At 40.8% G+C, this 115343-nt stretch carries 98 protein-coding genes, 1 other RNA gene and 2 pseudogenes (1 of these 101 running past the window's edge); 67 read left to right on the plus strand and 34 right to left on the minus strand.

Going from position 1 to position 115343, the window contains the following annotated elements; all coding sequences use genetic code 11:
- The coding region (locus N477_RS19350; RefSeq protein WP_155731963.1) for a hypothetical protein at positions 1-539 on the minus strand (539 nt) is incomplete at its 3' end.
- A 33-nt stretch (positions 540-572) separates the two neighbouring features.
- A complete protein-coding gene (locus N477_RS19355; RefSeq protein ID WP_081216534.1) occupies positions 573-1046 on the minus strand; it encodes a tyrosine-type recombinase/integrase in 474 nt (157 codons plus the stop codon).
- A gap of 277 nt (positions 1047-1323) precedes the next feature.
- Here N477_RS19355 and N477_RS19360 point away from each other — a divergent pair, with 277 nt between their 5' ends.
- The 9 genes from N477_RS19360 (at position 1324) to N477_RS19400 (ending at position 16158) form a co-directional block, all read left to right on the plus strand.
- A complete protein-coding gene (locus tag N477_RS19360) occupies positions 1324-3090 on the plus strand; it encodes a MotA/TolQ/ExbB proton channel family protein (RefSeq protein WP_063363004.1) in 1767 nt (588 codons plus the stop codon).
- Entirely contained in the window at positions 3090-3794 is a 705-nt protein-coding gene (locus N477_RS19365) for an OmpA family protein (RefSeq protein ID WP_063363005.1), read from the plus strand. Before N477_RS19360 ends, N477_RS19365 begins: the two co-directional genes overlap by 1 nt.
- Entirely contained in the window at positions 3794-4933 is a 1140-nt protein-coding gene (locus N477_RS19370; protein WP_063363006.1) for an HNH endonuclease, read from the plus strand. Before N477_RS19365 ends, N477_RS19370 begins: the two co-directional genes overlap by 1 nt.
- 173 nt (positions 4934-5106) lie before the next feature.
- Positions 5107-6699 (plus strand): type I restriction-modification system subunit M, encoded by a 1593-nt coding sequence (locus N477_RS19375; RefSeq protein ID WP_063363007.1) that lies wholly within the window; start codon positions 5107-5109, stop codon positions 6697-6699.
- Complete coding sequence (locus N477_RS19380; RefSeq protein ID WP_063363008.1) at positions 6689-8152, plus strand: restriction endonuclease subunit S; 1464 nt, start codon at positions 6689-6691, stop codon at positions 8150-8152. The genes N477_RS19375 and N477_RS19380 overlap by 11 nt, the downstream gene beginning before the upstream one ends.
- A gap of 58 nt (positions 8153-8210) precedes the next feature.
- Complete coding sequence (locus N477_RS19385) at positions 8211-11453, plus strand: type I restriction endonuclease subunit R (protein ID WP_063363009.1); 3243 nt, start codon at positions 8211-8213, stop codon at positions 11451-11453.
- Positions 11454-11477: 24 nt separating this feature from the next.
- Positions 11478-14096: an AAA family ATPase gene (locus tag N477_RS26505; protein ID WP_231098133.1), complete on the plus strand. Its 2619-nt coding sequence runs from the start codon at positions 11478-11480 to the stop codon at positions 14094-14096.
- Positions 14093-15178 (plus strand): 5-methylcytosine restriction system specificity protein McrC, encoded by a 1086-nt coding sequence (locus N477_RS19395; RefSeq protein WP_063363010.1) that lies wholly within the window; start codon positions 14093-14095, stop codon positions 15176-15178. The genes N477_RS26505 and N477_RS19395 overlap by 4 nt, the downstream gene beginning before the upstream one ends.
- A 59-nt stretch (positions 15179-15237) precedes the next feature.
- Complete coding sequence (locus N477_RS19400; RefSeq protein WP_063363011.1) at positions 15238-16158, plus strand: hypothetical protein; 921 nt, start codon at positions 15238-15240, stop codon at positions 16156-16158.
- 264 nt (positions 16159-16422) lie between these two features.
- Here N477_RS19400 and ssrA read toward each other — a convergent pair.
- The 3 genes from ssrA to N477_RS19415 all read right to left on the minus strand — a co-directional run bounded on the left by ssrA (position 16423) and on the right by N477_RS19415 (position 18174).
- Positions 16423-16780, minus strand: a transfer-messenger RNA (tmRNA) gene (ssrA, locus tag N477_RS19405).
- A 189-nt stretch (positions 16781-16969) separates the two neighbouring features.
- A complete protein-coding gene (locus tag N477_RS19410; RefSeq protein WP_063363012.1) occupies positions 16970-17626 on the minus strand; it encodes a hypothetical protein in 657 nt (218 codons plus the stop codon).
- Between the two features lie 50 nt (positions 17627-17676).
- Positions 17677-18174: a hypothetical protein gene (locus tag N477_RS19415; protein WP_063363013.1), complete on the minus strand. Its 498-nt coding sequence runs from the start codon at positions 18172-18174 to the stop codon at positions 17677-17679.
- Positions 18175-18391: 217 nt separating this feature from the next.
- Here N477_RS19415 and N477_RS19420 point away from each other — a divergent pair, with 217 nt between their 5' ends.
- The 3 genes from N477_RS19420 to N477_RS19430 all read left to right on the plus strand — a co-directional run bounded on the left by N477_RS19420 (position 18392) and on the right by N477_RS19430 (position 20513).
- Complete coding sequence (locus N477_RS19420) at positions 18392-19309, plus strand: ADP-ribosylglycohydrolase family protein (protein ID WP_063363014.1); 918 nt, start codon at positions 18392-18394, stop codon at positions 19307-19309.
- A 334-nt stretch (positions 19310-19643) separates the two neighbouring features.
- Positions 19644-19937, plus strand: a complete 294-nt coding sequence (locus N477_RS19425) for a Bor family protein (protein WP_063363015.1) — start codon at positions 19644-19646, stop codon at positions 19935-19937.
- Between the two features lie 198 nt (positions 19938-20135).
- The gene (locus N477_RS19430) at positions 20136-20513 is read left to right on the plus strand and encodes a hypothetical protein (RefSeq protein WP_063363016.1); all 378 of its coding nucleotides are present in this window, start codon (positions 20136-20138) and stop codon (positions 20511-20513) included.
- Between the two features lie 61 nt (positions 20514-20574).
- Here N477_RS19430 and N477_RS26150 read toward each other — a convergent pair whose 3' ends face one another.
- Complete coding sequence (locus N477_RS26150; protein ID WP_155731964.1) at positions 20575-20751, minus strand: hypothetical protein; 177 nt, start codon at positions 20749-20751, stop codon at positions 20575-20577.
- A 384-nt stretch (positions 20752-21135) separates the two neighbouring features.
- On the opposite strand from N477_RS26150, the gene N477_RS19435 reads away from it, so the two are divergent.
- From N477_RS19435 to N477_RS19510, 16 genes are all read left to right on the plus strand, one after another.
- A complete protein-coding gene (locus tag N477_RS19435; RefSeq protein ID WP_063363017.1) occupies positions 21136-22185 on the plus strand; it encodes an energy transducer TonB in 1050 nt (349 codons plus the stop codon).
- 189 nt (positions 22186-22374) lie between these two features.
- The gene (locus N477_RS19440; protein ID WP_063363018.1) at positions 22375-23262 is read left to right on the plus strand and encodes an ABC transporter six-transmembrane domain-containing protein; all 888 of its coding nucleotides are present in this window, start codon (positions 22375-22377) and stop codon (positions 23260-23262) included.
- A complete protein-coding gene (locus N477_RS19445) occupies positions 23252-24424 on the plus strand; it encodes an efflux RND transporter periplasmic adaptor subunit (RefSeq protein WP_063363019.1) in 1173 nt (390 codons plus the stop codon). The genes N477_RS19440 and N477_RS19445 overlap by 11 nt, the downstream gene beginning before the upstream one ends.
- Entirely contained in the window at positions 24408-27500 is a 3093-nt protein-coding gene (locus tag N477_RS19450) for an efflux RND transporter permease subunit (RefSeq protein ID WP_063363020.1), read from the plus strand. Before N477_RS19445 ends, N477_RS19450 begins: the two co-directional genes overlap by 17 nt.
- 81 nt (positions 27501-27581) lie before the next feature.
- Positions 27582-28481, plus strand: coding sequence for a helix-turn-helix transcriptional regulator (locus N477_RS19455; protein ID WP_063363138.1), 900 nt, complete (start codon positions 27582-27584; stop codon positions 28479-28481).
- An 84-nt stretch (positions 28482-28565) separates the two neighbouring features.
- Positions 28566-28784, plus strand: coding sequence for a DUF6500 family protein (locus N477_RS19460; RefSeq protein ID WP_039609151.1), 219 nt, complete (start codon positions 28566-28568; stop codon positions 28782-28784).
- A 234-nt stretch (positions 28785-29018) separates the two neighbouring features.
- The gene (locus N477_RS19465) at positions 29019-31205 is read left to right on the plus strand and encodes an OsmC domain/YcaO domain-containing protein (protein WP_063363021.1); all 2187 of its coding nucleotides are present in this window, start codon (positions 29019-29021) and stop codon (positions 31203-31205) included.
- Positions 31206-31401: 196 nt separating this feature from the next.
- The gene (locus N477_RS19470; protein WP_063363022.1) at positions 31402-32448 is read left to right on the plus strand and encodes a S66 family peptidase; all 1047 of its coding nucleotides are present in this window, start codon (positions 31402-31404) and stop codon (positions 32446-32448) included.
- Positions 32449-32534: 86 nt separating this feature from the next.
- Positions 32535-33425, plus strand: coding sequence for a helix-turn-helix domain-containing protein (locus tag N477_RS19475; protein WP_063363023.1), 891 nt, complete (start codon positions 32535-32537; stop codon positions 33423-33425).
- A gap of 106 nt (positions 33426-33531) precedes the next feature.
- On the plus strand, positions 33532-33822 hold the full coding sequence (locus N477_RS19480; protein ID WP_063363024.1) for a hypothetical protein: 291 nt from the start codon (positions 33532-33534) through the stop codon (positions 33820-33822).
- Positions 33823-33893: 71 nt separating this feature from the next.
- On the plus strand, positions 33894-34427 hold the full coding sequence (locus N477_RS19485) for an RNA 2'-phosphotransferase (protein WP_063363025.1): 534 nt from the start codon (positions 33894-33896) through the stop codon (positions 34425-34427).
- Positions 34428-34448: 21 nt separating this feature from the next.
- Positions 34449-35081, plus strand: a complete 633-nt coding sequence (locus tag N477_RS19490) for a Vat family streptogramin A O-acetyltransferase (protein WP_063363026.1) — start codon at positions 34449-34451, stop codon at positions 35079-35081.
- A gap of 3 nt (positions 35082-35084) precedes the next feature.
- On the plus strand, positions 35085-35504 hold the full coding sequence (locus N477_RS19495) for a hypothetical protein (protein ID WP_063363027.1): 420 nt from the start codon (positions 35085-35087) through the stop codon (positions 35502-35504).
- A 20-nt stretch (positions 35505-35524) separates the two neighbouring features.
- On the plus strand, positions 35525-36088 hold the full coding sequence (locus tag N477_RS19500; protein ID WP_063363028.1) for an AAA family ATPase: 564 nt from the start codon (positions 35525-35527) through the stop codon (positions 36086-36088).
- 276 nt (positions 36089-36364) lie between these two features.
- Positions 36365-36967, plus strand: coding sequence for a hypothetical protein (locus N477_RS19505; protein WP_063363029.1), 603 nt, complete (start codon positions 36365-36367; stop codon positions 36965-36967).
- A 161-nt stretch (positions 36968-37128) separates the two neighbouring features.
- On the plus strand, positions 37129-37734 hold the full coding sequence (locus tag N477_RS19510; RefSeq protein WP_063363030.1) for a hypothetical protein: 606 nt from the start codon (positions 37129-37131) through the stop codon (positions 37732-37734).
- A 57-nt stretch (positions 37735-37791) separates the two neighbouring features.
- On the opposite strand, the gene N477_RS19515 is transcribed toward N477_RS19510, so the two are convergent.
- Both N477_RS19515 and N477_RS19520 read right to left on the minus strand, forming a co-directional pair.
- Positions 37792-38661 carry an RNA polymerase sigma factor gene (locus N477_RS19515; protein ID WP_063363031.1) on the minus strand — a complete coding sequence of 290 codons (870 nt, stop codon included), beginning with the start codon at positions 38659-38661 and terminating at the stop codon, positions 37792-37794.
- Positions 38662-38730: 69 nt separating this feature from the next.
- On the minus strand, positions 38731-39114 hold the full coding sequence (locus N477_RS19520) for a YybH family protein (RefSeq protein WP_063363032.1): 384 nt from the start codon (positions 39112-39114) through the stop codon (positions 38731-38733).
- 349 nt (positions 39115-39463) lie between these two features.
- Between N477_RS19520 and N477_RS19525 the strand changes: the two genes are divergently transcribed.
- Both N477_RS19525 and N477_RS19530 read left to right on the plus strand, forming a co-directional pair.
- Positions 39464-43282 (plus strand): hypothetical protein, encoded by a 3819-nt coding sequence (locus N477_RS19525; protein ID WP_063363033.1) that lies wholly within the window; start codon positions 39464-39466, stop codon positions 43280-43282.
- 196 nt (positions 43283-43478) lie between these two features.
- The gene (locus N477_RS19530; RefSeq protein ID WP_063363034.1) at positions 43479-43979 is read left to right on the plus strand and encodes a GNAT family N-acetyltransferase; all 501 of its coding nucleotides are present in this window, start codon (positions 43479-43481) and stop codon (positions 43977-43979) included.
- A 73-nt stretch (positions 43980-44052) separates the two neighbouring features.
- On the opposite strand, the gene N477_RS19535 is transcribed toward N477_RS19530, so the two are convergent.
- The 3 genes from N477_RS19535 to N477_RS19545 all read right to left on the minus strand — a co-directional run bounded on the left by N477_RS19535 (position 44053) and on the right by N477_RS19545 (position 47209).
- Positions 44053-45807: an Ig-like domain-containing protein gene (locus N477_RS19535; protein ID WP_063363035.1), complete on the minus strand. Its 1755-nt coding sequence runs from the start codon at positions 45805-45807 to the stop codon at positions 44053-44055.
- Between the two features lie 266 nt (positions 45808-46073).
- Complete coding sequence (locus N477_RS19540) at positions 46074-46616, minus strand: redoxin domain-containing protein (RefSeq protein ID WP_063363036.1); 543 nt, start codon at positions 46614-46616, stop codon at positions 46074-46076.
- Between the two features lie 11 nt (positions 46617-46627).
- On the minus strand, positions 46628-47209 hold the full coding sequence (locus N477_RS19545) for an NAD(P)H-dependent oxidoreductase (RefSeq protein WP_063363037.1): 582 nt from the start codon (positions 47207-47209) through the stop codon (positions 46628-46630).
- A gap of 118 nt (positions 47210-47327) precedes the next feature.
- Between N477_RS19545 and N477_RS19550 the strand changes: the two genes are divergently transcribed.
- From N477_RS19550 to N477_RS19560, 4 genes and pseudogenes are all read left to right on the plus strand, one after another.
- Positions 47328-47690 (plus strand): winged helix-turn-helix transcriptional regulator, encoded by a 363-nt coding sequence (locus N477_RS19550; RefSeq protein WP_063363038.1) that lies wholly within the window; start codon positions 47328-47330, stop codon positions 47688-47690.
- Between the two features lie 529 nt (positions 47691-48219).
- Positions 48220-49119: a sulfite exporter TauE/SafE family protein gene (locus tag N477_RS19555; protein WP_063363039.1), complete on the plus strand. Its 900-nt coding sequence runs from the start codon at positions 48220-48222 to the stop codon at positions 49117-49119.
- Between the two features lie 204 nt (positions 49120-49323).
- Positions 49324-49401: pseudogene (locus N477_RS26700) on the plus strand (hypothetical protein); the annotation flags it as partial.
- Between the two features lie 700 nt (positions 49402-50101).
- Positions 50102-50317, plus strand: a complete 216-nt coding sequence (locus N477_RS19560; RefSeq protein ID WP_155731965.1) for a hypothetical protein — start codon at positions 50102-50104, stop codon at positions 50315-50317.
- Positions 50318-50426: 109 nt separating this feature from the next.
- On the opposite strand, the pseudogene N477_RS26615 reads toward N477_RS19560, so the two are convergent.
- A pseudogene (locus tag N477_RS26615) lies at positions 50427-51551 on the minus strand (methyl-accepting chemotaxis protein); the annotation flags it as partial.
- 569 nt (positions 51552-52120) lie between these two features.
- Between N477_RS26615 and N477_RS19570 the strand changes: the two are divergent.
- Positions 52121-52621 (plus strand): hypothetical protein, encoded by a 501-nt coding sequence (locus tag N477_RS19570; RefSeq protein ID WP_155731966.1) that lies wholly within the window; start codon positions 52121-52123, stop codon positions 52619-52621.
- 24 nt (positions 52622-52645) lie between these two features.
- Here N477_RS19570 and N477_RS19575 read toward each other — a convergent pair whose 3' ends face one another.
- A complete protein-coding gene (locus N477_RS19575; protein ID WP_063363043.1) occupies positions 52646-53542 on the minus strand; it encodes a LysR substrate-binding domain-containing protein in 897 nt (298 codons plus the stop codon).
- A 153-nt stretch (positions 53543-53695) separates the two neighbouring features.
- On the opposite strand from N477_RS19575, the gene N477_RS19580 reads away from it, so the two are divergent.
- Entirely contained in the window at positions 53696-54460 is a 765-nt protein-coding gene (locus N477_RS19580; protein WP_231098134.1) for an isocitrate lyase/PEP mutase family protein, read from the plus strand.
- Positions 54461-54606: 146 nt separating this feature from the next.
- Here N477_RS19580 and N477_RS19585 read toward each other — a convergent pair whose 3' ends face one another.
- On the minus strand, positions 54607-55071 hold the full coding sequence (locus N477_RS19585; protein ID WP_063363045.1) for a hypothetical protein: 465 nt from the start codon (positions 55069-55071) through the stop codon (positions 54607-54609).
- Between the two features lie 666 nt (positions 55072-55737).
- Here N477_RS19585 and N477_RS19590 point away from each other — a divergent pair.
- Positions 55738-57369, plus strand: a complete 1632-nt coding sequence (locus N477_RS19590) for a DUF342 domain-containing protein (RefSeq protein ID WP_063363046.1) — start codon at positions 55738-55740, stop codon at positions 57367-57369.
- Between the two features lie 55 nt (positions 57370-57424).
- Here N477_RS19590 and rnt read toward each other — a convergent pair whose 3' ends face one another.
- Complete coding sequence (rnt, locus tag N477_RS19595; protein WP_063363047.1) at positions 57425-58087, minus strand: ribonuclease T; 663 nt, start codon at positions 58085-58087, stop codon at positions 57425-57427.
- Positions 58088-58315: 228 nt separating this feature from the next.
- Here rnt and N477_RS19600 point away from each other — a divergent pair, with 228 nt between their 5' ends.
- The gene (locus N477_RS19600; RefSeq protein ID WP_419555248.1) at positions 58316-59173 is read left to right on the plus strand and encodes a flagellar protein MotY; all 858 of its coding nucleotides are present in this window, start codon (positions 58316-58318) and stop codon (positions 59171-59173) included.
- A 32-nt stretch (positions 59174-59205) separates the two neighbouring features.
- Here the strand turns inward: N477_RS19600 and mnmC are convergent, their stop codons facing one another.
- Positions 59206-61188: a bifunctional tRNA (5-methylaminomethyl-2-thiouridine)(34)-methyltransferase MnmD/FAD-dependent 5-carboxymethylaminomethyl-2-thiouridine(34) oxidoreductase MnmC gene (gene mnmC, locus N477_RS19605; protein ID WP_063363049.1), complete on the minus strand. Its 1983-nt coding sequence runs from the start codon at positions 61186-61188 to the stop codon at positions 59206-59208.
- A 181-nt stretch (positions 61189-61369) separates the two neighbouring features.
- On the opposite strand from mnmC, the gene fabB reads away from it, so the two are divergent.
- From fabB to N477_RS19620, 3 genes are all read left to right on the plus strand, one after another.
- Positions 61370-62584, plus strand: a complete 1215-nt coding sequence (gene fabB, locus N477_RS19610) for a beta-ketoacyl-ACP synthase I (RefSeq protein ID WP_063363050.1) — start codon at positions 61370-61372, stop codon at positions 62582-62584.
- Between the two features lie 213 nt (positions 62585-62797).
- On the plus strand, positions 62798-63235 hold the full coding sequence (locus N477_RS19615; RefSeq protein WP_155731967.1) for a hypothetical protein: 438 nt from the start codon (positions 62798-62800) through the stop codon (positions 63233-63235).
- 20 nt (positions 63236-63255) lie between these two features.
- Positions 63256-63762 carry a hypothetical protein gene (locus N477_RS19620; RefSeq protein ID WP_063363051.1) on the plus strand — a complete coding sequence of 169 codons (507 nt, stop codon included), beginning with the start codon at positions 63256-63258 and terminating at the stop codon, positions 63760-63762.
- Between the two features lie 54 nt (positions 63763-63816).
- On the opposite strand, the gene smpB is transcribed toward N477_RS19620, so the two are convergent.
- On the minus strand, positions 63817-64296 hold the full coding sequence (gene smpB, locus N477_RS19625) for an SsrA-binding protein SmpB (RefSeq protein ID WP_023401520.1): 480 nt from the start codon (positions 64294-64296) through the stop codon (positions 63817-63819).
- A 141-nt stretch (positions 64297-64437) separates the two neighbouring features.
- On the opposite strand from smpB, the gene N477_RS19630 reads away from it, so the two are divergent.
- Positions 64438-64872, plus strand: coding sequence for a type II toxin-antitoxin system RatA family toxin (locus N477_RS19630; RefSeq protein ID WP_063363052.1), 435 nt, complete (start codon positions 64438-64440; stop codon positions 64870-64872).
- Entirely contained in the window at positions 64873-65187 is a 315-nt protein-coding gene (locus tag N477_RS19635; RefSeq protein ID WP_063363053.1) for an RnfH family protein, read from the plus strand. It begins immediately after the preceding gene.
- Positions 65188-65247: 60 nt separating this feature from the next.
- Here N477_RS19635 and N477_RS19640 read toward each other — a convergent pair whose 3' ends face one another.
- From N477_RS19640 to N477_RS19660, 5 genes are all read right to left on the minus strand, one after another.
- Positions 65248-65694 (minus strand): DUF2069 domain-containing protein, encoded by a 447-nt coding sequence (locus N477_RS19640; RefSeq protein WP_063363054.1) that lies wholly within the window; start codon positions 65692-65694, stop codon positions 65248-65250.
- Positions 65691-66242 (minus strand): NAD(P)H:quinone oxidoreductase, encoded by a 552-nt coding sequence (wrbA, locus tag N477_RS19645; protein ID WP_063363055.1) that lies wholly within the window; start codon positions 66240-66242, stop codon positions 65691-65693. Before wrbA ends, N477_RS19640 begins: the two co-directional genes overlap by 4 nt.
- A 3-nt stretch (positions 66243-66245) precedes the next feature.
- On the minus strand, positions 66246-66593 hold the full coding sequence (arsC, locus tag N477_RS19650) for an arsenate reductase (glutaredoxin) (RefSeq protein ID WP_063363056.1): 348 nt from the start codon (positions 66591-66593) through the stop codon (positions 66246-66248).
- A gap of 122 nt (positions 66594-66715) precedes the next feature.
- Positions 66716-68164, minus strand: coding sequence for a M48 family metalloprotease (locus N477_RS19655; RefSeq protein ID WP_063363057.1), 1449 nt, complete (start codon positions 68162-68164; stop codon positions 66716-66718).
- A 1-nt stretch (position 68165) separates the two neighbouring features.
- Positions 68166-68831 carry a hypothetical protein gene (locus N477_RS19660; RefSeq protein ID WP_063363058.1) on the minus strand — a complete coding sequence of 222 codons (666 nt, stop codon included), beginning with the start codon at positions 68829-68831 and terminating at the stop codon, positions 68166-68168.
- Between the two features lie 255 nt (positions 68832-69086).
- Here N477_RS19660 and N477_RS19665 point away from each other — a divergent pair, with 255 nt between their 5' ends.
- The 3 genes from N477_RS19665 to N477_RS19675 all read left to right on the plus strand — a co-directional run bounded on the left by N477_RS19665 (position 69087) and on the right by N477_RS19675 (position 72592).
- Complete coding sequence (locus N477_RS19665; protein WP_063363059.1) at positions 69087-69335, plus strand: hypothetical protein; 249 nt, start codon at positions 69087-69089, stop codon at positions 69333-69335.
- Positions 69328-70395, plus strand: coding sequence for an AI-2E family transporter (locus N477_RS19670; protein WP_063363060.1), 1068 nt, complete (start codon positions 69328-69330; stop codon positions 70393-70395). The genes N477_RS19665 and N477_RS19670 overlap by 8 nt, the downstream gene beginning before the upstream one ends.
- Before the next feature lie 148 nt (positions 70396-70543).
- The gene (locus N477_RS19675) at positions 70544-72592 is read left to right on the plus strand and encodes an aminotransferase class V-fold PLP-dependent enzyme (protein WP_063363061.1); all 2049 of its coding nucleotides are present in this window, start codon (positions 70544-70546) and stop codon (positions 72590-72592) included.
- Positions 72593-72609: 17 nt separating this feature from the next.
- Here N477_RS19675 and N477_RS19680 read toward each other — a convergent pair whose 3' ends face one another.
- Positions 72610-73671, minus strand: coding sequence for a LacI family DNA-binding transcriptional regulator (locus tag N477_RS19680; RefSeq protein WP_063363062.1), 1062 nt, complete (start codon positions 73669-73671; stop codon positions 72610-72612).
- A 368-nt stretch (positions 73672-74039) separates the two neighbouring features.
- On the opposite strand from N477_RS19680, the gene pgi reads away from it, so the two are divergent.
- The 5 genes from pgi (at position 74040) to N477_RS19710 (ending at position 83244) form a co-directional block, all read left to right on the plus strand.
- The gene (gene pgi, locus N477_RS19685) at positions 74040-75686 is read left to right on the plus strand and encodes a glucose-6-phosphate isomerase (RefSeq protein WP_063363063.1); all 1647 of its coding nucleotides are present in this window, start codon (positions 74040-74042) and stop codon (positions 75684-75686) included.
- Positions 75687-76001: 315 nt separating this feature from the next.
- On the plus strand, positions 76002-77474 hold the full coding sequence (gene zwf, locus N477_RS19690) for a glucose-6-phosphate dehydrogenase (RefSeq protein WP_063363064.1): 1473 nt from the start codon (positions 76002-76004) through the stop codon (positions 77472-77474).
- Positions 77474-78184: a 6-phosphogluconolactonase gene (gene pgl / locus N477_RS19695; RefSeq protein ID WP_063363065.1), complete on the plus strand. Its 711-nt coding sequence runs from the start codon at positions 77474-77476 to the stop codon at positions 78182-78184. The genes zwf and pgl overlap by 1 nt, the downstream gene beginning before the upstream one ends.
- Before the next feature lie 889 nt (positions 78185-79073).
- Positions 79074-81659, plus strand: a complete 2586-nt coding sequence (locus tag N477_RS19705; protein ID WP_063363067.1) for a TonB-dependent receptor — start codon at positions 79074-79076, stop codon at positions 81657-81659.
- A 58-nt stretch (positions 81660-81717) separates the two neighbouring features.
- Positions 81718-83244, plus strand: coding sequence for a tryptophan halogenase family protein (locus N477_RS19710; RefSeq protein ID WP_063363068.1), 1527 nt, complete (start codon positions 81718-81720; stop codon positions 83242-83244).
- Here N477_RS19710 and N477_RS19715 read toward each other — a convergent pair.
- Positions 83241-83945 carry a DUF6445 family protein gene (locus tag N477_RS19715; protein WP_063363069.1) on the minus strand — a complete coding sequence of 235 codons (705 nt, stop codon included), beginning with the start codon at positions 83943-83945 and terminating at the stop codon, positions 83241-83243. The genes N477_RS19710 and N477_RS19715 overlap by 4 nt on opposite strands.
- A gap of 171 nt (positions 83946-84116) precedes the next feature.
- Here N477_RS19715 and N477_RS19720 point away from each other — a divergent pair, with 171 nt between their 5' ends.
- The 9 genes from N477_RS19720 (at position 84117) to N477_RS19760 (ending at position 94621) form a co-directional block, all read left to right on the plus strand.
- Positions 84117-84827 carry a SapC family protein gene (locus N477_RS19720; RefSeq protein ID WP_063363070.1) on the plus strand — a complete coding sequence of 237 codons (711 nt, stop codon included), beginning with the start codon at positions 84117-84119 and terminating at the stop codon, positions 84825-84827.
- 231 nt (positions 84828-85058) lie between these two features.
- Entirely contained in the window at positions 85059-86054 is a 996-nt protein-coding gene (locus N477_RS19725; RefSeq protein WP_419555249.1) for an isoaspartyl peptidase/L-asparaginase family protein, read from the plus strand.
- Positions 86055-86141: 87 nt separating this feature from the next.
- On the plus strand, positions 86142-86570 hold the full coding sequence (locus tag N477_RS19730; RefSeq protein WP_063363072.1) for a CBS domain-containing protein: 429 nt from the start codon (positions 86142-86144) through the stop codon (positions 86568-86570).
- 79 nt (positions 86571-86649) lie between these two features.
- Positions 86650-90531: an ATP-dependent RNA helicase HrpA gene (gene hrpA / locus N477_RS19735; RefSeq protein ID WP_063363073.1), complete on the plus strand. Its 3882-nt coding sequence runs from the start codon at positions 86650-86652 to the stop codon at positions 90529-90531.
- A gap of 85 nt (positions 90532-90616) precedes the next feature.
- A complete protein-coding gene (locus tag N477_RS19740) occupies positions 90617-91000 on the plus strand; it encodes a response regulator (protein ID WP_036977231.1) in 384 nt (127 codons plus the stop codon).
- A gap of 9 nt (positions 91001-91009) precedes the next feature.
- On the plus strand, positions 91010-91306 hold the full coding sequence (locus tag N477_RS19745; RefSeq protein ID WP_063363074.1) for a PilZ domain-containing protein: 297 nt from the start codon (positions 91010-91012) through the stop codon (positions 91304-91306).
- A 208-nt stretch (positions 91307-91514) separates the two neighbouring features.
- A complete protein-coding gene (locus N477_RS19750; RefSeq protein WP_063363075.1) occupies positions 91515-93017 on the plus strand; it encodes an ATP-binding protein in 1503 nt (500 codons plus the stop codon).
- 89 nt (positions 93018-93106) lie between these two features.
- Positions 93107-93778: a response regulator gene (locus N477_RS19755; protein WP_063363076.1), complete on the plus strand. Its 672-nt coding sequence runs from the start codon at positions 93107-93109 to the stop codon at positions 93776-93778.
- The gene (locus N477_RS19760; protein ID WP_063363077.1) at positions 93779-94621 is read left to right on the plus strand and encodes a hypothetical protein; all 843 of its coding nucleotides are present in this window, start codon (positions 93779-93781) and stop codon (positions 94619-94621) included.
- 76 nt (positions 94622-94697) lie between these two features.
- Here N477_RS19760 and N477_RS19765 read toward each other — a convergent pair whose 3' ends face one another.
- From N477_RS19765 to N477_RS19805, 9 genes are all read right to left on the minus strand, one after another.
- Positions 94698-95564 carry a Tim44 domain-containing protein gene (locus N477_RS19765; protein WP_063363078.1) on the minus strand — a complete coding sequence of 289 codons (867 nt, stop codon included), beginning with the start codon at positions 95562-95564 and terminating at the stop codon, positions 94698-94700.
- Positions 95565-95674: 110 nt separating this feature from the next.
- Complete coding sequence (locus tag N477_RS19770; RefSeq protein WP_063363079.1) at positions 95675-96403, minus strand: DUF3379 family protein; 729 nt, start codon at positions 96401-96403, stop codon at positions 95675-95677.
- Positions 96403-96918 carry a sigma-70 family RNA polymerase sigma factor gene (locus N477_RS19775; protein ID WP_039609088.1) on the minus strand — a complete coding sequence of 172 codons (516 nt, stop codon included), beginning with the start codon at positions 96916-96918 and terminating at the stop codon, positions 96403-96405. Before N477_RS19775 ends, N477_RS19770 begins: the two co-directional genes overlap by 1 nt.
- Before the next feature lie 51 nt (positions 96919-96969).
- Entirely contained in the window at positions 96970-98616 is a 1647-nt protein-coding gene (locus tag N477_RS19780) for a BatD family protein (protein ID WP_063363080.1), read from the minus strand.
- On the minus strand, positions 98610-100478 hold the full coding sequence (locus tag N477_RS19785) for a VWA domain-containing protein (protein ID WP_063363081.1): 1869 nt from the start codon (positions 100476-100478) through the stop codon (positions 98610-98612). Before N477_RS19785 ends, N477_RS19780 begins: the two co-directional genes overlap by 7 nt.
- A gap of 1 nt (position 100479) precedes the next feature.
- Entirely contained in the window at positions 100480-101466 is a 987-nt protein-coding gene (locus N477_RS19790) for a vWA domain-containing protein (protein ID WP_063363082.1), read from the minus strand.
- Complete coding sequence (locus N477_RS19795) at positions 101459-101893, minus strand: DUF4381 domain-containing protein (protein WP_063363083.1); 435 nt, start codon at positions 101891-101893, stop codon at positions 101459-101461. Before N477_RS19795 ends, N477_RS19790 begins: the two co-directional genes overlap by 8 nt.
- A gap of 5 nt (positions 101894-101898) precedes the next feature.
- Positions 101899-102840, minus strand: a complete 942-nt coding sequence (locus N477_RS19800) for a DUF58 domain-containing protein (protein ID WP_063363084.1) — start codon at positions 102838-102840, stop codon at positions 101899-101901.
- Positions 102841-102856: 16 nt separating this feature from the next.
- The gene (locus N477_RS19805; protein WP_063363085.1) at positions 102857-103813 is read right to left on the minus strand and encodes an AAA family ATPase; all 957 of its coding nucleotides are present in this window, start codon (positions 103811-103813) and stop codon (positions 102857-102859) included.
- A 292-nt stretch (positions 103814-104105) separates the two neighbouring features.
- Between N477_RS19805 and fadI the strand changes: the two genes are divergently transcribed.
- The 4 genes from fadI (at position 104106) to N477_RS19830 (ending at position 109068) form a co-directional block, all read left to right on the plus strand.
- Positions 104106-105416: an acetyl-CoA C-acyltransferase FadI gene (gene fadI, locus N477_RS19810; protein WP_063363086.1), complete on the plus strand. Its 1311-nt coding sequence runs from the start codon at positions 104106-104108 to the stop codon at positions 105414-105416.
- Positions 105417-107519 carry a fatty acid oxidation complex subunit alpha FadJ gene (fadJ, locus tag N477_RS19815; protein WP_063363087.1) on the plus strand — a complete coding sequence of 701 codons (2103 nt, stop codon included), beginning with the start codon at positions 105417-105419 and terminating at the stop codon, positions 107517-107519.
- Positions 107520-107825: 306 nt separating this feature from the next.
- Positions 107826-108056 carry a hypothetical protein gene (locus N477_RS19820; RefSeq protein ID WP_063363088.1) on the plus strand — a complete coding sequence of 77 codons (231 nt, stop codon included), beginning with the start codon at positions 107826-107828 and terminating at the stop codon, positions 108054-108056.
- Between the two features lie 748 nt (positions 108057-108804).
- Positions 108805-109068 (plus strand): hypothetical protein, encoded by a 264-nt coding sequence (locus N477_RS19830; RefSeq protein WP_155731968.1) that lies wholly within the window; start codon positions 108805-108807, stop codon positions 109066-109068.
- Positions 109069-109123: 55 nt separating this feature from the next.
- Here the strand turns inward: N477_RS19830 and N477_RS19835 are convergent, their stop codons facing one another.
- A complete protein-coding gene (locus N477_RS19835; protein WP_063363091.1) occupies positions 109124-110965 on the minus strand; it encodes a S8 family serine peptidase in 1842 nt (613 codons plus the stop codon).
- A 343-nt stretch (positions 110966-111308) separates the two neighbouring features.
- Here N477_RS19835 and N477_RS19840 point away from each other — a divergent pair, with 343 nt between their 5' ends.
- The 3 genes in view from N477_RS19840 to N477_RS19850 are tightly spaced (each overlapping or abutting the next) and all read left to right on the plus strand, a layout consistent with a single transcriptional unit that may run on beyond the window.
- Positions 111309-112700, plus strand: coding sequence for a TolC family protein (locus tag N477_RS19840; protein ID WP_063363092.1), 1392 nt, complete (start codon positions 111309-111311; stop codon positions 112698-112700).
- A complete protein-coding gene (locus tag N477_RS19845; protein WP_063363093.1) occupies positions 112687-114009 on the plus strand; it encodes an efflux RND transporter periplasmic adaptor subunit in 1323 nt (440 codons plus the stop codon). The genes N477_RS19840 and N477_RS19845 overlap by 14 nt, the downstream gene beginning before the upstream one ends.
- Positions 114006-115343, plus strand: partial view of an efflux RND transporter permease subunit gene (locus N477_RS19850; protein WP_063363094.1) — the 5' end (the start) only. 1767 nt of this gene lie beyond the right edge of the window; only the first 1338 of its 3105 coding nucleotides appear in the window; its start codon is at positions 114006-114008; the stop codon falls past the right edge of the window. The genes N477_RS19845 and N477_RS19850 overlap by 4 nt, the downstream gene beginning before the upstream one ends.

A 115343-nucleotide genomic window follows, 5' to 3' on the forward strand; every position in this document is an offset into this window, starting at 1 on the left:
TTTTTCATGCTCTTGCCCTGGTATATAACCTCTTTAGTCGGTGTTTTTAAGATAGCTTTGATCCTTACAATACAGTTGGGTTCATCATTAAATCCAGCGATATAATCAGCCTGCTCCCCTGTGAGGTTATCTTCGACAAGAATGACTTCGTTAATTGAGTGTTTACCAATATCACGCCCTTGCAGGAATGTGTTACAAGTAGCATTCATTGCTCCATAGTTAAACTCAATTATTACTTGTTTAATAGTAATATCAAATGAATTGAAGTTTACACCCATTAGCCAAAACTTGCTTTTTGGCAAGTCTTCATTTAGCCAAAGCTCAAATGGATTGTGCCTTGGGCGTATGTCAATTTTGACTTTTTGAATAGTTACTGATTTCGAACAGAATATACTAATAAGAAAGCCATGAGCTTTTGAAACCTTGTCTTTAATAGTGGTTAGTTTTGTTTTTTTTACCCAAGCAATGAACCATGTAATAACAAGTATTCCAGCACCACTAAATATCCACTGTACGTGCTTAATAGATTCTTCAGACACACTTATTTCCTTGATGTTTTTTATGTTTATAGTTTAATTGTATTCTGCCAACGGATTCAACCTAACTGCGTCCTCATAATGGCTTGGGGCGAAGTGTGCGTATACCATCGTTTGTTCGATTTTGGCGTGCCCCAAGACTTTCTGTAATACCAAAATATTACCGCTGTTCATCATAAAGTGACTTGCGAATGTGTGTCTCATTACGTGAGTGCATTGGCCGTCTGATAGTTGGATACCGGCTCTGTTAATTGCTCGTTCGAATGCTTTTCTACAATCAGAGAATAGTGGGCCTGTCTTTTTGGGTATCTCTTCGTATAGTGATTGACTGATTGGTACGCAGCGGTTCTTTTTGCCTTTGGTATTTATGAAAGTAGCTTTATAAGTATTACCTGATTTAATTACATGAGACCCATGTAAACCACATACCCCTGAAATCCTTGCTCCAGTGCTTAAACAGATTTGGTGCAGGTGATTGAGTGTCCCATAGCTTTCACATATCAATTTCATTCGAATTGGTGGGGGGAAGCGATTTTATATAAAAGCCAAGTTGTAACTACCGATACATTCTGTTTTAAATTATGCCGTTCCATATTTTCTATGTAGTTTATTTATTCTTACTGTTAATTAAATAATCAATTGATTCATTAGGTTGTGTACTAGATTTGGTTGATAATTATACTTTAACTCTGCTGTAATATACTGTAATGTTTTTGAAACCCTGATTTGGGTAACATCCTGTGCATTTGGCTATAAATATTTTCATTTGAGTTGAAAAGGACCTTTTATGCAATCGGCAGTATCTAACAGTTTTATCGGCTCTAGCGCTGATTTAGTCACAGCTATTATTTGTGGTGTGCTTGCAGTTATTTTCTTTTTTGGCTTTTGGCATGCTAAAAATAAAAAATCCCCCGAGTTTGTTAACTATGTTCCTACTTTACTTACTACAATGGGTATTTTTGGTACGTTTCTGGGTATAGTTTTAGGTTTATTCCACTTTGATCATACGCAAATAGACTCAAGTATTACTGCATTACTAGATGGGCTGACAACTGCCTTTATTACCAGTTTGCTGGGGTTGTTGTTATCCATTATTTTTAAGTTCACCCAAACCACGTTTTTTACGCAAAGTGAGGTCGAAGCTGTATCGAACGCTTCGCCAGAGGCTATTCTAGCAGCCATAAAAGCGCAAACGGTTGCAACCAGCGAGCTAAAAGATGCACTAGTCGGAAATGAAGAAAACACTTTGCTGGGCCAAATTAAAATATTGCGATCAGATGGCAACCATAATTTTATGCAAGCACAAGCATTGCAAAAAGAGCAATTTGAGGCACAGTCGCAAAGGCAAACAGAATTTGCAGATAAGCTTTGGATCAAACTGCAAGATTTTGCAGATACATTGTCTAAATCGGCTACAGAAGAAATTATTGCCGCTTTAAATAACGTGATTGCCGACTTTAACCAAAAGCTCACCGAGCAGTTTGGCGACAGCTTTAAACAGCTTAACGAGGCAGTCTTTAAACTCGTTGAGTGGCAAGAAAACTACCGTATTCAACTCGAAGAAATGAAAGCACAGTACAGCCACGGGGTTGAAGCCATTGTGAAAACCGAAGGATCAGTGGCAAGCATTAACGAGCACGCAAAATCAATTCCGCAGTCTATGGATACCCTTACAGATGTCATGGAAGTCAATCAGCACCAATTGGCTGAACTAGAAAGGCATTTAGCCGCGTTTGAGCAAATGCGCGACAAAGCGGTGGAAGCAGTGCCTCAAATTCAGCAACATGTTCAACAAACCGTTCAGGATATTGGAGCTGCGGTAGAAGAAGCAAGCATACATTACACATCATTATTAACGCATTCTGACGAATACATAAATAAACACATAAGCTGCTCAGAAGCGCTATTAGATAAGTTTGTTAGTACTACTGAGCAAGGTATTGACGCCGTTGGCAACAAACTGATCAGTAGCTCAGAAAATATGGGTAAAGCGCTTGATCTTGCCAGCACAGAGTTTACACATTCAGCCACCAGAACAAATGAAAGCTTGCAAACCAGCTCAGATCACTTAGCCGATGGCAGTGACAAGATGCAGCAGCATATTAAAGACGCGGTTTCTGATTTAAACAACAACATGCGTGACTTAATTGAAAAAGTGGTCGTTGAAGCACGCACCATGACCACCACGTTTAAAGAGGCAAATTCGGAGCTTGCGCAAGATACCAAACAAGCAAGGGATACCTTTGTTACAACCAATAATGAAGTCTCCGAACATATTAAACGCATTGTTGAGCAAGTAGCCCAAGAGCAAATGCAACAAACCCAGCGTACGTTTGTGGCCATTGAAGAAGCCGCGAACCAACAACTCACTAAAACACATGAAACCGTTGAAAATCAGCTCAAAATGATTGACCAGTCGATGCAAGAAGAGCTCACACGAGCACTGCAGTTGATGGCTAATTCGCTGGGTCAAATCTCTGGTAAATTTGCAGATGACTACCAAGTGCTAACACAGCAAATGAAGCGGGTAGTTGACCAAGGAGCGACGGTGTAATGGAGCATATTTTTGGTAAGCGCAAAACATCAGAAGAGGGCGGTGAGCATTGGCTGTCTATCTCCGACTTGATGGCAGGCTTAATGATGGTGTTTTTATTTATCGCCATTGTATTTATGCGCCACACTATGAAAGAAAATGAAAAAATAAAGAGTGTTGCGGTCGCTTATCAAGAAAAACAAGTCGCCATTTATGACTCGCTGATGAAAGAGTTTGAAAAAGACTTAGCAAAATGGGGCGCAGAGATCGACAAAGAAACACTGGCTTTTAATTTTCAATCACCAGATGTGTTGTTCGATGGCGGCGAAATTGACATAAAACCGCGATTTGCACGCATACTAGATGACTTTTTCCCGCGATATTTAAACGTACTCAAGCCATTTCGTAGTTCAATTGACGAAGTCAGGATTGAAGGCCACACCAGTAGCGAGTGGAACAAAGATAGCACCGAAGAAGAAGCCTATTTTAAAAATATGAAGCTGTCACAAGGCAGAACTCGGGCGGTTTTAGCCTATTTATACAACTTAGTGCCAGAAGAAACGAGTTGGATCAAACGCAATATCGCAGCGGTTGGCTTTTCTTCGTCGCGTTTAATTTTGACTCATAATGGCGAAGAAGACGCCGAGCAATCACGGCGAGTGAGCTTTAGGGCCATCACTAATGCGCACATTCAGATTAAGCGCATTTTAGAGGCGCAAGAGTAATGAAAATTTCCATTAATTTTGAGCCGCTTGAAAGTGCTGCTTTAAAAATGGGCGCGCCCAGCAGGCACATTGAATTAAACGCAAACCTAGAACAGTTAAGTGAAATAGACAGTGGCTTGGATGAGGGACTAGTACTCCATGATGACTTGCACCTCTATGAAATTGAAAGCAAACATAGCTTGTTGTCATACAAGGGACGGCAAATTATGCTCTACATCCCTGAGCAAAATAGCCCAATAGAAGAAGTCATTAAAGACGGTAAAATAGAGGGGGCGAGGCGGCTTCATGTTGCTGAATGTAAAACGCTAGAACGGATGAGAAATGAGGGTCGTGAAGAGCGTTACCATGTAACCAACAATATTAACGGAAGTTATTTAGTGACTGGGTACAGATTTAACGGAGGAGACAAGATAGAAGGCAAAGCTGAGCTGGGGGTATGCAAAAACTGTTTACGTATTCTTAATTACAAAGGCTATGCTGATCTCAAAGGTGAGGCAAAAGACAAAGTGTTTTTAGAGCTTAATCTCGCAGAGCTCTTTGAGTCTTACAGTTCCTACTTTAAACACTATCCCACCCCAAAAAAATCCATCGGCAGCTACACCAAAGACTGGGAGCAGGTATCCGCAAATTACCGTCAACAGCAAAACTATACCTGTGAGCAGTGCGGAGTCGCACTATCAAGCCATAAGCGATTACTACATACGCATCATATTAATGGTGTAAAAACAGACAACGCTGTAAACAATTTAAAAGCCCTGTGTGCTGATTGCCATACTAAGCAACCTAACCACGACCATATGTATGTTTCCCACGAGGATCGCTTACTAATAAATCAACTTAGACGTGAGCAACATAAATTTGATTGCAGTGAATATTCGGACGTTCTCCAGTATGCAGACTCCGCCCTCAATGGCCTATTGTTAAAGTGCCAAAAATTTCGGCTACCCACGCCAGAGCTAGGTATTTGCATAAAACATGGCAATGAATTGGTATCGATTGACTTAGCGTGGCCGCGTAAAAAGTTTGCCGTGGTGATAGAGCACACACAACTTACGCCATTAAAAGCATTGGGCTGGGATGTGTGGTTAGCCAGTGACGGGCTCGCCAACTTTTATGCGATGCAAAAATACATCCGTTAAGGCTCAATTTTAGGTAGCAAAAAGGGTATGATATTGCCATTAAAAACAGGTGGTTTGGTTTTTACATAAAACGCTCCACTCGCTCAAATTTGAAAAGCATCACTAAATAGTTCAACTACATAGCGCATAAGTGTATTTGAATATTTGTAAGAAGTTCAGGATAGAATTTAAAAATGACAACTGCGAAAAGCAAAAAATCAGACGCTAACTTTGAAGAAACTCTCTGGGATACCGCCAATAAGCTACGTGGCAGTGTTGAATCATCAGAATATAAGCACGTCGTGCTGAGTCTTATCTTCCTAAAATTTATCAGCGACAAGTTTGAAGAAAAGCGTCAAGCGTTAATTGACGGTGGTTTGCAGGAATTTGTAGACCAAGTTGAGTTTTACATGCAAGACAACGTGTTTTATTTACCAGAGGAAGCGCGTTGGTCGTATATTCAAAAGAATATGAAGCAAGATGACATCGCAGTAAAAATTGATACTGCATTGCACACGGTAGAAAAGAACAACCCGTCATTAAAAGGCGCACTCCCTGAAAACTACTTTAGTCGTTTAGGGCTTGTTACCAGTAAGCTTGCGTCACTTATCGATACCATTAATAACATTGACACCGCTGCCAGCGAATGTGACATGACCGAAGAAGATTTAGTGGGTCGAGTATATGAATACTTCTTAGGTAAATTTGCGGCAAGCGAAGGTAAAGGCGGTGGTGAGTTCTACACGCCAAAATCAGTGGTTGCATTAATTGCTGAAATGATTGAGCCATTCAAAGGCAAAATATACGACCCATGCTGTGGGTCAGGCGGTATGTTTGTGCAATCCCTTAAGTTTATCGACAGCCACAAAGGCAATCGTAAAAACATTGCCATTTACGGTCAGGAATACACAAACACCACCTACAAGCTAGCCAAAATGAACCTAGCCGTACGTGGTATCTCGGGCAATTTAGGCGAAGTGGCGGGTGATACTTTCTTTAAAGATCAGCACGAAGATTTAAAAGCGGATTACATCATGGCAAACCCGCCGTTTAACCAAAAACAATGGCGTGGTGATAAAGAGCTTTTAGACGACCACCGCTGGGATGGTTTTGATGTGCCACCAACCGGTAATGCTAACTATGCGTGGATCATGCACATGATCTCAAAGCTAAGCGAAAACGGTACTGCGGGCTTTGTTCTAGCCAACGGCTCAATGAGCTCAAATACGAGTGGTGAAGGAGCAATTCGCCAAAAAATCATCGAAAAAGACTTAGTAGATTGCATGATCGCCTTACCGGGGCAATTGTTCTACACCACGCAAATTCCAGTATGTTTATGGTTTATCACCAAAAACAAAAAAGAAGATACCGAGCGAGGCTACCGTAACCGCCAAGGTGAAACCTTATTTATTGATGCTCGTGAAATGGGCACCATGGTGAGCCGTGTCCACAAAGAACTAACCACCGATGATATTGCTGAAATTGCTCGTACTTACCATGCATGGCGCAACACTCCCGGTCATTCCGCACTTGAAGCGGAACCGCTTGAACCGTATGAAGATAAGGCTGGTTATAGCAAAGCAGCTACGTTAGATGATATTAAGGCTAATGACTTTGTACTCACACCAGGCCGTTACGTAGGCGCGGCTGAAGTTGAAGATGACGGCATCCCGTTTGAAGTGAAAATGAAAGAACTAAGCCAAACCCTTTATAGCCAGATGGAACAGGCTGAAACGTTAGATAAAGCGATCCGTCAAAACTTGGAGGTATTGGGTTATGGCGAATAAGTGGAAAACAACTTCTTTGAAAGATCTAGGAGTTCAACTAATCGATTGTGATCATAAAACTCCCAAAGCAGTTGAAGATGGTATTCCCTATATTGGGATTCCGCAGATGGATAAAGGCCGAATAAACTTTGATGCGAATCCGAGGCTAATTTCTGAAGCAGATTTTATACATTGGACTAGAAAAGCAAACCCAATGTATGGAGATATAATATTGTCCCGCAGGTGTAATTCTGGTGAGACAGTGTATGTACCAAAAGGGGCTAAATTCGCACTGGGTCAAAACTTAGTTTTGTTGAGGCCAACTGGAGAACGTATGCATCCTGAATATTTACGTTGGGCTGTTCAAGGACGGGAATGGTGGAATGAGGTCTCTAAATACCTTAATCCAGGTGCAATATTTGAAAGTTTAAAATGTGCAGATATACCAAAATTTGAGATACCGGAACCTCCAAAAGATGTTCAAATTAAGATAGCAGAAACACTATCTGCCATATCTAATAAAATAGAACTTAATCAACAAACCAACCAAACGCTTGAGCAAATGGCGCAAGCGTTATTTAAAAGCTGGTTTGTTGATTTTGATCCTGTATTCGACAACGCCCTTGCCAAAGGCGTTGCTGTCAGCGACTTCCCTGAAGCATTACAGAAAAAAGCCCAACAAAGATACGAACAACGCCAATTGTTTGATGACGCAGAGCTTTCAGCCAATAAAGAAGCCGATGTTAAGCCACTAACAGCAGCCGCCAGCGCAAGCGAAGAATTAGCTAGTCTCTTCCCAAGCGAGTTTGAACAAACTGATGAACCATCAATTGGTATTAATGGTTGGATACCAAAGGGGTGGAGAACTCCATTCTTGTATGATTTAGGAGAGTTTATCAACGGTGCTGCATACAAAAAGTTTGAACCAAATAAAGATGGAAAAGGGCTTCCGATAATTAAGATAGCTGAGTTGAAAAATGGAATTACTGGAAGAACTGGTTTTTCCACAGTAAATATGCCAGAAAAATACCGATTAAATAACAGAGATATTCTGTTTTCTTGGTCTGGAAATCCCGACACATCAATAGACACATTTGTTTGGGGCCTTGGCGATGCATGGTTAAATCAGCATATCTTTAAAGTGGTTCCAAATGACGAATGTTCATATTCATTTTTGCTGTCGTTATTAAAGTTTTTAAAACCAGAATTTTCAGCAATAGCTAGAGATAAGCAAACTACTGGCTTAGGTCATGTTACTGTGAAAGACTTGAAAAATTTAGCTGTAGTAATGCCATGTAGTGTCTTGTTAAATGAGTTTGATAAATTAGTTTTACCTCTATTTGATAGAGTATTTGTAAACATGCAGAGCACAATTGAATTGGTAAGAACTCGTGACTATTTACTCCCAAAACTAATCTCTGGTGAATTACAACTGCCTCAAGAAAGCGCTAAAACTGAGGCATTAAAGCAATGATGCCCAGTTACGTTTGAAAATTAGAAAATCTGGCCAAAAGTATTAGGGAAAAATAAAAATGAAATTTACAGAAGCCCAATTGGAAGCTGCCATTATTGAATTGCTGGGTGAGCAGGGTTACCCGTACACATCAGGTGCAGAACTGTCACTCGCTGAAGGCGTACGCGCACCAGAGCAAGTATTAATCACCGAAGATTTAAAAGCTTACCTTGTTAGTCGCTACGCTAAAGACGATATCACCCAAGGCGAAGTCGATAGCATTATTAAGCAGCTAGAAAATCTACCCGCCAGTGATTTATATGAGAGCAACAAGAGCTTCTGTAAATGGTTAAGTGATGGCTTTTTGTTAAAGCGAGAAGCCGGCAGCAAGCCAGGTGAGGCGTCTAAAAAAGATTTATACATTCAGCTAATTTACTACGATGAGGTGGTTGACGGCCACAATGTTTTTAAATTTGTCAATCAGCTAGAAATTGAAAGCCCGTCTGCTGATAACACTAAACGTATTCCAGACGGCATTTTATATATTAATGGTTTACCTCTAGTGGTGTTTGAATTTAAAAGCGCCATTCGAGAAGAGCAAGCCTCACTTCATGATGCCTATGTGCAATTAACCACGCGTTATCGCCGCGATATTCCGCAATTATTTGTATTTAACGCCCTGTGTATCATCAGTGATGGTGTAAATAATAAAATGGGGAACGTCTTTGCGCCTTACGATTTTTATTACGCATGGCGCAAAGTTACAGGTGACGAGTCAATAGAGCAAGATGGCATAAATGCACTGCACACCATGTTACAAGGCTTGTTTGATAAAGAGCGCTTGTGTGATGTTATTCGCAACTTTATTTACTTCCCTGATAAATCAAAAGGTGAGGTAAAAATTGTTTGCCGTTATCCACAGTATTACGCCGCCAGAAAGCTTTTTGAGAACATTAAAAAAGAACGCAAGGTTATTTCAGTTGACGGTACTGTTGAAAGTGGTAGCGGTAAAGGCGGCACCTACTTTGGGGCAACGGGGTGTGGTAAAAGCTTTACCATGCAGTTTTTATCTCGTCTTTTAATGAAAAGTGTTGAGTTTGAAAGTCCAACCATTGTTTTAATCACGGATAGAACGGATTTAGATGACCAGTTATCACAGCAGTTTGCTAATGCCAAAAGCTATATTGGTGATGATCATATTGTTAGCGTTGAAAGCCGTGATCAGTTAAGACAATTACTAAAGGGCCGACAAAGTGGCGGTGTATTTTTAACGACCATTCACAAATTTACCGAAGACATTGAGCTGTTGACTGAGCGTAGTAATGTGATCTGTATTTCTGATGAAGCGCACCGCAGCCAAGTTAACTTAGACCAAAAGGTATCAATCACTGAACAAGGTGTAAAACGTACCTTTGGCTTTGCCAAATACCTGCATGATTCACTACCAAACGCCACCTTTGTTGGTTTTACTGGCACACCTATTGATGCCACGTTAGATGTGTTTGGTGAGGTGGTCGATGCGTATACCATGTCTGAGTCGGTGAAAGACGAAATTACCGTGCGTATTGTTTATGAGGGACGTGCGGCTAAAGTTTTACTTAATAATGCCAAGCTTGAAGAAATAGAAGCCTATTACAAGCAGTGTGAAGAGTCTGGCAGTAATGAACATCAGATAGAAGAAAGCAAAAAAGCCACATCAAGCATGAACTCGATATTGGGCGATCCTGATCGTATTCGAACCCTTGCTAAAGACTTTGTGGAACATTATGAAGAGCGCATTAGAGAAGGCTCTACCATTAAAGGTAAAGCTATGTTCGTGTGTAGCTCAAGAGAAATTGCTTATCAGTTTTATCAAGAGCTAGCAGAAATTCGCCCTGACTGGTTCGAAATCAAAGAAGCTGAAGATATTACGCAATATTCAGAGCAAGAGAAGAAGGGAGCCATCAGCGCAGGTAAATTAGCCAAACCGATGGAACGTGTCAAAATGGTGATGACACGAGGTAAGGATGATCCAGAGACGCTTTACAACCTGTTGGGCACTAAAGAGTACCGCAAAGAGCTAGACCGACAGTTTAAAAACGATAAATCTAACTTTAAGATCGCCATTGTTGTTGATATGTGGCTCACCGGTTTTGATGTGCCATTCTTAGATACCATTTACATCGACAAACCATTACAAAAACATAACCTTATTCAGACTATTTCTCGTGTTAACCGTAAGTTTTCGGGTAAACATAAAGGCTTAGTGGTTGACTACATTGGTATTAAAACAGCAATGAATAAGGCGCTAGCGCAGTTTTCAAAATCAGAAGAAACGAATTTTGAAGACATTAATCAGTCAGTGATTGCGGTTAAAGATCACCTTGATTTACTCTCTCGTATTTTTCATAAGTTCGATTCATCGCCCTATTTCACAGCTGAGCCTGTGGCTCAGTTAAACTGCCTAAATAATGCGGCTGAATTTATCTTGTCAATGGGTAAGTTAGAAAAGCGTTTTATGGCGTTAGTTAAGCGTTTAAAAGCCGCTTATGACGTTTGTTGTGGTAGTGAAAAGCTTTCACAAAAAGAGCGGGATTATATTCACTTTTACTTAGCTGTTCGCTCAATTATTTATAAATTAACTAAAGGCGATGCGCCTGATACGACGCAGATGAACGCTAAAGTGCGAGAGATGATCAGCGAGGCACTGAAAAGTGATGGCGTAGAAGAGATCTTTAAACTGGGTAACGGTGATGGCGAGATAGATATTTTTGATGAAGATTACCTTGCCAAAATCAGCAAAATTAAATTGCCAAATACCAAAATCATGCTACTGCAAAAGATGCTAGCAAAAGCCATTGGTGAAATAAAAAAGGTTAACCTCGCCCAAGGGGTGGATTTTACCAAGCGCTTTAAAGCCTTGGTTGAAAAATACAATGAGCGCAAAGAAGAAGATGTATTGGTCAGTGAAGTGCTTGAGGACTTTTCAGATGAAATCATTACAATGTTTACCAACTTAAAATCAGAAATGGACTCAAATGATGATTTGGGGATCAGTTTTGAAGAAAAAGCGTTTTACGACATTCTAAAATCATTAGCAATTAAGTACGACTTCAGTTATCCAGAAGATAAACTGATTGAGCTTGCTCAAGAAGTGAAAGAAGTGGTGGATGATAAAGCCAAGTATACCGACTGGAACAACCGAGACGATATTAAAGCGTCGTTAAAAGTGGATCTGATCATACTGCTGGCTAAATTTGGCTATCCACCAGTAAATCGTGACGAGGTGTATAAAGAGATTTTTGCTCAAGCAGAGAATTTTAAAAAGCATCGTGCGGCTTAGTAGTGCGAAGGCAAAGGAATTGAAATGATAACAAAAAATAAACTCAGCCATTTGATTGAAAGTACGCTTACTAGTTATGGCTTCAGTATTGAGAATGCCGAGCTTGAAGCGCATGTCGAGCGGATTTATCCAGAGTTAGTGAAAACGGTATCTTACCCAGCTTGGGACAGCAAAGACGATACTTTGGCCTACATTGGCACTTTGATCCTTCAGATAAATCAACATGCCGAATTTAAAAATGAACTAAAAGCGCTTTTGGTTAAAGAAATGAGACAAAGCTTGGCCGAAAGCAGACCTTGCTGGTTTGTGGGGGCGAGTTGGGGCAAGCAAAGTGTTGACCAAACCCAGCGCTTTATTGAGCAAGGAATTTGGGAAAACGGCTATGAAGACAAGTACACTCAAGATGTAAAAAGCATCAAGGTGGGCGATAGAATCGCTATCAAGTCTGCGTATACAAGGCGTAAAGACTTACCTTTTGAAACTCGAGGCAACACGGTTTCTGTCATGGGGATCAAGGCCGTTGGGGTAGTGACGGGCAATAAAAAGGATGGACGGCAGCTTCAAGTCGATTGGCAAAAAACCTATTCACCAGCCAAAGAGTGGTATTTTTATACAGGCAGAACCACAGTATGGCGAGTAGAGCCGGGTGAGTGGATCACCGATGCGCTGATTAAGTTTACATTTGAAGGCGCTGAACAAAATTACAAAAAGTTTGCCAATCATGCCTCATGGAAAGAACGGTTTGGCGACATACCCGAAGACGATATTAGATTTAAATGGACTGGTTTTTATGAGGCCATTGCCAATGAACTAAGTGGTTATAAAACCAATAGAGCAGCTTTAATTGATTGGATGATGACGGTTGCACAAAAATACGACCTATCTTATATCATGGGTAAAAACCTTGAAGATATTGACCCATTTACAGTTATAGGCATTTTCAATCGTAATATAAGACCTGACACCCGCAAAGAGATCGCGCACGAGTTTGCTGACTTTTTACAGCTAGATATACCGGTACCGGAGTCTTTTGAAGCGATCCCTGTATTGAATAATCAAAGGTCTTGGTTTTTTTCTTCTAAAGAAGAAAGAGGAGAAGAGGACATAAATAATCTTTGGGCCTTATTTGATGCTGCCAGAGACTTAGCGGATGAAAATAGTGAAGATGATTCGGTATTTGTGAATTTATACAATAAAGTGGCGGCCCAGCATGGCATACGCTGGAACTTGTCGATGGGATTGTATTGGGTAAGGCCATGGAGCTTTCCGACGCTTGAAAAGCAAAGTAAAGCGTATTTGGCAACACTGTCTATTAAACCGCAAAGAAATGGCCCCGATAGAAGTTGCAGTGGTCGTGACTACTTGTCAATTAGAGAAGATTTACAAATCAGGTTTGCAGAGCCTGAATTTCCAGTGCATTCATTCCCTGAGCTGTCGCTTTTGGCTTCGCAAAAACCAGTTCAAAAGAAAGAAAACACGCGTTTAACATGGAAAACAGAGGTATTGTCCCGAGTTAAAGACCTTTGTCATGAAAAGTGCAGCGCGTTTTTTTCACGCGTAGAGTTCAAATCACGTTACCTTAAAGAGTTAGAGGCTTTGTTCCCTGACAACAATAGCGCTGAGTTTTCGATTGATAGCAATATGCAAAAGCTGCGTGATGAAGATGAGATCCGTTTTGTCACAGGTGGTAACTATGAGTGGTTGAGTTACGAAGAATCTTTAGAAGATGATGAGCAGCAAGAAGCGTTTAAAGGAAAAGAATATACGGTAGAAAGCATCGTTGAGGAAGGCTGCTTTTTATCACAAGATGCGCTTGAAGACATGTTGTATTGCCTAAAAGAAAGAAAAAATCTCATTTTACAAGGGCCGCCGGGAACCGGAAAAACATGGCTTGGAAAGCGTTTAGGCTATGCGTTAATTGGACAGGAACAGCAAGATTTTATAAAAGCGGTGCAGTTTCACCCAAATATCTCTTATGAAGATTTCATCATAGGTTGGCGACCAAACGAAGACGGCAACCTGTCGCTATGTGAAGGACCATTTTTAGAGTTTGTTAGACTTGCGCAACAAAATGCTAAAAATAATTATGTTGTGGTAATAGAAGAAATTAACCGAGGCAATCCCGCGCAAATTTTTGGTGAAATGTTGACGTTACTGGAAGAAGGTAAACGCACACCGAGAGAAGCTTTGGAGTTGAGTTACCGTATTAAAGGTGACGAGCCAGTATATATCCCTGAAAACCTTTATGTGATTGGTACTATGAATGTGGCAGATAGATCCCTTGCCATGGTTGACTTAGCACTACGCAGGCGTTTTTCATTTATTGACCTTAAACCTACTTTTGGCAAGCCATGGCGTGACTGGGTGCACCAAGAAACAGACATTGACTTGACCAGCTTAGAAGCAATTGAACGCCGTATCAATGCGCTAAATAAAGTGATTGCTGCAGACGAGAGCTTGGGTGAGCAATTTAAAATAGGCCATAGCTATGTAACCCCAGCGCGCGGCCGTAAAATTGAAGATGTAGGTCGCTGGTTTAAATTAGTGGTAGAAACCCAGATATATCCAGTGTTGATTGAATATTGGTTTGATGAGCCTAGTAAAGCAAAGCAGCAAAAAGACGCGTTATTAAAACCGCTATGAGTATTGTAGAAACCGTTAAGTGCAATACGGCTGCGGGAATACCCGTCAGAAATTTATGGCTTTTGATGCTGTATGCGTCTGATTTTCGCTATTTGCTGCACCAAAAAGGTGACAAAGAAGATATTGATGAAGATGTTGCGAATTTGGTTGCAGAGGTGTTTTGTAGTGAGGTGAACACTAGGCTAAAACGCCAGTTAAGTCATGGCTATAAACGCACCTCAGGTGAATTGAATCGTGTTCGAGGTCGTATTAATACGCTAGAGACGTATTCAAAAGGTTTACTTAAAAAAGGTAAAGTGAGCTGTGCTTTTGAGACGTTATCTGTCGATACGGCCAGAAACCGTTTTATTTTGGGGGCGCTACAGCGTTTGCTTTGCTTGGTCTCAAGCAAACAGTTAAAGCAAAGTTGTGTAAGCCTTGTTAAGTCAATGAAGCAGCATGGCGTATCAGATAAGCTCGATAGACAATATCACCCTAAATATGAGCGGTTTGGCAAGCATGAGATGGCTGATCGCAAGGTATTACAGTTGGCTGCACTGGCTTTTGATCTAGCGCTTATAAATGAGTCGGCGGCCAATCAACTTTACCCATCTCCAGACAAGCAAGCATATTGGGTAAGAAAGTTGTTTGAAAAAGCCGTAGCAGGCTTTTATACCGCTAAGCTAGGTAAAGATTGGTCCGTTAGACGAGGTAAGCGCCTAGATTGGCGTATTGATGGTGCATCAGAGCTAATTGATAAACTTATGCCATCGATGAAAATAGATATACAACTTGAAAACTCAGTGATCCAGCGGCGGTTAATTATAGATACAAAATACACATCAATAACCACACATAATTATTATGGTGGAGAAATATTCAAAAGCGGTTATATCTATCAACTTTATACCTATTTAAGGTCACAAGAGTGTACCAATGATCCTTTATCTTTGACCTCATCGGGCATGCTATTACACCCTTCGATTGGTGAACATTATGATGAAGTTGTTAGCATACAGGGGCATGATATACGGTTTTGCACGGTTGATTTGACTGAGTCAACCACTGAAATAAATCGTCAGCTGATTGGGTTGTTGGGGTAGTTAGTATTTAACAAATAAGGAAGGGTAGAAGGCATGTCATTCAACAGGGGAGTACATGTATGGATTGGTTATCTGGCACAGATTCGTTTGTCAGTATTATTGCGGGAGCAATAGCTATTTATGCGGCATTTCATCACTGGCGTAAAAAGAAAAACGCACTAAATCAAAAATTAGAAAATAACATATGCCCAGCACAACGGTTTTTAGACTTGTTTGAGGCACATGGCGTTGCAAAAAGCCAAATACCGGCATTTTTTGGTCGAGGCCTAACAATATCTGACTGCTCATCACCGATAAAATTGCTGGATAAGCTTACTGATGAATTATTAAAAGACGCGGCAACCTTGTTTGCAGTCAATATAGAGTGGCTTTATGGCACAACTGGCGAGGTGTATAAGATACACCAGTTCTATAAGCATCCTGAGTATTGTAAGGATTTTGTTAATTCACTTAAGAGCGAAGGCCGTGACCTTACTTGCTATGCGTTATGGCCAAATAAAAATCTTACGTTCTCAGATTCCAAGTCAGCAATTGTGATGATGGAAGAGGTAGGTTGTATAAATGAGCGGCCAATTCATCGGCTGCATATCTTGGGTGGCTGGGTTCATAGCTACTGGAAATGCCGAGGCTATTATGCGGCTTGCACCTCAATCATAATGAATAATGATATTAGGGTATTTGGCAAAACAATTGAAGTTGAGCTCCTTACTCACATAGCGAATGGAACGCGGCTACCAGCTTATAACTTTGACGATAGCTTATTTGACTTTACATTAGGGGAGTCATGGTTGGCTGATGATTTCATTGATAATCCCGAATGCTACTTACAGGGCATATCGCCCGAGACGGATAACTTTGGATTGCATGCTGCTACAGACCTGTGGCTGAACCTAGAAGAGCAGGGACACTTAATTGTCACAAAGTACTCAAACCCTGAGTATGTCAGAGCATTATTTCATAAGTTTGAAGTTAGAGAGTGACCTACGTCAGTGATTGGTTGGATGCTGACTTGGAGAACAATAAGTAGCTTTGAAATTGAATATAAACCAGCAGGCTTTTATCAGGCGTCGAATTGTTTTATCTGAAACTGTAGCTGTCCTAACTTGAGCTTAATAAATGTGGTTTAGAAAGGTACATATACGAGATCCCAAAGGCTGTTGTGGATGGAAATTGGACACTTTCCATTAGGCACAAAAAAGCCAGTTAAAGAAACTCTCTAACTGGCTGTTTTATAACACTTAATGTGGTGGAGCTGGGGGGATTTGAACCCCCGTCCAGAAAGCGTCGACCCTCGGTCCTACATGTTTAGTATCGTCTATTGGTTAACCTTTAAATCTCGGACGAACACGATAAGTAAAGGCGAGGCCGCTTATATTTAGCCCTTCAACCCCGGCCAGGGTTTCCGTAGCGATCTTATGTAGGGTGACACTCCAAATCCAGAACCACAAGCATTTCTTGGAGGAGTGCTAGCGGGCTTATTATGCCGCTAGAGCGTAGTTATCGTCGTTTGCGATTACTTTAAATGCGGCTTTTTTACGAGGCCAACCGCCCCTCGACATGCACCTCAGGCTTCATGAATCCTGTCGAATCCTAATCAGCCCCTGAAATCTTTCATTCAGTACATAACAGTTTACTTATAATGCTAAGTTAAGCTGTTATTTTCGGGCATTGTAGCCCTAATATATTGGCTTAGCAATAGTTTTTATGGCTTTTATGTGACGCTCGCGGTTAGTTGCCGATTAACTAACCGCTTTGTTTGTAAAGTATCCTGAACTCTGTCTGTTCATGCCATTAATGTAATGCATGCTGTTTAAACCGACTATGCCAATCTACTTGGTTGAGTTGTGAAAGCTGCTCGTCGCTTAATATTTGTGCCAGTTGCTCGGTTTTTAGTTGGTTAAGGCTCTGGATTTGTGAGGTAAAGTCTGCAAATGTGGGGTAAGCGTCGGTATCAGCAATGACATAGGCGGCTTCTACAAAGTTGTCTCGTAAAATTGAGAATACTTGCTGTTGCTGGCTTTGTGTTAATGCATTGCTTTTGGTTAAATGCTCGACCATCATGGTGGCTTTTTTATCTGAGTCGGTGTGTAAAGTGGGTAAGTACTTTTCTTGCCACTGGGTTCTGCCTGCTAAAAACTCTTTTTCTACTCTGTCTTCATCTGAAAGTGGTGTTTGGTTTGTTTTTGGCTTTTGAGTTTTAGTGATTTTTTGGTCAGTAAAAGCGTGTTGTGATTGCTCCAGTGTAAGTAGACGGTTTTGTATATCTGCCAGCTCTGCATCTAAATTTGATTCGGATGGGCTTTGCTTCTGTGATTTTAATGCTAACTGTGACTCAAGGTTTGCGATCCGCTCGGAGAGTGCGGTTAACTCAAGCTGGGCTGCTATATTTGCGAGCAGCAAGATAAAAGTGAGTAGAATAAACAAGTATTGGGTTTTGGTGTATGTCATATTTGCTTCCTAATAGGTATCAGCCCAATTAAGCTGATACCTGAATGGGGTTATTTACCGTAGCCTTCCTCTTTTTGATAGGTATACCCACCGGAGTGTGTTGCATTTAGCATCTCAGTTACACTGGTAGTATAAAAGTGATTAATGAGTTCGCTGTGATAGCCGCGATAGATAGTTTTGGCTTGAGATCGAGTGGTATAGCCCTCAGTACTTTCATATTCATAGCCTAACGACTTAATATTTAATGCTTCATTGAGATCCGATGTATAAAAGTGATTGCCCCCAGGGCCTGCATCGGGGTTGTGCATACGATAAAATGCTTTATCAGCATCGTTGTCATCATAGCTGACTAAAACCACAGCAATACCCTCATAAGTAAATCCGCCAGAGTGTGTCGCGTTAAGCATGTCTGTCACATTGGTTGTATAGAAGTGATTTCCATGTTTGTAGGCTCGATATAATGTTTTGTCAGCAGCGAGAGTCGATAAGCTGGTTGTGGCTAACAGGGCGCTTAGTAATAAAGCAACTTTTTTGGTTTTTATGTTCATCTTCATTCCTTGTATTTATCTAATTAGGGGTAATACCCAAAACGATAATAACATTTAAAATACATCCATTAATATTAAATTTACATTTGGGTGGGTGTTGGGTATTTAAGTCATTGAAGGATCGAGAGGTTTTAAAGTGCTTTCATTCAGTATTCAGCTAAAATTAGGTATTAATTTTAATTGTCTAGCCTGTTATGAAAACCTTTGGAGCCCATACATGATAGAAAAAAGCCAGTTTGTAGGTTGTTTTAAGGGCCTTGCTATTGGTGATGCTTTGGCGGCTTCCTATGAAGGTGGGCCAATTGAGCGTCTGCTTTGGCGCTTTTTAGGTAGAACAAAAACAGGACAAAGAAGGTATACAGACGATACGCAAATGTCTATAGATATTGCCCAGTCTTTTTTAACATGCAAACACCTTGATCAAACACATTTGGCGCAAACTTTTGCGAGTAGTTATAAGTGGTCTCGCGGATATGGGCCCAGTGCAGCTAACTTGCTCAAAGGTATTAAAAATGGCGAGTCTTGGGAGAAGCTAAATCGGAAAAAGTTTGCTGAAGGCTCTATGGGTAATGGTGCTGCAATGCGAGCGCCAATAGTCGCTTTGTGTAGTTTAAGTTGTGATGACGGACTTGTGGGTTATGTATCTAAGAGCGCGGAGATCACCCATGCTCACCCTCAAGCCATAGAGGGGGCACAGCTTATTGCACACGCAACACGCTTAGCATTGATAGGTGTAGAAAATGTTGGCATTTTGCAGACCCTATGTGCCAGTGCCGTAACGCCGATTTATAAGCTTAAGCTCAGTAAATGCCTTGAGTTTGTTGTCAGTGGCAAAGCACAGCCAGTCCAAGTGATAAAGGCCGAACTTGGTAATGGTATACTGGCAAGCGAGTCTTGCGTTACCGCTCTTTATTTTGCGTTTATGTATAGGCGCTTGGCATTTTCTGAAATGCTGCAAGCGATTTGTGATTTAGGGGGGGATGCCGACACAATTGCAGCAATGGCGGGCGCAATATGGGGGGCCTGTAATGGTGGTTTGTCGCTGATTGAATACGATAATCAAATTGAAGATTTAGCCACAATAGAACAGTTAGCAAGCAGTATTTATTTTCGTTATGAAGAGATGTCACAGTGAGTAGGTTACTGTGTTTTGAAGTTGCTGATTAACAAACTATCAATCGCATTATTGATTTCATACCTATTGAGTTTTTGCTTGATATATATAATCCACTCTATCGTATCACTCCATTTATCTATGTTATCTGTTTGTATTAAGTCATGTGGTTTTGCTTGATATGTGAGCAATAATGTGTATTTTAAACTAATTTATTCAAAAATACAGTTTCTTACAAATTTCCAGATTAATTAATGTTACTGTGCGCGCCCTGTTTCAAGTTAGCACGAATACTTAGTCATTGGTTGAAAGCTTATTTGATTCAGTACTTAGCAATATTACACTTGGGATTAATATGAAAACTAAAGTTATGGGCGCTATTTTTGCAGCGTCACTTTTATCGGGCTGTGCAGCTCAAACATTTAATGTAAATGGTTCTACAAGTACTAAGCCAACGGTTCAAGAGACACAAACGTTCTTCATCAGTGGTTTAGGGCAAGAGCAAGTCATCGATGCTGCTGCTGTATGTAATGGCGCTGAAAATGTGATTAAAGTGGAAGCTCAACATACGTTTTTAAATGGCCTAGCGAGTATGATCTCATTTGGTCTTTATACACCGCGTGATGCAAAGGTGTATTGTAAAGCTTAAGCTCTTCATTTTAGTGAGTGAGCACTTTTGTTTATAAGAGCCTTATGGCTCTTTTTTTATTTGCATATTTAATCGTAAGCTAATTAATTTATAGACAGTATTTACTTTTTATTACTAAAAGCACTAAAGTTGGTTTTTTAACTCGTTTTGATATTTAGAGTGAGTACTAATTACACTCTTTTAAAGCAGGGAATGTGTATGAATTATTGGGTTTTTGCAGCAGGTATATTGGCGTTATTGACAGCGATGATACATATTATTGCTGGGCAGTTAGATCCGATCAGGCCATTTTTAAAATCCAAGTTAGACAAAGTCGTAAAAGCGACCTTATTGGCTTGTTGGCATATGATATCTTTATTACTACTTGTAAGTGCTGCATTTTTAATTTTTGCAGGTTGGCAAATGCAGCCTGATTTGCAGCTATTTGTTCAAGTCGTGGCATCCTTATATATTGGTTTCTCCATTATATTTATCACAGTTGGGGGTTATTTCTTTAAATTTCAAGCTATGTTGAAATTGCCGCAGTGGACACTTCTTTTGCCTGTTGGCTGCTTAGCGTTTTATGGGGTCTATTAACTCCTAAATACATGATAAAAAAGCCACGATAACGCAGTGGCTTTAGCAGCTTTCTAGACGATTATTGGCAATAACGGCTGTAACAAGTACCTTGCGAGCAACACGCTAATGTATTGCCAAAGCAATTAGTCCTGCCTGTATTACAGCCACCTGCAACATCCGGAGTTTGCGCGTTAGGTAATTCTTGTGTGTTTTTACTCAGGTCTTTAATGCGTTTTTTATCAAGTGTTAGTTTCATAATGCTTCCTTTTATCTTATCCAAACTTGTTGAGGGTGTTTTTACTTTTTGTACACCTATGTACATAAAGTAAGTCTGAGCATATGTGTAAAACCTAAATAACTCTAATGAAAATTTATCATGTTTTTTAGATTAATTACTTTAAATTTCTCAGTTGCTTACCTGTGTCATGGCTTGTTATTACTCCTTTTAAAAAGTCGACTTACCTAAAAAAGGTTCATGTTGTGTTTATTTCTATTGTTGCATTATGAGAAAATAAAAGTGCTTGTAGCCACATGTTGAAATCTTGAGATGTAACGACACTTATTAGATACTTTTTACAACATTTACCTGATAAGTCTCCTGTACTTAGCCGTGGCTTTGTTTTAATCAATAAGGAAGAATATGAATTTAATTTCTGCAATGTTGTTATCAGTTGCTTCATCTCAAGCGGGGGAGCAATCTATTGATGAGACTAACGACGTGTTAAAAGGAACTATTATAAATGCTGTGCCGGTTGAAAAGGCGCCTCCTTATTTTCCAACGCGTGCTGCAAACCAGGGACGTGAGGGATGGGTACAGCTGAGTTATGTTGTTAACGAAAAGGGGGAAGTGGAGTCCGCCGTTGTAGAAAAGTCGTCAGGATATGGCATATTTGAACGTGCAGCCCTTAGAGCTGTTGAAAAATGGACATTTGAGCCTGCACTGCAAAACAATAAGCCGGTTAAGCAATGTCAAAACCAAGTGCACATGAACTTTCATTTGGCCGGTGTAAACCGTACAGTCACTCGTCAGTTTTTGCGTCGTTACAAGGCCGTTGTTGCAAAAATTGATGCAAATGAACTAGATGATGTCCCTGCACTTTTACAAGAAATGGAATCGAAAGGGCTACAAAACCTGACAGAGGATAGTTATTTTTGGGTTGCTAAAGCAAGGTTTTACAACGTAAAAGCAAACAAACTAAAGGAGTTGCAAGCGATTGAGCAGGTAATGTTGTTTGGTGAAGGAGTTGTAAAAGAACAAATTTATAATGCCTTGTTAGCACGTGCTACTTTATTAAATATTGAACAAAACAGATTTGAAAATGCGTTGGAGACATACGCGCTTTTATCTAAATCGAAAAAGGCAGAAAAAGCAACGAGCCAACTTGCCCCTTACATCGACAAATTAAAGGAATTTATTGCTGATGAAAGCAAACACATCTGGGTTAAAGGGCAAGTTGAAAAGTCCTTATGGGTTCATAAACTCGTTAGAAATGCATTCTCTATTTCTGATATTCAAGGCAATTTGAACACTCTAGAAGTGAGATGTGATAACCAGTTTTCAACTTATGAGGTCAAAACAGGCTTACAGTGGAATATTCCTAAAAGTTGGCAAGGTTGCCAAGTCTATGTGTACGGAGAGCAAGGCGCATCATTTAACCTCGTTGAAACGGCTGCTGCAAAAAAGGTCTAGCAGGTTTGTCTTAGTATAAAGATAAATTTATTAATAATCGGCGCGCTTAAATTATGAGCGCGCCTGATATCCCGCACTCTTATTTAAAGACAGCTTTTCTTGTTGTGAGATTTAAAAACAGCAAGTGAGGACACTTTTTACTTCCTCTAATTGGTCATACTGCGCGTTAGTAGTACTTAGGAGCGCGTTATGTCCAATCAAAATTCTATATCACTGTATTCAGTCGTCAGGTTAAGCCCAATAAAGGTGGCGATAACTTGGTTAATGGTGATAGCAGAAAATATCCTGCTTATTTTACTTCCTTTATTAATTGGGTATGCCATTGATGGTGTGCTGTCAAAAGACTTTCAGCCGTTAGTGGTCTTTGCCGCTTGTTTATTTGGTTTGGTGGTCGTGAGCGTGATACGCCGATTTTACGACACACGGGTATATGGGGGCATTCGCGTTAAGTTGGCCGAGACGGTTGCGCATAATTTACGTGGCGCTGATATCTCTGCCAAAAATGCACGCCTTTTGATGTCCAGAGAGCTGGTGGATTTTTTAGAAAATGATTTACCCGCATTGATGACTGCGGGGATCCAACTGGTTTCAATTGTGATCATACTCGCGACATTTCACAGCTACTTTGCCTTGAGTGTATTAGCGGCCAGCTGTGTGATGTTGATGGTGTACGGATTTTGCCATGGTACTTTTAAACGTCTCAACGGCAAGTTGAACGACCAAACAGAGCAGCAGGTGCATATCTTAAGTCACAAGCCTTTTGCAGCTTTAAGCGCCCACCTAGAAAAACTCAAAAAGCATGAAATTGAACTCTCTGATACCGAGGCACTGGTATATGGCTTGATATTTTCACTGTTGTTTGTATCAGTACTTGGCAATTTATGGCTGGTGAATATGTTGCCAAACCCTTCCACAGGCGACGTATTTTCGATTCTTACTTATTCGTTGGAATTTGTTGATACAGCAATCATGTTGCCCGTAACACTGCAGGTATTGTCCCGCTTAGATGAAATTACACAGCGCTTAAATCGAAACGAATTGGCACTCAATGATAAGGAAGCAAGCTATGAAGTATAAAAAAATAATGGCGATATCGGCAGGGCTATTTTCGATATTTGTCGCACTGGTGATTGTTGATGAATTGACTGTTGAAGCAAAGTCTACCGTTGTCAAAGAACCAGCGAAACAACCAGTCTCAACAGTGACCGTTGTGGCAAAGGCACATCATCCTGAAGTGACGCTCATAGGCAATACAAGGGCGCGTTTTTTGACGCAATTGAAAGTAACCAGTGACGGCCAGCTAGCTTGGCTAGATACGCACTTGGAACCAGGTAACTTAATTAAAGCGCAGACGCTGTTAGCCAAATTGGATATGACGCATCTAAAGTCTGAACTGGCAGAGGCAAAAAGCCGTGTTGAGCATGCCAAACTTGAATTAGAGCGTCAGCTGCATGAGCAGTCGGTTGCATTGAGTATGCTGTCGCCGAATAATCAAAGTCCATTCGCCAAAAGAGAGCAACAAGTCGCAGCTGCAAAATCAGATTTAATACAAGCAGAGCAAGCACTTAAAAGTACTGAAAAGCGAGTGCATGAAGCAAAAGTGAGTGCGCCATTTGATGCCGTTATTTTATCAAGGCTTGTAAGTCCAAATGATTGGTTAAGTGCAGGAGAGGCTTTGTTTGAAGTGGCAGCAAGCGACAGCATAGATGTGATTGTGCCGGTGTCTGAGCCTGTTTGGCAAACACTACAAGGCAAGCTTAAAGATAAAAAAATAACAATGCATGTCACAGATCGTACTAATAAACGCTGGCCGGCCTCGCTCAGGTATATTGCGCCCAATTTGGACGTAACCACTCGGCAGCGCCAAGTCGTTCTGCAAGTTGCTAATCCTTATGAACAGCCTACTGCGCTTTTACCAAATCAACCAGTGCAGGTGAGCATGGCATTTTCAGAGCCTGTTTTATCTTATCAAGTGCCGCAAAGCGCGGTGACGAGAGACGGATATGTTTGGACGCTAGGTATTGATAATACATTACAAAAAGAAGCCATTGAGGTGCTTTCTAAAAGCTCAGGTGCTGTGCATATTCGCTTCGAAAAAAGCAGTGAGAATCCCAAGCAAGTGGTTGTTTATCCTTTACTGAGCATGATAGCTGGCACACATGTTGAGCCGATATCACAGGGTATGCAATTAGCAGACAGCACAGGTGCGGGGGAGGTGTCTGATGAACTGGCTCACTAAATGGTTTATTGATAATACGGTTGCGGCAAACTTGTTGATGTTTGCCATTATTGCCAGTGGCATTTTAGCACTTGGGCAACTGCGGGTTGAGTCTTTTCCGCAAATCCCAGCGTCGACGATTTCAGTGTCTGTGTCGTACCCAGGTGGCAGTGCCGAGCAAATTGATGCGGGGATCACTCAGCGCGTTGAAGAGGCGATTAGCGGTATAGCCGGTGTGAAACAAGTGGTGAGTGAGTCCAGTGCAGGGAGCTCAACGGTAAGCATTCGTAAAACACCTGATACGGATATCGAACAGTTATTGAGTGAAGTGCGTAATCGGGTCAATGCCATTGTGGGGTTTCCGACACTGGCAGAAAGACCGATAGTCAGTAAAGACGAGTTTACTAATTTAGCGGCGTTTGTGATTGTCTCTGCGCCCAGAGCTAATGCGGATTTACAGCCAATTGCCAGGCAAATCGAAGTGGCATTGAAAAAACATTCAGATATTTCATCTGTTGATAACTGGGGCAGTCGCAGTCCGCAACTGGTGATTGAACCAGATCCAATAAAACTAGCTCAGCTTGGCTTGTCACTGGAAAGCGTGGCGGTGGCGATAGAGCAGGCTTCTTTAGAAACCAGAACTGGAGAACTTGAAAGCCAAAGTGGTCGCTTACTGCTGCGTGGTGATGGTTATGCCGATAGCACTGAACTACTAAAAAATATCCCCATTGTGGCGAATGCGCAGGGTACGGTTAAATTGTCTGATATCGCGCAGGTATATCGCGACTTTGCCCAAACCAGTTCTATTGTGCGTAATAACGGAGAAAACGCCATTGCGCTGCTGGTCAGTACCAGTCAGTCAGATAACTTGTTGCATGTGAGCAAAGCGGTCAATGACACGCTCGAACAAATGCGTAAGCACCTACCAGCTGATGTGCAGCTAAGTACCATGGCTGATATGGCTCCATACATAGAAGATCAATTATTTAGATTAGGTCACAACGCATGGCAAGGGCTGCTCATTGTGATTGTATTACTTGGTATTTTTTTAGACTTAAAATTGGCATTTTGGGTATCTGCGGGTATTCCAGTCGCGCTGTTTGGTACTTTGGGGGCATTGCAGCTGACCGATCACAGTATTAATGATATTACCTTATTTGGCTTTATTTTAGTCTTGGGTATTTTAGTCGATGATGCGGTGGTTGTCGGAGAAGCCATTCACGAAAAGCGGGGAGTACACAAAAACAGTCAACTTGCTGCATTTAAAGGCGTACAATCAGTGTCGGTGGCGACCATATTTGGCGCTTTGACAACCATCGCTGCATTTTCTCCTATGCTTTGGATAAATAATGATTTGGCAAAGCTACTAGCAGGCTTTTCAGTGGTGGTTATCCTCGCTTTGCTGTTTTCACTGATAGAGAGCAAGTTTATTTTACCTGCTCACCTGAGCACTTCGACCACGCGTCAATCCAAAAACGGGTCGTTGGTTAGTTGGGTGCAAATGCAAGCTCAGAGCTTTTTACTTACCTTAAAAAGCAAGGCTTACCAACCAGCTCTTAGCTTTGCAATGAAATATAAAATAGCCAGTTTATTGTTCTTCTGTGCGTTTATTATATTAGCCTATGGCATGTGGTCCACAGGGACGATCCGAAGCGCGGTTTTTCCTGAGATCCCTGGGCGTTACATTACCGCTAAGGTGTCATTGCAAGATGGCGCGCCTTTACCACTGCAAGCGAACGCGTTAAACCAATTGGAGCGCGCTGCGACGCAAATATCAGATGTCATTCAAGCAGAGCACAGACTCGAGCAGACGCCATTTGTGAATGCATTGGCTTGGTCTGATGGTTATGGCGATATTGAAATTACTTTGGAGCTTTCAAATGAAGCACTCAGTGCAGTCCCCAGTCATGAATTAACCGATAGCTGGCGTTTGCAAACTGGTGCCATCGAGGGGGCCGATTCAGTGCAATTTTCGGCATTTGAAGCACCTGCAGGTGGGACATTTGTATCGATTATTGCGCCTGAAAAAGCGCAAGCTCAGCAAGTGAGTGCACTGTTATCAGATGCATTGGCTTTGCAGTCGGGCGTATCAGATATTTATGACGACGCCAGTGGCGGGCAGTGGCAAGTACGTATCAAGTTAAATGATTATGGTCAGCAATTAGGGCTTACTCAGCAACACATCGCCCAATTTACCGGAGATGCATTTGGGCATAGAGAAATACACCGATTGCTAGATCAAGGACAAGAGACCAAGGTCATAGTGCGGTATGCACAGCAAGAGCGGCAAAGTATCGAGCAGTTAAAGCACAGCATATTGACTCTAGAGTCAGGCCATAGCGTGCGATTGGCAGATATCGCCACGCTGAGTTTTGAGCAGGTGCCAGAGACGATTTATCGACGAGAGGGCGCGGAAGTCGTCAATGTATATTGGAAGCAAAACAGGCATATCCAATCGCCAGAAGAGGTGATGTCAAATTTACAATCAGAGATAAGTCATCTGGAGCAAGCGTATCCAAGTGTAAAAATAAAAGCAGGTGGAGAGTTCGAGGAGATATCAGAGGTATCTAAAGGGTTTAAATCCGCCATGTGGATGACAGTGATCCTCATTTATATTTTATTGGCAATTCCGCTTAAATCTTATTGGCAGCCTTTGATCATTATGGCGGTGATCCCATTTGGTTTTGCTGGGGCTATTTTTGGGCATTACATTATGGACCTGCCAATTAGTTTATTGTCGATGTTTGGCATGATGGCGATGACGGGTATAGTGATTAATGACTCATTGGTGTTGATCACCCGCTTTAACTATTTATACCGAACTGGCACACCATTGAATGAGGCTTTAATTCAAGCTGGATTAAGCCGTTTTCGAGCCATATTCCTTACCACAGTGACGACGGTGTGTGGTTTGCTGCCACTGTTGTTTGAACAAGCGGAGCAGGCGCAATACTTAAAACCAGCGGCGGTGTCATTGATTTTTGGCGAGTTGTTTGCAACCTTGGTGACCTTGGTATTGATCCCCATATTGCTTGGGCTGTTTTGTCGCACACAGCCTAAAGTTCGGGTGACTGGGTTATTGCAGCAAGGTACCTAGTTACAATTGCTTACACGGTGAGATTTGCTTTTCCTTGAAGAGCGCGAGATAGTTGCGGCATTCGTCACAATTATCTCGCTTATGTCTGATCAAAAACCAACGCCGTTTGTATTAGTGCCTGAGTACGCGTTGCTCGACGCTTTGCCTGAAAACGTGCAAACTCGTTTTGCTACTGCTTTGACGTTAATGCATGAAGACTTATCCTCAGGGTTAAGTTGGGAGCAGATCGCGACACAAAGTGCCATTTCGCCTTTTCATTTTCACCGTCAATTTACTGAGCTATTTAATGAAACGCCTGGGCAATATTTGAGCCGTTTACGCTTGCAGTATGTGGTGCATTACCTCTTTGCTGAGCAAGATTATAAGGTTATTGATATTGCTCATGAGTGTGGGTTTTCGTCATCTCAGTCACTGGGTAAAGCGCTTAAAAAAGCCATCGGATTAACCGCAAAACAAGTGAGGGCGCTGGGCGTCAGTGGCACCCCTCGTCAAACGGCTGAAATTATTGGCAAGCTTGCTCACCCCGCTGAGCAGGGCACGATTGAAAACAAGCTTGCAGCCAAGTTGCCTTGTGAACTGGTGTGGTATCCGCAAAGGGGAATGAAGTATTTGCCGCATGTGAGTAACGACTGGGATACGATTTTTGATACCTTTGGTGAGAAGTCGACGCGGATCATGGCGACGACGCCAATCAACCAATTAGAAAAGAGCTGGCAAGATATCGAAACCCATATTGGCGATTGGCAAGCCTCTGCATCTGAGCATACGCGAACCGTGGCTGAAGGGCACTATTTTTGCTGTGATGTGTATGTGGTGTCAGATGCGGGATACAGCGCTGCGCTGGAGCAGTTATTTAATATCATCGAGTCTCAAGGCTATCAATTGGATGAAAAGGGGCATTTGGTTGAAATCATTCGTGATATCGAAATGACAGACACAGGTGGGGTAACGTTTTCATTTCAAGTACCTGTAAAGGTGTAAAGCCGCAAAGGGTTATCTGACAGCGATTGAGAAATGGGCGCAATGCAAGTAACATGGCGAAAAATTTAAAATAATAAAAGTACTATGAGACAAAGCCTTAGAGATAAAATCATTCAAGTGTGTGAACAGAAAATTGAGAAAAAAGGAGAGGGCGTCGGAGTCTCATTTTATGCATTCTTTGCGAACAAAAATAGCGATCCCGAGCTATTGATGGAAGCGGCAACATGGTGGATCCAAACGCACCAATTAGATCATTTTGAAAAAGCACTGAAAATAAAAGAGATGGTGCAGCAGGGCGTCTAATATGCCCTCAGTTAACTTGGTGGTTTAAGTGCTCTTTTAGGGTACTTGGTTGAGTCAAAGTATGAATTTCACCCACAACTCTGCTGTTCGGGGTTAAAAGCCAACTTTATTTACTGATATTTGCAATTAACCCAAGACTAATGGCACGAAAAAGAAGATAATTGCACAGTTAAGATAATTTATTGCTGTTGGGGCGCGTTTCCGAGCAGCTGCACAAAACTGTGGAAGAATTCAATGGAAATTAAAGTTAATTTTCTCGACAACCTTAGACTTGAAGCTAAGTTTGACGATTTTAGTGTCATTGCCGATCAGCCGATCCGTTATAAAGGTGATGGTTCTGCACCGAGCCCATTCGATTATTTCTTAGCTTCATCAGCACTTTGTGCGGCTTACTTCGTGAAGGTTTACTGCGTATCTCGTGACATCCCGACAGACGGCATTCGCGTATCGCAAAACAACATTGTTGACCCAGAGAACCGCTATAACCAAATCTTTAAGATCCAAGTTGAGCTTCCTGAGAGCATTTCTGAAAAAGATAGAAAGGGCATCCTACGTTCAATCGACCGTTGTACGGTGAAAAAGGTCATTCAAACGGGCCCTGATTTTCAAATTGAAGATGTTGAAAGCTTAGACGATGATGCGCAAGCTATGTTGATGGTGAATCCTGAGCAAGATGCTAATACATTCATTCTTGGTAAAGATCTGCCATTAGAACAAACGATTGCCAATATGACGGGTATTTTGTCTGATTTGGGTATGAAGATTGAAGTGGCGTCATGGCGCAACATCGTGCCAAATGTGTGGTCACTGCATATCAGAGATGCGGCGTCGCAAATGTGTTTCACCAACGGTAAAGGTGCGACGAAAGAAAGCGCACTTTGCTCTGCTCTGGGTGAATTTATCGAGCGTTTGAACTGCAACTTCTTCTACAATGACCAATTTTTCGGTGAAGAAATCGCAAACAGCGACTTTGTACACTATCCAAATGAAAAGTGGTTTAAGCCGGGTCCAAACGATGAATTACCGAGCGAGATTTTGGACGAATACACGCGCGATGTGTATGACGCAGAGGGCGAATTGAAGGGCTCAAACCTGATAGATACAAACTCTGGTAATGTTGAGCGTGGTATTTGCTCAATTCCATATACGCGTCACTCTGATGGTGAAACGGTTTACTTCCCGTCAAACCTAATTGAAAACATGTTCTTAAGTAACGGCATGAGTGCGGGCAACAACATGGCAGAAGCCAAGGTACAATGTTTGTCTGAAATCTTTGAGCGTGCAGTTAAAAAGCAAATTATAGAACAAGAAATTGTATTACCAGATGTACCTGAAGAGGTGCTTGCTAAATACCCAGGTATCGTAGACGGTATCAAGGGGCTTGAAGCGCAAGGCTTCCCAGTAGTGGTCAAAGATGCGTCATTAGGGGGTCAGTTCCCAGTGATGTGTGTGACGCTGATGAATCCAAAAACAGGGGGTGTATTTGCATCATTTGGTGCACATCCAAGTTTAGAAGTCGCGTTGGAGCGCAGTTTAACTGAGCTACTGCAAGGTCGTAGTTTCGAGGGCTTAAACGATGTACCTCGTCCAACTTTTAACAGTATGGCAGTCTCTGAGCCAGAAAACTTTGTTGAGCACTTTATTGATTCAACCGGTGTGATCTCATGGCGCTTCTTTAGTGCGAAGAAAGACTATGACTTTGTTGAGTGGGATTTCTCAGGCACAAACGAAGAAGAGTGTGACAAGCTATTTGGTATCTTAAAAGATCTTGGTAAAGAAGCATATATTGCTGAGTTTACAGATTTAGGTGTGGCTTGCCGTATTCTTGTACCGGGCTATTCAGAAGTATATCCAGCTGAAGACCTTATTTGGGATAACACCAATAAAGCACTGCAGTACCGTGAAGATATTCTTAACTTACACAGACTGTCTGATGAAGAGTTGGCGGATCTGGTGAATCGTTTAGAAGAAAGCCAGTTAGATAACTATACAGATATTATCACCTTGATCGGTATTGAGTTTGACGAAAATACAGTCTGGGGTCAGCTAACCATCCTAGAGCTAAAATTGCTGATTTACTTGGCGCTAGGTGACTTAGAAGAAACTATGGACTTGGTTGAGTCTTTCCTTCAATACAACGATAACACAGTTGAGCGTGGACTCTTCTATCAAGCGATGCACACAGTGCTTGAAATCGCCCTAGATGAAGAGCTAGAAATTGAAGACTATATCCATAACCTGACTCGCATGTTTGGACAAGAAAACATGGACAATGTGATTGGTTCAATCAATGGTGACGTGAAGTTTTACGGCTTAACAGAGACAAACACGCAGTTAGAAGGTCTAGATAAGCACCTTAAACTGATTGAAAGCTATACCAAGCTGCACAAAGCGCGTGCAGCCATCGCAGCGAATAAATAAGCTAAATATTAAAAAGCCCTAACTCAGTTTAGGGCTTTTACATTTCATCTATAGCCATAATCTTATCTCCTTTTATTTAGTATTAGTCTGTGCTGTTACACTGACCATTTCATCTGTTGCAATCGCTGTTCCCTTTACCTTATCAACTGATTAAGATAGACAGTATATTGAAGTTTACAGATTAAAAGGGAAGTGAATGATTAAGCCAAAGCCGTTACAAAAAGGCAGTAATATTGCCATCTTGGCACCATCCGCTGGGCTGTCTTGCGTTTTTCCACATATCTATCAAATGGGAATAAAAAACCTCACTGAAATGGGGTTTAATATCCTTGAGTACCCGACGACTAAAATGAGCGCCAAAGATGTTTTTGAGAACCCAAAAGCCCGAGCGGAAGATATTAATCGCGCCTTTGCAGATGAAAATGTACACGGCATAATTTCATTGATTGGTGGAGAAGACGCTGCGCGTATACTGAAGTATTTAGACCCTGAAATTATTCAAGCGAATCCCAAGTTATTTATGGGTTACTCTGACTTTTCTGCGGTGTCAGTGTTTTTGAATCAGTTAGGCTTAGTAACATTTAATGGGCCGTCCGTTATGGCGGAATTTGCTCAGCTGCACAATCTGTCTGACGAGTATCGAGCGTACGTTAAAGCGTTTTTGTATGGTGAACTTGTGGACGCAATCTTGCCAACGTTTTCGCATTTTTATGATGGGTATCCAGATTGGTCAGACGCTTCAACAGCTGGTCAACTAAACCCGATACAAAAGAATGTTGGGCCAAGGTTTTTTGGTGGTAATTTGGCTGATACAGACAAAGTGTCAGGGCTGCTCTTTGGTGGCTGTATTGAAGTACTCGAAATGTTAAAAGGTACGCAGTTTTGGCCTGCTGCTGATTTTTGGCAAGGTAAAGTGTTATTTCTAGAGACCTCCCAAGAGAAACCTTCCCTTGACTATGTGAAATACTGGTTGCGCAATTATGGTGTGATGGGCGTATTTGAACAATTATCTGGGTTATTGGTCGGTCGTGCTCGGGATTACAATGAAGATGAAAAAGCACAGTTGGATGAGGTGATTTTGTCTGTTGTTCGAGAAGAGTTTGAGTGCCATAGCTTGCCGATTGTCACCAATTTGGACTTTGGACATACAGATCCTCAGGTGATTTTACCGCTGGGTTGTGATTTACAGATTGATGTAAAAGCCAAGCAAATTAAATTATTGGGAAGTGCGTTTAATTCTTAAATCGTACTTCACTAACCGTAGTAAAATAGTCTAAATTAGCTGCATGTAACTTATTTGTCATTTTTCAAGGTTATAAGGCGGCAAGGATGAATACGGCAAACTATTGTCAGCAGAATATATTGGTGATCCCACAGGCATTAGGGGCACTTTCTGATGTATGCAAGCTGGCTGCATTGAACGGCTCGGCTATTTATAGCAAAGACTTAGAGCAGAACTTACTTGATATCGAGTTTTATACTAACCAGCTTTGCTTAGTCTATGTGGAGGCTGGCGCAGAGACACTCACCTGTTGGGATAATCAAGCTATTGAGCTTAGTAGTGGGCAGTCAGTTTTGCTCTGTCAGGGGCAAAACTTGCACTCTGATTTTGTACACAGTGCGCAAAATTTAAAGGCTTGGTTGGTGTTTTTTGATAGGAGCATTATCGAGCAGTTTATATTTTCTAATCAGCTCATGATGCCAAAAGGGCAGAAGCAAATTAATCCTTCAGTACACATGGAGCATAGTTTGATCAGTGGCTATTTTGAACAGCTGAGCATGTGTGTAGATGAGGGGATAGATATAACGCCTATATTAAATCTTAAACTCACTGAGCTATTGCACCTATTGCTACACGTACTGGGCGATGAGCTAGTCTCGATTTTGAATATTGCCGATCATTCTCTACCAGCGAGAAGAAACCTCAAGAGGTTACTGGAGAATAAAGCAGTGTTAAAGTTTTCAGTTGCAGATATCGCGAAACTATCTGGCCGCAGTGTTTCTGGCTTTCAAAGAGATTTTAAACAGTTGTTTAACGAGCCGCCTAAGCAATGGCTCATCAAGCAACGGGTGATGTATGCAAAAACATTGGTTGAGCAAGGGAGTTTATCCATCACAGATATCGCATTAGAAGTGGGATACACCAATATTTCTCACTTTATTAAAGCGTATAAAAGCCAGTTTGGTGAAACGCCAAAGCAAGATGGTATTAAGTTTTAACTAGAAAGTTGGTTTTGACCGAAAAACGGCATTTTTTTGTATTAGCAGCATTTAATAATTTCGTCATAGATATACTCACTACCACTTTCATAAATCGGAGCTGAGTATGTCTGTAAAAGTAATGATAGAGTGTAACCTGACACAGGGTAAAACAGGTGATTTAGACGCATTTTTATTGGCCAATGTACCTACTGTAAGAGGTTTTTTGGGGTGTGAGCGAGTAAGCATCAGTTTTGATGAGCAAAGCGCTGTGATGGTAATTGATGAAGACTGGCAAAGTGTCTCTCATCATCAAAAATACATGCAATTCATTGGTAACAATGGCGTCTTAGAGCAGCTTAAATCGTTTATGTCGGCTCCGCCAACGATTAGATATCTTCAGCTAAGTCATTACTGAGGGAATTTTAAATTAATATTTTATAAAATAGTGCTTAATTTATCCTCGTATTTAGGATAAATTAAGCACTGATGAATAATAAAAAAATATCTAAATACCTAAGTCTAGTTTTACGACATAAGCCGGAGCTAGCGAATCTTCAATTAAATAATCAAGGCTGGGCCTTAATAGATGATTTAATCAATAACTCCCATGAACACGCTTTATCTCTAGAACTTATTCAATCGATTGTTGATGCTAATGATAAACAGCGCTTTGCCATCAGCGAAGATGGCAAAATGATACGTGCTAATCAAGGGCACTCCATTGATGTTGATCTGGCATTGGAAGCCACCATACCTCCTGATATTTTATTTCATGGCACAGCAAGTCGATTTATTGAGTCAATAAAAGAGCTCGGCTTGACAAAAGGTCAAAGGCATCATGTGCATTTGACAGAGTCGAAAGACACGGCAATGAGAGTCGGTAAGCGTTACGGCAAAGCAATGTTACTGGGCATTGATGCCAAAGCAATGCGTATGCAAGGTGTAAAATTTTACAAAACGCAAAATCAAGTCTGGTTGGTTGAACATGTGCCACCAGAAAAATTACAGTTTGATTTATAAAAACACAGTAAGGAAGAACTTTTGACAGGACCCAATCCAAATAACAAACATCCGCTAGCAGGCTTTCCGCAAGTAGGCTTTTTAAAAAACTTTATCACATCAGACAATATCAATGTTGGCGATTTCACTTACTACGATGACCCTGAGGGGCCTGAAAACTTTGAGAAGAACGTTTTATATCACTTTGATTTTATTGGCGATAAACTAAATATTGGCAAATATTGTGCAATTGCCACTGGCGTGAAGTTTATTATGAATGGCGCGAATCATAAAATGTCAGGCTTTTCGACTTATCCTTTTCAAATTTTTGGTCATGGCTGGGAGAAAGTCATGCCCAAGGATGGTGAGTTACCTTTCAAAGGCGATACAGAAATAGGCAATGATGTCTGGATTGGGTATGAATCTACCATTATGCCGGGGGTTAAAATCGGTAATGGGGCCATTATTGCTAGCAAGTCGGTGGTTACCCAAGACGTGCCTCCATACAGTATTGTTGGAGGAAATCCAGCCAAGGTGATTAAAATGCGCTTTGAGCAAGATGTAATCGATATGCTTCAAGACATTGCTTGGTGGAATTGGCCAGTAGAAAAGGTGACTGAGCACCTAGATGCCATCGTTGGCTATGATCTAGAGACGTTAAAAAGGGCAAAGTAAGTCATGCAGTTAGAAGTTGAAGGCCGGCTCAAAAAATTAAAAAGTTACAAATCAAATTTTGTATTGATTGTGATAACGGCCTTATTAAGCCTAGTAACCTTAATTTTATTCGTAACAGAGAGTGAAAGCTTTATTAATGTATCGGGTTATATTAAAGCAGGTTATATGGCCTTTTTAGTGGGGTTATATGTATACATTCTATATCGCTGGAAATATACCCCTTTACGAATGATAAAACCGATATTAATTTTTAATTTACTGCAAATAGCAACAGTCAAATGGGGAGAGTCGAGTATCGGCTTGAATCCATTTTCTGCCATCGGGGTATCATTTAATTTTGATACTTTTTCTATCACAGTTAACTTGCTGGCAATAGTCATGGTTGGGCTTACATGGCGCTGTAAATTATTTGCCAAACATTAATATGCGGTATGGGGTGTTAAATGCTAAAAACACAGGTTATTGCGATAAGTGGAGCATCAGGCTGTGGTAAAACATCCCTAATAAAAGCTGTTTCAGATAAGCTTAATTGCCCATATTTACTTTTTGATGAGTACACAAATGCGCACACGTACCCAAAGGATATGAAGATGTGGTTAAAAGCGGGTGTCGATCTCAACGAGATTAAAACGCCCGCTTTTATCAAAGCACTTGAAGAACTTACACTGTCATGTAGTGCGCCTTATATCTTTGTAGAAGAGCCTTTTGGTCGGTGTAGAGCTGAGATATCAAAGTACATTGACTATGTTATTTTGCTCGATGTGCCTTTAGAAGTTTGCTTGTCTCGTGTGATCACCAGAAATATCAATACGCCGCATATTGATTCACGTAATGCCATATCAAAATACCTTTGTGCTTATGATAACTATTTAAGCGCTATTTATGCAAACGTGGTTGAACAAGTTTGTCATACCTGTGATTTGACAGTGACTGGGGTATTGCCACTTTCAAAGACTGTTGACCTAGTTGAGCGCTGGTTAGTTAGACAGCGCATTTCTCAGTCTTAAAAGTGTTTTATGCATTGTGAAATGTAAGTCATTCTTTCAATTTATATCGTCCCTTTGAGCACATCGATAATCGGTTGTTTTTAATCTAGTTAATTTTCTCCTCTATAAGTTACTGAAAATATTTGTAATAAAAAGAACGAACGGGCCCATTAGGACGCTTATGGCCATTTTTTCCCACATACTGAGCTCATCAAATCACGGGCTGTGATGACGGAGCAAGCATATTGCAAATAGCCAATTGTGATGATTAGTAACTAAATACCAGTGGGAGAAAAGATGATGAACACACATAACACAGCGCATTGCACAACACGTTGGGATACGAGATTGTTTTTGATTGCAGGGTGCTGCATGTTAATTAATACAGTTTGCTTGTGGATGAGGCATTTTTCAGGTTATCAGATGTCTTTGCTATGGGCTGCAGTGCCTGCAATTATCGCATTGGGATCTTGTACATTGGGGGTTTTAAAGCTTTATCCTAGGGCGGTGAGCCAAGCTCGTAAACTTGCCATTAGCGGGGCATGTTTTGCAATCATGTCACTGACGTCATTAGTACTTGCGTCCATGTGGATATTTGTTTTATCGGTTTTTGGAGACGGTATTACTGGTCGGCCATCAACTGGGTTTGCGGTTTTGATTGGGGCATTTATGGTGTTCATGATGATATCGTTTGCTTTTAACTCGGTTGCATTCTTAGTTGAACGCACGACTCGCAATATCGGACTTTTATTACTTGTTCCTGTCAGCTGCTGGGCACTCATGTTGATTGTTGCCTTACTTAAAAGCTTTGAAGCTGGTTTATCTCTTGATTTTTATACCAATGGGGTAATGGGCGTTGCATTTTTACTTGTCGCATTTGTTCTGAAAAAGCGTCAATAACATTTACAACATATAGTGGGATAAGGGATTGAGTATTGATACATATTGCAAATGCGCAATCCTAACCTCTTTATATTATCATTCATCTTATGTTTATAATAAGTGTGTATTCTTTAGCGCAAATAAAAAAATATACAGGATTTACAATGATAAAGAACACGATGTTTGCATTTTTACTTACTCTACCATTTATATCCAATGCGAATATTTCAATAAAGACGGCAAGTGGAACTGATAAAGAAATAAAAATAGAAAACGCCTTAAATAAACTCATTGATGAATATGATATTAAAAAGTGGCTTTATACAAGTAAGGTATTAGTCAATGAAAAGGCAAGGGTACCTCACAGTCATCCAGTACTTACAATGAATACGGCAAGGCCTTATTTAGAAAGTGATATAAGAGTGCTTTCCACATTTCTTCATGAGCAGTTTCACTGGCATGTGGTTTTAAATGGGAAAGGCAGCATTGATGAATTCCGCGGTGCGATAAAAAGAGAGTTTCCGGTTGTCGAATATAAAAGGCCGATGGGAAGCGGGGATGAAGGGGGCACACTGACACATTTAATCGTATGTTATTTAGAATACCGAGCGATGGCATCATTAATTGGTGAGCGTGAAGCAAGAGCATTGCTTGAAAGTAACCCTTATTATACGTGGATATACAAAACAATTTTGAATCAAGATAACCACTCCAAATTAGATAAATTAGTGAAAGCACTAAACCTCACTATTTTTAACCAAGACAAAAATGTAAAGCGAATTTAACTGGACGAAATCTCTTTGATAGTTAAGCGATTTAGTTCAAAACTAAATCGCATAGTGTTAATTTAGAGATTGTTGATAATAAGACTTTGCTTGCTCTAGAGTGTGTTTGAGGATATGGCTAAGAGATGCGGGGCTTTCGAAAGCTTGAATTGAGCGCTGAGAAAGCAGTGTTTTTAAAGTGTCTGTTGTATGTGATAAGCGCTTTTCAACCTCGATAAAATCGATTTGCTCGTTGCTTGTAAAACGCAGGTTACTTGGGTTTACACATCCTCTTTTACAGGTACCACGTAATTTTTTGCTGCAGTGACAAAGGGCTTGTTTATTAACAAGGCCGCAGCTTTGCTGGGTAAATTCGACGACTTCAGTTCTGGCTCGCTGGAGCTGCTTACGGTAGGTTGCAGGGGAGCAAGCTAAAATATCACTAGATTGTGCGTGGTCCAACTCAAAGATCTCACCCAAAATGTATACTAACCTTGCTTTGGGCTTTAGGCATAATAACATGGCCATAGTGCAAGATATTCTAAGTTCGTTCAGTAGAACCTGATAATCCATCCTCGATGTATATTCTTCGCTAGGAAGTTCTAAATCTGACTCCAAATCTGTTTTAAAAGTCTCGAACGATAAGTGCAATTCAGCACGTCTGGCTTTGTTGCTTGTCATGAGGTAGTTTGCGGCTACGCGATATACCCAGGTTTCAAATTTACTCTCAAAACGAAATGAACTTAAATTGGTCATTATTTTTATTAAAATATCCTGGGTAATGTCCTCGGCCTGTTGGTGGTCTACCAGCATGCGAAGTGCCAAATTAAATACCTTATCTTTTATACTGGCAATTAATTGAGCGAGCGCATCTTTATCCCCATCTACAGCGGTGCGAATTAATGCGTGCATTTCTTGTAAGTTTTTCTGCGACAAGTGAGCGTTCATTTTTATCCTTGTTCTTTTGAACAAAGGCTTCATATTTTGAAGCCCATTTATTATTTTTATATTGGGTGATTATTTGTCGGCATGTGGATTATCAATGACGATGAGCCAATTGCCGCTATCCTGTTTTCTAAGCGTTGCGACTGACAAGCCACTTTCTTGTATCGCTTCCCCAGAAGGGAGTATCGCGTTCATAACCCAGTTTGCAGTATGTGTGGCTATATCTCCAGCAATAGTTACTTTATGTGTGCCTGGATATGTAAATGTTGGTTTGATTGCAAGTGCCTCTTTAAAGCATTCAGAAATCGTTTTTCGACAATGTATCCATTGATTAGGTTCAAAGGCCACAGCTGCTTGAGTTTCATATTGCGCCATGACTGCTTCTAATTCCCCTTGATTAAAAGCGTTTGTCATACGTTTAATCGTTGCCAGTACATTTAATTCTTGATGGTTCATAAGTCTTCCTTTTTTTGTAATTTATTTTACATAAGTCATTAAAATTTAGTTGCTTAGGTCTCTTTTATTAAAAAGTAACAGCAAATCAAATACGACAAATATTTAGACAAAAGTGAAAGCAAAGGTGTGACATAAAAAGTGATTTAATTTCAGAGTGAGAATTTCAAAGTTAGTCTCAATTCGTTAATTGGTGATGTAAGGCGCTGTTTATTGTGCTGATTTTTTTAATTTAGGTTGCAAAAGTGTTTTTAAATTTTTATTTAATGTTTACTTGTAGTATCTTGCACCTGTCGCAATAATGCGTACGAATCAAGAGTTTTTACAGGAAATATTAATTTTTGAGCGAAATATGTATATAAAACAATATTATAAAATGCCTATTTTGGCTTCGACAGTAGTGTCATTGATCTTGACCGGGTGCGGCGGCTCAAGTTCAAAAGAAGAGGAAAAGCTGAATGCGCCAGCTGCAGTCGCTGAGCAAGTTTCACCAGAACTAGCACCAGAACTAGCACCAGAACCAACACCAGAACCAACACCAGAACCAGAACCAACTCCTGCACCATTAACATTCACCGTGACTGGACCTTCAGAGGTGCAAGAAAAAACCGACTTTAGCTTAACATTGGCTGTAGAGGGTGAAGGGACAATTGAATCAGTTGATTGGACACATGATTCGAGCCTGAATTTAGCTATGAGTGAAGAGAGTGATCATAGTGTTAAATTTTCAGTGCCTGATATCAATCAAGATCATACAGTGAGTTTTACTGTCACTGCTATAAGCGACTCAGAGGAAAAAATTGAGCAGGTTCATTCAGTGACATTAAAAAGAATAACTAAAAGCCTTTCTTTACAAGGTATAGTGACTGATAGCCCTATCCAGCATGCTCAAGTTAAATTATTTGCGGGTGAATCTAGTGTTGAGGTTGAAGCAAATGAATTTGGTGAGTACACCGCAGCACTTGAGGTTGATGAAAGTGAAATAGATGAAATGATAAAGGTTGTCGCAGTTGGTTCTAGCACACAACCAGAAGTCGAGTTCGTTTCTCAGCTTGGTACTTTTTCTGCACTTCTAGAGCAAGCCGGTGATGATGCTATCTTATCAAAGAGTGAGAATTTCTCGGTTAATGTGACTAATGTGACAACGGCTGAGTTTGCCCTTTTACAGCGAACAGACATTGAGATAACTGATGATGAGAGCTTAAGAGAGGCGTTACTGGCGGTAGATGGCGACGAAATGTTAAATCTTGCAACAGTCATTAAAGTCATCGTGGACTCTGAAGATTACGATTTACCTGAAGGGGTTTCATCTACATTAGAGCTTGTTAGTAATGAAGAGCAAGCTGAGATGTTTAAAGCTGCGCTTCAATCGAATAACCCTACTTATTTTGATCAAGTTAAAAAACAAATATTAGATGACGACAGTCTCACATCTAAAGATTTAACAGCCCTTCAGGGAGATTTTTTATTATATCACCCAAAATATCATAACCATTATGCTTATCACTTATCTTTAGATGAGAGTGGTCAAGGGCAGTTCGTTGCTCAAAATTCGGTGGAAGTGACCAAAGTCAGCTATGTAGATGAAAAGTATGTTGTTGAACTAGCCGAGCCAGCAATACTTTACCGCTCTGAACGATATAAACGTGATGAGAATGACGAGGTAATACTCGATGAAGATAATGTTCCTTTAAATGCGCAAATTGCATGGAAGTCTTCAAAGCTTTCACTAGAAGTACTTCATGTGAATCAAGGTGCTAATATCGTAGAGTTAAATACATATGCACAAGAATATGTTGATGGTGAATTAAACTCAGCGGCTAATTTAAACACGAAGTACACGTATAGGTTATTAGATAAGAAGCTTACTGAGCCACTGAAACGTGAGGAACTTGTTGGCAAAATATGGTTAATCGAAGCTGATAGCAAAGATTTCCGTTTACCAGATCGCGCTATCAATCGTTACGTATTTAATGAAGACGGTACGGCAACGATAGAGGGGCAAGATGGAAATACTGTTTGGGAGTTGGATGGCAACTCACTTGTTATTGTTCATAAGAATGAAGAGAGTGAGGTTAGTACTCAGTATTGGTTTACAAAATCTATTGCTTCAGGGTTTTACATTGTTGCAAAAGAGCAACAGCTGGAAGAAGGCACTGTGTCAAATTCGGCATCTCTTTTAGGCATTATGTTTCCCAAACAACCTGATTTAAATGTGACAGAAGAACAACTGATAGGTAAATGGACAGGTTTTATTGGTCGCACACAAAGTTTGCACGATTTACGTGTTTTTCCGGACTTAAATGTCAAAGTTGGGGTTGCCGAGTTAACACCTTACGCCCACGGAAAGCTTGAAAATAACCGTTTTTATCGTCAGTGGTATAGAAGTACAACAGACTTTAGTACATGTTATGAATTAACTTCAAACTGTGAACTCTCGGCACTTATGGAGTACGAATTCTTATCGATAGAAGACAATAATTACGTTGTATATAGGAAAGTAGTAGAGCATCCGGGGACGGCAGAACAAAATGTATCTTATGCAGGTTTGTTTCACTATCATTATACTTCCGAAAATGAATACAGCGCATTTAACGCTATCATGCTTGGAGGGAATACGACATTCTTCGTAGAGTCTGAAATTGGCGATAGCCCAACAATTTTTATTCGCACTGATGATAACGATGACTATGTTATTGGGCTTAATGGTGCTGATTATCCGATGTCTATTGTCGATGGCTACTTGCAATATACAGTTGAAGGCATTGTTAACCGTATTTCTTGGTTGAACGAATCTGATGATTATATAGAAGTTTGTGTATTTGAAGCTTCGCAAGGTTGCCAAGAGCACAACAAACAAGTTTGGTTTTACAAACCTGAAGCTTTACCCCGGAAAAAGAGCTATTTCTTTGACAAAAGAGACGTAGATTCTATTCACTATACTTTAGAGCAAAGGTGGGATGAGTCTGTCGAGTTCAAGAGCGCTTATGAATTCGATTCTAGTATGAATGCTGAAGTGGTTGGCGGTAAAATCATTCTTACAGTGCCGCAAGATGCATACACGCCCGACTATGCGTTTGAAAGGATAGATAGAGTAGAAATTGAAGACGTTGGTGAAAAGTCTAAGCTCACTATTACTTGGAATAGTTACGATTTTGGTCAAATACAAAGCTCTTTAATCACTCAATCAATAAAAGATAAAGTCGATGCTCGCAATGGCATCCAAATCTTGCCAGAGGACATGATTGGTCAGTGGTCAATACCAAACCATTATTTATATACATATTACTTTGAAGATGGAGAAGGGTATAAAGTTAATAATTTTGATGACCAGAGAGAAGAGTTTACTTGGTCTTTAGACGGAGGGAATGTACTTAATCTCGTCTACAACTATTATCACGTAGAGCGAATTACTGTTGTTGACGATATCGAGGTAGGGTATCAATTTATTATGGAGTTTGGTAATACACACCCTTATTCAAGATCTAGCCATGATATATCTGATTGGATGGTCAAACATCAGCCACTTGAATTCTCACAAGATGATTATGTGGGACGTTGGTTGAGATTAAGGCTTTCACCTGAAGGCCCTCAGCTTACTGCTGCTATGGAAGTATATGATGATATGACTGTTCACCATGGTACTGAGACTGCTACCTTGCAAGGGTATTATGAAAATGGGCAGCTCATTCTAGGGCATTATTATGACCAGCAACTTGGACGCTCTGTGAGAAAGTGCGAAGACCGTTCTCAGTGTTCAATTTATGATGAGTATGTATATACACCCATCGCGCAGAGCGGCTCTTTAGTTTATTTTACAGGGGCGAATAGAGTTGAAAGCGGAGCACATGAGTTTTTTATAATGCGTAAACAAGAGATACCTTTTGAAGACGGTTTTACGCATATCCATACTCGTTTTAATTTAATTGATGAAAACAATAATGCGTGGGTGGGGTATGGAGATGGTTTCAAGGGTTTTTTAACAATACCGTTTAGAGGTGAGTTTGAGTATGAGCTCTACGATGGGAAAATCCTCCTAACTTTAGATGATGGACATGATTATATCATCGAAATTGTGCCTCAAAGTAATACGGTAGAAGGCATCTCTTTTTGTATGTATCAATCGGGGTTTGCTTGCACACCTGAAAAAGTGATTCGATTACGTTATTAAAGCGCTTACAACAATTAGAATTACTTTAAAGTTAGTAATTTTAAAACGCTATTTATAAATATAAATAGCGTTTTTTATTTCTAAAGTGCCAAAAAGTCATTTATCTATTCTAGCTTTATAGAATAAACTTGGTTTCATATGTTCTAACGTGTAATTAGAATGTGATTATATAAATAATTAAAGGAGTATTTAAAACGTGGTTGAATACAGAGTTGCAAATCCCATAGAGCTTCCAACCTTAAAATCACTGTTGTGGAAATACGGCCCCAATGAATGGAACTACCTAACTCAAGCTGGTGTTGATGAAGAGTTTGCACTCATTGAACAGTGTGATGCAGAGGCACTTGTAGCGCTAGACGGCGAACAAATAGTTGGCTTTGCTGTCTTGATAAATGGTAATGTCAGTCCAGACTACCTGAGTCAATATTGCTGTCTAGACGAGATTGCGTTTATAGGTGATGTGGTGGTGTCTGCAGAACATAGCGGTAAAGGCATTGCTACGCAGCTTTTACGTCACTGTATTGATTTGGCAAAGGATAAAGGGGTTGGCTCTGTTTTGATTGAGCGCCATGAAGAAAACTTAGCGTCAGCAGGTATGATGAAAAAAGCAGGGTTTTCCGTGATTGATACTTTTTATGACCCCAAAAAACGCGCAGCTGGTTCGCAAAAGAGCGTTATACTGTCAGTTACGCTCTAACGTATTTATTAAAACAATATACTAAAAATATGGCAGTACTTAGGGTGATGAGTACTGCCATGTTCAATTTTACTTATTTGATATAACCAAGGCCGACCAACTGATGTTGACGATGCAGCATTGGATCTTGCATTTTGCATCGACCGTCATACCTACTGATTTCCCAGTTGGTATAAGTACATAGTTTAGGTGTCATTATATTTTGGATCTCTTTAATTACGCTGTTGTCTAAGGCTTTGTCTGGAAATTGTGTTTCTTTGATATGTATAGCCCAAGATAGTGCGACTGGGCTAAACCAAGACGGTTGTGGTCCAATCATTGGAAGGTAAGATAAGCCAAACTGTGACGTAAGCATGACAGGGGTATCATTGTAAGGGAATGGACGCTCATCAATAACGCCAGAGTTAATAAACAAGTCTATCCACTGCCTATCATTATTTGTAAATTGACTGCGGGGCGTTGGTGCAATTCCATGTAGTTGACCATTAACAGGTAATTGTGAATTAAGACTTTCAAAATAAGCAATCAAACTACGATTTTCGAAGCTTTTATCTATATCCAGCGCGTTGTTGTACTCAGTCATATTTGTAGTACCAGCTTGAAATCCCATCACCCCCTCAGTATTAAACATGGCGTCGTAAAAAGGGCGAATGGTGTCGTATAAACGTGCCAAAACTTCATCTGATGGTTTGGGTCCTTCGCAGTTTTTTCCCCAGTCATCTACAAGAGTTCTTTGAATTGTTGTTCCTGCTGAGAAGTTAATATATTCCACATCTAGATCTTGTAATACCGTTTGCTTGAATTGCTCTGCTATCTGTTGAGTATGTGACTTGAGTAACTTAATATTTGCCTCAGTTGGGTTGCAATATAGGTCATATCTAGAGGAGTATAGTTTGGGATATGGACCGACAATCAGCTCAGCGTGCGGGTTATGTTCTAAGAGGTAATGAAGTGGCCTTAAACCATGCTTAACATCGGGGGATTCATAACTTTTATATAAGGCCTGATGAAACTCATCAATGAACCAAGCGGCAGGTATAAAAGATGCTTTACCTGAATTATCTGTGAATTGGTCTACTTGCTTAAGCGTATCATGTACAATTTTTGGCACGAGATAAGTGGGATCAAATGATTGAGAAGAGGCTTGTTGATAAAAGCCTTGCTCATCAACGTAAAATAAACTCTTTATTCGGCTTCTATAGCGTAGAGTAGAGGAGAAGTGTACTCCTTCATCTTCAAGAATTAAGATGGTTTGTTTGGGGTCTGCTTTACTTTGATCAAATTCACCATCTGAAAATTTAACCTCAACGAGATCACAGTATTCAGGGGTATCATCTGATAAGCAGGCAATATTATTGTCGTTTAAAGTATCAAGTGTTTCACTGGCAAAGGTATCAACACGCTGTTTTAACGCAACTAAATACTCGTCTCTCGTTTGTTGTACCTGGCCATCAATGATGCCTGTCGCCGTTGCATTTTTATCGTCTGAAATAGTATAAGTAAGTGAAAAGTCACCGACATAGTTTTGTTCAGGCGTGATGATTAAAGCGTTATTTTCAATTATAGTAGTGACATTTCCTGTGTCGACGACTACATCAATAAGCGTTATTGGGTCGCCATCTGGATCACTGTCATTGGCCAGTGGATCGAAAGTGATTACTTCATTTGTTTGTATGGTGACTGAATCCTTATTCGCAACTGGGGAGTGGTTTGTTTCTTCTGGTGGCTGATTGGGCCGGTTACTTCCTTGAGGCGTTTCACTGCCTCCACCGCAGCCAGTTAATGCTAAAAGCAAAATGCTTAGACCATAGCTTTTTATTCCGTTCATTTTATTTCCTTGAAATTAAACTTCTATTCAGCAAGCTGATTTAAGTGATGCGCCGTTATTTCACCACACAGGCTCGCGAGGGTTTGTTACTTTTTGTTATTTGTAGGGAGATTTTTGTACATTATATGGGGGCGTAGAGAAATATTCTTACCTGAACATTGAGTAAATGTGAATTTAATTCAAGAGGCTAGCCATGGAAAAACCCTTATATATTTAGGCAGCAGCACAAGGCAATGAAGCGTTTAAGCTGCTGCCTAAATGAAAACTTAACGATGCATACCGCGAACAGGATTATTGTTTTCAGGGTTTCTTATCCAAGTTAGACCATTTACAAGTGCGGTAAGTTCTGGTCTTACAAATGGGTTGTTTGATATATCGATAACTTGAATATTCCCCTCGTCGTTAACAACAAAAAGGCCTGGTTCTGCAAAGTGGTGATCAGTTTCTTGTTCTGAGCGAGGATCTGAAATATACAAACCGAGTTCCTTCATTTGCGTAAGGGATAAACCGTAAGCAATATCAAATTGAACGTCTAATTGAAGTTGGTGCTCTGCCAGTTGAGCTTGGCTATCACCTGAGACCGCAATCACGTCTACGTTAATAGCAGCAAGGCTTGCAATGTGGCTTTCTAACTGGTTTAGGTATTTTGTACATAAAGGGCAATGTTTTCCACGATAAACTAAAATAAGTTGCCAATCAAAACCAGACCTTGGCTCCCCTAATGTAACAGTTTTATCATTGAATAGGGTGACGGGCAGCTTAGGAAACTTGCTGCCAGCATGAAGTTTGTCTGTATAGTGTTGGGACATGGCTCTATCCTTTAAAAGTGCTTATTGATATGTGTTGTAAAGCGGGCTAAATCATTTTCAATATCTGCATGTTTCATCACATCAAAACAAGCGAATGTGGGCAAAGCAGTTAAGTTGAAGAATTTAAAGTTCATATGCATTGGAAAGAGCAGATCATCCACTGACTTTCCATCAAAAAACTCCGCTGTATCATTAAAAGCCTGTTTTGGGGCGTTAAATGTGACCGACATCATATATTTTTTACCTTTAAGTACACCGCCACTACCATAACCCTCAGTAGGTGTTGATGCACTGCGTCCGTCTCCTTGGCATAATGTGCCCGCCATACCTGCTGTATAGACTTCATCCATATACTTTTTAAATGACCATGTAACGCCCATCCAGTTAATAGGGGATTGAAAGATTATGACGTCAGCCCATTGATGTAGAGCGAGTTGTTGTTCGACATCTATGTTTTCTTCCATAGTCACAATATGTGTTGTGTGTCCTTTGTTTTGGAGTAACGTAACCGCTGTATCGACGAGCGTTGCATTTAGCTTCCCTTCAGAGAATGGATAATACAGATGCCCATTGATGATTAAAATATTGCTCATGACCTCTTTCGAACTCGTTTATTTATTAACCAGATTGTTTAAGGTATAGTTTAGGAACCTAAAGTAAAATAACAACTAGTATACTTTTAGTAACCTAGTGTTTATGGTGGTATAAAAATTGAAAAGTTCAGTTAAAATAGATGCTAAAGGGCGAAAAAAAGTTTTGAATATGTGCGATGAACCCTGTGCAATTGAAAAGGGGATGAGGCTGATCGGTGGGAAGTGGAAGGGCTCGATAATTTACCATCTAAAAGATGAGCCTGTACGTTTTAACGATTTAGCACGAATGCTAGGTGGCGCGACGAAGAAGATGGTGGACCAGAGACTTAAAGAGCTAGAGCAGGAGGGCATGGTTGTTCGCAAAGTGATCAGTGATAGACCTGTTGCAGTTACTTACGAGTTGACAGAATTTGGACGCTCAGCACTAGATATTCTTGAATCACTCAGAATTTGGTCAGAGTCTCATAACATTAAAATCTGAATTAATATGATTGTTATAATAACTATGTTTCAGCTAAATATCAGTGTTTACTAAATGTCATTAGAGCCCTGAAAAAGCTATTCTCTCAACGTTAAATATTTAATTACTTTTAGCTCCCTCAATGTCTCTTCTATGCAGCCTAAGAGTATATGTGCTCTCCTTAACTATTACATTTTCGAAAGAGCATCAACCTAGTCGTTCGCAATTTTGATTATTATTTGATAGCTATCTACAAAAGTGAATTGATGTGTGGTGAATAGGTGTGAAAAATTTAATAATTTCTTTTAATAATGAAGTTCAATAAATAAGTTTAATTTCCACTACTTTCTGAATTTTATGGTTTAATTCTCTTTTTCGGTGTTAGTGAAGGAGCGTAAAGTCTTCCTCAGACATCTGCTGATCTAAATCAAGGGACAAACCGTAATTAATAAGTCTTCAGATTAGTGGTAGCACTCGTTACCCTTTGGTAAACTGCAAGTTAAAAATGTAGGGATAATCTTGATTCAGATTGTAAGGACAAGAAATTTTTATGATTGAGAAGTTAAAGCAGCCGTCAACTTGGCCGTTGTATTTTACATTACTGATATACGTATCCTTGATTTGGATGCAAGGGTTATCTAGTGCCATGTTGCAAGTATTACAAGAAATAGAAATTGCACTGACCATGGCGTTGGGGTCGTTTGTTGCTGGTGGGACGGCATTGGGGGGCGGTGCCGTAGCCTTCCCTGTTATGACTAAGGTATTAGATATTGAGCCAAGTACGGCGAAAGTGTTTTCATTGGCCATTCAAAGCTTTGGTATGACTGCGGCAACGATTACTATATTATGCCGCCGTATTCCTATTTATACTAACTTAGTACTGCTAGCGCTGCCAATGTCCGCATTAGGTGTAATCATAAGCTTACTTTATATTGCGCCTATTGCCCCGCGTTTGCTCGTTAAATCCATTTTTAGCTTCTTACTTTTATGCTTTGCAATCACCATGTTAATGCGTTGGTGGAGAAAAGCTCATCACCAACACAGCGCACCAAAAATACAGCCTAGCACACTTCGTTTTATGTTGGTGGCTTTTGTTGGGGGTGTTGCCAGTGGATTGGTGGGGTCTGGATCTGATATTGCTTTATTTGCTCTTTTGGTTATCGCTTACAATGCGGATATCAAAAAGGCAACTGCAACTTCTGTGGTGGTTATGGCATTTACTTCATTAGTCGGTAGTGTGATGAATGCATGGTATTTAGAGGCTATTACACCACAGATTGAAAGCTATTTGCTTGCAGCAATTCCTATTGTCGTTGTGGGTGCGCCTTTGGGGGCCTATGTTTGCTCTAAAGTAAAAGTCGGCCAATTGGTGAGCTTTTTATTGTTGCTTATTGCCTTAGAGGTTTTTTTCACAAGTTACGAGCTATACTCTGGTAATGTCTTATCTTGAATAAAGTTAAAACATTTATTCAAATATGAATTGTATTTTTTAGTCAATTAATCAGGGGTTCGAAAAGATAACAAAAATGGAATTCAATACCAAACAAAAAAGCGATTTGGGTGCTCTGCCTGCGAGTTAAAGCCGGCTGGGCGAAAAGCTAAGCTTATTTTGACGGCAAAGCGGTTACTCAATACTTAGTTATATAGTCAAGTTACCATGCGAGATATTGCCCCCGAGGCAGACATCAACTCTGCCATAATTAAATATTATTTTGGTGGTAAAGAAAGTTAATTTATGGCGTTAATACATTCGATATCAAGAGACCACTTTTCTCAATTTGTAGATTTAATGTCACAATCAAAGCGGGTGTATTAATTTACTCTGCGTTTTGGAAAAGTTTTTGAAATACACTCAAGGTTAGTGTCCTTATTGAGAGAAGAAATATTTAACAAAATAGCCTCCTTAACAGAAGTGTTCATGGCTACCTTGCTTGCAAGGCTCCCTAAGTATTTGCCTCCGCTTATTCAATAAGAGGTAGGCATAGTTGATGGGAGCTACTCGATATCAAGCGTTAAGTATGTCATCTTTTAGATCGCAAAATCGTTTTGTGTGGTAAGTTAATGGGTAATAACCAACTCAGCACCTTCGTGAAACTTTCAGGTGAGGTTGTTGCCATATACATATTAAAATTGGGTATATTTTTAAATCGGCGGCATTGCTGCTTGAGATTGAAAATAGTGAGTACCAATTTAAATTGGCTAGTTCAGAGGCTTGATTGGCAATTTTCACCAAAGTTGGTTGTGCGTCCTAGTTAGCTTAATAGTGCTAATGCTCTGAATAAATCAATAAAGTAGAAAAATAAGCCAAAATGAGGTTCAGGACGCTGAGTAAAGAGCGTGTTAATTAATAAAAAGTCAGCTATTTAGGGGGGCTTTTGAGGTGTAATTTCGGAAAAATTAATCGAGTATAAAAAAGCACAAAAAGGAAGTTTATGATGAAGTTTTCGATCAGTCGTTTTGAAAGTACATTGGGTATTTTTAAAGTACTCGGCAACTGTCAGCCTGCAGGTAAGATTGAAGTGTTGAGGCTTGAAGTGATGGGCACTGATGGGTGGATTTTGATGGATATGCACCAAGCCATGACACAAAAGATAATTAATCAGCTAATTACTGAGTTAAGAAACCACCCTAAGTTGGGAAGTCTATAAGACTCCCCAATCGGCTGTATTCAGCTTTATATGTAGCTACTTAGCTGAGCCTTGCAACCGTATTTACAATGCTATCTACTTGCTGGTTAATTTCATTAATGGTGGTGTTAAGCTCCTCGATAAGAACGACACCTGAGCTGACCTGCTCAGCACTTTTTCTCATAGAGTCCGACACTTCTTCTGAATGCGTAAGGTTTGCCTTAACAACATCGGCGATTTCAGTCGTTGAACTACTTGTTCTGGCTGCAAGTTGACGTACTTCATCGGCAACAACAGCAAACCCTCGGCCTTGCTCACCAGCCCGGGCTGCTTCAATAGCAGCATTGAGTGCCAGTAAATTGGTTTGCTCTGCAATGGCGCTGATGGTAGATACAATATTACTGATTTGGTCTGATTGCTTGTTCAAAGCCTCTATTTTTGTCAATGCCGTATTCATGTCATCGCTCAATATTTGCATGAGTTCAATGACACCTGTGACAGACTCAGAGCCAGTTTGAGCGGCTTTATCAGCAAGGCTTGAGGCATGACCAACATTTTCTTGCGTTTGGCGTGTACCAACAATACGTTCCGTGATATCAGAGGCAAATTTAGTTACCTTAATGACAGTACCATTTTTGTCTATGATGGGGTTATAACTGGCTTCAAGCCATAACTCGTTACCCAGTTTATTTTTCCTTTCAACTTGGCCACTGAAATAGTGGCCAGCAGCTAACTGGCTCCAAAGCGCAGTGTAATCTCGAGATTGAACGATATGCTCTGGGCAAAACAAGCTATGGTGTTGATCTTTGATTTCGTCTAAACGATAACCTGTTGCCGCTAAGAAATTCTCGTTGGCACTGAGCACATTGCCTGATGTATCAAATTCTATGACTGCCATTGAACGGTACAGTGCATCAATCAGGTTTTGTTGAGATACAGCGGTATGTTCACGCTTAGTGACATCAGAAGCAAATTTGATGATCTTAACTAATTGACCGTCGATATTAAAAACTGGGTTGTAGCTCGCTTCAAGCCAAAGTTGTTTTCCAGAGCGAGTGAAACGTTCTATGGTGCCAGAGAAAAAATCGCCTCGATTTAGGTTTTGCCAAAGATGTTGGTAATCTGCCGAACCAGTATATTGTCTGTCACAAAAAATACGGTGATGTTTACCAACTAACTCATCTAATTCGTATTCCATCACTTTGAGAAAGTTATCATTTGCGGTAATGATTTTTCCATCGGGGGTAAACTCAATGATGGCAGTGGAACGCCCTACAGATGCCAGCGTTTGCTCAAATGCTTGTTTCTCACTCGTGACTTGATCAAGCGATTGCTGCAGTGCTTTTCTTTCTTTGCCAAAACTAAACATTGATGTTCAAAACCCTTAAGATGATTATTTAGGATTGTCGAATTATTGTTATATGCAATTGAAAGTCAATTAGTATGTTTAAATATCATGAATTAGTATGTATTTTGTACCTTTTATGGTTTGTTTTATTTTATAATTTCAATTTAAAACAATCACTTATATGTTTATTGATATTGTTTGAATTAGATTGCTTTTATGTCACCAAAGAAAGCTCCTAGCGCTTTAAAATGTTGCTTTTTGTATATTTCATTGAACTTCAGAGTGTTTTTTGAACAAAGGGTGTTTAAATATTTTCAATGAAGAAGTGTTGTGTGTATTTTGTGCAAAGAAAGGGGCTCACAAATTAATTTAGGTGGAACGCTGCCTTTAGACACTTTAGGTGTATGATATTGTTGAAATTAGTACAATATAAGTGGTAAACATAATTAGTAAATAAAAATAATAATTGGAGTAATATGATGCGGTTAAGCTTTATGGTTTTGATTCTCGTCTTATCGTTTGGTACTCAGGCAAATGATACACCTGAAAAAGCGGTTAGTTCATTGTTTGAAGCACTTTCACATGCGGCAAAAGAAAAGCCAAATATCCCAATGCTTAAGAAGCTATTTCACCCTGAGGCAAAAGTTTATGGTGTCCATTTTACTAAAGCCACACCGAGTTTGATGGCCATTTCTAGTACCGAGTTTATTAAATTGCTGGATAAAGTGCCTGAAAAAGGGTTTTACGAATGTGAGGTGGTGAGAAAAGTGCAAACATATGACCGTTTTGCACAAGTATACAGCGTGGCAGAAACTCGATTTAATAGAAAGCAAAAACAGCCTGACTTTACAGGGGTAAATAGTATTCAGCTCTATAAATACGACAATGAATGGCAAATATTGTCTTTGTATTATCAGATAGAAAGCCCTAGCCACCCTATAAACTTAGAGGGCGCTAAAAGTGGGGTGTGCTTGTAACTAGAGCTAAGAGCACCAAATGGCTTAGCAGTGCTTCATTTCGTTGTTGAGCCAGTCGGTAAATATTTGTAGCCTTGCTAGTCTGGGAGTATTTGTATCGTAGACAAAATATCGCTTAACTTTGTTTGGATGGGGTAGTCTGTAGGGAATAATAAGGGTTCCTCTATCCAGTTGCTCTTGACATAAGTACGGAGCTGCCAGTGTAACGCCATGACCACTAGAAACAGCACTAATTGCCATATCCGTCGAGTTGACTTTTGTCCAAAGTGTGTGATGTTCAACCCCTTTCACTCCGGCTACATTAAACCAGCTAGGCCAATCGTAGGGACCAGCATGCGTTAAAGTAACTATATGTTGGGATAATAGATTGGCGGGGTCGTTTAAATTGAGTTGTTTCGCTAAGCTATTTGAGCAAATAGGGTAAACGGGTGATTCACCAAAATATTCGCAGCTAAAGTTATCCGGTGTATGCTGCTCAACCGTGGTACCAAATCGTATTGCTAGGTCTATATGCGCTTGTTTCAAATCAACAAAATTTGCTGATGAAGAGACGTTAATTTGAATATTTGGGTAACGATCTGTAAAGCCTTGCAACCTTGGCATCAGCCAAAGCGAAATAAAAGCCTGTGTAGAAGTAATAGTGAGCTCACCATCAATACCTTCTCTTTGAACTTGGTTGATCCCTTTATTTAATATCGTGAGCCCTTTTTGAGCATGTTCGAATAGGGCTGCTCCTTGTTGGGTGGGGAGCATTCGCTTTCCTTTGCGAACAAACAGGCGGCTATTGAGCAAGGCTTCGAGTTGACGTATTTGTTGACTGACAGCAGCTTGAGATATACATAACTCCTGTGCTGCTAGGCTATAGCTATTGTGTCGTGCTGCACATTCAAACGTGACTAACAAGTTGATATTTTTAAACACTTGAAGTTTATAATTCTTGAATTCATCTTGGTATTATAAGCAGGGCTTATAATAAAAGTCGATTTTCATCGTTGGTCTTTTTTAATCGGGACTGTAAAAATGCAGTCATTGAACACGTATTAATACAATTACTAAATATAAGACAAGGACATAATGATGAGAGAGTTTAAACAGCTGCACCAGCAGAAGACGCCACTTTTGTTGGCAAACGTTTGGGACGCAACCAGTGCAAAATGTGCTGAAGCAGCTGGCTATCAAGCAATTGGTACCTCTAGTGCAGCATTGGCTGCAGTACTTGGTTACGAGGATGGTGAACATATACCTTTCGAAGAGCTATTGTTCGTTGTTAAAAGGATCGCAGCATCTAGCAGTTTGCCTTTGAGTGTTGATATTGAGTCTGGTTTTAGTGCAGAACCACGTATTATCGCTAACCATATTCAGCAGCTGGCTGAGTTGGGCGTAGTGGGGGTTAATATTGAAGATAGCCAAGTACAAGACACACGGACATTACGTAATAAAGATGAGTTTGCGACCTTGTTGCAGAGCGTGCGTGCTGAGCTTGCCGGGCGCGAAGTGCCTATGTTTATCAATGTGCGCTGTGATACATTTTTGCTGGGTGTGGATAATGCAGTAGATGAAGCACTGAGCAGAGCGAGTAGCTATCAAGCCGCCAGTGCGGATGGGCTTTTTTTCCCATGCATTTCTTGTGAACAAGATATCGCTCGAGTCGTTGGGGCAACATCATTACCGATTAATGTGATGGCTGTCCCATCTTTACCTGACATACAAATATTGACACAGCTTGGTGTTAAGCGAATTAGCACAGGCAATTTCGCGCAGATAGCAATGAATGAGCAGTTGAGTACTAAGTTATCACAAATTAAAGCGCAAGGGAGTTGCTCCATACTTTTTGAGTGATGATAATTTTAGCTGCATTTTGACTAAAGAATAATGTACATGTGCTCTATTGAAACCATCAATGAGCACATGATGGGATATACAGCCGTACTGTTGATTATCGAATAAAGATAATACTCGTATTTTAAATGGGTCAAATAGTTCTGCTACGAAAGCGGTTCACTTAACTGCATATTAGAATGATGAGGTATGTCGCACATCGTTACTGCCAAACGATTAAAGTCTTGGTTACAAGGTGGTGCAGCATATAAGATATTTGAGTTATCTTTAAAAGTGGAGCGGCTCAAAATGTTGATTGTTCTTTGACCATGTGCAACTGCATACATGTGACTTCGGTCTATTCTCCACGCGCAAACCTTCTCCGTTTCAGGATTATTAGCTTGTGTAATTTTGACGACATTTGAAGCGACAGATAAGTCCATGTAGCTTTTTTGGCTGCGTGCGATTTTGTAATAAAAGGCACTACAATCTCTGCGACAAGGTATAAGTTCAAACTCAGCCGCATTTTCGACTAAACCATTGCCATAAAATAAGCCGGTTATTTCATTACTAATAGTTATGTAGCCAAAGTCTTGACCTTGAGTTACTAGTTTTAGGTGTTGTTTGCTCATGCTTTATTACCCACAGTGATTTGGCATCATCTGTATGGCACTCTCTTTAACTCATGTTAATAAGACGAATGCCTTAATGAAAACATTAGAGATCCTTTATTGAGTAAATATGACATTTGCTCAAAACTTATGTGTTGATACGAACAAGCTCTGATAGAGTTTATCTTGCTATAAACATAACTTCTTACTTCCTCCATAATTTATTGATAACGTCATCTTAGCCACTTGAAAGCGCTGTAAAGGTAGCGTTTAACAGGTCAGTGTTCCGAGCAGCGCGATAACGCTTTTTGATGGCTTAATAAATGCATAAAATTCCATGATAGATTTTACTAATTAAAAAAAGATGTGAAATTGAATTAAGGCATTTTCAATCAAATATGATGTCAAAGTTGGCAAAGCTGTTAATCAAATGACAGGTTTTGGGTTTGTACCCAGCTAATAATAAAGTCTCATATTATGAATTTTGCTAAAGAAATCACGCATTTTTCCGATAAATTTAGTAATAATAGTAACTTGTACTATTTTGGCATTAAGTGTGTTTACAATCATTCATAAACTGCCTAAAAAGCGGCCGATTTTAACTTAACATTGTAAGGGCTATGTGCTGAAATGGTGGAAGTTGCATAAAAAAAAGTAAAATATGCAAGAGTATTTAGGAAGGAAGTGATGTCGTTGTTTAGTTTTGATGAGGAATCTGGGTATGTTTCTATGAAGGAACATCCTGCGCACTCGGGGTTTCCCGCCAGTGCTGCACAGCTAGTTGAGCTGCTAGAACAATCCTCTTATGCCGACTTTGATGTCATTCATGCCAACATTGGTCAATTATTTACCCCTTCTGATGATAGAGACAAAGATGTCCTTATCGTTGCAAGAGCGGTCGACGCTTCCATTGCTGTACGTGTAGAAGAAAATAACATGTTAGCGGAAGCCAGACTCACCACTGCCAGAGGTGGTAAGTTAATCACGATTGATGAAGCAAGAGATGCTTTGACCAATGCAGGTGTGGTAAAGGGTATAAATGAAAGAGCACTTGATACATTTTTGGGTCAGCAGTTTGAGCAATCCCCAGGCAGTGTTTATTCAGGTATAGTCGCCCATGGTGTCAGAGCAAAAGATGGTACGGATGCACGGTTTGTTCGGTTATGCATGACTGCACAGGATCGCGTACTGAGCCCACAGGAAAAATCCGGTGGTAAGGTTGATATGCGAGACTTGGGGGCAATCATTACTGTTAAACCAGGCAGCCCATTAATGAAAAGAGTCCCGCCAACACCTGGTGAAGAAGGCTTTTCTGTGTTCGGTGATGTATTAGAGCCAAAACCAGGAAAAGACTATACGCTACAGGTATCTGAAGGGACAAAGATAAGTCCAGATGACCCCAATTTACTGATTGCTGACGCAAAAGGCGTTCCAGTGGCTGTGCCGCGTGGCATGCGTGTTGATGATGTTTTATGTTATGACAACGTGGACGTAACGACTGGGCATATCGAGTTTGACGGCAGTGTGGTTGTTAGTGGTGATGTTAAAGATGGCATGAGAATAAAGGCATCTGGTGATATTACGGTCATTGGCTTCGTTGAATCTGCGCAGTTAGAAAGTGAAAGTGCAGTAACTGTAATGCTTGGTGCAATAGGACGCAAACGCATAGAGGGCGAAGATTTTTCTTGTATCATTAAAGCTAAGCGCACTATTTCAGTTGGATATGGACAATATTGCCATATAGAGTCAGAGCAAGACTTATTTATTGAACGCCAAGCTTTGCATTGTGATTTAAAGTCTAAACGATTGATCAGAGTGGGCAAGGGGGATACACCACGCGGAAAATTGATCGGCGGTAATGTGTATAACGCGATGCGCATTGAAGCAGGTGAAGTGGGTGCGCCTTCTGGGACAAGAACACGTATTGTCCTTGCACAAGATTGGTATGACTTGAAGAAAAAAGAAAAGGAATTTAAAGAGCTTGATAAGCTGTTATCAGACAAGATACTCGCTGTGAAGCGGGCGCAAATTAAAGCGAAAAAGACACCAGCTTCAGATAAGCGAGATAATTACCTGAAAAAACTGACTGTTACAGAGCAACGCCTTGATACACACTACAAGCGTAATGTCCGTAATTGTAAGTTAGTTGCGCAAAAGTTATTGCGCTTGGTTAAACTGAGTCGTGTAAAAGTGAATGAGCTAATGCATCCTGGTATAGAATTGACTATCGCAAAAGACAGTCGATCTTTTTCCAGAATTTACCCACCGCATTCGGTCAAATTAGACGCTGGAAAAATTACTCAGGAGTTTCAAAACTAAAAAAAGCAGCCTAGGCTGCTTTTTAGTTTTAATGACTTGTTTTAAGTAGCGTTGCTTAATCCTGGTCAGTAGTACTTGGCTCCTCGCTTGGAGGCAATGGCCACCCACCTAACGCTTGCCATTTATTGACAATGTAGCAAAACAGCTCAGCTGTTCGTTCAGTGTCATAAAGTGCAGAGTGCGCTTGAGAATTATCAAATTCTATTCCGGCAGCTCGACATGCTTTCGCAAGCACTGTCTGACCCAGCGCCAGTCCTGACAAAGATGTGGTATCGAAGCTAACGAAAGGGTGAAAAGGCGTGCGCTTTATATTATTACGTTCAATTGCTGCATTCAAAAAACCATGGTCAAACGCCGCATTGTGAGCAACAATGACAGAGCGCTGACATCCAGCATCTTTTTGTGCTTTTCTGACTGCTTTGCAGATTTCTTTGATTGCTTCGCTTTCTTCTACTGCGCCACGCAGCTCAGAGAAAGGGTCAATACCGTTAAACTCTATGGCAGATTGCTCAATGTTAGCCCCTTCAAAAGGTGCTACATGGAAATGAATGGTTTTATCAATGCTGAGCTCACCTTGGCTGTCCATTTTTAATAAACTGACCGCAATTTCTAGCAAGGCATCAGTTTCTTTATTGAAGCCTGCTGTTTCAACATCAATTACTACGGGGAAAAAGCCTCTGAAGCGTTTTGCGAATAGGGTTTGCTCTTGTTCTGCCATGATTAACTTGGATTTCTAAAATTAGCCGCCTATTATACTGATCATAAGGCAAGATGCTAATTAGGATCGGGTCAACAAGCAGATATTTTTACTTTCTGTCGATTTATTGTCTCGAAAGACGGTATGTTTATTGCTTTCATGTATCTAGAAATATGATTTAGGCACTAAAACGTTGGCCTATTTAGTTGTTCATAGGCTTGGAGAAGCAAAGTGAGTTTACATTTCAATATCTTAGCAGCGGTAATTACATGTGTGTTTGCGACAAGTGCGCACAGTGCGATGCGGCAATATAGTGCCTCCGTTGATAACTCCAAGTGGATGGTAGATAGAACGACACGGTTATCTTGCACACTTTCTCATGATGTTCCATATTACGGCGAAGCCATTTTTAGCGCGACAGCAAGTAAAAACAAAGATCTTACTTTTAATCTTGATATGGTTATTCGGCCTGAAGACTATGATTTTGCAGGGCTTGAATCTGTGCCACCAAGTTGGCGAGCAGGGCTGCCTGCGCGTTCAATGGGCGAGATGGCTTTACTTAAAAAGTTTGATGGAGAACTGGCTAATCCAGTCGCTTGGGAAATGCTTACAGAGCTTGAAAAAGGCTATCAACCTACCTTCTACTATCAAGATTGGAATAACAAGCATGACCAGATTGCCGTTTCTTTATCGTCTGTAAACTTCAAAAAATCATATTGGGACTTTTTACAGTGCAGAGATAACTTGTTGCCGTACAGTTTTGAAGACATCGCATTTGTGGTGATGAATTACCGTAAGAATTCGAGTGACTTGACTAAGTCATCACGCAAGCGGCTGGATATGATTGGAGAATATTTAAACAATGATCCAGACATTGATTCAATTTATATTTCAGCCTACTCAGATAGTTATGGTGGTAAAAACGTCAATTTGAATCTATCTAAAAAGCGCGCGATGGCGATTAAAGAATATATGGCAAGTAAAGGCGTACCGGCTGAAAAAATAATGACGGATGGCTTTGGTGAAAAGCGTCATGTTGCGATAAACACGACGCCGATAGGGCGTGAAGCGAACCGCCGAGTGATAATCCAAATTTCCAAGCCCTAATAGTGGGCTTGGTAGCATCGTTCATTCAAGGCTTAGATTTTATTCCTGATCATATCTCTGATAACTAAACGGGCAGGGTGCAATGCCTCGTGAACTCGTTCGCTAAATGGCAAAGGTTCTTGGGTTAAACTCGCAACCAGGTGCTCCGCAACAAGAGGTGCAGTGCACAGTCCTCTTGCGCCAAATCCGGTAACTACATGCAGCCCTTTATGAGGTAAGTTTTGGGCTTCAAAGTCATAGAACTTACCTCTTTTGATATTCTCGTACGCGTGCAGCAAATCATGTTTGTCTTGGATTTGCCCAATCATGGGCGTATGGTCGTTAAAGCAACATCTCACAGCAGCTTTAGCGCTTTCAATTGAGCCTAAACTATTGTCGAAGTCAGTACCTTGATAAAAGCCAGCAAGTTGTTCACGGTTGGTGATGTTATCTTGTTCAGTGACTTCTCTCGATTTGCTATGTTTTTCAAAAGTTGCGCCCATACAATGTAAGCCATTGTGGCTCGGAGTAAAGTAGCCTTTATGGCAAAGTACTGTAGCCAGTTTAGATGAGGTAACTCCCTCGTTGATATGAGAGACTTGTCCGCGAACGCCGTGAATGCCAATGTCTTTTGTTTGCTCAAACCGGTCTGAGTGTTCACCTGCGCAAACAAATACATCTGAAAATGGACCGAATTGGCCTTTGTTTGTCGTTAAGTACCAACCATCTTCTTTCTTATCTAGTTTTTCAACGTGAGTATTAAAGTGACACTGACTAGCTTGAAGATCTTGTGCTGCATTAAATACAGCTTTAGTGAGCTCAGGAGGGCTGACCCATCCGCCAAGTTCAATAAATAGTCCACCGTACGGTGTATCAATATTGGCAATTTCTTGGGCTTCGGTTTGATCAACCGCTTTGATCAGCTGCTTAGGAAAAATGTTGCTCTTGGCCACTTTGTTGTGTTGTGTTTTTTTACTGTCGTTGATGCTTTGTAGCAGGACACCGCACCATTGATGGTCAAAGTGATAGCCAGTATTGAGAAGTTGGTCGTAAAAGCGTCTGGCATATAAAAAGCTATGCGCATAAAACTCAGATGGGATCCCAAACTCACTTTGTAGGTTTGGATAAACGGCACCTTGCAGGTTGTGTGAGGCTCCTTGGGCAAGTGCGTCATCTTCGCAAAATAGGTTTGTTTTGATGCCGCGTTTTGCCAAATGATATTGCAAGCAACTACTTGCTATACCACCGCCAATAATTGCAACATTAGATAGCTCAGCCGCATGTTGCTGATAGTACAATGGAGTTGTTGCCTGTTCGGTCGTCGTATTGAGCTTACCAACAACCATTTCTCGTTTCCGGCCATAGCCTTTGACTTTCTTACACTCAAATCCTGCACTTTGTAAGCCTCTACGAACAAAACCAGCAGCGGTAAAAGTTGCAAAGGTAGCGTCTTTTTGGCTCAAATGCGCCATGGCGTCAAAAAGGGATTGTTGCCACATATCAGGATTTTTGCTTGGTGCAAAGCCATCCAAATACCAAGCATCTACAATGCCTTTGCTCTGATAAGCTATTTGTGGCATCGAATCTTGAACATCTCCAAACCAAAGGTCCAAAACAACGCGACCTTGCTCAAATTCAAGTCTATGGCAGCCTTGCAACGCAAGCGGGTATTGCTCACACAATTGCTCCGATAGCGATGTTAATCCGGGCCAAGCTTTTAAAGCTTGCTTTAAATCATCAAGCTTAATGGGGTATTTTTCAAACGACATAAAGTAAAGTCGTTCAACAGCTAGGTTCTCTGCTTGTTTAAAGCGAGTCCACGTATTTAAAAAATTCAGCCCTGTGCCAAATCCAGTTTCTGCGATCACAAAGTGCTTTCTAGGATGGTTTGTGAGTCTTGTTTGTAGTGCATTTTGCTCAAAGAAAACATAATTTGACTCAGCTAACCCATCGTCATTGGAAAAATAAACGTCGTCAAAGTTGTCGGCAACAGGGGTACCTGAATCATTAAAGTGGATTTGTGCGTTACTTATCATATAAATACGTTGGTATAATGCTCATTGATGACTGGTATTTTACTGCTTTTATTTGCATTAGTCCGTTGCAATTTCACAAATATCAGTTCAGAGTACGTGTGTACGCTGGAAAGCTGACCACTTGATCAGTATTTTACGCGTAGAATACACCTAAATTTTTTAAGTTCTAAGGGAATTACCCATGAGAAGAGCCGTAATTACGGGGATCGGTGTTGTTTCAAGCATCGGTAACAACAAGCAAGAAGTATTAGAATCTTTGAAAGCGGGTAAAAGTGGTATTGCTTTTAACCAAGAGTTTGCTGACATGAATTTGCGCAGCAATGTGTCAGGCAAAATTGATATTGATGTGAAAGCGTTAGTAGACCGTAAGGCGCACCGCTTTATGGGTGATGCTGCTGCCTATTCATATATTGCGATGGCACAAGCTATCGAAGACTCAGGTTTAGCTGAAGACCAAGTTTCAAATGAACGTACTGGCCTTGTAGTTGGTTCTGGTGGTGGTTCTTCTAAATACCAGGTAGAGGCAGCTGATATTTTACGTGAGCGCGGTGTTAAGCGCGTTGGCCCTTACATGGTACCGCGTACTATGGCGAGCACAACATCGGCATGTCTAGCAACACCTTTCAAGATTAAAGGTGTAAACTATTCAATTAGCTCTGCATGTGCGACATCAGCACACTGTGTTGGTCACGCGGTTGAGCAAATTCAACTTGGCAAACAAGACGTTATTTTTGCAGGTGGCGGTGAAGAACTACACTGGACACTGGCAATGGAATTTGACGCAATGGGTGCGCTATCAACTAAATACAACGAAGAGCCAGAAAAAGCGTCACGTACATATGATGCAAACCGTGACGGTTTTGTTATCTCTGGTGGTGGCGGTATCATGGTAATTGAAGAGCTTGAGCACGCGCTTGCTCGTGGCGCGCATATCTATGGTGAAATCGTAGGTTACGGTGCGACTTCTGATGGTTACGACATGGTTGCACCATCAGGTGAAGGCGCAGTTCGTTGTATGAAACAAGCAATGGCAACCGTTGAAGGCGACATTGATTATTTGAATACGCACGGCACATCAACACCAGTTGGTGATGTAAAAGAGCTAGGCGCAATTCAGGAACTGTTTGGCGATAACTCACCTGCAATCAGTGCGACTAAAGCAATGACTGGTCACGCGTTAGGTGCAGCTGGTGTTCACGAAGCTATTTACTCAGTACTTATGCTTGAAAATAACTTTATCACGCCATCAATTAATATTGACGAGTTAGATGAAGAAGCAAAAGGCTTAGACATCGTAACTGAACGTCGTGATGTTGAATTAAATACTGTGATGTCAAACAGCTTCGGTTTTGGCGGCACAAATGCAACGCTTGTTGTTCAAAAATACAAAGGTTAATTTTTTAAATTAGCTAATTTATAAAAAGCCCGAAAGGGCTTTTTTTATACCTAAATTATTATAATAATTAACATTAATCATATTTTAATTTACGTTTGCATCTCTATTTATAAATATATTTATGGCATATTTTAGCGCTATTGAATAAATAATTTTGCTGTGCTAAAAAGTGTGCGTACATACAAGGTGTACCTAGTTATAAAAGGGATAATTATGGAAGATATATACGAAGTAGATGTTGATGGAGATGGTATCAGTGATGGCGTAGTCGCTGACTTGGACGGCGATGGGTATATTGATACTGTGGGCGTTGATCAAGACGGTGATGGTTACATTGATACCGTTGCAATGGATACTGATGGAGATGGCTATGTAGATACCGTCATGGTTGACGAAGACGGTGATGGCGTGGTCGATGCTATTGCGATGGATACAGATGGTGACGGCTATGTAGACACTGTAGGTGTTGACTCTGATGGTGACGGCGTTATCGATACTGTGGCTGTAGATACCGATGGTGATGGAGTAATTGACGTTGTCGCCATGGATCTGGATGGTGACGGTGATGCAGATGCGGTGATCGCTGACACCGACTTTGACGGTGAGGCGGATACCATGATTATTGAAGACGATGGATTTGACGATTATTAATTTATTAAAGGGATTTAACTATGTTCAATAAAATAAAAGAAACAGCAGCAAAAAACTTCACAGATGAAGAAGGGAATAATCAATTGGGTGTTAATTTAAAAGAAAAAGGTGAAGGCTTAACTGCTTCTATTAAGCAAAAAGCGACAGATGCGAAAGATAATATCAAAGATATATCTGTCATGAACAAAGTAAAAGAGTTCACCAAAGCATCTGTAAAAACAGTTGAAGATATTGATAACGATTTATTGGCGAGTAATTCACAGTATGAAATCAATAACTTTAGAGTTTCAGCAACGGCTGGTGTTACAGCTGGTATGACCCTAGATATTCACTTTGTGAAAAACCAAGGTGCGAAGGAAATTGCGCAGAAAGCATCACGCTTTTTGATTGTGGTTAACCCTGATACGGGAAGCAAAATCCAAGTACCACGAAGTGCACTAGTGAATAAAGAAACAGCAAAAATTAAAGATCCAAAAACAGATGCTGTACTAACAATTGATGCTAAAACTGGTGCTATCTTAGCCTAGTTATAAAGTAATTAACCATATACAGCCTAGATGCTAGGCTGTATATTTTGTGGGTTAAACCTTGTGCTTCATGAGTCTTTCTTTATCGCGAGACCAATCTCTGTCTTTGATGTCTGCGCGCTTGTCGTGCATTTTCTTACCTTTTGCTAGGTGAAACTCTAATTTTACCCAACATTTTTTCCAGTACATTGCAGTAGCGACTAATGAAAAGCCATCACGTTCTGTGGCACCGATTAATCTGTCTATTTCACGCTTATTGAGAAGCAGCTTACGATAACGAAGCGGATCGCAGATAACATGTGTAGAAGCACTGTTTAAAGGCTGGATTTGAGAACCAAGCAAAAAGGCTTCACCGTCTTTTAGATGGATATAAGTTTCTGAGATATTCACTTTACCTGCTCGGATACTTTTAACTTCCCAGCCTTGTAGTTCCATACCTGCTTCGAACTTATCGTGTAAAAAATACTCATGACGCGCCTTTTTGTTTAACGCGATGGTATTGCTTGTTGATTTATTTGATTTTTTCTTTGCCATAATGGCTTAGTCTACCTACAAATCGAATTGGAAAACAGAGTTATTTAATTTATCTGCGATATTTTCGCTCACAGTGGCGCTGCAAACAAGATAAATCTTGAAAAGCTTGGTAAAATTGGGACAGTAAAGTTTGGAGATTGTATGCCACAAGTAGAAAAAAGTGCATTGGTGATGTACAGCACACAAGAAATGTTTGATTTAGTCAATGACGTAGATGCGTATCCTGATTTCCTCCCAAATTGCTCAGGTGCAAAAGTACTGAGCAGTTCACATGATGAGATGACAGCAAGCTTGGAAATTTCTAAAGCGGGCCTGACCAAATGGTTTACAACAAAAAATCAGTTTGAAGGTAATCGAGTTAAAATGCAGCTTGTTGATGGGCCATTTAAATCATTGCAAGGCTATTGGGAGTTTATTGAATTAGATGAGCAAGCGTGCAAAGTTAATTTAAAACTAGAATTTGAATTTGCAAGTAAGCTTATCGAACTGGCTTTTGGTAAGGTATTTAATGAAGTGGCAAAAAATATGGTCACAGCGTTCACCCAACGCGCTAAGTCGGTCTACGGGGTTAGATAAATGATAAAAGTTGAAGTTGTTTTTGCACTTCCTGAAAAAGCGACCAGTGTAACCGTAGATGTGGCGGAGGGCACTTCTGCTGAACATGTAGTCATGCAATCGGGTATTTTAGATAAGTGCCCGGAAATTGATCCAACTAATCTAAGCCTGGGTATTTGGAATAGAACGGTAAAGTTACATCAGGTGGTAAAAGAAGGGGATCGAATAGAAATTTATAGACCCTTAATTGCCGACCCTAAAGAAGCTAGACGTCGTAGAGCTGATAAGGCAAAAGAAGAAGGTCGTGCAAATAAGATCACAGGTGGTCGAGCATAAAGAGTGTTATTTGATAAAAAGCCACGTTATTACGTGGCTTTTTAATATCAGATAGTTAGTCTATTTTATATTGTCTTCACTTTGCTCATGGGCTGCTTTTTCATCAGCTAAGTCTTCCTTTAACTTTCTGATTTTTAAACCAAGCTCTTGCCCTCTGTGTCTTGCGTAGTATGTACAACCAATAAACATAGCTGAAGCAAAAGTTAACTCTAACGCTATCCATAATAGCTCATCAGTTGCTATCCAAAGCAAGGTGAGTCCGTGTATAAAATATATAATGACAATGAAGTTAGCCCATGCAAATGTATAGGGCTTATCTTGTACTATGCCTTTTAATGGCAGCAATAATGGAAGAATGTAGACTGCAAATATAAATCCTTCGCTGTAACCCTCTGTTGGTGATACGACAAACAACCATAGGGGCATTAATAACAACAGGCCAAAATATCCAAATAATGCGAGTCGATGGAACTGCTTTGTTTTTGGTTGCTTGGGGATCTGAGTCATAATAACTTACTGGCCACTCTGTAGAGTCGAACGGCGACCGCTCGACAGATTTTTACTTCGGTTTCAGTTAACTGGGCACTATTGTCTAGACCTGCAACATGTGTTGCGCCATAGGGTGTACCACCACTTTCTGTAGAAAGCAATTCAGGCACATCATAGGGTACTCCCATTAACATCATGCCATGATGCAATAAGGGGAGTGATAGATTTAAGAGTGTTGCCTCGTTACCACCATGCATGCTACTGGATGATGAAAAAACACAGGCTGGTTTATCAATCAGTTGACCTTTTAACCACAAATCGCTGGTTGTCTCCCAAAACGTTTTTGCTTGTGCTGCCATCATGCCAAAACGTGTTGGTGTACCAAATGCTAAACCATCACACTCTATAAGGTCTTGTTTAGTAACCACGATATCATGAGGGTGTTTTTGTACAAATGTTCTTAAACGCACAGTAGCACCTTGTGCGCTCAGTGTATCAGCGATTTCGTTGGCCATAGATTCTACAGAACCATGGCTAGAATGATATAAAACTAAAATAGTTGGCATATCTTAGATAATATCTAGCACTGACTCAGGAGGGCGTCCAAGCGCGGCTTTGTCGTCTTTAACAACAATAGGGCGCTCAATTAGCTTTGGGTTATCCAGCATAGCTTGTCTTAAAGTTGCTTCATCGCTGTCTTTGCTTAGACCAAGTTCTTTGTATATTGCTTCTTTATTTCGGACTAATTGGTGTGCAGAATCAAAACCTAGCTTAGATATAAGTGTGTTTAAAGTTTCTGAATCAATTGGTGTTTTCAAATACTCAACTACTTCAGGCTGAATTGAGTTTTCTTCTAACAAAGCAAGTGTTTGTCTTGATTTAGAACAGCGTGGATTATGATAAATAGTGACTGACATAATGAACCTTTTAAAACGGTAACCAATGATCTCATTGGTAATTGTAACTGATTGATTTCATTGTGCCTATCCTTTGTGCCAACAGGTTAAATACCAGTTAGGGTGAGGTAGGCACTAAGTTGTTATAATTTAGCGAGCTCTTTTTGCATATTTCGATACTTAGCGAGCAGTGCTTTTAAACGTAGCTTTTTAATTTCGTCTTCTTTTTCAATAAAGTTAAGCGCTTTTTGTACTTCATCGGCAGCTTTCATAAAGGCGCCATAGTGAGAGAGTAAACTCGCACGTGACTCATGATATGCGGCTTTATTTTTACTTAGTTCATAAGTTTCTGTTAAAAGCTGTTTGGCAAGTACATGATTTGGTTTTTCTAACAAGAACACTTTAAGAAGCTGTTCAGCTTTGTCATATTCTTTCGCCTTGATAGCTGTATTTGCAAGGTTTAATGTAATAACTTGGTTGTTAGGGCGCAACTTGTGCTTTTTCTCTAACACTTCGATTGCAGGCTTGAATAGCTTTTGTCCTATCTTGATATCAGTATAAACGTCCAGATAAAACAAGTTATTAGGTTGTGCCTTGACTAATTTATTGATGATTTCTTCTGCTTGGTCATATTTCTTCTGATCAAGTAAAGATATTGCGAGCCCGTACTCATATTGGCTTTTGTCCAAATCCGATGTAGTTCTTAAAGTATTCTCAAAATAGGCTTGTGCGTCTTGAGAGTCCATGTGGTAGCGTGCGATCACTCGGCTTTTTGCATAGAGAAAATCTGCACTGCTAGGAACATACTTCTTTGGGTATTGCTGGGCTCTTAACCTGACATCTGATACTCGCGAGTCCGGTAAAGGGTGAGTGAGTAAAAAAGCAGGAGGTTTATTTTGAAAGCGCACTTGAGCCGCTAGTTTAGTTAGAAACTCACTTGCCGCGTAGGGGTCATAACCCGCTTTTTGCAGCGTTTGCATACCAAAGCGGTCGGCTTCTTGCTCTGCTTTTCTGCTATGAGTTAGCTGACTTAATGCTGCTTGTGTACTATTTGCTGCGAGTATAGCCATTCCTGCGTCAGGCGCAACAACTGTGGCCAGAATACCCGTGATCATACCTGCAATGGTCAATGCGCTATTATCTTTGGCACTTTGTATACGTCTTGCTAGGTGTCGTTGCGTAACGTGTGCAATTTCGTGTCCCAGCACAGATGCAAGTTGGCTTTCATTATCAGACTGAGCAATCAAGCCTGTGTGCACGCCAACGTGACCTCCATAAAATGCAAATGCATTGATAGCTTTGTTATTTATCCAGAAAAACTTAAATGGAAATCTTACGTCATTGGCACTAGCAACCAGCTTGTTGCCAAGCGATGATAGATATTCATTAAGAACAGGATCTTGTACAAGTGGTGAACTAGAGCGGATCTGCATCATCATCACTTCACCTAATGCTTGCTCTTTCTCAATAGGCAGCACTTGTACCGCTGATGTTCCAAGGTCTGGTAACTTAAAATCTGAAGCTGTACTGATTGAAGTGTAGCTCATTGTGATAGCACAAAGTGTGGTTATAAGAGCTTTTCTAAATTGCATCCTAATCCTTCTTAATATCTTCACCGAGCATGATCTTAGCTAGATTTAGCTCGTCTTCACAAGCTCGGGCGTCTTTTTCACATAATTGATAAAAATCTTTTATTGAGACACCATCAACGCTCACAACGTTCAATTCTCTTTTTAAAAGAGAGATTGTTTGATGCACTACTTTGTGTGCGTGGAGTATGAGGGCTTTATCTGCAATATCCCCACGCTCAAAATAAAAACCAATAAACTTATGCAGTTGACTAAATCTTATCAGTGATTTCATGGTATGGGGGTCCCATACGTTAAACTCAAGATATTTGTTGTCCTTTAGATAGGTATCTACTTTAACGCCACGGGCAATTGGAAACGCCCAAAGCTCATAACCCCGATCTGTAAAAGCTTGGTGTAGAGATATTTGAGGTGCGCCATTACAATGAACAATGCCGTTGTCATCTTCATAGCCATCGAGTAGTTGTAAATTCCAATTTCGCTTATCGAGTATTCTTTTTATCGCATTATCAAAACCATGTTGAAATATCCCTTCGCTTTCACTTACTGAGGATGCGACAAGGTGATAAAAGGGTGGCAACTCCCCCCAATTGATTTGCTTTTTATACCAATTGATTTCTTTTAATGTCGGGTTGGCCGGTAAACTTGCCTTGTTATTTGCTCTTGGCATGTGGTTTCCCGTAAAACTTGCTGTTCATATAAGAATAAACCATTGGCAAAGTACAAGCTACAGAAAGGCGCTGTAATATGCGTAAAATAGAATATTATTCTCTTGCTATTGAGTGCTTAGGTGCCTTATAAACAAGAAGCGTATTTATAGTAGTAAATATTATAGGTTTATAATTGGTTTCTAATGTTTTAAAAGTGTATAAGATGCTACTTTTTGTTTGTTTTATCTATCCTGATTGTAACGAGGTGAGTGCTTTTGAAGTTGGTTAAAGAGCAATGCATTGAAGCAAATGCCATCGATTTGAGACAGTATCAATGTCCACAGCTCTTTGTTCAGTTTAAGTGGCATTTAAAGAACTGCCCAGATAAAAGTATTCAGTATATTTGTACAGACGAGCAAGACCTGTCTGATGTTAAGCGCTATTTGTGCAACAACTCCTATCATTATGCCTTTATAGAAGAAGGTCAATTACATTACATTGAGGTGTACATCACGGATGTTTGAGTTAATTAAATCTTGGTATCAGGATAAATTTTCGGATCCCGATTCAGTTACGTTGCTATTAATGCTCGTTTTTACAGCGACAATGCTGTATTTCTTTGGTTCATTTGTTATTCCAGTGCTTGTCGCCCTAGTTATCGCATATTTGCTTGATTGGCCTGTCACTAGGTTACAAAAGTTAATGCCTAGTCGACTTATGGCGACAAATTTGGTGATGTTAGGCTTTATTGGCATTGTGCTGGCTCTGTTGCTTGTGATAGTTCCTGTTTTGTGGTCTCAAGCGAGCAATTTAGTGCAAGAAGCACCGAGCATGATTGAAAAGGGTCGAGATTACTTGTTGCACCTTCCTGAAGACTACCCAAATTTGGTCTCAGTACAGCAAGTACAAAACATTGTGGCTGGGGTTGAGAGCAAAGTACTTGCTTTAGGTGAGCTCATTGTTTCTGTATCCCTAACGTCGATTAAGGATTTAGTGGCTTGGTTAATTTACTTGATCCTTGTGCCTTTGTTAGTATTTTTTATGCTTAAAGACAAAGTGTCTCTAACTACAGGCATCAAACAACTTATTCCAAAAGATAGGAAGTTAATTACACAAGTATGGGAAGAGATGGACCACCAAATAATGAATTATATTCGTGGCAAAGTCATTGAAATTGTAATTGTCGGTGGAACCAGTTTTGTGGCTTTTGCAGTTTTAGACTTACGATATGCTGCTTTACTTGGTACCTTAGTTGGCCTGTCCGTTTTGATCCCATTTATTGGTGCTGCATTGGTTACAATCCCCGTAGCAGCGGTGGCATTATTTCAATTTGGGGTAGCGCCAGAGTTTTGGACCATTCTAATTGTATACAGCATTATCCAAGCACTGGATGGTAACTTATTAGTGCCTCTTCTGTTTTCAGAAGCCGTTGATCTCAACCCTGTTTATATTATTGTCGCAGTGCTTTTTTTCGGAGGTCTATGGGGGTTTTGGGGAGTTTTCTTCGCTATCCCTTTAGCATCTCTAGTCAAAGCGCTAGGTAATGCTTGGTCGACTAACCATAGGCGAGCACAAACAAGTTAGAATGAAATGGATACTAGAGAAGGGAGCTTTTAGCTCCCTTTTTTCATTTTTGCTCTTAATTGACAAACAATAAGAAATCTAAGTTAACTCTCAGTCGCTTTTTGTGTAAAATGGAATATGTTAGTTCATAAAGTTATAAGTGGTATTAATGATCCCCTCGACCCATACTGAGTTTTATCTAGATGCAAATGCTACAACGCCAGTTTTAACACCTATTTTAAAAAGTGTTATTGACGCGATGACAGATAATTTTGGTAATCCTTCAAGCGCACATACCACAGGGTTATTAGCTAAGGATCTTCTTGAGCAAACCCGAATTAAGGGAAAAGGTATCTTAGGAACGAAAGAGGGGGAGTTACTCTTTACTTCAGGAGCAACGGAGGGTATTCAAACTGCTGTCGTTTCGTCAATTAGTCATCATATGCGAACTGCAAATAGCACAATTGATAAACCCATATTGATGTATGGCGCTACGGAGCATAAAGCGGTACCAAATACATTAAAGCATTGGAATGAGACTTTAGGTTTACATGCTGATCTAGTTGAAATTCCAGTGGATAAAAATGGAAAGCTTGACCATACATTCATTGCACGACACGTGTCGCAAGCAGTCATGATTTGCACAATGGCAGTGAACAACGAAACAGGTGTAATGCAAGACTTGTTAAAGCTAGAAGAAGTGATCCGTAAAAATAACTCAGATGTTTCTTGGTTAGTGGATTGTGTTCAGGCGCTAGGTAAAATAAGCATTAATATGGATGCTATCTCCATTGACTACGCTCCGTTTTCTGGCCATAAACTTTACGCTCCTAAAGGAATAGGCTTTTTGTATGTTAGAAGCGGTCAACCATATGTCCCTTTTATTGCCGGTGGGGGCCAAGAATCGGGCATGAGATCAGGTACGGAGAACTTACCTGGGATTGCGGGTTTAAATAAGCTCTTTTCATTACTCATAGAGAAAAAAGGTGTTTTTTATTCAATCAGCCAACTTGAACTACATCGACAAATGCTCATAGAGGCTCTACAAGACACTTTTCCTGGCGTCTCTTTACACGCTAAGTGCGAGGATTCGGTACCTACTACAATCAACTTTTCGCTAGACCATTATACATCTAAGGAAATAATAGACTTATTTGATGCAGCAGGGATCAGGGTAAGTGGTGGCTCCGCTTGTAGTTCGGGAGTTTCAAGTAGTTTTGTGCTCGAAGCGATGGGGCTTGATGAGTGGCAGTGTAATAATGCAATAAGACTGTCATTTGGTCCTGCAGATACCACAGAGTTTATTAAGAGCGCATGCGATGCAATTCGCTCAATAAAACCACTGTTATCAATAAATCCAATAAAGGGGGATTTGGCAAAGCATTCGTCATTTAGTTGGCATGGCGTAACTCAATTAGCATATCAAAATGAAACAAGCTGGGTGTTTGTTTCACAAAATAGAGAAGCTATAATTATTAATCCCATTGGCCAACTTATTCCCAAGCTAAAGCGCATATTCGGTGAATATGGTATTTGTATAAAAGCATGTATTATTAATAATTTAAATAAAAATACTAAAACGTTGATACAGAATATTACGTCAACTTTTGGCCAATCAGTGCACATTTATCATGATGGAGGTCATTTGTCTCCAGAGGTACTTTTATCTGGTGAGCAATGGGAAGTTAGAGCGGTAGCTTCGAAGCAGGGTAGTTTGGGTTATTTGTACATTGAGTGTAGGGTAGATTTATCAGTAATAATTTCATGCTCAGAAGAAGCACCAACTTCATTTGATAGTGAAGCTGGTAAAACAGTGGTGATCTCTAAAAACAGCATTGGGTTTTACAGTAAAGAAAAGAGTAATACGCAAAACTCTATCTCAGCGAATATCAACAATAACGTAGAGCTTCAAGATGGTCTTGCTGCAATAAACTGGATTCAAACGCATGATGCGGTGGTACTAGATGTTCGAGAGTGGGCAGAGCATAAAGCTTCATCGCATCTATTAAGTAAAATATCTCAAGAATGCGCTGCGAAGGTGATTAATATACCAGCTAGTCGACTAGTTAACGCAGTTTTTGATGGAACACTTTCGCCAGGTACTTCTTACCTGTTATTGTGTCGTAGTGGTAAACGTTCTAAACAGCAGATTAAAATGATGCGGTCGCTAGGTTTTACCAGTCTTGCAAATTTAACAAAAGGCTTGGTGCTGCTCTGAGCACCAAGCCTAAAAGTTTACACAGGTGCAGGTCCAGTGCTTTCGCGAACCACAACGGAAGGTGTAAAGGTTGTGATGATGTCTTTATCTTGCTTTCTACTGCCTCTTGTTTTAGAAAACAATAACCGAGCCGCATGTTCTGAAATAACACTATTGGCTTGATGTGCAGTCGTTAACTTTGGCCAAGTTTGGCGAGAGAACGGTGAGTCCTCGAACCCTGAAATTGAAAGTTGTTCAGGAATGGCAATATTCATCAGTCGAGACGCAAAGAGCGCGCCAGCTGCAATTTCATCGTTACCACCTAAAATAGCGGTAATCTTATAGGCATTATTATTCTTTAATAGTGCTTTTGCACCTTCAACACCAGACTCGAACGAATAGGTTCCCTCATAAATTAAATCTTCATTCAAAGTGAGGTCATGATCTTTAAGCGCTTGCTGATAGCCAGCTAAGCGTTCAGTAGTTGATTTGTGTTCGGCATCTCCACAAGCAAATGCAATGGTTTTATGACCTAATTTAATTAGATGTTCGGTAATTTCATATGCCGCAGCATAATCGTCAACATAAATGCAGTTATTTGCCTTGTGCTCTTCAGTTTTACCTTCACAAGCTGCTGAAGCATGGCTTTGGCCAGAAAGTAGTCTTACGTAAGCAACGCCTAAGCTATCAAGCATATCAATAATGTCTTGCTGCTCAGAAAGTGGAGGAGTTAATACTAAGCCTGCAAGTCTTGAGCGCTGGATCATGGTAGCGATTTCCTTGTGCATATCCGGATCTTGAGCACAGCAAGGGTGGATAACCAGCTCGTAACCTTCTTCTTTACACCTAGATAGCACACCATTTTGCATATCAATGACATAATAGGCATTGGGGTTGTCATATACTAGGCCAATGGCAAAGGAAGAGGTACCTGCCAAATTCCGTGCTGCAGTATTTGGTTGGTAATTTAGCTCTTCGACGGCTTGCATAACCAAATCGTAAGTTTTTTTTCTGACAGAAGGCTCTTTATTTATGACCCTTGATACAGTTTTCATAGACACGCCTGCATGTTTTGCGACGTCGTTGATGGTTACTTTCATTTTTTTTCTTCTATATGAATAAGGCTAAGCTTTGGCCAAAAATTGAGTACTTTACTCTCAGAGCCCTTTAAATGCTGGCTTTTAATACAAAATAATATGGATCAGCATTACGTGTAAGGCAATATAGTATATTTCAGCTTTTCATGAAACGATCAAATTTGTACGCTGCAGTTTTTTAACATTAACTGAATAACTTTAATTTATTTTATGATACCGGTGTCAAAAAATAAAAAATCAGTTATTATATGCAAAGTAAAATGAGGAACATGCAGTTTGACAGCGTTGTCATTTTAACTTATGGTTAACGCTCGAATATGTTTATGTGTGTATTTATGTGTTTGCACACTATCATCGCTAGGGGAAAAATTATGAATTGCCGTACAACATTACCAAGTTGGCAAGCATTATCATCAGCATCAGAACAATTAAAAGAACAGCATTTAAAGACCCTTTTTGAGACTGATAATGGACGCTTTGATAAATTTTCTCGTCAGATCCCAGGTGTTCTTTTTGACTTTTCGAAGCAGCTTATTGACAGTAGAGTATTTGAGCAGCTAATTACGCTTGCTAAAGAATCAGATATCGCGACGTGGCGTGATAAGATGTTTTCTGGAGAGAAAATAAATATCACAGAAGACAGAGCTGTATTACATGTCGCCCTTAGAAACAGAGATGCTTCTGGGATTTATGTCGATGGTGTGAATGTGACCGAACAAGTTCAAGCAGAACTTGAAAAAATCAAGGTTTTCACAGACAGAGTACGCAGTGGAGAATGGACTGGCTGCACAGGTAAAGCTGTAAAAGACATCGTTGCTATTGGCGTAGGTGGCTCGAACTTAGGTCCGCAAATGGTGACTGAAGCACTTGGCGCATATAGCGATGGTAATTTAAACGTTCATTACGTTTCTAATGTCGATGGTGTTCAACTTGGCGAGGTTTTGAAAAAAGTACACGCTGAAACCACCTTGTTTGTTATTTCGTCAAAGACGTTTACGACTTCTGAAACGATGAATAATGCACGCTCAGCTGTTGCTTGGTTCTTGGAAAGTGCCAATGATCAAAGTGCAGTTGCGAAGCATTTTGTAGCAGTGAGTACAAACCTTGAAAAAACCCGCGCATTTGGTATCGCAGATGAAAACGTATTTACAATGTGGGATTGGGTAGGCGGACGATTCTCTTTGTGGAGTGCTATAGGGTTACCAATTGCATTGTACCTTGGTTATGAAACGTTTGTAGAAGTACTTGAAGGTGCGTTTGAGGTTGATACGCATTTTAAAACAGCTGAGTTTGAAAATAACATACCGCTCATCATGGCTCTTTTGAGTGTATGGAATTCAAGCTTCTTAGGATATACATCTCAAGCCATTTTGCCATACGATCAGGCGTTGCACATGCTGCCGGCTTATTTGCAACAAGGTGAAATGGAAAGTAATGGCAAACATGTCACATTTGACGGTCAGACTGTACCGTATACGACTGTGCCAATTATTTGGGGTATGACAGGTATTAATGGTCAGCATGCATTTTATCAATGCTTGCACCAAGGTAATGTTATTGTGCCAGCTGATTTTATTGCTTCAGTAGAACCGCAAATAGCTCTGGGTAAACATCATGACGTGCTGTTGTCTAACTTCTTTGCACAGACAGAAGCATTGATGGCTGGTGTAAATGAACAGCAAATTCGTGAAGATTTAGCTGCAAAAGGTAAGTCTGATAGCGAGATCGAAAAGCTGGTTGCGCATAAAATACATCAAGGCAATCGCCCTACAACATCAATGATCCTAGACAAAGTGGATGCAAAAGCTGTAGGTAGACTGATTGCGCTTTATGAGCATAAGATTTTCTGTCAGGGCATTATCTTGAATGTATGTTCATTCGACCAATGGGGTGTTGAGTTGGGTAAAGGCTTAGCAAGTAACATTGAAGCAGAACTGACGCAAGAAAACATATGTCACGAGCATGATAGCTCTACGTCTGGGCTAATTGCTTATTACAAGCAAAAACGAAACAAATAAAATCGTAGCACTTGGCTACGACAGTAAAGAATACCTTTGAACGGGTAGCGCTGGAGTACTTAGGGCCTGTATTTTTGTGAGAGGAATTACAGAGCCCCTAAGACTCATTTTAAAAGACTACTAAAAGAATAAATATGCAATTGCTACTAGGTAGGCTTCACCTGAATCCTAAGCAAGATTGTGGTCTGAGAACGAATTCAAACCTATAAATGAAGTTGTGTTTGGCATGTTTACCTAAAACACCAAACGGTTTTGATTGTAGCGCGTGTTCTCTACAGAGTAATTACCGCGCACCTAACCTTGTGAGAAATAATTATGCTTAATCCTTTTGATATCGTAATTTTTGGTGGGGGTGGCGATTTAGCGTTAAGAAAATTGTTGCCTGCTATGTATCGTGCATATCAAGAAGGCAATCTGCCTGAAGGTAGCCGCATTCTACCTACCGTTCGAGAAGAAAGTAAAAAAAATGAATACGTAGAGAACGCTGGCAAAGCACTCCAGGAGCATTTAGGAAAGGGCGAATATAACCAAGCCGACTGGAATGCGTTTTCTCAGTATTTGGTTCCTGTTGTGGTAAATGTTACAGCAGCTGATGATAATTGGGACTTACTTCGAGATATTTTAGAGCAAGATGACTCTAGTAAATCTCGCGTTTTTTACCTCTCTCTTCCTCCTGCAGTTTATGGCACATGCTGTGAATTATTATCTAAGAAATCTTTGATCAGTGAAAACTCTCGAGTTGTTGTTGAAAAGCCTATTGGCTATTGCGGTGAATCAGCTGAAGAAATCAATGCCAAAATCGCAGAGTACTTTGAAGAAGATCAAATTTTCCGTATAGATCACTATTTAGGTAAAGAAACAGTACAAAACCTTATGGCGCTGAGATTTTCAAATGTTCTTTTTGAAAATTTATGGGATGCAAAGACCATTGATAATATTCAAATCAGTATTTCTGAAACCGTAGGTTTGGAGAGCAGAGCTGGTTTTTACGATAAAGCGGGTGCGCTGCGAGATATGGTACAAAACCATCTCCTCCAGCTATTGTGTCTTGTCGCTATGGAATCGCCTCATAAACTCAATGCAAATCGAATCAGAAATGAAAAGCTGAAAGTGTTAGAAGCTTTGCGTCCACTTACAGATGAGTTAGTAGACGACAATGTTGTTCGAGGACAGTATGTACCTGGTGATTTGAACGGGAGTTTAGTACCTGGTTATTTGGAAGAGCTAGGTGAAGGTTCAAGCACTACGGAAACGTTTGTTGCAATTCGCGCTCACATCGATAATTGGCGCTGGTCAGGTGTACCTTTCTATTTAAGAACTGGTAAACGTATGAAGCAACGTTGTGCCGAAATCGTCGTAGAGTATAAACCAGTTTCTCATAATGTGTATGATGATACTGTTGGTCCAATTTTGCCAAATCGTTTAATTATAAGGCTTCAACCAGAAGAAAGTATCCAACTGACTCTAATGTCAAAGAGATTAGATAATTTGGAGATGCAACTTGAACCAGTCACACTTAACATTGAACTGAGTGAAAAGTACAGTAATGGTTTCCACTCAGATGCTTATAAGCGTTTGATGCTAGATGCTGCAGCGAATAATCCATCATTATTCATTCACCGTGATGAAGTAAGACAAGCTTGGAAATGGATTGACCCAATCATTGCTCGTTGGCAAGAGAAGGGCACGCCTGCATTATACAGAGCGGGCTCCTGGGGACCAGAATCGGCGGATGAGTTGTTAGAAGAAAAAGGTCACGCTTGGTTTAATGTTGGAGAGAAAAATTAATGGCAATCTTAAACGAAAAGTTCTTTGATTCTAAAGACGAGATGACAGAGCACTTAGCCACGGTATTAGAAAATACGTTGAGTCAAGCAATTGAAACTGACGCCGCGGCAAGCATCTTGGTATCTGGTGGTTCGTCACCTGCACCTGCTTATAAGCGACTTTCAGGTTTGGATTTGGATTGGAGTAAAGTCACCGTTGCTATGGTTGATGAGCGCTGGGTTGCACCAAGCCATGAAAAGTCAAATGAGGCTTTTATAAAGTCGACATTGTTACAAGACAAAGCATTGAGTGCACCTTTTGTAACGATGAAAAATGAGCTACAGTCTGCGATTGCAGGTCAAAGTGAAGTTGAAGCTCGTTATCAGTCTTTAAAACAGCCATTTGATGTAACCATTTTAGGCATGGGTCCAGATGGGCATACTGCATCGCTTTTTCCACATGCTGATGGTTTAGAAGATGCACTTAAGACAGAACAGCTTGTTTGTGCAATTAATGCAAAAGAGAGTGAAGTGACGGGTAGTATTACTGAGCGTATGAGCTTATCGCTAGCTGGTATTGCGAACACTCAGCATGCCATTTTGTTGATAAGTGGTGAAGCGAAGCGCGCTATTTACGAACAAGCAAAAGAGCAGGGCTCTGAATTAGATATCCCACTTAGAGCTGTATTGGGACTACCTGAACTAAAGCTAAGTGTTTTTTGGTGTCCTTAATTCTTTTTATTGAAAAACGCGTGCTTAGCGCGTTTTTCTAACCTGAAGTCATTATTTATACTCTTCCTTTTTTAACCTATAACCTACATTGCAATCCTTTTTATTGAAAATAGTTACTCTTGTTTAAGAATTTCACTTCAGAGGTAACCGCTAGAGTGTTTCTTTTATTAGACATTGACAGTAATTAACAAGTCGAGAAATAACTTAACTTAATCAGGCTAAAGTTTTCTTATCCTAATGTGAGAAGACATTAGTACCGATTAAGCTTGAAACAACCTGGTTTGCTTATAAAAACACATACTTTATTAGTATTTGTTATATAAGATTTTTGCTACCTGTATGTAATTAAGCCGTTCTTTGTTGCGTTAAATGAGATTTTTGCATTCGAGGGGAAAATTAATTTCTTAATTTTCAATTGGATCCAATGAGTTTTGTTTTTTGTCCCGCAAGGGTCTTTAGGTTCACGCTTTTACTGGACATGGAAGTAAAATTCAACTAAAATGACAGCGTTGTCATTGAGAATTGTTATCACCTTGAACAGCTTCTGCCCAGGCTATTATTTTGACTAACTCTTCTTTTACTGCATTAAAATTATGCAGTTTCTTAATTAGATACAAATAATTCGTATCATTCACCTTATAAACTACAGATTTATGCATCTTATGTGGTATATTAGTTCGCGTTTGTAACAAAGTATGACCAAGCTTTATATAATCCATTATTATTCAAGAGGTTAGTACCTCTAATGAAAATTTTTAAAGTTTTTGTTTAAAAAACATGTAGCGATTATGTAATTTTGGGTGTATTGTTTGTTATTAGATGACAGCGTTGTCATCATCACTGGGCAGAAGTGATTTTAAAACCAACAAAATGATTCAAGGGGAATCCTGTGTTAGCTAATAATTTTAAGAAAAGTTTACTAGCTGCAAACATTGGTCTTGCGTTAACCGCAGGCGTATCTGGTGTAGCAGTTGCTGATAGTGGTACTCAAGTCAAAGAAGACGTAGAAGTAATTGAAGTACGCGGTATTCGTCGTTCTTTAGAGGCGTCAATTAATACCAAACGTTTTGCAACATCTGTTGTTGACGCTGTAACAGCGGAAGATGTGGGTAAATTCCCAGATAGTGATGTAGGTGAGACGCTAGGTCGTATCCCAGGTGTTGCCGTTAACCGTCAATTTGGTCAAGGTCAACAAGTTTCAATTCGTGGCGCATCAGCTACACTAACTAGAACGTTATTAAATGGACATACAGTTGCTTCAACTGGTTGGTATGATCAGCAAGCAATAGACAGAAGCTTCAACTATACGTTACTTCCGCCTGAATTAATTGGTGGTATTGAAGTTTACAAGTCTTCACAAGCTAATATTGTTGAAGGCGGTGTAGGTGGTACTGTTATTGTTAAGACTCGTAAGCCATTAGATTTAGATGCGAATACGACATTTATCGGTATTAAAGGCGATTACGGTACAGCTTCAGAGTCAACAGATCCTCAGCTTTCTGGCTTATACAGCTGGAAAAATGCAGACGAAACGATTGGTTTCTTAGGTTCAGTAGCATATGCTGAAACTAATTATCAACGAAACGGTATTGAAACTCTTGCTGGTTGGGGTGAAATTTCACCTACAACTTTCCAACAAGAGCGTGAACGTACTGCAATCAGTACATCAATTCAGTTCAGACCAAATGATCAATTTCAAGTAAGCCTTAACTTAATGAGCTTAGAGCTTGAAGCTGACAACGCAAATACGTCAATCTATACAATTTTTGGCGATAAAAAAGATGAATCTTGTACGCAAACAAACGCTAACGGTACATGTATTGTTTGGGAACGCCCAGGCACAGGTGACTTTGGCGGTTGGATCCAGACTTGGGCCCGTGCTGCAAGCATGCAGTCAGACACATACGACGTAGACTTTGAGTATGAAACTGATGACTATAAGCTGACTGGTCGTGTTGGTATGACAGAGGCTGAAGGTGGTACAGACTTAACGGCTAACTTTGGTCAAGCAGTTGGCGAAGCGAAACATTTTGCAGGCACATATGATTTGCGTGGTGATGTTGTAGCTATTAGTGGCCCTAAGAAAAACTGGGTTGCTGGTGACTTCAATGACACGCTAAGTGCTGCTGGTTGGTCTCTTAAAAATGAACCAAACACAGATGAAGAAACTTATGCGCAGTTAGATCTTGAGTTACCAGTAGATTTTGGTGCAATCACCGCGATCCACACAGGCTTCCGCTGGGCAGATCATGAAGTTAAGAAAGATGCTTATGCTGCTGTAACTGTTGCTGAAATCAATAAACTTGCTGGCTCTGAGTTATACAGTGGCACGGTTTCATCAGGCGCAGGATATGTTTTACCTGAGCCAAACCTTGACCGTATGCTCGCTGAAGGACGCGCAGCAATTGCTAGCTTCGACAAGAATGTTGCTGGAATTGGCACTATCACCGAAGAAAACTTAGCCGTGTATGTTATGGCTGATTTTTCTGCAGACAGTGTAAGAGGTAATTTTGGCCTTCGTTATATCTCAACTGATGCTGAATCTACTTATCACCCGTTTGTAATTGGTTCTGGTTACCAAGATACGTTAGGCAAAGACGAGAGTGACTACTCTCAGGTTTTACCAAGCTTAAACTTGGCGTTTGATGTTAAAGAAGATGTAATTTTACGTTTCTCTGCAGCACAAGTAATTTCAAGACCTAACTATGAAGACTTATTCAGTGGCGCGACTCAAATTGGTCTGAATGACGGTACTCCAAATAACGAAGTATTACGTTATGGCACAATCAGTCTGAACCCAGTTAAAGCAACACAAGCGGATCTTGGTTTCGAGTACTATTTTGATAACGATGCGTTATTTGCTATGACGTATTTCTTTAAAGATATCTCATCATTCGTAACCTCAGATCAAGTAGCTGACCAACAAATTGGCATTGTTGACAACAACACTGGTGCTGATAGCTGGACTATTGAGACGCTGTATAACGGTAACGGTGGTACAATTGAAGGTATCGAAGTTCAGCTTCAAGATGGCTTTGATAATGGATTCGGTTATGCTGTTAACTATACTTATGCAGAAGGTTCTGCACCGGGTCAAAACTATTCTGATGGCCTATCAGTATTCTCTGATTCATCAAAGCATACTGTGAACATGGTTGGTTATTATGAAACAGATCTGTATAGCATTCGTTTAGCCTATAACTGGCGTTCAGAATACATGATCCGTGAAGGTGCTAAGTTCTATGGTAACCGTGAGCACCAAGACTACGGTTCACTTGATTTGAGTGCAAATTATAAAGTTACAGACTACTTAGATGTTACTTTCGAAGCAGTAAACCTTACTGAAGAAGATAGTATTCAAATTGGTACAGCTGCATCTGACTCTCAAGTTAAACGTGAACTACAAGCTGGTTTCCCTGCATGGTCATATGAAGGTGAAGCGAGATACAGAGTGGGCTTAAACTTCCGCTTCTAATAAAAATTTGTTTATATAAGGCCCACATAGTGGGCCTTTTTTGTTTGGGTTATTAAATATGAAGTTAATCGTTGTCGGTGGAGGTACTGCTGGGTGGCTAACGGCGTGTCATTTAGCAAAATCGCTAGAAAATAGTCCAGAGTACTCTGTTACATTAATTGAGTCACCTAATATTCCAATTATCGGTGTTGGTGAGGGAACTGTTCCGAGTATCCGTGACAGCTTGAAAACAATAGGGATTAGTGAGCAAGAGATATTTCAAAAATGTGATGCGACTTTTAAGCAGTCAATTAAATTCATAAACTGGCGCCACAGAGAAAAATCAGAATCAATTCATTTCTATCATCATTTGTTTGATTACCCTTTACCTTCAGGAGTTGATTTATATCCATTATGGAAAGTAGAAGGTCAACAAGAGCCGTATGCCAGCTTTGTAGCACCTCAGTACTCTGTGTGTGAAAACGGTCTAGCTCCCAAATTAATTACCACACCTGAGTATAAAGGTATCACTTCTTATGCATATCATTTTGATGCACACAAATTTGCAGATCTGCTACGGAACCATGGAGTAAAAAGGCTTAACATTGAGCATATAAAAGCTGATGTTGAATCTATTAATAAAGACTCTGAAGGCTATATTGAATCTTTGATTTGCCAAGATGAGTCCATAATTACCGGTGACTTATTTGTAGATTGTACTGGGTTCAATTCATTTTTGATGGGGCAGCAATTGGGTATTCCATTTGTTGATAAAAGTGACCTGTTATTTACTGATAAAGCGTTAACAATGCAGGTTCCTACTACCGAAAATGAAGACATACCACCGTATACATTGTCAACGGCCCATCAAGCAGGCTGGATCTGGGATATTGCCTTGACAACAAGGCGGGGGGTTGGGTTTGTTTATTCGTCGAGACATATGGATGAGGAAACTGCACGGCTCAAATTTCGTGCGTATTTGGGGGAAAGTATTACAGATGAACAATTTACTCCCCGAAAAATAGATATGAAAGTGGGTCGAAGAGAAAAGTTTTGGCATAAAAATTGTGTTGCTATTGGTCTGTCACAGGGGTTTGTTGAACCTCTTGAGGCCACAGCAATACTAATATCCGATTTGTCTGCTAGGTTACTCGCACAAAGGGTACCTAAAAATAGGCAGGAGATGGAGGCGTTATCGACACGGTTTAACAACCGCCTAGTCTACGGGTGGGATAAGGTATTAGAGTTTATAAAGTTACATTATGCGCTATCGGACAGAAAAGATTCCGCCTTTTGGACTGATAACCGTGACTTGTCTTTATGTTCTAATAATATAAAAGACATGTTGGCTCTTTGGTCACACCAGCCACCTGTAAAAGAAGATTTTTTTTCCAAATTTGAAGTGTTTGACTACGAGAATTATTTATATATTTTGTTCGGTATGGATTTCCAAACAGGAAGTGAACACCGCCAAGGCCAAAATTTATCAATGGAAATGAAATGTCGTGAGCAAGTAAAAAGTGCGAGCAAGCATTTTTGTGATAATCTTGAAGAGCATCGGACTTTGTTGAACAAAATAGCTGAATTTGGTATTCAAAAAAGTTAATCGAATCCCTTGTAAAACGACGCGATAGTCAATCTTCCTTTTCGTTTGTCTTTACAATAACTTAAAGGATTATCTAAGTTTGCAGAATGCAGTAAATTACCTTTATAAAAAACAAGTCGATTTACTTTTGCTTCTATCTTTATTACAGGTTCAAACAGAGAGGTTGTTCCTGTAATATAACCTGAATGTTCATCTTTATGTTTCTCGACCTGCTCGATCATACTTTTGATTATTGCTACGTCATTATTAAAAAATTGAACCTTGTTCTCAGGAAGGTACTTGTAAATTGAGGTGCCACCGTGCTCTTTTCCACACAGGTAGTGTACACTGGCAAATTCATCATTTAGGCCTGTGTCTACATGGGGCATTTTTTGTTGTATTTGTAAATCGGTCGGTTCAAGCGTAGTTAAACTCATAAATGATTTTGACAGTTGGATTGAGGAGAATGTTTTGAATATTGGTTTGATACTCTCATTGACGAACTTTTCTATCGCAGCGACATAAAAATTGGGCATCAAATCTCGTTTTCCAGGATAAAAAGTGCCACATGCTCCTTCTTTATGAAAATATGCTGTGTTTTGTGCAAAGTCCAAAAGAGACTCTGGGTTTACAAGCAAATCATCAACAATAACTACGCATTCGCTTGTTTCAGGGACATTTATTGTTGTTATTGATGCTTTGTTATTAATTATTAAGTCCACAGGTTTATTCTCATTATGTATTGTAACACCTTATTTAGACTGGATTTTAACCTAGTTTTTTATAAGGTGAAATAAGTATAAATAAATAAAATTTACTTCCATTTTAAGTCTAAAACCTTTAGCCTTAGGGCCACAAAAAGTAATAATTTCGAATTTGAATGGAGTAGTATTATGGCGGAGCAACAAGTGCAGCCTTTACACAACGAGAAGCATGCCAACCTTAAAGTACAAAACGGCATCAATGTTGAATTTCTTAAGTCTCAGCACCTAATCCCAGTTGTTGCACATGAGTTTGCTCGTGTTGCGACTGAGTTCCCAATGGCGTTTGTTAAAAATACTGAATCAGGTCAGTTCCAAGCTGTTGCATTATTTGGTCTTGAGCCAGGTGAGAACCTATATGTTAAAGACGGTAAGTGGCAGGCCGGTTTTGCACCTTTAGCTGCTGCTCGTTACCCGTTTGGTCTTGTAAAGCACCCTGAAGAAGATCAATTTGGTATAGTTATCGATGAAGCAAGCCCGTTAGTAGGCGAAGAAGCTGGTAACGCGCTATTTGCTGACGGTAAAGAAACAGAATACCTTCAAGCACGTAAAGAAGCGTTAGTAAACTACGTTGAATTTGCACGTGTAACTGAAGTGTTCACTCAGTTCCTTGCTGAAAAAGAGCTTCTAGTTCAACAGACACTTACAGTAGAAATCGCTGGTGAGAAAAAAGACATCAATGGTATCTACCTTGTTGATGAGCGTAAGCTTAATGAATTAAGCGACGAAGATTACCTAGAGCTTCGTAAACGTGGCTACCTAGCACCAATCTTTGCTTTCCTTACGTCAACTCACCAAGTTGCACGTCTAGCTCGTCTTAAAGCACAATCACAAGAAGCATAATTAACTATTATCTTTAAGTGAAAAAAAGCGCCCTTGGGCGCTTTTTTGTTTTTGAAATCCTATTATTACAACTGCATATTTTATATTTTCAATTCAGTTTTTTTCTTTGGCGCATATTGTTGCACAAATGCAGTCTTAAGTTTATCTTGCCAAGTTAAGTAACAAATAAATCATAAATAAAAACAGGAACTCAGGATGCGCAAGTTAACAATGCTTAGCTCTGTATTTGTAATGCTCACCACTTTGCAAGTGTCTGCTACAGAAATCAACAATTCACCTATTGCTATCGCTATCCATGGTGGCGCTGGCACAATTGAAAAAAGTCGTTTTACACCAGAGCAAGAAAAAGCGTATCGCGCGAAGCTCCAAGAGGCCGTAGAAGCCGGCTATAAAGTGCTTGATGAGGGAGGCGATAGTCTTGATGCAATTGCTATTGCGATTAATATTTTGGAGGACTCTCCTTTTTTTAATGCGGGTAAAGGCGCTGTTTATACCTATGAAGGGCATCATGAACTAGATGCCTCAATCATGGATGGCCGAGACCGTCAAGCTGGCGCCGTATCTGGGGTTCAGCATGTGAAAAACCCGATTAATCTCGCCCGAGAGGTGATGGAAAACTCGGTACACGTTATGCTAAGCGGAGAAGGCGCAGAAAAGTTTGCAAAGCAGCAGGGTCTAGAACTTGTTAAGTCTGAGTATTTTAATACTTCACATAGGTATGAGGCTTTGTTGCGAGCAAAAGAAAAGCTCAAGCAAAAAGAAAGCGGTACCAAAGACTACCAAGCGTTACATCAGGCACTTCCTGAACAATACAAAATGGGCACTGTGGGTGCAGTTGCGTTAGATAGGCATGGTAACCTGGCAGCTGGTACCTCGACTGGCGGTATGACTGCAAAACGCTATGGTAGGGTAGGTGACTCACCAATCATAGGTGCTGGTACTTTCGCGGATAATAATTCATGTGCAGTTTCTGCAACTGGGCATGGGGAGTATTTTATTCGATATAATGTCGCTGCCGATATTTGTGCACGCGTTGCTTATCAAAATAAATCCATAAACCAAGCAGGCAAAGAAGTGATTTTTGGCCCTATGTATAAAGCGGGTGGAACGGGTGGTGTGATCATCGTCGATACGAAAGGCAACATCAGCATGCCATTCAATACAAAGGGTATGTATAGAGCGAGCAAATCAAATTCAGCGCAAACCTATGTAGAGATTTTTAAATAGTCGGTTCAATTGTTGATTCTTAGGCAAATTTTTCAGTGCCAGCTACTATTATAAAAGTAGCTGGCATTTTATTTGGGGGAATAAACAATGCAATCAGTTAAAGTAGCAGATTATTTTAATCACAGACCAGTAACGTTTAGTTCAAATATGCGTATTGAAATGGCGGTTGAAAAGCTTTTACAAAGTGGTCAATCAGGCGGTCCTGTTTTAGATGACAACCAAAAAGTCATTGGGTTTTTATCTGAGCAAGATTGTATTAAAAAGATGCTGGAGGCAACATATCAAAATGAGTCTCACAGTATTGTCTCTGATGTTATGAATAAGCAACCTGTATGCGTAAGTCCCAATGACAGCATTTTGCAAATAGCGGATAGGATGTCTAACGACAAACCTAAATTGTATCCGGTTTGTGACGAAGATGGCCGACTAGTCGGGGTAATTACGAGAGCACATGTTTTACTCGCTTTTGATAAACATTTGCACGATACCTACGAATCAGGCAACAGATTTGTTTAAAAACTTGTTTTTACTTGGGTAGATTACTCAGGTTTTGATAAACTACGCGACGATTTTGGAATTTTCAAGGTGTCGTGTAGTGGACTTAAAGTCGTTGTATTCAGATATCCCTTTTTGTTTAAAGAAGGATCAGTTTTTATTTAAAAAACGTCTGCAAGGCGTAAAAAAAATAGCCGACGAAAAGAAGCAACAAAAAGTGATTGCTCAAATCGGCGAGTCCATTGCCCGAAGCCAGCAGTTGAAAACGCAACGTCAAGAAGGATTACCGCAAGTAACCTATCCTGAAGCTTTACCCGTAAGCCAGAAAAAAGAAGATATCAAGCAAGCGATTGCTGAAAACCAAGTGGTTATCGTCGCAGGTGAAACAGGGTCAGGTAAAACCACTCAGCTACCAAAAATTTGTCTTGAGCTTGGCCGAGGTATTGATGGTTATATAGGCCATACTCAGCCTCGTCGATTAGCCGCAAGAAGTGTTGCGAATCGAATTGCTGAAGAAGTGGGTTGTGAGCTAGGTGAGGAAGTCGGTTTTAAAATTCGTTTTAGCGACCAAGTTTCTGATAAAAGTTATGTAAAGTTGATGACTGACGGTATTTTACTGGCGGAAATTCAACAAGATCGATTTTTAAATCAATACGACACCATCATCATTGACGAAGCCCACGAGCGTAGTCTTAATATTGACTTTATTTTAGGTTATTTGAAAAACTTACTACCAAAGCGCCCAGATCTTAAAGTTATTATCACCTCAGCAACCATTGATCCTGAGCGTTTCTCACAGCATTTCAATGATGCGCCAATCATTGAAGTGTCAGGTAGAACCTTCCCTGTAGAAGTGCGTTATCGCCCCGTTATCGATGTATCAGGGGAAGAGAGCGAAGCCGAGAATGACCAGCTACAAGGTATATTTGACGCAGTTGATGAGCTGTGTGATGCAGGCCCGGGCGATATTCTTATTTTCATGAATGGCGAGAGAGAAATTCGTGATACGGCTGATGCGCTGTCAAAACGCAACTTGAAAGGCGTTGAGATTTTACCGCTGTTTGCACGTCTCTCTAATGCTGAACAAAACCGAATTTTTGCGCCTCATAGCCATCGTCGCATTGTACTTGCCACGAATGTTGCTGAAACATCCCTAACAGTGCCAGGTATACGATACGTCATAGACCCAGGTACTGCGCGTATAAGCCGTTATAGCTATCGAACAAAAGTTCAGCGCCTACCAATTGAAGCGGTTTCTCAGGCAAGTGCAAATCAACGAATGGGCCGATGTGGCCGAGTTGCTGCGGGTATTTGTATTCGTCTTTATTCTGAAGAAGACTTTTTAGGGCGACCAGAATTTACAGATCCTGAAATTCTTAGAACTAATCTCGCATCCGTTATTTTACAGATGCTTGCACTTGGCCTTGGTGATATTGCTAAGTTTCCATTTGTACAGGCGCCAGATAGTCGAAATATCAAAGATGGTATGGCGCTTCTGGAAGAGCTTGGCGCGGTAAAAGCAGCATCACGTCGAGAAAACGCCAAGTTGACTCAAGCTGGTAGAAAGCTAAGTCGTTTACCAATTGATCCTCGCTTAGCCAAAATGGTGATGGCATCAGCAGAGCAAGGCGCTTTAAATGAAGTTATCGTCATTGCTGCTGCGTTGTCTATTCAAGATCCAAGAGAACGACCTCAAGAAAAACGCGGCGCGGCAGATGAAAAGCATGGCCGATTCGACGACCCTAACTCTGATTTCATGGCATTTTTGAATTTATGGCAATATTTAGAAGAGCAGCAAGAAGCGCTGTCGCGAAGCCAATTCAGAAAGCAGTGCCAAAAAGACTTCTTAGCTTATATGCGGATCCGTGAGTGGCAAGACATAGTTTATCAGCTTAAGACTGTATGCGATGAAATGGATTTTAAAGGCTCTGGCAACGAAGCGGGCTTTGATGCTATCCATCAATCTTTACTTAGCGGTATGCTCAGCCATATTGGTATGAAAGATGAAAAACAACACTATAAAGGCGCGCGCAATAGCCTGTTCCATATTTTCCCAGGATCTGCATTATTTAAGAAAAGCCCTAAGTGGCTGATGTCAGCGGAGCTGGTAGAGACGAGTAAGTTGTATGCACGCATTAATGCCAAAATTGATTTAGCCTGGGTTGCGCCTCTCGCGCAGCACCTTGTGAATCGCAGCTATAGCGAGCCTCATTGGGAGAAAAAGCAGGGTGCAATTATCGCTTTTGAACAACAAACACTTTACGGGTTGACCATAGTTTCGAAAAAGCGCACCGTTTACAGCCAAATTGACCCTGTTATTAGCCGAGAGCTATTCATTAAAGAGGCGCTTATTGGTCAACAGCTCGGTCAAAAAGCTCAGTTTTTAGAATATAACCAATCTCTTGTTGAAGAGATCCAATCATTAGAAAGCAAAGCTAGACGTAGAGATATCTTGGTAGACGAGCAAACTATGTTTGAGTTTTACGATGAGCGGATCCCAAGTGATGTAAATAATCGAGCTGCATTTAATCAGTGGTTTAAAAAGCACAGTGATAAACGTGTTTTGCATATGAGCAGAGAGTCTTTAATGCAACACGATGCTGACAAGGTAACCGCTTTTGATTACCCAGATATTTGGCAGCAGGGTAATTTAACACTGCCACTGAATTACCACTTTGAACCAGGAAAAGCCGTTGATGGTGTGACCGTTAATATTCCTTTGGCATTACTTAATCAGGTTCAAAACGAAGGCTTTGATTGGCATATTCCAGCGCTTAGGCATGAGTTGATCTGTGCATTGATTAAGAGCTTGCCAAAGACTTTGCGAAGAAACTTTGTGCCTGCGCCTAATTATGCGGATGCGGTACTGGCTTCAATTGAGCCTTTACAAGGGCCTTTACTCGAGTCATTGGCGACAAGATTATTGCGCATGACCGGCGTCAAAGTGATTGACACTGATTGGGATCTTAGCTCGCTTGAAAACCATTTGAAGATGCAATTTGAAGTGGTCGATGATTCTGGCAAAGTGATTGCACATGGTTTTGATTTAGAAGCACTGAAAGAAAAACTTCAAGGCAAGGTTTCACAAACGCTTTCTAAAGTTGCAGAAAAGGGCATTGAACAAGAGGATTTAACCGAGTGGGTATTTGGGGAGTTACCAAAAGAATATACCAAGACCCAAGGTGGCTATGAGATTAAGGCATTCCCTGCATTAGTGGATAAAAAAGATAGTACTTCTATCTCGTTATTCGACCACCCTGACAAAGCTGCTCAAGCGCACCAATTAGGCTTGCGCAGACTTATTTTGCTCAACATACCTTCACCGGTAAAATATTTACAGCAGCATTTACCAAATAAGGCTAAATTGGGACTGTACTTCAATCCCTTTGGCAAAATTCATGACTTAATTTCAGACTGCACAGCAGCTGGCGTAGATAGCCTATTAAAGCAGTTTGATATGATTAGAGATGAATCTGAGTTTGAGCGTGCTAAGGAGCATATTCGCGGTGAGCTTGGCGATAAAGTAGTGGAAATTGCATCGCAAGTGGAGCAAGTATTGAGTATTGCGCACAGTGTCAATAAACGCATGAAAGGCCGTGTTGATTTGACCATGATCACTGCACATGGCGATATTAAATCTCAGCTAGAGTCGCTTATCTTTAGAGGGTTTGTGAGTGAGCATGGCGCTGACAAAATCGCTGATCTCTTGCGCTATTTGAAAGCGATTGAAAAGCGCCTAGAAAAGTTACCTGTTGACCCTAACCGAGATCGCTTATGCGTACTAGAGTTAGATAAAGTATCAGACTTGTACAGTCAAAAGTGCAACAAGGTGCCAAAAGGAATGCCTGTGCCAAAAGAGCTTGTACATATTTTTTGGATGATACAGGAACTAAGGGTGTCTTTATTTGCTCAAACCTTAGGTACACCTTACCCAATTTCGGCTAAGCGCGTGATGAATGCATTAAATGAATTGGATTTATAGGAATTGACTTGCAATTTGCTTTGAGCCAATTACCTTAATAAGAGGATTTAAATTTTTGGATTGTGATAAGGAAGCGACATTGACTATGTCCACGCAGCAAAGACGGAGTAGAACACCGCATGTGTTAGTTGTTGATGATGAGTATTTTAACTACGAAATGTTGTCGATGGCTTTGTCAGATGCGTTTAAATTCAGTTATGCAGAATCTGGGATCAGCTGCTTGTCAAATGCAATTGCGGACCCACCAGACGTGATTTTGCTTGATGTTTGTATGCCTGGTTTAGATGGGTATGACACTTGCCGCATGCTGAAAAATACACCCGAAACCAAAGATATTCCGGTAATGATGGTCTCAGGTTTGGAATCTGAGCAAGAGAAACAAGCAGGGTATGAAGCGGGTTGTGATGAATATGTCGTAAAACCATTTGCCATGCAATCGCTTTTGGAAAAAATAAAAAATATGGTCTAGGAGCTCACTATGATCCATGAAGATAAACGTCGTTTTATGCGCATGATGGTCAATGCGCAAGCTGAGTTAACGGTAAGCCAATCTGGGGAAAAGCATCTTGGCACATGCCTAGATTTAAGCGCTACTGGCTTGTCCGTAGAGATTGAACATCCATTGGAAGTAGGTGAATTGGTGACAGTGTTCATCAATAGTAAAAGCACAACGATCCCGCCTTTTAATGCCAGCGCTAAAGTGGTCAGGAGCAGCAGTAATGAAGATGTAGCAGAACGCTATGTTGTTGGTTTAGAAATCGTTCAATTTAATTAGTTGCTAACACCTTATACGAAGGTGAGATTTCGCCTTCGTATCTCTAACTTCCACGGTTTTTGCACATTCATATCCGATACTACTTGTAGTAAATTAGAAACAAGCCTCATATATACATAAAATGTAGAGCCTGCATTAATATAGGTGCAATATGTTGGGCACTGGATACAGAGTATTTGCTTGTATCTTTGATTTTTATGGAGTTTAAATGAAGTTAACCCTAAGAAGAAAGTTACTTGTGATCTTGCTTTCGGTCAATGCAGTGCTTATTTCAGCAGTCTACTATGCAAACCAACTTGCATTTGAAAAGAGCTTTAAAGAGTACTTACAAAATAGTAGTCGCGCAAAACTGGTCACCTTACTTCCTACCATTCGTGAAAACTTTGCTCAATATGGCGATCAGTGGATGACGAGAAAGTATCCGCATTGGACTCGATTAGTTGGTGAGTATCATGGTCGCTCTCAAACAGAAATTGATGACATGGTAAAGCGCCCAAGGCGCGGCCCTCCAAGACATCACCGTTCTGAAAGCGAAGCATCAGATGATAAGGCATTTTCGCCAGAGAGACGGATGGGAAGGGAAGAGCGCCCTCCAAGACATATGCGCGGGGCTCAATCTCGACTTGTACTTAAATCGGCATCTGGTGAGCTGCTCAAAGGCCGAAAAGACAGTAAAAATACCACACTATGGGTTGAAGTGTATGAAAATGCAGATAACTCTGGAAAACTGCTAGGGTCTATTGGCTTGGAAAATGGCTTAGAGATAAGTAACTCTTTGGATTCTTTATTTGCTAGTCGGCAGCAACATTGGTTTTTAGGGATTGCGATCATAGCGATGATAGTGAGTAGCTTGCTTGCAATCCCATTTAGTCGTTTCCTCGTTGCACCTGTTTTATCTCTAAGAGCGGCGGCTAAAAAAATTGCGGCGGGCAATTATGAACCGCCTTTTAACTCTTTCAGTAAGGATGAGCTTGGGTTGCTCGCTAATGACCTAAACACATTGGCTAAAACGTTGGATGAAAACCAACACTCACGGCAGCAATGGATAGCAGATATATCCCATGAATTACGTACGCCTATTGCAGTATTTAAGGCTGAGCTAGAAGGTATGATTGATGGCATTATTGAGTCTGACGAAGCACAGCTAAACTCGCTCTACGACGAAATTAATCGGTTAACCAAGCTCGTTGATGATCTGCACCAGCTCTCCATGTCTGACAGAGGATCATTGAGTTACAACATGGCAGAGTGTGATATTAATGAAGTGATAGGCCATACGTTCGATTCACATTTGGCTACACTTAAAAATAAGCATTTTGAATGGCAGATAGTTGGTGAGTCACAATGTATACTCAACTGTGATGAAGCAAGGCTTTCACAACTGTTCAGTAACTTTATGCAAAACACGCTGCGTTATACTGACTCAAGTGAAACGCAGCCAGGGCAGATAAGGGTGGTAATTGAGCAGTCAAAAGATACGGTACTGATCCGTTGGCAAGATAGTAGTCCCAGCGTTGAGCCTGAGTTGCTGCCTATGTTGTTTGATAGGTTGTATCGAGTCGACAAAGCGCGAGACCGTGCCTCCGGTGGCTCTGGTCTTGGTTTGGCAATTTGTGCCAGTATAGTACAAGCACATAATGGCTCCATTGTTGCCACCCACAGTGAACTAGGTGGGGTAAGTGTTGATGTGACACTGCCGATAATTAAATAATCACCAAAAATTATAGACATAGACACACTTTTCAAAAGAAATAAGATCTATAACACGAGAACGCAAAGAAGAGCAAATAGGGTAATTAAATGGTAAATCAGAAAGTTCTGATCATTGAAGACGAAGAAAAACTGGCTGTTATTCTAGGTAAATATTTAGCGCAAGCCGGTTATGAGTTTGACATCGTAATGGACGGTGCTGACGCACTTTCTAGAGTCCGTACCTTTGCCCCTGATATTATTTTGTTGGATCTCATGCTACCGTCGGTGGATGGTATCGAAATTTGTACTCAAGTACGCAGAGATTCTGAAGTGCCAATAATTATGACAACCGCAAAGGTTGAGGAAATAGACCGCTTATTGGGGTTAGAGGTGGGTGCCGATGATTATGTGTGCAAACCATACAGCCCAAAAGAAGTGGTTGCACGTGTAAAGGCGATTTTAAGGCGTACCAACAATACCACGCCAATACAAACAGGCCTGGTGCTTGAAGAAGAAACCTTGTTTGTGAATTATAACGGTATGAGAACTGACTTGACGCATGTTGAGTTTATGCTGTTACAGACCATGTTTAAGCACCCAGGTCGCGTTTATAATCGAGCAAGGCTCATGGATTCAATCTACGATGACGATCGTGTAGTAAGTGATAGAACAATTGATAGCCACGTTAAAAAAATAAGGAAAAAACTGCAAGATATCGCGCCCGATTGTGAGTTTATTCATTCAATCTATGGAGTCGGCTATAAATTTGAAGTCATGTAAATGCAAGTTTTAACCGATTGGCAACGGCAGTTTTGTGAAGAACATAAGCTGCCAAAGCAGTATATTTACGGATGCGAAAAAGCGTTAGCTTGGCTTAAGCGCTCAATCGAAAATCAATCAAAACCAATATGTATAGCTGTGAGTGGCTGTCAGGGCAGTGGAAAGTCAACACTGTCTGCGTATTTTGTTGCTTATTTAAAAAGCCAAGCGAAGTTGGCTGAGTCCGTTTCTATTGATGATTTTTATTACAGTACAGCCAAACGCCAAGTGCTTGCCAATCAGTATTCACCACTGTTTCTAACGCGCGGTGCGCCTGGTACTCACGATATCCAGCGTGCCATAGATGTCATCAACGATTTTAAGCAATCAAAACCTTTTGTTTTGCCTCGTTTTGATAAAGCGGCTGATGAACCCTACCCAGAATGTAACTGGACGTCAGTTACTTCCACGCTTGATGTTTTAGTATTTGAGGGCTGGTGTTTAGGTTTGCCACCGCAGCCCCCAAATTTATTGAAAAGTAGCCGTAATCAATTTGAGTCTCAACATGATGCAGAACGCTTGTATCGCTCCCAAGTAAATGATTTCTTGTCTAAAGACTATCAAATGCTTTTTTCGTTATTTGATAATTTGGTTTTTTTGAACGGACAAAGCTTTGAATACGTATATCAGTGGCGCTTGGAGCAAGAGCAAAAATTGATTGCGAGCAGAGGAAAAGGCATGAATGAGCGGCAAGTACATGAGTTTATTCAGTCATATCAGAGGCTAACTGAGTGGGGTATTGAAACCTTGCCAACAATATGCGATTTAGAGTTGATATTAGATAAGGACAGGCGTTTTTCTTAAAGCCAGAATGTGTTAGTCAAGACGGGTCACAGGATACAAAAAAAGGCTCTTTCGAGCCTCTTTTCATCTGCTAAATTTAGCTTTCGATTAAGTCTTCTACACCAACGATCAACCAAGGTGCATCACCCTGTGTTTTACGCTCTAAGTGCCAAACTTCATGAATTGGTTCTTCTTGCATGTCACCTTGGTCACGATACTTACCACGGAACATGACGCTGATTTCCCACTTATCTGCACCTACGTCAGCACGAGCAAGTTCAGCGTCAACAAACATAACTTCAGTAGCGACGTCACCTTGTTGCTCACGCTCTTGACGGAACTCTTCTACAAGCTCTGGGCTTAGGTATTCAGCCATTGTCGTGTAGTCTCTGTTGTTCCACGCTGTCTGGATCGTTTGATAGTGTGAACGCGCACCTTGTAGGAAGCCATTTACATCAAAATCGCGAGGTAAGTTAAATGGAACTTCTTGCTGTGCACCAAACCCACCTGCTGTTTGATTCGCTTGAAACTGTTGAGGTTGAGAGAAAGATTGATTTTGTTGTGGCTGCTGCTGAGCAAAGTTAGGCGCGCCAGCCATTTGCGGCTGCTGCCTTTTGCGCATAAAGCCCATGATCACTTTGAACAGGACAAATGCTGCAATAGCGAAAAGGATCATTTCAAGGAATTGGAAGCCCTCAAAATCATCACCCATCATTGCCGCGATTAGACCGCCAGCTAAAAGGCCACCTAGTACGCCAGCCATAATGCCTTTTTTGCTCGACTTTTTCTTTGCGCCTTGCTGTGCAGCCAGTGATTTAGTATCCACTTGCTTTTTTTGTTGCACAGTAGAAGTTTGATGTGTTTTACCTTTTTTCTTGCTGCCAAACTTTTTACGCGCTTCAGCGTCAAAAGCAGTAGCAAACAACATTGAAACGATAGTCAATAAAACAAAAAATTGTTTCATGGTTTTCCTCTAAGTTTAAATACTGTGTGACATTCTAATGAAATTAAAAAAGAAATTGAACTGAAATAGGGTGGTTATAGGAACAAATAGGGCGCTTATCGCGCCCCATTTTATAGCCATTGTAAGGAGTTGTTGACTTCGCCTTGATACTTATCAAGTGGAGTGCCTAATTTTGCAACCAAAATGGTGTCTGCATTGGCGCCTTTATTAATGGAGCCACTGAATCGGCTGTCACTAAACTGGGTATCACCCTGACGATAGTCATTTTTGTCGCTTGGAACAATAAATACGGTCATAGGACCGTGATCTGATTGAAAGATCAAGTGCAAACTGCGTTGACCTTTAAAGTTGCAGAATGTTGCATAAGTCACTTTGCCCGGCAGTGATTCAAGTTTACCGCCAAGCATAGCAAGTTTCTCATTGACTACTTGTAGATTCACTTCTTTACTGAGTGTTAACGCGCTCTCTTCGTAATATACGTGTTCAAGAGCATGTTCTCCAGCATATAAAGGTGCATGGACAGCGGTGCTAAAGTAAACCATCACAGCCAGTACAACAGATGCCGCTGACGCAATGGGCACGGTAAAGCGCCTGTACCACGCTAGATTCACGACATTGTCGGCAGAGTGCGCCTTAGGTTCTTGCTCATCCATGTTAGCAAGTAATTTGGCTTGCAAGCCCTCAGGTACCGGAACCTTTAACGCATCACCTAACATATCATCAAAATCTTGCACTTCGTCAACCAAACGTTTTTTAGCTGGGTCTTGCTTAGCTTCGTTCATAAGTTGCTCATCGCTCGGATCGGCGAACAGGCGACGGCGAAATTCTAAATCATCCATCAGTTTGATGCCCCCTTTGCTGATTCATTCACGTTAGTTAGTGCCTCTTTTAGCTGATTTCTCGCTCTATACAGTCGGGTCATGACTGTATTTTTGTTTAACTCTAAAATCTCTGCGATTTCATCCCCAGAGCACCCCATGACAACCTGAAGTAAAAGGGGCTCTCTATATTCAGAAGCCAACTGATTGATTTGTCTTTGAACAACAGTTTGCTCCATTTCATCATCTAATGCTGTGCTTTTGGTATCGACTAAGGTGTCGTTTTCAACATCCGCATAGTCAAATTGTTTTCTCTCAAAGCGACGGGCGTTTTCTCGTCGCAATATGGTTAGTAACCAAGATTTGGCGGCTTTTTCATCCTGTAGTGCATCTAAAGAACGCCATGCACGTAAAAATGTTTCCTGAACCAAATCTTCTGCAATAGTTGGGTCTTGGCATAACCAGTAAGCAAAGCGATATAACTCTGTATGGTAAACCTGAACCAAAGATTCGTAACGTTTTTGTTTTTGGGTCATGCTAACTAGACCTTGCCTTCAGCAATATTATTTCGTTTTTCGCCATATTTTTTAGTAAAGCGACTCTAGGCTATTCTTAGCGTCTGATTTTGAACGCTTTTTAATTTTACATATTTGATTATATAGCGTTACGAGATCGACCTGTTGTTTATTTGCACTATAAAGGGATGCTTGCAATTTTGCAATTTCTTCCCCAATTTCGGGTGATTGCTGGCTTAACCACGATTTCAGTGTTTGCTGATGAGCAAGCTCTAGATAGTTACGCAATAGCGAGTAGAACTGGTTTGCGTCATTGCTCTTTGCAGCGGTTCCCAATTGCTTGAGTTTTGCTTGTGCATCAGTACTTATATTGGGTTGATTATTCACTTGCGGGCTTTGTGCTGATACAGTCGGTTTTCTAAGTAGTAATACAGCCAATGTAATCAACCATAGTAAATAGCCTAACCCCATAATAAGCCAATCAACCCAAGACTTTTCAACATCTTTGTAAATGATGGTCGGCTCAACGCTGGTTTGCGGTAGTGTATCTTGGGTTTGAGTATCAACTTGTGGCAAAGTCACAGGCTGTTGAGGTTGATTAGGATCTGCAATCACTTCAATTGTTCTCGCTGGTAGAGTGGCATATTGAATGCGATTTATCACCGTATTAAACCAAGGTAATTTAACCTCTGGTAGAGTATAAGTGCCCGGTTTTTGTGGCAGAAGCGCATATGATGCAACCATTTGTGAAATGACTCGACCATCACGAGCCATTTGGTTACGGTCGGTTTCATCAGGGTAAATTCTAAACCCATCTACGCTTGGCACTTCAATATCAGGCATTTGCTCTTTAGTAATGCCCAATGCAGTTAAGGTAAACGTACGTGTGATCGGCGCACCGACAACAACTTGCGCATCTTCTGGTTGCCATTCTTCAGCCAAGTTAACCAATTCGCTCGGTAGCCATGCACCACGGTAATTGTCAGGAATAGGTTTTACTTCAACATCAATAGAGTCACCAACCGCGCTAACAGCCATTCTTCGATAACCCTCTCTAACTTGACCATTGAAAATCGGCCCTTCAATTTTAAAGTTACCACTCTTTTGAGGCTGTATAAGGTAATTTCTTGTGATCACTCGATAGCGGCGGCCATCAAGTACTTCATAATTTTCTTCTTGCTGTCCCATTGGCGTAATCGAGCCGTCATTCATCGTTGGCGGTGTCATTTGCGCGTCGAGCAAATCTTTACCAATGAAAAGCTTAACGGTATATAGCGCAGCTTGTTGCACATACAAAGATTCTAGGTTGAGTTCAGTGGTAACAAACACATCTTTTTGTTGATTGTCATCTGCTTCTCTTGCAACAACACGCAGAGTAATGGGTTGACTCTTTACACCAGATACTTCAAAAGCAGGAATGGTTAACTCTCCAGCACTTCGAGACATCACCTGCATTTGCCAGCTTGTAGCACTGCTCATGCTGCCATTAACAATTTGTGTGCGAGAGCTGGTACTCACAGGGCCTGTAATGAAGCTTCTTGCCATGGCGCTTGTATCAGGCATTTGGCCCGACACTTTACCATCCGCTTCTATAGTTAAAGTAAAGTATTCCCCAACTAATACGGGGTTTTTATCGACACTGGTTGTCAGTCTGTCTATAGCCAAAGCGGGCAGCGCGACAGCGAATAAAATAAAATAAATAGCAAATCGCATTACCATGATTTCTCAGCTCCTACTGGTTGTCTTTGTTGTTGTCTTTGTCTTGATTCCAAAAGCATTTTGTTCTTCAGCAAAATAGCGGGGTCATCTGGTACTCGGCGCAGTAGCTGATTGAGTTGCTGCGCTTTTTCTTTCTCTTCTGGTGTTAATTCCTTCATTTCACTTGGCAGCATTTGTTCCGATTGCTCACCTTCTTTTGGCTCACTTTGTTGTGCTTGCTGCGGGCGTGCTTGGGATTGCTCTTCTGTTTGCTCGCTTTCTTCACCTGTTTGTTTATCTGCTAATTCAGGCTTATTTTGACTGTCTGATTGCTCACTACTTTGAGATTGCTCTGACTGTTCGCTATTTTCTTGCTCAGATTCATTTCCTTGTCCGTCTTGCGATTGGTTCTGTTGATCGCTTTGTTCACCAGATTGTTGCTCTTGATTTTCGCTTTCACCTTGCTGCTGATCGTTTTGCTGTTCAGAAGACTGCTCTTGCTGCTGATTGTTTTGATCTTGGTTTTGTTGTGATTGCTGATCTTTCATTTGCTCAAGGAGTTCTTTGTTCTCTTGTGCTTGCGATAATGACGGATCTAGTTTCAACGCTTGATCATAAGCTTGAATAGCGTCATCAAGTTTACCTATATGGGCGAGGGCGTTACCTAGGTTATATTGACCTATGGCTGTATTTGCATTTTCTAAAGTCTTTGCAGCTTGCTCATATTGACCTTGTTTATATTGTGCAGCCCCACGTAACGACGCATCCTGTGCGGTACTTGCTTGATCAAAGTCTTCTTTTTGATAAGCAGAAAGCGCATTTTGGTCGGCATTTTTGAACCAAGATTGCCAATCGGCTGCATAACTGGGTTGGCTTGGTAAATAGGCAATAACGCAAATTATCAGCGCAACTGAATTATTACGAAATGCCAATAGTGCGAGAGGAATAATTACAAATAATAAATATTTTCCCGCGTCGACGCGCCAAAGGGTTTCGTTTGGCTCATTGGGCGTTTCAATATCTTGCGTATTATTTATTGCAAAGGTTTCTATATCTGAGTTATCCGGTGAGTAAGTGGCATATCGGCCGCCTAAGCGCTGCGCAAGTGAACGTAATCTATCGACATAAAGCTTAGGAACGACAATTTGTCCATATCTATCTTTTAAAAAGCCGCCTTCTGGAATACTAATAGGTGCGCCTTGTGCTGTGCCAACACCGTAAACATGCAGGGTATAACCTGAGCCGCTGAGCATATCATGTATATCTTGTGCATCTTCCAACTCGACTTCATCGGTGATTAAAATGATTTCGCCTGATGGGTAACCTGCCTGTGCAAGCAAGGTTTTTGCTTGGTCAATACCGGCTAGTACGTTAGCGCCTTTGCCCGGCATAATCTCTGGGCTAATACTTGGTACAAGGTTTTCTAGCGTATTTATATCGCTTGTGAGTGGTGAGATAATAAAGGCATCTTGTGCGTAGGCAACCAATGCGGTGTCACCCTCACGAAACTGTTGCAACATGTCTAAGGTTTTAAATCTGGCCTGAGTCAATCTGTTAGGTGCAATGTCCGTCGAATACATAGAGTAGGACATATCCATAACGATGACTCTAGCCTGTTTGGCAGAGAAAACCGGCACGCTTTGCTTTTCAATGCTTGGCCCCGCTGCAGCAAATACCCCTAGGAATAAAATTAGACTGGTTAACCATGTTGAGTGACTGGCTTTACTTTGATTGCCTTCAGTTAAAACCACTTTCGCAAGATGCGGTGCAATTAATTGAGACTGTTTATGGCCTGCTTTTTTGTACCATTGCAATAAACTGATGATTGCCCAGGGTATCAATAGCCAAAGTAGTTCGGGTCGAATAAATTGAAATTCGGTCATATTAATTATCTCGCCTCCATTGTGTTGCAAAGCGAATAAGCAGTACTAAACCCCACAGAGTAATTGCGGCCAATAGGGGAATATAAAACAATGCGATTTTAGGACGAAATGTTTCATCCTCTGCTGAAATAGGCTCTAGGTTATCAAGTTCAGAGTAAATTTGTTGTAGGCCTTGTACATCTTTTGCTCTAAAGTATCGGCCACCTGTCTCTGTTGCAATGTGTGTCAGAGTTTGCTCATCAATGCTTGCCCCCGACATACTGCCCAGTGAGAAAAAGCCCATGTTTCTGCGACCGTCAGAGCCAACACCAATGGTATATACTTTTATTCCTTCTTCTCTGGCTAAGATTAACGCCTCTTCAGGTTGTAAGTTACCAGCGGTATTTTGACCGTCGGTAAGTAAAATGAGGATGCGATTACTTTCTTCTTTTTGATTGAAACGTTTAACGGCAAGACCTAACGCATCACCGATTGCCGTTGCTCTGCCCACCAAGCCAATTTGTGACTCTTGCAGCATTTGACTTACGGTATTAATGTCTTTGGTTAATGGCGTTTGTAAAAAAGCGGTGTCGGCAAATAATATCAAGCCAAGTCTATCGCCTTGTCGCTGTTCTATAAAATCACTTAATACAGCTTTAACGACAGACAATCTGTCGATATAACGGCCATTGTACTCCATGTCTTCTTCAGCCATAGAGTGAGAAAGGTCGACAGCCAGCATGATATCTCTACCTTCACTGGGCAATGTGATTGGGTCATCTAGCCAAGTTGGGTTGCTCAAAGCGGTGACCAAAAGCAGCCAGACTAGCATTTCGAGCCAGTTTCTTTTTCGAGAATACGATTGTACCTGTGTGCCGATACCGCCTAATGAGGCATAACTAGGCATACGGATTTTCTGTTGGGACTGTACTGCAACAGGTTTTATTTTTGAGATTATCCAAGGTAGTGGGAGCAATAAAAAAGCCAACGGCCACTCAAATTCAAACATCTAAGCGCTCCTTGATTTTAAAAGTTTTAATTGCCGTCAGGAGCTTTTCGCTTTGTTCATAGTTGTTATCTGATTGATATAATGAGGCAATGTCTTGTTCATTGAGCTGCGCTTTTGATAGTGTATTTAAAGTTTTACACCAGTTTGTGCTGGTTTGTGATGCGACGGTTGTACCGTAATAATGTTTGGCTAATCTCTTGACAAGACCATGCAAGGCAAGCGCGTCTTGTTTATGTGTTTCACTGAGCTGTATTGCCTCTCGTTTTGCCGCGCCATAGCGCCAATTTTTATATAACCAAACAGTCAATGCGACCAGAAAAAGTGTTGAAGCAATGATCAGTGCCCACATTGGCAAAGACAAAGGCCACCAACTTACTTGCTCTGGCGGTATTACATCATGAAGGGCATCTAAAGGGGATTGATTCATTATTGTCACCTAGAGAGCTGTGTTTCTAAGGGGGTATCAGCAGAGAAGTTGAGCATGGTCATGCCAGAACGCTGTAAGCGCTTTAACCGAGTGTTAAACACTTGCTGGGCGCGTTTGGCAAACTTGTCTCTAAATTGTTTGTCGCTCAGTGGCAATGTCCAAGCACTGTGCGTACCTTGGATTTCGACTGCTTCGCTGTAAGCTGGTAAGGTATGCTCGAATGGATCACTTACTTGGCAACCAATTAACTCACAGTGTCTACTTATCCCTTCAAGTAAGGAAAAGCTTTCTTCATCTAGCTCAGAAAAGTCTGAAATAAGATAAATTAAACTGCCCGGCTTTGCGAGATGTTTGAGGCGCTTTAAATTGTCGTTAAATCGACTGTCGCTTTGTTTGTCACGACTAATTAGGCTGGTGTTATGTACATCACATAATTGATGACAAAATGCTAAAACGCCTTTATCCCTAGCCGTTGGTTTGAGCTCATGATGACTGTGCTCTGAAAATACCACGCCACCAAGCCTATCGCCACGTTGCGATGCTGACCATGCAACAAGAGCACTTAAATGCGCGGCTTGCACAGATTTGAGCAGCAATTGGCTGCCAAATAGCATGCTATTGGACAAGTCTGTAAATAAAAAGACTGGACGTTCTTTCTCTTCTTGGTAAAGCTTTGTGTGCGCTTCACCCGTACGAGCCGTTACGCGCCAATCTATCGCGCGGATATCGTCACCATATTGGTATTGACGCACTTCAGCAAATTCCATGCCTCGCCCTTTGTGAGGTGCGAGGTATTGTCCAGCTTGTGCACTGCGAATTTGACCTTTTGGTTTTAAGTCGAGAAGGCGGGCCTTGCTCCTGTAGTAGAGCAACTCTTTCAGCCCGAGTTCGACGCCATTGCTGTGGCAATTTTCAAACCAGTTTTTAATATCAATATTTGCTTTCATAGCGGAAGACTACACTTTAAGGAACTGGCACTAACTCAAGGATGCGGCTGATTACCTGATCTTTTGTAATACCATCTGCTTGTGCTTCGTAGCTTAAAATAATGCGATGTCTGAGCACATCATGTAACACTGCTTGTATATCATCAGGCGTGACAAAATCACGTTCTTGTAGCCAAGCGTGAGCACGAGCACATTTATCAAGCGCAATGGTTGCACGTGGACTCGCACCCAGTTCAATCCAAGTACCAAGTTCAGCATCTAAGTTTGCCGCCTCACGAGTAGCGATAATAAGTTGTACCAAGTATTGCTCAAGTGGTTCTGCAAGATGTAACTCAAGTACCTTCTTTCTTGCTTCGAATAAAGTTTGCTGACTGATTGGGTTAAATTTAACGGCTTCAGTACTGAGTGCCTCACCACGTGTTAAACGTAAAATCTCTAACTCAGTTTGCGCTTTTGGGTAGTCAATATTGAGATGCAGCAAAAAGCGGTCTAATTGTGCTTCAGGGAGCGGGTAAGTCCCTTCTTGCTCAAGTGGGTTTTGGGTCGCCATAACCATAAATAGTTCAGGTAATGGATAAGTCGTTTTACCTACTGTGACTTGTCTTTCTGCCATCGCCTCTAATAACGCTGACTGAACTTTAGCGGGAGCTCGGTTTATTTCATCAGCCAGTACTAGGTTATGGAATAGTGGGCCTTTCTCAAATACAAATTCACTGGTTTGTTGTCTGTAAATATCGGTACCAGTAATGTCAGCAGGTAATAAGTCAGGGGTAAACTGAACACGTTGGAAACTGCCTTCAATGCCTTTGGCAAGTGCGTTTACAGCACGTGTTTTTGCCAGCCCTGGAGGGCCTTCTACCAGTAGGTGACCATCAGCTAAAATCGCGATTAAAAGGGCTTCAGTCAGGTCTGGTTGACCAATAATTTGGGTATCTAAGTATTTTTTTAATTCAGTAAACTCATTAACTGCCATGCTTGTTTGTCCTTGTTATGACAAATTTGTTGCTTATTTATATGGATTGAAACAGAAAACTCAAGCTTTTGAGGTGTAATTTCACACTTTTCTTAGACTCTTTTTTTTCGTTTAGTTCCATATTTTTAATATATTTTTCAGATGCTTTTTGATTTGTTTAAAATTCACGCTAAGTTTAATTTGCGCTGTGATTTTTACAGACAATTTCCATTTTTCTATTGGCAGAATGGATTCGGTTGTTTAGAATCGAGTTAAAATAACAGGTCAGACCTGTCAGCGGGAGAGCAAATTCATGTCTGGACAAAACATTCTAAAAACAATAAACGGAGACCGTATTGCCATCGTCAGTGGCCTGCGTACTCCTTTCGCAAAACAAGCAACTGCTTATCATCATGTGCCTGCGCTTGATCTGGGTAAAACCGTGGTCAATGAAATGCTGGAACGACTGAACATAGATAAAAAAGAAATTGACCAGCTCGTTTTTGGCCAAGTGGTTCAAATGCCTGAAGCGCCAAATATCGCCCGTGAAATTGTATTAGGTACGGGTATGCCGGTGTCGGTAGATGCTTATTCTGTATCTCGTGCCTGTGCGACGAGTTTTCAGGCTGTGGCGAATGTTGCAGAGTCTATTATCGCGGGCCATAGTGCAGTAGGTATTGCTGGAGGTGCCGACTCTTCATCTGTCCTTCCTATAGGTGTCAGCAAAAAGCTGGCTGGCAGTCTAGTTGACCTTAATAAAGCAAGAACCTTAGGCCAGCGCCTAAAAATCTTCTCTAAATTACGTTTAAAAGATTTACTACCAGTACCGCCAGCTGTAGCAGAGTATTCTACAGGCCTTTCTATGGGGGATACTGCAGAGCAAATGGCAAAAACACACGGTATCAGTCGTCAAGAGCAAGATGCATTAGCACATCGTTCACATTCTTTAGCTGCTAAAGCTTGGGACGAAGGGCTTCTATCGCCAGAAGTGATGACTGCGCATGTTGAGCCATACAAACAATTCATTGATAGAGACAATAATATTCGTGCAAACTCATCCCTTGAAGGGTATGCAAAGCTGCGTCCAGTATTTGATAGAAAACATGGCTCAGTGACTGCTGCTAACGCAACACCACTGACAGATGGCGCTGCTGCGGTACTCATGATGAGCGAGAGTAAAGCAAAAGCACTTGGCTACGAAATTCTTGGTTATGTGCGCTCTTACGCCTTCTCTGCCATTGGTGTACATGAAGATATGCTAATGGGTCCTGCACATTCAACGCCTTTAGCATTAGATAGAGCGGGTATTGAATTAAAAGATCTAGATTTAATTGAAATGCATGAAGCGTTTGCAGCACAAGCGCTTGCTAATGTGAAGATGTTTGCATCAGACAAGTTTGCGCAAGAGAAATTGGGCCGCAGTAAAGCCATTGGTGAAATTGATATGGATAAATTCAATGTTAATGGTGGGTCACTTGCTTATGGGCATCCATTTGCAGCAACGGGTGCCAGACTAATCACACAAAGTTTAAATGAATTAAAACGCCGAGGTGGTGGGCTTGCATTAACAACAGCATGTGCGGCTGGTGGCTTAGGTGCGGCTTTTGTATTGGAGAGTGCATAAATGTCAGTATTTAATTATGAACTAAATAGTCACAAAGTTGCTTTGGTCACAATTGATGTACCTGGCGAGAAGATGAACACTTTGCGTGATTCTTTTGCGGACGAGTTGCTTGAAATTCTCGATCAAGGTAAAAAAGATGATGTCACAGGCATGGTCTTTGTGAGCGGTAAAGCGGACAACTTTATTGCCGGTGCAGATATCAAAATGCTTGATAATGCGAATACGCGAGAAGATGCACTTAGGCTTTCTGAAATGTGTCAGCAGGCATTTTTCAAAATGAAATCCTTACCATTCCCAACGGTAGCTGCGATTCATGGTGCGGCTCTGGGTGGCGGGCTAGAGTTTGCTTTGGCATGTGATTACCGAGTGTGTAGCAGCGATGATAAAACCAAACTTGGTTTACCTGAAGTACAGCTAGGTCTATTACCGGGCGGTGGCGGTACACAAAGATTACCTAAACTGGTTGGTATTCAAAAAGCGCTTGAATGGATGTTAACAGGTAAGCAGGTTAGGGCGAAACAAGCGGCTAAAGCGGGCTTGGTCGATGAAAGTGTACCGCAAAGTATATTGATGGAAGTGGCAGTTAAACTGGCCCGTAAAGGCAAGCCTAAAGGGCGTAAGCCAAAACTAGATAAGTTAAGTCAGCTGTTAGAATCAAATCCGTTTGGTCGCAACATCATTTTCAAAAAAGCGCAAGAGAATGTTGAGAAGAAAACGGGTGGTCATTACCCGGCTCCACTGGCCATTATCAAGGCTGTTCGCGCGTCTGTAGAGCTTGATGAACTAAAAGCATACAAAACGGAAGCAGAAGGGTTTGCTGATTTGGTGATGACAGAGGTCTCGCGTTCATTGCGTGGCATTTTCTTCGCAACAACAGAGATGAAAAAAGAGTGGCAAAGTGATGATGCCGCTAAAATCGAGCGAGCGGCTGTGCTTGGTGGTGGTTTAATGGGCGCGGGTATCACGCATGTGAGTGCAGCCAAAGCAGGCGTGAGGGTGCGTATTAAAGACGTTGCGCATCAAGGTATCAGCAATGCACTTAACTATAGCTATAAGATCCTATCGAAAAAGCAAAAGCGCCGTATTTTATCTAAAGCGCAAATGCAATCTACGATGAACAGTATCACAGGCACAACGGATTACAGTGGTTTTGAGCATATTGATATTGTGATTGAAGCGGTGTTTGAAGATCTTGCTTTAAAGCAAGGTATGGTGGCTGATATCGAGCGTGAATGTGCTGAGTCGACAATTTTTGCCAGTAATACTTCCTCATTACCGATTGCACAAATTGCTGAAAATGCAGCACGCCCTGAAAATGTGATTGGTTTACATTACTTCTCTCCGGTAGAGAAAATGCCGTTGGTGGAAATCATTCCTCACGAAGGCACATCGGAAGAGACCATTGCAAAAACAGTTAATTTTGCGCGTAAGCAAGGTAAAACTCCTATTGTTGTAAAAGACAAAGCCGGATTTTATGTAAACAGAATTTTGGCCCCGTATGTGAACGAAGCTGCAAATCTTCTACTCGCCGGTGAGCCGATTGAAAAAATAGATCAAGCATTGGTTGAGTTTGGCTTCCCGGTCGGTCCGCTTGCGTTGCTTGACGAAGTTGGGATTGATATAGGTTCTAAGATTGCGCCTATTCTTGAAAAAGAGCTAGGAGCCCGCTTTAAGGCGCCTAATGCATTCGAGCGCTTGATTGAAAATAAGCGTCTTGGCAGAAAAACCGGCCGTGGTTTTTATACCTATGAAGGTAAAAAAGGCAAAAAGGTGGATGAGTCTGTTTATGATTTACTTGGGATCACCCAAGCACCTCGTTTAAATAAGCAAGAAATTGCCAACCGCTGTGTCTCGCAAATGCTTAATGAAGCATCACGTTGTTTAGATGAAGGCATTATTGCTTCAGCAAGAGATGGTGATATCGGGGCTATCTTCGGCATCGGTTTCCCGCCTTTCTTGGGCGGCCCGTTTAGCTACATGGATAAACGTGGCATTAATAAGGTGTGCTCAGAGCTATCTACTTATGCAACCGAAAATGATGTTTTCACTCCTTCAGAACCGTTAAAAGCAAAAGCTGAAGCGGGTGAAGCTTACTATAGTTAATCTTCTTTACTTGGGAAAACACGAAAAACATTCGTGTTTTCCCTAATTTTTTCCCCTACCTGAATTCTCTCTGAATATTAATATTTTATTAAATGTGAAAAAGTCTTCCCGTTAACTTGTTATTTACCGTTGTTTAACTTTTGTGTTTCTGGCTTGCTTGCTATTAAAAGATATTTAAAATCAATTGACTAAAGATTTTCAGTGCCATTTTAATCCGCCTTTTAGGTTGAATATTAATCATTGGCACAGTGTTTTTATTTGTATTATTTTTTACACAGCTTTATTTGTGTTGATAAAGGAATAAAAATGAAAAAATTAAATTTGTTAATGGTTTTTGTACTTTTGTTTAGTACGTTTTATGCGGCGGCTGCTGATAAATATTACACAGCATATGGTGGCAGCGAAGCAAGTGCCACTACAAATGTTATCCGAGCTTGGAGAGAGGCGGCTAACTCCTCAAACACACCAACGAGTGTTCAATGTCAAAGAGTTGGTCTGGGCTCTGTATGGCAATGCACGGCACGTGGTTATGCGTAATGCAACTTGTGCGTTTTAAATTAACCGAGGTGTATATTCTTAGTTAATTTTATTCTACTTATAAAGTGCTCAGCAGCTTTAATCGTAGTCAAAATTTTTCATTCAAAGCTTAAAAGTCAAGTTTGAAAAAAGTGCGGCAATATAAGGCTTTTAGACATGCAGTTTACTCTAAAGTGCTATGTTGAAGAGTCGTATAGCCAAGTAAAAAAAGAAAGTTAATTCAAAAGGAATTTTAAATGAAGTTATTAAATAAAATAGCAATTTCAACATTATTATTAGGGTCATGTGCGGTGTCTGCTAGTCAGAATTATTTTGAGATATATGCAGATGGTACAACTCAGGGACGGGCTCATCATAATGTTAAAGTAGCTTGGTGGTGGGTTACTCAATCAGCAGGCATCCCTTCAATTAGATGCGAGCAAACGCGTGTAGATCGTTGGAGATGTTACGCTCGAGTATATAGATAGAACGGTCATATATTTAACTTTGAACTGAAAGCGTTTTTTCCTAAAAACTATCGTATGGCAGGTTGTGACGTAATGGGATGTAAGCTTAAACATATTTAGGAATGTCATTCCATTGAATATCAGACGAGTAAAAAGCTGGATATTTAAAACCGGTCCTGAATGGACATGTTATGCGTCAGGGTATGCATGACCATTAAATTATTTTAGTAGCTTAATATTTTTAAGTAGTTATTAGGGAGGTTTTAAATCTCCAAAAGAGTTATATTTAAAGGAATATGAAATTGAAATTAGTAAAATTAATAGGTCTTTGTGCTGGATTATGTTTGTCAACAAGCTATGTAAATGCAAAGCCCTCTGAAACTCATACAATTAAACCAGCTGGGTACGTGTCAGCTTCTGCTTTTGGTTACAGCGAATCAAATGCTACGCAAATTGTCATTGCAGCTTGGCAGAAAAAAGCTGGCTCTTCGAAAATCCCATTCTATAGATGCCAATACATAGGTGTTGGGCCTGGTTGGCAATGCAGAGCCTGGGGTTATGCTTAACTCTGAACCAGCTTCCATTATATAGAGAGCTACTTATGTAGCTCTCTTTTTTGGATTAGTGACCGTAGAACGTGATGCTCCAACCAGTCAACTGGCCCGGTTTAGTGTTGTTAGGCTGCACTTTGTCACTACGCTGTGGTGTAACTGTCAGTGAGTTTTCAACAAACTTACCTGTGCCAAGGTCATATACTCGCTCAGACCAAGCGTCTTTAGCGTTTGTATCGATAATGCGAAGTTTCCAATCACCTTTTGCAGACTCACCATAGAAGTGGTTTGACAGAATAACGTTACCGTTGAACTTATTACCTTCGATATCAGTACCCGCAGTTAAAATAACGCTACGTGTGTTGCTTGGAGAGATAAGCTCAATTGATAAATCGCCTAGGCGGTCATGTTCTAAGTCTAGGTGTACTCTTACACCTTCTACAGTTAGGTTTTCTGTTTGAGTATGAACAGACTCGGTACCAGAGAAATCACCATCGTAAATGAATGCATCAGCAGCAACTGGCACATCGTACGATTTGATTTGTAAATCCCCAAGGATTGGACCTGTTAGCAATGCTTTTTCAACCGCTGCATCAACATTTACTAGACCAAAACCATAATCATAATGGAATGCGTGACCTGCGCCGTTAACCTGCCAGCTAGGAATGGCTTCGTAGTCACCAATCATACGTGGTTTTGCATCTGCATCTACTTTTGTAGCAGTTGTGATCATCAGGTGTCTAACATCACGCCATGAAAGCTGGTGGTTCGCTGACATAATTAGGGCAACTGCGCCAGAAAGTGCAGGGGCTGCAGCAGACGTACCATTCATATTAAACGCGTACATTGGGTTTTCACACTGTGCTTCTGTTGCATCAGTACACCATTTTGGTAACGCTGTCGTTACAGTTGCTGGGCTATAGCGGCCCCACTCACCAGCTGGTGCCGTAAGTAATACAGCTGAACCACCTGTAGAGTATGCAGCAAGGTTACCTTTAGCATTTAATGCAGAAACTGTTAGGTTCCAGAAGTTGGCGTTAGTTGGATCTGCAATTGAAGCATCATATGCAGGTAGTGCATAACCATTCGGGTAGATAAGGGTAAGAAGGCCATTATCTCTATCTAACCAGCGGCCACCAATGTAGTGGCTGTTACCAGCTGATTTAACCGCCATTGCACCACGACCACCGTGACTTTCAGTTACAGCTTTTTTAGTCACATTATCGATATTATCGAAGAAACCACGATAATCGCCATAAATGCTAGCATCAGAGAATGCATAACCAATACTTTGGTTAATAACGCGTGCATCTGTATGCTTGTTCATCGGTGCAACAGCACCATCCATATCCATTACGGCACGAATTGCAACGTCACGACCTACGTAGTTACGTTCATTACCAATTAAATTAGCACCTGTTAATGTTGCAGCAGGAGCAACACCACGGCCACCTTGACCATTATATGCAGCAGCTGCAGCAATACCTGCTACTTTAGTGCCATGGTCGTCAATCGTTAGACGACCTCTAGAGAAGTACTGATAAATATATGGGTCAGGGTTAAGTACATCACCTTGTGCCATATTTGGTGCAAGGTCCGGGTGGTAAGTAGCAAGGCCGTCATCAATAACAGCAATGTTGATACCTTGGCCTAAAATACCACGGCGATGTGTGAAATCGAGGTTTAAGTCAATACCAGCTACGCCCGGAGTGATGGCACCAGCATGTTGGCCATTGTTCTGTAAATGCCACTGATGTACCACAAGTGGATCACCACCAGCTAGTTGATATGTATATTCCCATACATGTTTTGATGGGTCATATTCTTGAGCACTGTTATCAAATGTTTGCGCGTTTGCTTGACCAAGTGCTAGTAGTAAACCAGCAGTCACTATATTCAATTTATTATTCATTATTTTTCCGCTTTATTAAAAGTGTTCAATTAATCAAACTAGGAATATTTTAAAAAATAACACTTGCGCGCAAAAATTTTACTTTTATGCATCTTGTTGTATCAATTGTTTTATGAAATTAACCAAAAAAGGGTGTGAAACGAGAGTAGACCTGTCTGATTTTTGTTTAGTTCAGCCGATCTAAAAGATATGTAATGAAGAGAAGAAACTGATCTTTATGAGTTTTAAGCCTGTATTAATGACTATCTTGGAATGTAAGTCTATGTAAAGTTTATTGTGCCGTTGCAAACCTGCACAGTAAACTAAAATAGTAATCTAGAGTAAAGCCGATAGGAATATAATAATGTGGCTAAAAACTTCGCTTGTAGCAGTCTTGCCAGCGCTGTTATTAGGCTGTCAAGCGACAAGTCAAATTGATAGCGACTACCTCTCAAACATTCAGTCCCCAGAATCATGGCAACACAAACATACTACAGGTGAAGTAAGTATGAATTGGTTGCAGCAGCTTACCAACGCGCAAGTACATGGCTTAGTTTCATTAGCATTAGAAAACAACTTAAATTTACAACGCAAATCAATGGATGTTGAAGCTGCACAGCAGCAGCTTATTAGCAGTGGAAGCGCGTTGTGGCCAACATTATCAATTGACCTAGACAGTAGTCGGCGCAAATCAACATCAGAACAGTATTCTACAGGGCATTCTTTGGCGCTGAGTATGAATTATGAATTGGACTTGTGGGGTAAGTTAAGCGATGAAGCGCGTCAAGCCAATCTGAATGTGATGGCTAGTATGGCAGAGTACAAGCAGCAAACTTATGGTTTAGTTGCAGACGTGGTTGTAAGCTGGTTTGCTGTGATTGAGGGTAAAACGCAAAAAACTTTATTGGAACGCCGTTTGGAAGTAGTAGAGCAAAACCTCGATATTATTGAGTCAGGCTACAAGCAAGGTCTCAATAGTGCTTTAGATGTGTATCTTGCTCGGACTGAGTTGAGCAATGAGCAAGCTAAGTTGGCGCAACAAGAGACGCTTGTAACGACCACAATACGTAAGCTTGAACGGTTAGTGGGTGAGTATCCCAGCGGCTTACTGGCGGTTAATGCGCAGTTGCCCTTACTTGAGTCAGCAATTTCTCTCGGGGTGCCCTCGATGCTTCTTACAAGGAAACCAGCACTTATGGCTAGCTGGTATCAGTTATTGGCGCAAGACGCGGCACTAGCATATGCCCATAAACAGCGCTTTCCTAGTATTAACATCAGCGCCAGTTATGGTTCTGGTGGAGAGCAATTATCGGATGCATTTTCATTCTCTGCCGCTGGTTGGTCTCTCATATCAGGTATATCTGCGCCACTTTTTAATGCTGGTAATCTCGCCGCCAGGGAAGAGCTAGCTAGAATCGAGTTAAAGTCCAAAGAATTGATGTACTTAAATAGCCTTCAAGATGCTTTTGCAGCCGTAGAAAACGGTATTAGCAAAGAAGCATCTTTGAAGAGGCGCTATGAGGAAACGCTGGTAGCTCAGAAAAATGCACAATTAGCAGAGCAGTTGTCGTTTGAGCAGTATCAAAAAGGTCTAGTCAGTTACACCACAGTACTTGATGCTCAAAAGCGGTCATTTGACGCGCAAAGCAGCCTTATTTCAATAAAAAACGAGTTGATTAAAAATCGTGTAGAACTCCATCTTGCACTTGGTGGTGATTTTCAACAGACAGAGGAAGTAAGCAATGACATTAGCTAAGCGATTGATTTTACCTGCAGCGATACTTGCTGTGTCTGTTTTATTGGTGGTATTGATTTCTTCCAACCCTCCTCAGTCTGCAAGAGGGAAGGGAAAGCCGCAGGCGAAAATGGTAGTCGATTTTGTAGAGCTTGAAGCCATGCAATTCACCATGGAAATAGAGAGTTATGGTTTGGTTCAGCCTAGAACACAGAGCATGCTGGTGGCACAGGTTTCAGGGGAGATAAGTTTTGTCAGTGATAACTTTAGAGATGGTGGTTTTTTTGAAAAAGGTGAAGTATTACTGCAAATTGATGAAAGGGATTATGTAGCAGAAGTGCAGGTTGCTAAAGCGACACTATTAAACGCCGAACAGGGTTTACTCGAAGAAGAGGCCAGAGGCAAGCAAGCCCTTGTTGATTGGAAGCGCTTGGGGGATGGCAGTGAAGCCAGTGAATTGGTACTCAGAAAGCCTCAATTAGCGGCGCAACAAGCAAATGTATTGTCTGCAAAAGCGAAATTGGCAAAAGCCGAACTAGCGCTTGAACGAACGCGTTTAGTTGCGCCTTTTGATGGTCGTATATTGACTAAAAAAGTTGACTTAGGGCAAGTGGTTTCGAGTAATAGTCAGCTTGCACAAATATACGCAACAGATTACGTAGAAATCAGATTACCCATAAACAACCGAGATTTGGCGTTTATGCGCTTACCGGAGCACTTTAGAGATGGGGAAATCAATGCGCCTGCACCCGATGTTCAGTTACGCTCTGATTTAGTGAAAAAGCAAAGCTGGCATGGCAAAATTGTGCGAACTGAAGGCGCAATTAGCGAACTCTCTCAACAACTATATGTGGTTGCACAAATAGATGACCCCTTCTCAGTGAAACAAAAAAGTGACTTTGCAATTAAAATAGGTCAGTACGTCACAGCAAAAATTACCGGTAGAACGCTTACAAATGCGATAACTATCCCAAGTAGTGCAATCTATCAAGGTAGTTATGTGTATGTACTTGATGAGCAAGACTTGCTGATGCGAAAGGATATTTCTATTGCTTGGCAAAATGATGAATTGGCTATTGTCGACGCGGGTGTCGCAGCAGGTATGCGTTTAGTTACAACGCCATTAGGACAAGTAAGCTCAGGAACACAGGTATCATTAAACAATCAACCGTCACAAGACATTGAACGGCCTCAAGCTGAGGAGTCCCAGTGGCAACAACTATCAGACAAGCAAAAAAGTAGGTTAAAAAAAATAGCAGCAGAGCGTGGCGTGACGGTTGAGCAAGTGCTAACAGAGCGAGCGCAAAAAACGCAGGAGACAGGAATATGATCGCTTGGTTTACGCGTAATCCTGTTGCTGCAAACTTATTGATGCTGTCGATATTGTTTGGTGGCTTATTTTCTATGTCGACCAAGATCCCACTAGAGGTATTTCCTTCTTTTGAGCTTGATGTGGTCAGTATCAATATGTCATTACGTGGTGCTACGCCTGAAGATGTTGAACAGGGAATTGCTATCCGTATCGAAGAGGCTGTGCAAGACCTTGAAGGGGTAAAGCAAATCTCGAGTCGTTCATCGGAAGGGTCTGCGAATGTGCGGGTTGAAGTCGATAGTGGGTATGACCCGAGGGAAATGTTGGCAGATATAAAAAGCCGCGTAGATGCGATAAATACTTTCCCATCGGATGCTGAAAAGCCTGTAATTTCTTTAGCTGAGCGAAGACGAGATGTGATCACAGTCACTGTTGCTGGAAGTTACTCAGAGAAAGAAACCCGTGAATTCGCAGAGCAAGTAAGAGATGACTTATTACGTATAAACGGCGTAACTCAAGTAGAACTAGATGGTGTTCGAGATTACGAAATTGCCATTGAGCTGAGTCAAGATAAACTCAGGCAATACGACCTGACAATTAAGCAGGTAGCGAATTTAATTGGACAGTCTAGTGCTGACATTTCAGCTGGTAATCTCAAATCATCTGGTGGGGACATCCTGCTGCGATCGAAAGGTCAAGCTTATCGTAAAGACGAGTTTGCAGGGATCCCGATTAAAACCAATTCGGATGGTTCAGTGGTGTACCTATCAGATATCGCGACGATTATTGATGGCTTTGAAGAAACGCCGGTGAGAACGCGTTTTAATGGCAAGCAAGCCGCTTTCATTGAGGTATATCGCATCGGCCAGCAGAGTGCAATTGAGGTGGCTGATAAGGTTAAAGGGTATATTGAACAGCGTCAGGGTTCTTTGCCCAAAGGCTATGAACTCAGTTATTGGGATGACGATTCTGTGATCGTAAAAAACCGTATCTCAACGCTGACTTCAAATGCCCTACAAGGTGGAATTTTAGTATTGGCATTGCTGACCTTGTTTTTACGTCCAGCTATTGCATTTTGGGTGTTTATTGGCATTCCGGTCTCATTTATGGGGGCGTTCTTGGCCATGCCACTATTTGGCGTAAGCCTCAACATTATGAGTTTGTTTGGCTTTATTTTGGTGTTAGGCATAGTGGTCGATGACGCCATTGTAACTGGCGAGAACATTTATACGCATTTAAATAGCGCTGAATCGGGAGAGGAAGCTGCCATTAAAGGCACGCAAGAGGTTGCTACACCTGTCACCTTTGGGATTCTAACTACTGTGGCTGCTTTCTTGCCATTAGCCTTTATC

This window comes from Pseudoalteromonas luteoviolacea H33-S (genome assembly GCF_001625695.1).
Lineage (GTDB): Bacteria > Pseudomonadota > Gammaproteobacteria > Enterobacterales > Alteromonadaceae > Pseudoalteromonas > Pseudoalteromonas luteoviolacea_B.

Coding starts and splice junctions, on each gene's coding strand:
- N477_RS19355 (WP_081216534.1), bottom strand. CDS start 1,046: ATGAAATTGATATGTGAAAGCTATGGGACACTCAATCACCTGCACCAA.
- N477_RS19360 (WP_063363004.1), top strand. CDS start 1,324: ATGCAATCGGCAGTATCTAACAGTTTTATCGGCTCTAGCGCTGATTTA.
- N477_RS19365 (WP_063363005.1), top strand. CDS start 3,090: ATGGAGCATATTTTTGGTAAGCGCAAAACATCAGAAGAGGGCGGTGAG.
- N477_RS19370 (WP_063363006.1), top strand. CDS start 3,794: ATGAAAATTTCCATTAATTTTGAGCCGCTTGAAAGTGCTGCTTTAAAA.
- N477_RS19375 (WP_063363007.1), top strand. CDS start 5,107: ATGACAACTGCGAAAAGCAAAAAATCAGACGCTAACTTTGAAGAAACT.
- N477_RS19380 (WP_063363008.1), top strand. CDS start 6,689: ATGGCGAATAAGTGGAAAACAACTTCTTTGAAAGATCTAGGAGTTCAA.
- N477_RS19385 (WP_063363009.1), top strand. CDS start 8,211: ATGAAATTTACAGAAGCCCAATTGGAAGCTGCCATTATTGAATTGCTG.
- N477_RS26505 (WP_231098133.1), top strand. CDS start 11,478: ATGATAACAAAAAATAAACTCAGCCATTTGATTGAAAGTACGCTTACT.
- N477_RS19395 (WP_063363010.1), top strand. CDS start 14,093: ATGAGTATTGTAGAAACCGTTAAGTGCAATACGGCTGCGGGAATACCC.
- N477_RS19400 (WP_063363011.1), top strand. CDS start 15,238: ATGGATTGGTTATCTGGCACAGATTCGTTTGTCAGTATTATTGCGGGA.
- N477_RS19410 (WP_063363012.1), bottom strand. CDS start 17,626: ATGACATACACCAAAACCCAATACTTGTTTATTCTACTCACTTTTATC.
- N477_RS19415 (WP_063363013.1), bottom strand. CDS start 18,174: ATGAACATAAAAACCAAAAAAGTTGCTTTATTACTAAGCGCCCTGTTA.
- N477_RS19420 (WP_063363014.1), top strand. CDS start 18,392: ATGATAGAAAAAAGCCAGTTTGTAGGTTGTTTTAAGGGCCTTGCTATT.
- N477_RS19425 (WP_063363015.1), top strand. CDS start 19,644: ATGAAAACTAAAGTTATGGGCGCTATTTTTGCAGCGTCACTTTTATCG.
- N477_RS19430 (WP_063363016.1), top strand. CDS start 20,136: ATGAATTATTGGGTTTTTGCAGCAGGTATATTGGCGTTATTGACAGCG.
- N477_RS26150 (WP_155731964.1), bottom strand. CDS start 20,751: ATGAAACTAACACTTGATAAAAAACGCATTAAAGACCTGAGTAAAAAC.
- N477_RS19435 (WP_063363017.1), top strand. CDS start 21,136: ATGAATTTAATTTCTGCAATGTTGTTATCAGTTGCTTCATCTCAAGCG.
- N477_RS19440 (WP_063363018.1), top strand. CDS start 22,375: ATGTCCAATCAAAATTCTATATCACTGTATTCAGTCGTCAGGTTAAGC.
- N477_RS19445 (WP_063363019.1), top strand. CDS start 23,252: ATGAAGTATAAAAAAATAATGGCGATATCGGCAGGGCTATTTTCGATA.
- N477_RS19450 (WP_063363020.1), top strand. CDS start 24,408: ATGAACTGGCTCACTAAATGGTTTATTGATAATACGGTTGCGGCAAAC.
- N477_RS19455 (WP_063363138.1), top strand. CDS start 27,582: ATGTCTGATCAAAAACCAACGCCGTTTGTATTAGTGCCTGAGTACGCG.
- N477_RS19460 (WP_039609151.1), top strand. CDS start 28,566: ATGAGACAAAGCCTTAGAGATAAAATCATTCAAGTGTGTGAACAGAAA.
- N477_RS19465 (WP_063363021.1), top strand. CDS start 29,019: ATGGAAATTAAAGTTAATTTTCTCGACAACCTTAGACTTGAAGCTAAG.
- N477_RS19470 (WP_063363022.1), top strand. CDS start 31,402: ATGATTAAGCCAAAGCCGTTACAAAAAGGCAGTAATATTGCCATCTTG.
- N477_RS19475 (WP_063363023.1), top strand. CDS start 32,535: ATGAATACGGCAAACTATTGTCAGCAGAATATATTGGTGATCCCACAG.
- N477_RS19480 (WP_063363024.1), top strand. CDS start 33,532: ATGTCTGTAAAAGTAATGATAGAGTGTAACCTGACACAGGGTAAAACA.
- N477_RS19485 (WP_063363025.1), top strand. CDS start 33,894: ATGAATAATAAAAAAATATCTAAATACCTAAGTCTAGTTTTACGACAT.
- N477_RS19495 (WP_063363027.1), top strand. CDS start 35,085: ATGCAGTTAGAAGTTGAAGGCCGGCTCAAAAAATTAAAAAGTTACAAA.
- N477_RS19500 (WP_063363028.1), top strand. CDS start 35,525: ATGCTAAAAACACAGGTTATTGCGATAAGTGGAGCATCAGGCTGTGGT.
- N477_RS19505 (WP_063363029.1), top strand. CDS start 36,365: ATGATGAACACACATAACACAGCGCATTGCACAACACGTTGGGATACG.
- N477_RS19510 (WP_063363030.1), top strand. CDS start 37,129: ATGTTTGCATTTTTACTTACTCTACCATTTATATCCAATGCGAATATT.
- N477_RS19515 (WP_063363031.1), bottom strand. CDS start 38,661: ATGAACGCTCACTTGTCGCAGAAAAACTTACAAGAAATGCACGCATTA.
- N477_RS19520 (WP_063363032.1), bottom strand. CDS start 39,114: ATGAACCATCAAGAATTAAATGTACTGGCAACGATTAAACGTATGACA.
- N477_RS19525 (WP_063363033.1), top strand. CDS start 39,464: ATGTATATAAAACAATATTATAAAATGCCTATTTTGGCTTCGACAGTA.
- N477_RS19535 (WP_063363035.1), bottom strand. CDS start 45,807: ATGAACGGAATAAAAAGCTATGGTCTAAGCATTTTGCTTTTAGCATTA.
- N477_RS19540 (WP_063363036.1), bottom strand. CDS start 46,616: ATGTCCCAACACTATACAGACAAACTTCATGCTGGCAGCAAGTTTCCT.
- N477_RS19545 (WP_063363037.1), bottom strand. CDS start 47,209: ATGAGCAATATTTTAATCATCAATGGGCATCTGTATTATCCATTCTCT.
- N477_RS19555 (WP_063363039.1), top strand. CDS start 48,220: ATGATTGAGAAGTTAAAGCAGCCGTCAACTTGGCCGTTGTATTTTACA.
- N477_RS19560 (WP_155731965.1), top strand. CDS start 50,102: ATGATGAAGTTTTCGATCAGTCGTTTTGAAAGTACATTGGGTATTTTT.
- N477_RS19570 (WP_155731966.1), top strand. CDS start 52,121: ATGATGCGGTTAAGCTTTATGGTTTTGATTCTCGTCTTATCGTTTGGT.
- N477_RS19580 (WP_231098134.1), top strand. CDS start 53,696: ATGATGAGAGAGTTTAAACAGCTGCACCAGCAGAAGACGCCACTTTTG.
- N477_RS19585 (WP_063363045.1), bottom strand. CDS start 55,071: ATGAGCAAACAACACCTAAAACTAGTAACTCAAGGTCAAGACTTTGGC.
- N477_RS19590 (WP_063363046.1), top strand. CDS start 55,738: ATGTCGTTGTTTAGTTTTGATGAGGAATCTGGGTATGTTTCTATGAAG.
- rnt (WP_063363047.1), bottom strand. CDS start 58,087: ATGGCAGAACAAGAGCAAACCCTATTCGCAAAACGCTTCAGAGGCTTT.
- mnmC (WP_063363049.1), bottom strand. CDS start 61,188: ATGATAAGTAACGCACAAATCCACTTTAATGATTCAGGTACCCCTGTT.
- fabB (WP_063363050.1), top strand. CDS start 61,370: ATGAGAAGAGCCGTAATTACGGGGATCGGTGTTGTTTCAAGCATCGGT.
- N477_RS19615 (WP_155731967.1), top strand. CDS start 62,798: ATGGAAGATATATACGAAGTAGATGTTGATGGAGATGGTATCAGTGAT.
- N477_RS19620 (WP_063363051.1), top strand. CDS start 63,256: ATGTTCAATAAAATAAAAGAAACAGCAGCAAAAAACTTCACAGATGAA.
- smpB (WP_023401520.1), bottom strand. CDS start 64,296: ATGGCAAAGAAAAAATCAAATAAATCAACAAGCAATACCATCGCGTTA.
- N477_RS19630 (WP_063363052.1), top strand. CDS start 64,438: ATGCCACAAGTAGAAAAAAGTGCATTGGTGATGTACAGCACACAAGAA.
- N477_RS19635 (WP_063363053.1), top strand. CDS start 64,873: ATGATAAAAGTTGAAGTTGTTTTTGCACTTCCTGAAAAAGCGACCAGT.
- N477_RS19640 (WP_063363054.1), bottom strand. CDS start 65,694: ATGACTCAGATCCCCAAGCAACCAAAAACAAAGCAGTTCCATCGACTC.
- wrbA (WP_063363055.1), bottom strand. CDS start 66,242: ATGCCAACTATTTTAGTTTTATATCATTCTAGCCATGGTTCTGTAGAA.
- arsC (WP_063363056.1), bottom strand. CDS start 66,593: ATGTCAGTCACTATTTATCATAATCCACGCTGTTCTAAATCAAGACAA.
- N477_RS19655 (WP_063363057.1), bottom strand. CDS start 68,164: ATGCAATTTAGAAAAGCTCTTATAACCACACTTTGTGCTATCACAATG.
- N477_RS19660 (WP_063363058.1), bottom strand. CDS start 68,831: ATGCCAAGAGCAAATAACAAGGCAAGTTTACCGGCCAACCCGACATTA.
- N477_RS19670 (WP_063363060.1), top strand. CDS start 69,328: ATGTTTGAGTTAATTAAATCTTGGTATCAGGATAAATTTTCGGATCCC.
- N477_RS19675 (WP_063363061.1), top strand. CDS start 70,544: ATGATCCCCTCGACCCATACTGAGTTTTATCTAGATGCAAATGCTACA.
- N477_RS19680 (WP_063363062.1), bottom strand. CDS start 73,671: ATGAAAGTAACCATCAACGACGTCGCAAAACATGCAGGCGTGTCTATG.
- pgi (WP_063363063.1), top strand. CDS start 74,040: ATGAATTGCCGTACAACATTACCAAGTTGGCAAGCATTATCATCAGCA.
- zwf (WP_063363064.1), top strand. CDS start 76,002: ATGCTTAATCCTTTTGATATCGTAATTTTTGGTGGGGGTGGCGATTTA.
- pgl (WP_063363065.1), top strand. CDS start 77,474: ATGGCAATCTTAAACGAAAAGTTCTTTGATTCTAAAGACGAGATGACA.
- N477_RS19710 (WP_063363068.1), top strand. CDS start 81,718: ATGAAGTTAATCGTTGTCGGTGGAGGTACTGCTGGGTGGCTAACGGCG.
- N477_RS19720 (WP_063363070.1), top strand. CDS start 84,117: ATGGCGGAGCAACAAGTGCAGCCTTTACACAACGAGAAGCATGCCAAC.
- N477_RS19725 (WP_419555249.1), top strand. CDS start 85,059: ATGCTCACCACTTTGCAAGTGTCTGCTACAGAAATCAACAATTCACCT.
- N477_RS19730 (WP_063363072.1), top strand. CDS start 86,142: ATGCAATCAGTTAAAGTAGCAGATTATTTTAATCACAGACCAGTAACG.
- N477_RS19740 (WP_036977231.1), top strand. CDS start 90,617: ATGTCCACGCAGCAAAGACGGAGTAGAACACCGCATGTGTTAGTTGTT.
- N477_RS19745 (WP_063363074.1), top strand. CDS start 91,010: ATGATCCATGAAGATAAACGTCGTTTTATGCGCATGATGGTCAATGCG.
- N477_RS19750 (WP_063363075.1), top strand. CDS start 91,515: ATGAAGTTAACCCTAAGAAGAAAGTTACTTGTGATCTTGCTTTCGGTC.
- N477_RS19755 (WP_063363076.1), top strand. CDS start 93,107: ATGGTAAATCAGAAAGTTCTGATCATTGAAGACGAAGAAAAACTGGCT.
- N477_RS19760 (WP_063363077.1), top strand. CDS start 93,779: ATGCAAGTTTTAACCGATTGGCAACGGCAGTTTTGTGAAGAACATAAG.
- N477_RS19765 (WP_063363078.1), bottom strand. CDS start 95,564: ATGAAACAATTTTTTGTTTTATTGACTATCGTTTCAATGTTGTTTGCT.
- N477_RS19770 (WP_063363079.1), bottom strand. CDS start 96,403: ATGGATGATTTAGAATTTCGCCGTCGCCTGTTCGCCGATCCGAGCGAT.
- N477_RS19775 (WP_039609088.1), bottom strand. CDS start 96,918: ATGACCCAAAAACAAAAACGTTACGAATCTTTGGTTCAGGTTTACCAT.
- N477_RS19780 (WP_063363080.1), bottom strand. CDS start 98,616: ATGGTAATGCGATTTGCTATTTATTTTATTTTATTCGCTGTCGCGCTG.
- N477_RS19785 (WP_063363081.1), bottom strand. CDS start 100,478: ATGACCGAATTTCAATTTATTCGACCCGAACTACTTTGGCTATTGATA.
- N477_RS19790 (WP_063363082.1), bottom strand. CDS start 101,466: ATGTTTGAATTTGAGTGGCCGTTGGCTTTTTTATTGCTCCCACTACCT.
- N477_RS19795 (WP_063363083.1), bottom strand. CDS start 101,893: ATGAATCAATCCCCTTTAGATGCCCTTCATGATGTAATACCGCCAGAG.
- N477_RS19800 (WP_063363084.1), bottom strand. CDS start 102,840: ATGAAAGCAAATATTGATATTAAAAACTGGTTTGAAAATTGCCACAGC.
- N477_RS19805 (WP_063363085.1), bottom strand. CDS start 103,813: ATGGCAGTTAATGAGTTTACTGAATTAAAAAAATACTTAGATACCCAA.
- fadI (WP_063363086.1), top strand. CDS start 104,106: ATGTCTGGACAAAACATTCTAAAAACAATAAACGGAGACCGTATTGCC.
- fadJ (WP_063363087.1), top strand. CDS start 105,417: ATGTCAGTATTTAATTATGAACTAAATAGTCACAAAGTTGCTTTGGTC.
- N477_RS19820 (WP_063363088.1), top strand. CDS start 107,826: ATGAAAAAATTAAATTTGTTAATGGTTTTTGTACTTTTGTTTAGTACG.
- N477_RS19835 (WP_063363091.1), bottom strand. CDS start 110,965: ATGAATAATAAATTGAATATAGTGACTGCTGGTTTACTACTAGCACTT.
- N477_RS19840 (WP_063363092.1), top strand. CDS start 111,309: ATGTGGCTAAAAACTTCGCTTGTAGCAGTCTTGCCAGCGCTGTTATTA.
- N477_RS19845 (WP_063363093.1), top strand. CDS start 112,687: ATGACATTAGCTAAGCGATTGATTTTACCTGCAGCGATACTTGCTGTG.